Genomic DNA, 112,282 nt, shown 5'->3' with positions numbered 1-112,282 from the left:
TGCACCAGGAACGTCAGGTGGAACCCGACGAAGGTCAGCCAGAAGTGGATCTTGCCGAGCTTCTCGTCGAGGAACCGGCCGGTCATCTTCGGGAACCAGAAGTAGATCCCGCCGAAGGTCGCGAACACGATCGTGCCGTAGAGCACGTAGTGGAAGTGCGCGACGACGAAGTAGGTGTCCGACACGTGGAAGTCCACCGGCGGCATCGCGAGCAGGATGCCGGTCAGACCACCGAAGAGGAACGTGACCAGGAAGCCGACCGAGAACAGCATCGGCGTCTCGTAGGTGATCTTGCCCTTCCACAGGGTGCCGATCCAGTTGACGAACTTGACGCCCGTCGGAATGGCGATGAGGAACGTGGTGAAGGCGAAGAACGACAGCATGATCGCGCCGGTGGCGTACATGTGGTGCGCCCACACCGCGACCGACAGCGCCGCGATGGCGATGGTCGCGAAGACCAGGCCCTTGTAGCCGAACAGCGGCTTGCGGGAGAACACCGGGAAGATCTCCGAGACGATGCCGAAGAACGGCAACGCGACGATGTAGACCTCCGGATGGCCGAAGAACCAGAACAGGTGCTGCCAGAGCACCACACCACCGTTGGCCGGGTTGAAGATCTGCGCACCGAGGTGGCGGTCCGCGGCCAGCGCCAGCAGCGCTGCGGTCAGGATCGGGAACGCGATCAGCACCAGCAGCGCGGTGATGAAGATGTTCCAGGTGAAGATCGGCATCCGGAACATCGTCATGCCCGGCGCGCGCATGCAGACGATGGTCGTCACGAAGTTGACGCCACCGAGGATCGTGCCCAGACCGGAGACGACCAGACCCATGATCCAGAGGTCACCGCCCGGCCCCGGCGAACGCACCGCGTCCGACAGCGGGGTGTAGGCGAACCAGCCGAAGTCCGCCGCGCCGCCCGGGGTCAGGAAGCCGGAGACGACGATGAGGCCGCCGAACAGGTACAGCCAGTACGAGAACGAGTTGAGCCGCGGGAACGCGACGTCGGGGGCACCGATCTGCAGCGGCACGATGTAGTTCGCGAAACCGAAGACGATCGGCGTCGCGAACAGCAGCAGCATGATCGTGCCGTGCATGGTGAACAGCTGGTTGTACTGCTCGGTCGACAGGAACTGCAGCTCCGGCCGTGCGAGCTCGGCGCGGATCAGCAGCGCCATGACCCCGCCGACGGCGAAGAAGCCGAACGACGTCGTCAGATAGAGGATCGCGATGTCCTTCGGGTCCGTCGTCCTCAACATCTTGAGGAACGTGGATCCCTTGCCCTCACGCCGCGCCGGATACGGGCGCGTCGAGATCGGCTTGGGCTCGACGGCTGTCACCTGGGCCTCCATGCACTTGCCTGACCTGAGCACGTCCTCGCGGACGGGCAGACTGTACTTCCCGACCGGCGAGCGGCGCCCGTCCGGTCCGGGAGATCCACTTCGTGGGTCCCGGCTCGTCGCACGGCGCGCGCCGATTGTGCTCTACGGAGAGTAGAACCGACACCCCCCGACCGCGCACTCAGGGCGCCCTTCACCCGGATCAACAGGTCGCCGGCGGTGTGCGACGGTGGAGATGTGGTGGTTCCGACACCCCCGCCGGGCACCCGTCGCCGGGAGCCGGGCTGGGACGTACTGCGCAGCACCTTCGTGCTGCTGGTCGTGCTCTACCACGCCACGCACCTCGGACCGGTGCTCCACCCGGAGCTGGCGCCGCGCAGCCTCTCCTTCGACCACCAGGTCGGGGCGAGCCTGCTGCTGGTCGTCTCGGCCTACTTCGCCTGCGCGACGCTCGGGCGCCACTCCCCCGGGCGCTACTGGTGGGGCCGGGTCGCGCGGCTGCTGCCGGCGTTCGTCGTCGCGGTGCCGCTGGCCTGGGTGGCCCTGCGCTTCGTGTCCCCGCCGGACTGGGCGTCGCCGCCGGCACGGGAGATGGTCGTCAACTGGCTGATGCTGGGGAACTGGGACACCGAGCGCTACCCGTGGCTCGACCCGGCGTTCTGGACGCTGCCGCTGCAGCTGATGGCGTTCACCGCCGCCGCGGTGCTGAGCGTGACGCGCTGGGGGTACGGGCCACGGCTGCGGGTGCTGCTGTGGGCGATGGTGGTCGTCCCGCTGCTGCTGTGGCCGCTGCGGGCGCGGCCGGGCGACGTCGCGGACCCGCCGTGGTGGTACCGGACCGTCGTCGACGGGCTGGGGTTCCACCGGCTGCACCTGTTCGTGGCCGGGATCGCGGTGTGGCTGTGGTCGACGCGGCGGATGCGCACCCCGCACGCGATCGCCCTGCTCGCGGTGTGCGGCCTGGCCCAGTTCGTGCACGGCCTCGAGCCGGGGCCCGACGGCGTCGTGCGGATCGACCTCGACCACCTCGACGCGGTCGCCGCCGCGCTGGTCTGCGCCGGGATCGCGCTCGTCGCCGTGGTGGCCCGGCTGCCCCGGCCGGGCTCGCGGATGCCCGCCCCGCTGGCGACGGCGGTGCGCAGGCTCGCCGGCATCTCCTACGGCGTCTACCTGGTGCACCAGACCGTCGGCTACGTGCTGATGCGCCGACTGCAGGACCTCGGCGCCGGGCCGCTGGCGCAGTCCGCGGCGATGCTGGCGACGGCGGTGCTGCTCGGCTGGGCGCTGACCCGGCTGGTGGAACGCCCGGCCCACGCCGCGCTGATGCGGGCGTGGGACCGGCGCGCGGGCGTCACCTGAGCGGCTCGAAGACCTCGGTCCAGATCTCGGGCGCGGTGGCCGGGTTGGGCTGCGCGTCGACGATGTAGAACTCGGTGCCCAGACCCATCGCGAACACCGGGTCCGGCATCGTCAGCATGAAGTGGTCGGGGCCCATCTGGCTGGCGTGCGCGCGCATCGAGGCCCGCTTGGTCTCGGCGTACTCGACGGCCTCGACCCGGTGGGTGATCTCGGACTCGGGCTTGCCGAACGACCCGTCGTCGGGGATCTCGGGCATCTGCCAGTCGCCGCCGCGCTCCTTCTGGAGCCCGCGCATGCCGCGGAGCAGCCAGTCGCGGTTGGTGGTGTTCTGCGCGACGACCGGGACCCCGGCGAGCTCCCCGGCGCGGGCACCGACCCGGTGCACCTGGATGTGGTCGGGGTGGCCGTAGCCGCCGTTGTCGTCGTAGGTGGTGAGGACGTCGGCCTCCTCCTCCTCGAGGATCAGCGCGAGCCGCTTGGCCGCGTGCTCCACCGGGGCCTGCCAGAAGCAGTAGGGGGCGTCGTTGCTGGGCTCGCCCATCATCCCGGAGTCGACGTAGCCGAGGAACTCCACGCGGGCGACGCCGAGGGTGCGGGCCGAGGCGTGGCACTCCGCGGAGCGGCGGACCGGCAGCTGCTCCCCCTCGGCCAGGACGCCGGGTACCGGCTCCCCCAGCTCGCCACGGGTGGCGAAGACGAGGACGACGCGGTGGCCGAGCGCGGCGGCCTTGGCGAGCGTGCCCGCGGTGCCGATCGACTCGTCGTCGGGATGGGCATGGAAGCTGACGAGGGTCCCCACGGACGGTGAGCCTAGGAGCCGGTCCCGGCCGCCCCGCACCGGGCCGTCGTCGATCTACAAACCGTTGACGCGCCGTCCGATGTGTGTAGCATCACAGGTCCCCGAACCGGCACAGGAGCCACCCACCATGGCCGATGTCGTCAGCGTCGACAACGTCGATCCCGCCCACACCACCGTGCCCGTCCCCCGCAGCGCGCAGCAGGCGCCGGAGGCGTTCAACGCCGCCGCGCACCTCACCGCCGCCCGGGTCGGGGCCGGGGACGGCGGCCGCACCGCCGTCCGGTTCCCCGGCGGCTCGCTCACCTACGCCGCCCTGACCGACCGGGTCCGGCTCGTCGCCGGGGCCCTGCGCCGGGCCGGCGTGCGGCCCGAGCAGCGCGTGCTGCTCGTGATGCCCGACGACGTCGAGCTGTTCACCGCGATCCTCGCGACCCTGTGGGCGGGCGCGGTCGCCGTGCCGTGCTCGACGATGCTGACCGGGCGCGAGCTCGCCGTGCTCGTCCGGGACTCGCGGGCGACCACCGTGATCGGCGGCGAGGCGTTCGCCGCGCACCTCACCGAGGCCGTCGCGGGGGCGCCCGACCTGGAGCGCGTCGTGCTCACCGGGGCCGACCCGCTGGTCACCGGGGTCACCTCCCTGACCTGGGACGCCCTGCTCGACGGCGCCGACCCGCTGCCCGAGCCGCACCCGACCTGGGCGGAGTCCCAGGCGCTGTGGCTCTACACCTCGGGCACGACCGGCAAGCCCAAGGGTGCCATGCACCGCCACGACGACATCCGGTTCGTCGCCGACACCTACGGCCGCCAGGTCCTCGGCATCCACCGCGACGACGTCTGCCTGTCGGTCGCGAAGCTGTTCTTCGCCTACGGCATCGGCAACTCGATGTTCTTCCCGCTCTCGGTCGGCGCCTGCGCCGTCCTCGAACCGTCCCGGCCGAACCCCGAGCACTACTCCCGCCTCGCCGAGCAGCACGGCGCGACGCTGTTCTTCGCCGTCCCCAGCTTCTGGGGCCCGATGATCGCCGCCGAGCTGCCGCGCGAGCGGTTCGCCACCGTGCGCCGCGGCGCCTCGGCGGGCGAGGCGCTGCCCGCGCGGATGTTCCACGGCGTGCTCGACCGCTACGGCTTCGAGGTCCTCGACGGCATCGGTTCCACCGAGGCGCTGCACATCTTCATCTCCAACCGGCCGGGCGAGGTCGTGCCGGGCAGCTCCGGCTTCCCGGTCCCCGGCTACGAGGTGGAGCTGCGACGACCGGACGGCAGCGTCATCGACGGCCCCGGCGAGCAGGGCATGCTCTACGTCGCGGGCGACTCGGTGTGCACCGGCTACTGGTGCCGCACCGAGGTCAACCGCGCAGTGTTCCAGGGCCGCTGGATGCGCACCGGCGACCAGTACGTCCGCGGCGAGGACGGGTCGTGGACCTGCCTGGGCCGGGCCGACGACGTCCTCAAGGTCGGGGGCATCTGGGTCTCCCCCGGCGAGGTCGAGACCCGCCTGCTGGAGCACCCGGGGCTCGCGGAGGCGGTCGTCGTCGGGATCCCGGACGACGACGGGCTGGACAAGCCGGTCGCGTTCGTCGTGCCCCGCGACCCGGCGGCGGCGCCGTCGGAGGCCGAGCTGGTCGCGTTCTGCCGCGAGGGGCTGGCGTCGTTCAAGCGGCCGCGCGCCGTGGTCACCGTCGACGAGCTGCCCAAGACCCCCACCGGGAAGATCCAGCGCTACCGGCTGCGCGCGCACGCCGCCGCGCTGCCGGGGGCCACCGGGCACCCCGGCGACCCGGAGACGGTGGTCTGAGGACCGTCCGGAGTGTCTCGATGTAGGACGTTCGCTCGACCCGGGCCGCTCCGCCGGGGTTCACTCGGCGGACACACCGACGGCGAGGAGGCCGGCGTGGACACGTGGGACTGGATCCCGGAGACCCCCGCGACCTGGGACGACCGGAAGGGCCGGGTGCTCGACGGTCTCGACCCCGCGCTGTTCGGCCTCGGCCGTCCCGGCGACGGCGACCCGCTCGGCGACGAGTGGTGGCGCGTCGAGGACGCCGACGGCACGACCGTCGCCTACGGCCGGCTCGACGGCAGCTGGGGTGACGCCGAGATCCTGGTCCTCGTCGCCCCCGCGGCCCGGCACTCCGGCGTCGGCTCGTTCGTGCTGGAGCGGCTGGAGGCCGAGGCCGGCCGGCGGCGGCTGAACTACCTCTACAACGTCGTGCCGCACGGCCACCCCGACCCCGAGCCGGTGACCGCCTGGCTCACCGCGCGCGGCTTCGCCCGCAACGACGTCGGCGAGCTGCGCAAGCAGGTCCCGGCCGCGCTGGTGCAGAACCAGGGCTGAGGCTCAGGCCGCGCCCGCGGTGCGCAGCGCGGTCGAGACGATCTTCCGGGCCGCGCCGCAGGGGTCGGACGGGGCGGAGCCGACGACCGACAGCATCCCCGATCCGGCGTCGACGACCACGAGGCAGACACCCTCGGTCTGCGACACCGCGGCGCGGCGACCGTCGAGGGTCTCCTCGGTGACCGCGGACCCCTGGGTGCGCATCTGCGTGAGCCCGGCGTCGAAGGCCCCGGGCTGCGCGGCGACGAGCAGCGTCGTCGGCACGGAGAAGGAGAACCCCGCCGTCCCGCCCCCGGTGCCGACGGTGTCCCAGCGGCAGCTCGGCGCGGGCTCGCCGGTGGCCGTGCCCGGCCCGGTCAGGCCGAGCCCGGCCAGCTCGCCCTCCGGGACGTACGAGCACGGCGGCGCGGACAGGTCCAGGGCCGGCGCGGCGGCCGGGGTGGCGGCCCCGGGCCCTCCGGAACAGCCGGCGAGCAGGGAGAGGGACACGGCGGCGAGGGCGAGGCCCACGAGCGGGGATCGATGCACGAAGTGGATCATTCCCGGACCGGTCCGGCGCCGGGGCGGAATGCGGAGGTCCGGCGGTCGTGGCCGTCACACCGGTCGGCGCGAGCCGACCGGCGGCTCGCCGTGATCGCAGACACTCCACACTCTTCCGTCGCCACGTCATCTGGTTGTAGTCTTTGGTGGCCGCAACGACGCGAGGAGGAGCGGAGTCCATGAGCAGTGCAGACCCGTCCGTCGACCCGGACGACGGCGCCGTCCCGCGGGTGGACTTCGACCGCGACCCGTCGGGCTACCGTCACTGGAAGCTCGCGCTCGACCCGGACGACCCCACGGTCGCGTACGTGAAGCTCGACGTCGACGAGGCGGGCGGCCTCGTCCCCGGCTACGAGCTGAAGATGAACTCCTACGACCTCGGCGTCGACATCGAGCTCTACGACATCACCCAGCGGCTGCGGTTCGCCCATCCGCAGGTCAGGGCCGTCGTACTGACCAGCGCCAAGGACCGCAACTTCTGCGCGGGCGCGAACATCCGGATGCTCGCCGGGTCCTCGCACCCGTGGAAGGTGAACTTCTGCAAGTTCACCAACGAGACCCGCAACGGCATCGAGGACGCGACCGCGTACTCCGGCCAGACCTGGATCGCTGCCGTCAACGGCACGGCCGCCGGCGGCGGCTACGAGATGGCGCTGGCCTGCGAGCGGATCCTGCTGATCGACGACAACTCCTCCACCGTCGCGCTGCCCGAGGTCCCGCTGCTGGGCGTGCTGCCCGGCACCGGCGGCCTCACCCGCGTCACCGACAAGCGCCGCGTCCGCAAGGACCGCGCCGACGTGTTCGCCACGAGGTCCGAGGGCTTCGGCGGGAGGCAGGCCGTCGAGTGGAAGCTCGTCGACGAGGTGATCCCCAAGCGCCGCTGGGACGAGACGGTGGCCGAGCGGGCCGTCGAGGCCGCGGCGGCGTCGACGCGGCTGCCCGCGGACGAGGGGATCGAGCTGGCCCCGCTGGAGCGCACCGAGACCGCCGACGGCATCACCTACCCGCACGTGCGCGCGGAGTTCGACCGCGACCGGGGCCTGGTGGAGATCACCGTCGACGGGCCCGAGGGCGGTGTCCCGGAGAGCATCGAGCGCGTGCACGCCCTCGGCGCGGACTTCTGGCCGCTGGCCATGACCCGCCAGCTCGACGACCTGGTCCTGCGCCTGCGCAGCAACGAGCCGGAGCTGGGCACCTGGGTGATCCGCACCCGGGGCGACGTCGAGGACGCGCTGGCCTTCGAGCGCGTCATCGAGCAGCACTCCGGCGACGACTGGCTGGTCAACGAGATCCGGCACTACTTCAAGCGCACCCTCAAGCGCCTGGACGTGACCAGCCGCAGCCTGATCGCGCTGGTCGAGCCGGGCTCCTGCTTCGCCGGTGCGCTGCTGGAGCTGGCCCTGGCCTGCGACCGCCAGTACATGCTCGACGGCACGATCGAGGGCGACGAGCAGGGCGACGAGGCCCAGATCATGCTCACGGCGTCGAACTTCGGCACCTTCCCGATGCCCAACGGGCCGTCCCGGCTGGCGAGCCGCTTCCACGGCGACGACGACCACGTCGCCACGCTCCGCAAGGAGGTGGGGCGCCGCCTCACCGCGGGCGAGGCGCTGGAGCTGGGCCTGGTCACCGACGCCCCGGACGACATCGACTGGGACGACGAGGTCCGCATCATGCTCGAGGAGCGGGCCTCGCTCTCGCCGGACGCGTTGACCGGGATGGAGGCCAACCACCGGTTCGTCGGGCCGGAGACGATGGAGAGCCGCATCTTCGGCCGCCTCACCGCCTGGCAGAACTGGATCTTCGTGCGCCCGAACGCCTCCGGGCCGGAGGGCGCACTGCGCAAGTACGGGACGGGCCGCAGGGCCGATTTCGACCGGAAGCGAGTCTGAGCGATGAGCATCGACTACTCGGAGAAGATCCCCAACAACGTCGACCTCGCCGGGGACCGCAAGCTGCAGCGCGCCCTGGAGTCGTGGCAGCCCAACTTCCTCACCTGGTGGAAGACGATGGGCCCGGCCGTGCCGACCCAGGACGTCTACCTGCGCACCGCCGTCGACGTCGGCAAGGAGGGCTGGGCGCAGTTCGGCCACGTCGCGATGGAGGAGTACCGCTGGGGTGTGTTCCTGGCCGAGCGCTCCAACGACCGCCGGATCGCCTTCGGCGAGAACCGCGGCGAGCCGGTCTGGCAGCAGGTCCCCGGCGAGTACCGTGCCGACCTGCAGCGCCTGATCGTCATCCAGGGCGACACCGAGCCCGCCTCGGTCGAGCAGCAGCGCCGCCTCGGCGAGACCGCCCCCAGCCTCTACGACCTGCGCAACCTGTTCCAGGTCAACGTCGAGGAGGGCCGCCACCTCTGGGCGATGGTGTACCTGCTGCACGCCTACTTCGGCCGCAACGGCCGCGAGGAGGCCGAGGCGCTGCTGCAGCGCAACTCCGGTGACCTGGACAGCCCCCGCATCCTCGGCGCGTTCAACGAGGAGACCCCGGACTGGCTGTCGTTCTTCATGTTCACCTACTTCACCGACCGGGACGGCAAGTACCAGCTCGGCACGCTGAAGGAGTCCGCCTTCGACCCGCTCTCGCGCACCTGCGAGTTCATGCTGAAGGAGGAGGCCCACCACATGTTCGTGGGCACCACCGGCATCGACCGGGTGATCCAGCGGACCTGCGAGCTGATGCGCGAACACGACACCGCCGACATCGCCCCGCACGGCGGCATCCCGCTGGACGTGATCCAGAAGTACATCAACTTCCACTACTCGGTCAGCCTCGACCTGTTCGGCTCCGAGCAGTCGACGAACGCGGCGAACTACTTCACCGCCGGGCTCAAGGGCCGCTGGCAGGAGGAGCGGCGTCGCGACGACCACGTGCTGACCGAGGACGGCTACGGCATGGAGCAGGTCCGCGACGGCGGCGTCGTCACCGACGAGGTCCCGGCCCTGCTGGCGCTGAACCTGGACCTGCGCAACGAGTACGTGAAGGACTGCCAGTCCGGGCTGAAGCGCTGGAACCGCATCCTGGAGAAGAACGGGTTCGACGACCGCGTCTACCTCCCGCACGTCGGGTTCAACCGGCAGGTGGGGCTGTTCTCCTCCCACGAGCTCACGCCGAAGGGCGACCTGATCTCCGCCGACGTGTGGGCGTCCCGCCAGGACGACTGGCTGCCGTCGGAGGCGGACCGGACGTTCGTGCAGAACCTGATGCGCCCGGTCTACGAGCCCGGGAAGATCGCGGGCTGGATCGCGCCGCCGTCGAACGGGATCAACGGCAAGCCCTTCGAGTACGAGTACGTCCACCTCGCCTGATCGTCCACACCGGACCGTTCACCGAGAGTGGTCGCCGTTCGCCGACCGGGTGACCGTTCGCCGCCCGTCGCGCTCGCGTGACCCCGGATCGGGCCCGTTGACTGACCCCGTGGTGACAGGACGGGGTGCGGCGGGCACACAACGCGACGACGACGCCGGCGACACCGCCGACCGGGTCGACGACCGGGTCGGCGGCGCGGGTGTGGCCGCCCGCTTCGGCCGCGGCGCCGACGACGACGCGTCGCCCCCGGTGTTCGGCACCGCCCCGTGGGGCTACCGGCGGGCCGAGGTCGACGCCTGGGCGAGCTGGGTCGCCCGGCTCGTGGAGCAGGGCCGCCGGGAGACCGTGCGGGCGGACAGCGCGGAGGCCACCCTGCAGGCGACCCTGCAGCGCCTCGACGAGCTGGAACGACGGCACCACCCGGCCCCCGCGACCCCGGCCGCTGAGGCCGAGGGTTCGCCGGACCCGGCCACGCCGGACACGGGTCGGCCGGACCCGGGGTCGACCGCTCCGGGCACGTCGGGCACCGGCGCCCCGGCCGCGCTGCCCCGGCGTCGTCCCGGTGCGGCGGGCGCCCCCGTGCCGCCCGGCAGCGAGGAGGGGCAGCGCCTGCGGGTGGTCGAGACGACCCTCGGCGAGGTCATGGCGCTGCTGCAGCGTCTGGCGCCCTGACCCGTCCGCCCCGCCCGACCGGCCCGGACTCCCGGACGCGTCGTCAGCCGAAGTTCTCGACGTGCACGCGCCGCTCCGGCACCCCGGCGTCGAGCACGGTGCGCCGGACCATCGCGGTCCACCGGCCGGGTCCGCACACGTACACCTCGCGCACCGCGATGTCCGGGATCCGGGCCCGCAGCGCGGCGAGGTCGTCGGCCCGGCCCGCGTCGGCGCCCCACCACGACCCCGCCCCCCGGCGACGCCCGGGCGAGGCCACCACGTGCAGGTTCCGCTCCCGGGCGAGGCGGGTGAACTCCCGCGCGAACAGCGGCTCGCGGGTGAAGCGGTGCACCACCACGACGTCGGCGGACTCGTTGAGGAACTTCTCCGCCAGCGCCCGCAACGGGGTCATCCCGACGCCCGCCCCGATCAGCGCGACCCGCGGGCTGGTCCGGGTGCGCGGGGTCAGCCTGCCGTAGGGGCCCTCGATGTAGACCCGGGTGCCCTGCCGCAGGTTCGGGACGGCGGCGCTGCCGTCGCCGAGCTGCTTGACGGTGATCCGCAGCGAGCGGGCCGTCGGCGGCGCCGACAACGAGTACGGGTTGCCCGCGGGCCAGCCGCGCCCGGACCGGAACCGCCAGACGAAGAACTGCCCGGCCGAGGCGCCGAGCTCGCGCAGCCGCTCGCCGGTCATGTGCACCGACACGCTGCCGTCGCCCTCGGGCAGCACTGCGGCGACGGTGATCCGGTGCCGGCGCGACCGGAGCACCGGGACCGCGACCCGCCAGACCACGACGGCGAGCACCGCGACGATCCACAGCCCCCACCAGAACACCGTCCGCGACGGCGAGGTGGTGAACTCCCGCCCCGCCCACAGCTGGTGCGGCAGCGCGAGGAACACCCCGGCATAGCCCCACAGGTGCAGCAGGTGCCACCACTCGTAGCGCAGCCGGGTGCGGATCCACCGCGCGCTGGTCACGACGACGAGCACCACCAGGACGGTGCCGAGCGAGGCCACGACCATCCCGGGCCAGGTCCACGTCAGCTGCCAGAACCCGGCGGGGACGCGACCCGCACCGGCGGGGCCGTGCGCCCAGCTCGCGCAGCCGACGTGCGCCAGCATCCCGGCGAACGAGGCGATGCCCGTACCGCGGTGCAGCGCGATGAGGTGCCGCTGGCCGAACGCGTGCTCCAGCAGCGGGATCCGGGCGGCGAGCAGCACCTGCCCGAGCAGCAGCAGCGACGCCAGCAGCCCGCAGAGCCGTCCGGTCTCGGCGACCGCGCGGGTGCCGCCCTCCAGCAGCCCGGCGGGGCCGCCGCCGTCGACCCACCAGGCGAGGACGAGCAGCACCGCCAGGGCGGCGAGCACCCCCGTCGCACGGCGGACCCGGCGGTCGGCGCGGGCGACGTCGCGCGCGGGGACCGGTGGGTCCGGCTTGAAGCGGCCACCGGGCACCCGGACGGTGGGGGCGGAGAGGGACGACACAGTGCCGCCATCCTCCCCGACCACCGGGCGGCGCCGTCGCCGGACCCGGTCCGGCGCACCGGGGCGACCGCCGACCGCCACGACCGGGTGGCCGCCCGTTCCGTCCGGGGCCGGTCCGCGGGGCGGGGAGAAGGATCGTCGTCGATGTCCGACTCGTACCTCACCCTGCTCGTGACCGTCCTCGCGGTCGTGCTGCCCGTCGTGCTCGCGGTCGTCGTCACCGTGTTCACCGTGCGGCGGATCCGGCGCGACCCCCGACGGCTGGGCAACGCCTACTGGCTGCTGGCCACCACGCTGCTCCTCGGGTGGGTGCTCGGTGTCGCCGGGTCCGGCGGGAACCCGGTGTTCGGCGCGCTCGGGCTCCTCATCGTGCTGTCGCCGCTGATCACGGTGGTGTTCGCGGTGTTCTGCGTCCTCAACGGCGCGGTGATGCTGCGCCGGGAGCGGTTCTCGCTCGGCAACTCGCTGTCGCTGCTCACCGGCCTGGCGATCATCGGCCTGCTCGTCGCGGTCTGGCCGGTGCTGGCGCTGCACTCGCTCGTGCTGCGCGCGCTGTGGCTGGCCTGCCTGCTCGCGGCGGCGTTCCTGGCGTTCCAGTTCGCCGCGTTCCTCGGCTACGCGCGGCTCTACCGGTGGCTGGTGCGCGACCGGCCCGCGGACTGGGTGGTCGTGCTCGGCTCCGGGCTGCACGGCAGCGAGGTGCCGCCGCTGCTGGCGTCGCGGATCGCGACCGGGATGGACGAGCTGACCCGGCGTGGGGCCGGACGGCTGGTGCTGTCCGGCGGGAAGGGCGACGACGAGCGGCTCGCCGAGGGCGAGGCGATGGCCCGCTGGGCCGCGGCGCACGGCGCCGACCCGGCGGTGCTGACCGCGGAGACCGCCTCGCGGACCACCGAGGAGAACCTGCGGTTCAGCTCGGCGCTGGTCGGCGACGGCCCCGGCGTCATCGTGACCAGCAACTACCACGCGTTCCGGGCCGCGCTGCTGGCCCGGCGGCTCGGCGTCGACGCCCAGGCCGTGGGGGCGCCGACCGCCGGCTACTACTGGCCCAGCGCGGTGCTGCGCGAGTTCGTCGCGGTGCTGCGCGAGTACCGGGTGGCGAACGCGGTGCTGCTGGCCCTCGTCGCCGTCCCGGTACCGCTGGTGCTCGTGCTCGTCGCCGGCTGAGGCCGGCTCAGCCGCCCACGGCCGCCGGGGACGGCGGCGGCAGCGGCGGGCACTGCTTGTCCGACCGGTCGCCGCCGGTCCGCTTCGGCAACGCGCCGGTGAGCAGGTAGTCGGCGACCGTGTCGTCGGTGCACGCGATCCCCGACAGCGACGACGAGTGGGTGTGACCGCCGACGCCCTCGACCAGCGACGAGCCGGGGAAGGTCCGCCGGGCCTGGAGTGCGCCCTCGTAGGGGGTGGCGCCGTCGTAGGTCTCGGAGATCAGCAGCGGACCGGTCTTCAGCTTCCCGGCGACCTTCGGCGCGGGCCCGGGCTTCACCGGCCAGTCCCGGCACGGCGCGTTGTACCAGGCGTTGCCCCAGGTCTCGAACGGCGCCTTCCGGTCGGTGGCGGTGTTGTCGCGCTTCCAGGTGGCCCAGTCGTGCGGGAACGGGGCGTCGGTGCACTGGGTGGCGAGGTAGACGGCGTAGTTGTTGTCGTCGGTCGGCGAGCCGGCCTGGTCGTAGGCGGCCTTGAGCTTCGCCGCGTCCTTCTTCGTGCCGGCGACGAACGCGTCGGCGACGGAGGTGTACTCCCCCACGTTGTAGCCGGCGCGCAGGAAGATGTCGGTCCACTCGGAGGACCCGATCTTCCCGCCCAGCGGGGCCTTCCGGAACTCCGCGGCGAGGTCGTAGAAGCGCTTCTCGACGGCGTCGCCGGTGTTGCCGAGGTGGTAGGTGGCGTCGTTCTTGGCGACCCAGTCGAAGAAGGTCTCGATGTTGCGCTGGAACGCGACGTCCTGGTTCAGGTTGGCCCGGTACCACCAGTCACGGGGGTCGACGACGCCGTCGAGGACCATCCGGCGGACCTTGTCCGGGAACATCGTGGCGTAGACCTGGCCGAGCATCGTGCCGTAGGAGAAGCCGTAGTAGTTGATCTGCTTCGCGCCCAGGGCCTGGCGGATCAGGTCCATGTCGCGGACGGTGTCCTCGGTGCGCAGGTGCGCGAGCAGGTCGCCGCCGGCCTTGCCGCAGGCCTGGGCATACGCCTCGACCTTCGGCAACCACGCCTTCTCGGCGCCGTTCTCCGGCCGGTAGTCGGGGCGGGCGTAGCCGCCGTAGTCGGCGTCGCAGGTCAGGGCGGGACGGCTGGTGCCCACCCCGCGCGGGTCGAAGCCGATCCAGTCGTAGGCGGCGCCGGCGTTCTTCGGGACGGCGCCGCCGAGCCGGGACAGGCCCAGCCCGGGGCCGCCCGGGCCACCGGGGTTGACCAGCACGACGCCCTGGTACCGGGCCTCGGGCACGGTGTGCCGGATCCGCGACACCGCGATCTCGATCTTCTTGCCGGCGGGCTGCGCGTGGTCCAGCGGGACCTTCAGGAAGCCGCACTCGGCCTTGGCCTGCTGCAGCGACGGGCTCGTGCACGGACCCCACGTGATGCCCTCCCCCGGCGGCGGCGCGGGCGGGGCGGGCGCGGCCAGGGCCGGACCGGCCGTCCCGAGCGTCACCCCGACGGCGACGAGCAGCGTGATGATCGTCCTGCGCACCGGCTCCACCTCTCCGGGCGCACGCGCCCGCCCCCCGACCGAGAGGCAGACGTTGCCATTAGCAACGCTGTGTCCACAATCGCCACGCCCGACGGTGCCCCGAACGGACCAGCGGGGGTCGGGACGGGCTCAGCGGCGTCCCCCGCAGCCACCGACGAGTGCGCAGGCCGCGCACAGCGCGGAGGGCGCCAGACCCTCGACGACGTCCGCGGCGGCCGCGGCCCCGCCGGCCGCCCGGGCGGTCGCCTTCTCCTCGGCGCAGCGGCGCGCGACGGTCTCCGACGACGACACCCGCAGCACCGCCTCCCGCAGCGCCTCCGGGGTCACGTCACCGGCGGGCAGGTGCTCCCCCACCCCGAGCGCGGCGATCCGGTCGGCGTTGCCGAACTGGTCCACCGCCTGCGGGACGGCCACCATCGGCACCCCGTGCCAGAGCCCCTCGGTGCAGCCGCCCATCCCGGCGTGGGTGACGAACGCCGACGCGTGCGCCAGCACGGCCAGCTGCGGCACCCACTCGCGGACGGTGACGTCGTCGGGGACCGCGTCGAGGTCGTCCGCGGACACGTGCGGGCCGGTGGCGAGCACGGTCTGCCAGCCGGTGCCGGTCATCGCCTCGATGCAGGCCCGCCAGAACTCCGGCCGGTCGGTGTAGGCCGAGCCGAGCGACACCAGCAGCAGCGGGGCCTTCGGCTTCGGCCACAGCCCCTGGTGCGAGCGGTCGCCGATGACCGGGCCGACGAAGGTGTAGCGGTCGCGGTCGACCCGGTCGAGCTCGGGCTGCATCGCCTCGGGGATCAGCGCCACCGAGCGGTCGGGGTGGCCCAGGAACTCCCGGTTCCCGACGCCGGCGCCGACCTCGTCGAGCCAGGCGTCCAGCTCGGCGCGCCAGGCGAGCCCCTCGGGGGTCTCCAGGAACGCGAAGGCCTCGGCCATGTCGGTCTCGAAGCCGTCCCAGGCCACCATGTGCGGGGACAGCTCCACCCGCGGGATGCCCCGGACCCGGGAGAACGCGTGCCCGGCCCAGCCGCTGCCGTCGTAGCAGACGACGTCGGGGTGCTCGTACTGCAGCGCGTCGGCGATCTGGTCGTAGGCGGAGCGGGCCTCGGCCGAGAACAGCCGCATGGCCTCGATCCCGCCGTCGGGCCACTGCTCGCCCTTCGCCGGGTCGGGCAGGTCGGTGCGGATCCGCAGCGGCGTCGCCCCGGTCGCGGCGACGGCCTCGGCGAACCGCTCCGGGACCGGGTAGGTGACGCGGTGGCCGCGGGCGACCAGCTCGGCCATCACCGGCAGGTTCGGGTGGACGTGGCCGTGCGCGGCGGTGGTCGACATGAGGACGTGCACGACCAGAGTGTGCCTTGACCGGCCGGTCGCGCGCCGACGAGGATCACCGGAATGGCCCGGCTGCGCTGCGACGTCGTCGCCGACTCCCTCGGACTGGCCACCTCGGTCACGGTGCTGCTGCCCCAGCCGTCGCGGACCCGGATCGGCGCCGGGGTGCGCGACCTCGACGCCCCGCCACCGGTGCTCTACCTGCTGCACGGCCTGTCCGACGACGACACCGCCTGGACCCGCTACACCGCCGTCGAGCGGTACGCCGACGAACTGGGTCTCGCCGTCGTCATGCCGCAGGTGCACCGCAGCTTCTACACCGACCAGGCCTACGGCGGCCGCTACCGCACCTGGGTGACCGAGGAGCTCCCGGCGCTGGTGGCGCGGTTCTTCCGGGTGTCGGCCGACCCGGCGGAGACGTTCGTGGCGGGCCTGTCGATGGGCGGCTACGGCGCGCTGTCCTGGGCGCTGGCCGAGCCCGGCCGGTTCGCGGCCGCGGCGTCGCTGTCCGGGGCGCTCGACCTCGCCGCGCTGGCCGCGGGCCCCCCGCGCGAGGAGGACCCCCGGATCTGGGAGCGGATCCTCGACGGCGCCCCGGTGGCCGGCACCGACGCGGACCTGTCCACCCTGCTCGCCCGGCTCGACCCGGCCGCGGCGCCCGCGCTGTACGTGTGCGCCGGCACCGAGGACCCGCTGCACCCGCAGTCGGTGCGCTTCGTCGAGCTGGCCCGGGCCGCCGGGGTGTCCGTGACCACCGCGTTCGGCCCCGGCGAGCACGAGTGGGGCTACTGGGACGCCCGGATCCGCGACGTCCTGGACTGGCTGCCGCTGCCCCGCTGAGCCCTCGCGTGCCCGTTCACCAGGGCAGCGGGCCGTGCCGGTCGGAGTAGGAGCCCGATGCCGCCGCCGCGTCCCCGGTCGCGGCGGCGACGATCGCGTCGGTGCCCTCCTCCACGGTCTGGGTGCCGGAGTTCCCGTTGAGGTCGGTCCGGGTGTAGCCGGGGTCGACCACGGCGACGTGGACGTCGGGCAGCTCGGCGGCGTACCGCGCGGCGACCATGTTCAGCGCCGCCTTCGACGACTGGTAGGCGAACCCCGGCACCCGCGACTCGATCCGCTCCGGGTCGGCGGTCAGCCCGTGCGACCCCAGGCCGCTGGACACCATGACGATCCGCGGAGCCCGGGCCGCCGCGAGCAGACCGAGCATCGCGTGGGTGACCCGGACCGGGCCGAACACGTTGGTCTCGTAGGTCGTGCGGACCAGGTCGGCGGTGGTGTCCGCCGCGGTCGAGCGGCCGCCGACCACGCCGGCGTTGTTGACCAGGACGTCCAGGTGGCCGTACTCCGCCCGGATGCGGTCGGCCGCCGCGGTGACCGACGCGTCGTCGGTGACGTCGAGGTCGACGGCGACGGCGTCGATCCCCTCGGCGGCCAGCTTCCCGGCGGCCTCGGTCCCGCGGCCGTGGTCGCGGGAGCCCAGCAGGACCGTGTGGCCCAGCGCGCCGAGGCGCCGGGCGGTGGTGAGGCCGAGGCCCTTGTTGGCGCCGGTGACGAGGACGATCGTGGAGTCGGTCATGGCACGAGCCTGCGCCCGGCCGGTGGGTCCGGCCAGGCACGGCGTAGCCGGGGACCGGTCGTACCAGGCTGTGGACGGCCGGCGCGGGCATCCTGGAGCCGTGGACCGTACGGAGCTGGGACGGGTGCTGCGGACGTGGCGGGAGCGGCTGCGCCCGGCCGACGTCGGGCTGCCCGCGGGCTCCCGTCGGCGGACGCCGGGCCTGCGCCGGGAGGAGGTCGCCGCGCTCGCCGGGGTGGGCGTCGACCACCTGACGCGGATCGAGCAGGGCCGGGGCGCGCATCCGTCGGAGTCGGTGCTCGGCGCGCTGTCCCGGGCGCTGCGCCTGGACCGGGCCGAGGCCGAGCACCTGTACCGGCTGGCCGGGGCCGCCCCGCCGGGGCCGGGCCGGATCGGCCGCTCGGTGCGCCCCGCGGTGCTGCGGCTGCTGGACCGGTTCTCCGACCTGCCCGCGGTGCTGCTGAACGCCCGGATGGACGTCCTGGCCTGGAGTTCGCCCGCGACGGCGCTGCTGGGCGATCTGTCCGCGCTGCCGGAGGAGCGGCGCAACCTGTGGGTGCAGCACTTCCTCGACAGGGCCGACCGGGTCGTCGTCGCCGACGACGACGAGCGGGACCGCCGCGACCGCGCCCTGGTGTCCGACGCCCGCGCGGCGCTGGCCCGCCATCCCGGCGACCCGGAGCTGGCCGCGCTGGTGGACCGGCTGCGCCGCGGCAGCCCCCGGTTCGCGTCGCTGTGGGAGGAGCGCACGGTCGTCGAGCACCTCGACGACCGCAAGACCTTCGCCCACCCCGCGCTCGGCGCGCTCACCCTGGACTGCGTGCTGCTGCGCATCGACGACGACGACCAGCGCCTGCTCGTCTACTCCGCCACCCCCGGCTCGCCCGACGCCGACGCGCTGGCCCTGCTGCGGGTGCTGGGCACCCAGGAGGTGGCCGCGCCGGTCGCCCCGCCCCGGCCCTGACCGGCCCGGTCCCGACCGCGCCGGGCCCCGGTCAGCGCACCAGCCGGACGGGGGCGCCCGCGGTGCCGTGCAGGAGCAGGTCCGGCCCGTCGGCCTCGGCGTGGACGGCCTCGGAGACCCAGCGGGCGACCGGCACGTTCTCGCAGGCGATCTCGGTGCTCGGGCCCGCCGTCGCGCGCAGCCCGCCGTCACCGTCGAGGGTCCAGTCGCCACCCTGCCCGTTGCAGCCGTCCGAGCCGGTCCAGGTGCCGTCCGGGGCGAACTCGGCGAACGCCCGGCCCTGCGCGGCGCCGTCGGCGGGCAGCCAGCGCACGCCGGTGAGGTCGGCGGCGACGGCGGCCCGCGGCCCGGGGGCGCCCGCCCCACCGGCCCCGGCCTGCGCACCGCAGCCGGCCAGGATCAGCGCCGCGAGCAGCACGGGGGCCAGGAACCTACTGCTCGTCGTCACGGTGGGCGGCACCGATCTCGAAGGCGGGCAGGCAGACGGCCACGTACTCCGCGCCGTCGGGGCCGGGCGAGCTGTAGCGCACCCACTCCCCCGGCGCGGTGTGCACGGCCTGCCCGGCGGCGACGTCGAGCTCCCCGCCGTCGAACTCGACCCGCAGCGCGCCACGCAGGACCAGGGTGTACTCGTCGAACTCCGGGGTCTGGCCGGGCTCGGCCCAGCCCGACGGGCTGCGCATGTGGGCGACCGAGAGCCGGCCGTCGCCGGAGTTCACCCGCCCGACGTACTCGTCGATGGTCTTCGGCGGGGTCCCGGCGGCGGTGACCCGGCTGGCGTTCTCGATCAGCTTCGGCACGGCACCATCCTGCCGCCTCAGCGCTCGGCGGGCGGCCGGGGTGCGGGCAGCGCCGGTGCGGGGCGCCCGTCCACCGGCTCGGCGGGGAACGGTCCGCCGTGCGCGGACAGGTCGATGCACACCGACCAGGCGGGCGGCAGGACGAGCACCGTCTGGTCGGCACCGGGCCGCATGGGGTGCCGGTAGTGCGCGGCGACCCAGCTGCGGTTGCGCCAGTGCCCCTCGACCCGGACCACGCCGACCACCTCCCGCGGTGTCCCCGCGGGACGACCACGACGGTACCCCGCGCGACCCGCCCGCCGGGAATACCCTGGGGGGGTATGCGCACTGCAGTGGGCGTCCACGACGTCGGGAGGTAGACGATGCACGGCGAGCCACGGGCGGCCTCCGCCCCGCAGGAGCACGGGACGCACCCCGGCGGCGACCCCGGTGCCCACGGCGGCCACGCCGGGCACGGCGGCCACGCGGGACACGGGCACGCGGACCACGCGGCGGTGTTCCGGGACCGGTTCGTCGTCGCGCTGGTGCTCGCCGTCCCCGTCGTCGGGTTCAGCGCGATGACCGGGATGCTGCTCGGGTACTCGCCCCCGGCGTGGTCGGCGTGGATCCCCCCGGTGCTCGGCACCGTGATCCTGTTCTGGCCGGGGTGGCCGTTCCTGTCCGGCGCCGTCGCCGAGATCCGGGCGCGCCGGCCCGGGATGATGCTGCTCATCGGCATGGCCGTGGGCGTCGCGTGGGTGGCGAGCCTGCTGAGCTCGCTCGGCGTCGGCGGGCTGGACTTCTGGTGGGAGCTGGCGCTGCTGGTCGTGATCATGCTGCTCGGGCACTGGCTCGAGATGCGTGCGCTCGGCCAGGCGTCCGGGGCCCTCGACGCGCTGGCCGCGCTGCTGCCCGACACCGCCGAGCGGGTCGGCGCCGACGGCACGGTCGGGACGGCCGCACCGGCCGACCTGACCGTCGGCGACGTCGTGCTGGTCCGGTCGGGTGCCCGGGTGCCCGCCGACGGCACGGTCGTCGACGGTGCCGCCGAGGTGGACGAGTCGATGATCACCGGCGAGTCCCGGCCGGTCCCGCGCGGGACCGGTGACCGGGTGGTGGCGGGCACCGTCGCCACCGACTCGGCGCTGCGGGTCCGGGTCGACGCCGTCGGCGAGGACACCGCGCTGTCGGGCATCCGCCGCCTGGTGGAGAACGCGCAGGGCTCGCGCTCCCGGGCCCAGGCGCTCGCCGACCGCGCGGCGGCGCTGCTGTTCTGGTTCGCCGCGGGTGCCGGGGTGCTGACCTTCGCCGCGTGGACGCTGCTCGGCGACACCGCGCAGGCGGTCACCCGCACCGTCACCGTGCTCGTGATCGCCTGCCCGCACGCGCTCGGGCTGGCGATCCCGCTGGTCATCGCGATCTCCACGGCCCGCGCGGCGCGCTCCGGGGTGCTGGTCACCGACCGGCTCGCGCTGGAGCGCACCCGCACCGTCGACACCGTGCTGTTCGACAAGACCGGCACGCTCACCACCGGCAGCCCGCGGGTCGTCGGGACCGCGGGCGCCGCGGACACCCTGGCCCTGGCCGCCGCCGTCGAGGCCGACAGCGAGCACCCGCTGGCCCGCGCCGTCGTCGCCGCGGCGGACGGGCGGGCCGTCCCGGCCGCGCACGGGTTCCGCTCGCACACCGGACGCGGGGTGTCCGCCACCGTCGACGGGCGGCCGGTCGCGGTCGGGGGGCCGGCGCTGCTGCGCGAGCGCGGTCTGGACGTGCCGGACGGGCTGACCGGCGACGTGCACCGGTGGGGCGAGGACGGCGCCACCGTGCTGTACGTGGTGGCCGGTGCGGACCCCGGCGAGGTGGTGGGCGCGCTCGCCCTCGCCGACGCGGTCCGCCCGGAGTCCCGGGCCGCGGTCGACGCGCTGCACGCCCGCGGCGTACGGGTCGTGATGATCACCGGCGACGCGCGCCCGGTGGCCGAGGCGGTCGCCCGCGACCTGGGCGTCGACGAGGTGGTCGCCGAGGTGCTGCCCGAGGGCAAGGACGAGGCGGTGGCCCGGCTCCAGGGCCGCGGCGCGGTCGTCGCGATGGTCGGCGACGGCGTGAACGACGCCCCGGCGCTGGCCCGGGCCGACGTCGGGATCGCGATCGGGGCCGGCACCGACGTCGCCGTCGCCTCGGCCGGGGTCGTCCTCGCCTCCTCCGACCCGCGCGGGGTGCTGTCGGTGATCGCGCTGTCCCGCGCCGGGTACCGGAAGATGCTGCAGAACCTGTGGTGGGCGGCCGGCTACAACCTGGTCTCGGTGCCGCTCGCGGCCGGGGTGCTCGCCCCGGTCGGGATCGTGCTCCCGCCCGCGGTCGGCGCGCTGCTGATGAGCCTGTCCACGGTCGTCGTCGCGCTCAACGCGCAGCTGCTGCGCCGGGTGGAGCTGCGCCCGGACCGGCTGGTCAGCTGACCCGGGGTGGCGCCGTCGTCGCCCGGACCACCAGCCGGGTCGGGACCTCGACGTCGCCGGGGACGTCCCCGCCCAGTGCGGCGAGCAGTGCCCGGGCGGCGAGCTCGCCCTGGCGGCGGACCGGCTGGGCGACCGTGGTGAGCTCGGCGACGGCGGCCGAGTCGTGGTCGTCGAACCCGACCACCGACACCTGGCCCGGCACCGTCACGCCGGCGCGGCGCAGGGTGCGCAGCACGCCGACGGCGAGCTCGTCGGACATCGCGAACACCGCGGTCGGCATCACCGGGAGGGAGAGCAGCTCGGCGGCCGCGGCGTCGCCGTCGGTCACCCCGGCCCCCGTGGCGACGACGGGGCCGCGGGGCCGCCCGGCCTCGGCGTGCGCGTCGGCCCAGCCGTCGCGCCGGTCGGTCGTCGTGGCGCGGCCGTTGGCCTCGTCGGGGTCGAACGACACCAGCGCGACGCCGCGGTGGCCGAGCCCGAGCAGGTGCCGGACGGCGGTCCGGGCACCGGCGCGGTCGTCGATGCCGATCCGCGGCCGTCCCGGCATGTCCCCGCCGAGCACGACGACCGGGATCCCCAGCGCGTCCAGCGCCGCGGCCTCGGTGGTGTCGATCGCCGAGGCGACGACGATCAGCCCGTCGGCGCGCCCGCGCACCGGCAGCGTCGCGAAGAAGTGCGCCCGCGCGTCCGGGTCGCCGAGGTTGTGGAGCTGGGTGACGTGCCCGGCCGCGGACAGCACGCCCTCCACCCCGGCGACGGCCTCGGCGAAGAACCAGCGGGTCGGGAAGCGGGCGAGCACGGCGACGGTCAGCGGCCGGACGGGGACGGAGTAGCCGAGGGAGGCCGCCGCCCGGCGTACGCGTTCGCGGGTGTCGTGCGAGACGGGGGTGCCCTCGCGCAGGGCGCGCGACACCGTCGCCGGGGAGACCCCGGCGAGTTCGGCGACCCGCCGGACACCCACCCGGCGTACGACCTCGCGCACCGGCTCGTCCGTCACGGGGGTCATCGTGCCCGCGCCTCGACAGCGGTTGCAACCGGATGAAACACTCTGCAACACCGCCCCGCCCCACGATCCGTACCCGGGAGCATCATGTCCGTGCACGAGCAGGACTGGTGGCGCAACGCCGTCGTCTACCAGGTCTACATCCGCAGCTTCGCCGACGGGAACGGCGACGGGACCGGTGACCTCGCCGGTCTGCGCAGCAGGCTCGACCATCTCGCCCGCCTGGGCGTCGACGCGATCTGGATCAACCCCTGGTACCCGTCGCCGCTGGCCGACGGCGGCTACGACGTGGCCGACTACCGCGCGATCAACCCGATGTTCGGCGACACCGCGCAGGCCGAGGCCCTGATCGCCGAGGCGCACGCGCGCGACATCCGGGTGCTGCTCGACATCGTCCCGAACCACCACTCCGACGAGCACGTGTGGTTCCGGCAGGCGCTGGCCGCGGGCCCCGGCTCGCCCGAGCGCGAGCGCTACCTCTTCCGTGACGGCCGCGGCGAGAGCGGTGAGCTCCCGCCGAACAACTGGGAGTCGATGTTCGGCGGGCCCGCGTGGGAACGGGTCGTGTCCCCCGACGGGACGCCGGAGCAGTGGTACCTGCACCTGTTCGACATCCGGCAGCCGGACGTGAACTGGGAGCACCCGGAGGTCCGCGCCGACTTCGAGGAGACCCTGCGCTTCTGGTTCGATCGGGGCGTGGACGGGTTCCGCGTCGACGTCGCGAACTCGATGGTGAAGGAGCCCGGGCTGCCCGACATCGTGAAGGGCGTCAACGACGCCCAGGACGGCGGCCACCCCTACCTCGACCGCGACGGCGTGCACGACATCTTCCGGTCGTGGCGCCGGATCGGCGACACCTACGACCCGCCGCGGGTGTTCGTCGCCGAGGCCTGGGTGCCGGACCCGCAGCGCCTGGCCCGCTACCTGCGCCCGGACGAGCTGCAGACCGCGTTCAGCTTCAACTTCCTCACCGCGGCCTGGCTGGCCGACGACCTGCGCGCCAACATCGACGACGCGATCGCCGAGAACACCCGGGTCGGCGCGCCGGCGACCTGGGTGCTGTCCAACCACGACGTCTGCCGGCACCCGAGCCGGCTGGCCCGCAAGCCCGAGGCCGGGCGCGGCTGGAACCTCGACGACGTGATCGCCCTGCCCGCCGACCCCGAGCTCGGCCTGCGCCGGGCTCGCGCGGCGACGCTGCTGATGCTCGCGCTGCCCGGCACCGCGTACCTGTACCAGGGCGAGGAGCTCGGGCTGCCCGAGGTCGAGGACATCCCGACCGACCGTCTCGACGACCCGACCTGGGAGCTGTCCGGGCACACGCTGCGCGGCCGCGACGGCTGCCGCGTCCCGCTGCCCTGGGCCGCGGGCGAGCCCGGCTTCGGGTTCGGCCCGTCCGGGACGCCGTGGCTGCCGCAGCCCGACGTGTTCGCCCGGCACGCGGCCGACGTGCAGGAGGCCGACCCGGACTCGGTGCTGCACCTCTACCGGGACGCCCTGGCGATCCGCCGCGCGCACCCCGCGCTCGGCGGCGGCGCGCTGACCTGGCAGGAGTCGCCGGAGGGCACGCTGGCGCTGGCCCGCACCTCGGACTCCGGCGACGGCGGCTTCACCTGCCTGGTGAACGTCTCCTCGGCGCCGGTGTCGCTGCCCGAGGACGCCGAGGTGATGCTGTCCAGCGGCCCGCTCACCGCCCGCGGCGAGGTCCCCGCCGACACCGCGGTGTGGCTGCGTCACTGACCGGCGCCACCGGCCGGTCCGCGACGGCCGGGCCGGGCGGACGCCCGGTCCGGCCGCCGGCGGCTCAGGCCACGATCGGCAGCCCGGCGAACCAGACCTCGCGCAGCGTGCGCTCGGTCCAGCGCCAGACCCGCCGTGCCGCGACCGGGTCGAGCGCGTGCGTGGCGACCCCGCCCGCCACGCCCGGCCCGGCCGGTCCCGCCTCCGCGAGCCCGGCGAAGTAGCGCCCGCTGATCCCCCCGACCAGCGGCGACGCCGCGGCCAGCACGACCGTGGCGGCCCCCTGCTCGGGGTCGGTCCCCACCGGGCCGGGGTCGGCGGCGTTCACCGCGATCCCGTCGCCCGACCAGCGGCGCGCGGCCTCGACCGCGTGCAGCAGCGCCGCGCTGCGGGACCGGGCGTGGGCGAGGTGGGCGTCGTAGCGCTCGTCGGAGAAGTGCGGGTCCTCCGGGTCGAACGCCGCGTCCCGGTGGGCGGCGGAGGTCACGGTGACCACCCGCGCGCCGTCGACCGCGGTGAGCGCCCAGTGCAGCCCCGAGGTGAGCGACGCCGGCCCGAGGTGGTTGACGGCCAGGTGCAGCTCCCAGTCGTCGACGGTGCGGGTCAGCGGGGCACCGGTGACGGCCGCGGCGTGCACGAGCATGTGCAGCGGGCCGTCCCACAGGCGCACGAAGCGGGCGATGGAGCGCTGGTCGGACAGGTCGAGCTCGCCGACGGCGACGCGCTCGTTGCCGGTGTCGGCGACGATGCCGTCGCGGGCGGCGGCACCGGCCTCGGCGTCGCGCACGGCGAGGGTGACCTCGGTCCCGGCGGCGGCCAGTGCGCGGGCGGCCGCGAGGCCGACCCCGGTGGTCGCACCGGTGACGACGGCGCGCCGGCCGGTGAGGTCGACGCCGGCGAGCACGTCGGAGGCGGTGGTCCCGGCCGGTGCGGCCGGCAGGACGGCACGGGAGGTGCCGGTGGTGGACAGCGGACGGGATCGGTCGGTCGTGGAGCGGAACAGCATGGCGTGATCCCTTCTGAGCACCGGGTACGCGGTCGGTGACGTCGTCGTTGCGTCGCCGTGTCCCCGGGGACAAGTAAACGGAGGATCCTCCGTATGACTCGGGACTCTATCCGGAGCATCCTCCGGATCGCAAGACGTATCGTGGGATCGTCAGTCCCACCCGAGGAGGCACCGTCATGGGCACCAGCACACGTTCCGGCCTGCGTGCGGACGCCGCACGCAACCGTGAGCTGCTGCTGGCCGCGGCCGTGCGCGCGTTCACCGCGGAGAGCCGTGGCGGCCCCGCCACGACCCTCGACGGCATCGCGAAGGACGCCGGCGTCGGCATCGGCACGCTCTACCGGCACTTCCCGAACCGGGACTCCCTGGTCGAGGCCGTGTACCGCAACGAGCTCGACCGCCTCTGCGCCGCGGCCGAGGAGCTGCGCACCGAGCTGCCCGCGGACCGGGCGCTGCGGGCCTGGATGGACCGCTTCGTCGACTACGTGATCACCAAGAAGCACCTCGCGGACTCGCTGCACGCACTCGTCGCCTGCGGGCACAACCCGTTCGCGCAGAGCCGCGAGCGGATGGTCGAGGCGGTCCGCCTGCTCCAGAAGGCGGGCATCGCCGACGGCACCCTGCGTGACGACGTCGACGCCGCGGACGTGCTCGTCGGCACCAGCGGGATCTGCATGGCCGTCGCCGACCCGCAGGGCCGCGAGCAGGCCGGACGCCTGCTGGACCTGCTCGTCGACGGCCTGCGCCCGCGCTGAGCCCCGGCCCGGCCACCCCGGGTGATCGTCCGGACACGTAGGATCTCCCGCGGACGAGGGCCCCGGCCCGGACGAGCACGGAGGCATGATGGGTGAGCTGTTGCGCCGCGGAACAGGCGTCGCACCCGCTCCCCCGGCCGACCTCGTCGCCGCCCCCGGCTACGGCGCGCGCCGGATGTACCAGGCCTACCTCGCCGCCTGGAGCCGCCACGTCGACCCGGTGCTGACCGGTCCGCAGTTCGCGGTGCTCTCGGCGATCCGTGCCTACCCGGAGTCCGACCAGAGCTCGCTGGCCGGCGCCGTCGCCCTGGACACCTCGACGATGGCCGACGTCTGCCGCCGGATGGAGCGCCGCGGGCTGATCGAGCGCACCGAGTCCCCCCGCGACGCCCGGCGCAAGATCCTCTCCCTCACCGACGACGGCGCGGCCGCCCTCGCCGAGGTCACCCGCCGGACCCGGCGCCTGGACGCGGAGCTGCTGGCCGCGGTGCCCGAGGACCGGCGCTCGGAGATCGCCGGTCTGCTCAACACCCTCGGCGCCCACTGGGAGGCGGTCGCGGAGCGGACGTCGTTGCCCGACAACGACTGAGTCCCGGCCGCCCGGGTTACGTCCCGGTTTCCCTTCCGGGTCGTTCGCACGAAAACCTTGCGTATCCGGATAGTACGTGCTCGGATTACTTCTCGTGCGGGCCACGTCACAGGCCCGGCGGACGCGAGGAGGTAGTCGTGGCACCCAGCCAGTCCCTGGAGATCACGGTCACGGGCGGCGGTCTCGGCGGGCTGACCGCCGCACTGGCCCTGCGCCGTCAGGGCTTCCGGGCCACCGTGCTGGAGGCCGCGCCGCAGCTCGGCGAGGTCGGTGCCGGCATCCAGACCGCCCCCAACGCCAGCCGGATCCTGTTCGGCCTGGGGCTGCGCCGGTCGCTGGAGCGGATCCACACCGCCCCGCAGGACCAGGTGCGCCGCCGCTGGGCCGACGGCTCGATCATCGCCCAGCTCCCGCTCGGGCAGCAGGTCGTCGACACCTACGGCGCCCCGTACTGGCACTACCACCGCGCCGACCTGCACCGGATCCTGCTCGAGGCCTGCCTCGACGCGGACGGCCCCGGCCCCGCGGTCACCGTGCACACCGACGCGAAGGTCGTCGAGCTCGACCGCACCGACCCGGAGCGCCCGGTCGCGGTCACCGCGCGCGGGCTGCGCGTCGCGGGCGACGTGCTGGTCGGCGCGGACGGAATCCGGTCCGGTGTCCGCGACCTCGCCGGGTTCGACGACACCCTCGTCTTCTCCGGCGAGATGGCCTACCGCGCCCTGATCCCCGGCGAGCTGATCGCCGCGGACCCGGCGACCCGGTTCCTGCTCGACCGCTACCACTCCACGATCTGGTACGGCCCCGACAAGCACCTGGTGCACTACATGATCCGCCGCGGCGAGTACCTCAACGTCGTCGCGATCGTCCCCTGCACCGAGCAGGTCGAGCGCGACTGGAGCGCCCCGGCGACCGCCGAGGACCTCGTCGCCGACTTCGCCGACTGGGACGACCGCGTTCCGGCGATGCTGTCCAAGGCCAAGGACGACGTCTCGGTGTGGGCGCTCTACCGCCGCCGCCGCGACCCGGTCTGGATCGACGGCCGGGTCGCCCTGCTCGGCGACGCCTGCCACGCGATGCTCCCCTACCAGGCCCAGGGCGCCTCCCAGGCGATGGAGGACGCCGCCGTGCTGGCCGAGGAGCTCGGCGCGGTCGGCCGCGGCGGGATCGACACCGCGCTCGCCCGCTACGTGCAGCGCCGCGCCAAGCACGCGGGCGTCGTGCAGGACGCCTCGCTGCAGAACATGGACTTCTACCACCTGCCCGACGGCCCCGAGCAGCGCGAACGCGACGAGAAGCTGCGCCGCTTCCAGGGCGAGTCCGACGTGTCGTACGACTGGCTGTGGCGGGGCTCCCCGCTGAACGACCCGGACGACGAGTCCGTCACCTACCCCTTCGCCCGATAGAGGAGCACCGACATGCGTACCGGAGACCAGGTCGTCCAGGACCTGCCCTGGCGCTGGGGCGTCCAGGGGAAGATCTTCCTCATCGGCGGCCTCGGCTACATGTTCGACGCCTGGGACGTCGCCCTCAACGGCTTCCTCACCCCGCTGCTCGGCGTCGAGTTCGACCTCTCGACCGGCCAGCGCGGCCTCGTCGCGACGGCCAACCTCATCGGCATGGCCGTCGGCGCCGTCGCGTTCGGCACGATCGCCGACCGGATGGGCCGCAAGCGGGTCTTCAGCATCACCCTGCTGATCTTCGCCCTGTTCTCGGTGCTCGGCGCCTTCTCCCCCAGCTGGGAGATCTTCCTGGCGCTGCGCTTCCTGGCCGGCATCGGGCTCGGCGGCTGCATCCCGGTCGACTACGCGATCGTCAGCGAGTTCTCACCCCGGAAGTACCGGGGCAAGGTGCTCGCCGCGATGGACGGCTGGTGGCCGATCGGCACCACCCTCGCCGGGCTCTCGGCGACGCTGCTCGTGCCGGTCGAGGGCAACTGGCGCTGGATGCTCGCGCTGATGGTGCTGCCCGCGCTGCTGCTGTTCTGGATCCGCCGCGGTGTCCCGGAGTCCCCGATCTACCTGGCCCGCACCGGCCGCGAGGCCGAGGCCCGCACCGTCATCGACGACATGGTCCGCCGCACCGGCGCCCCGGTGGAGCAGTACGCGATCACCGCCGCCGCACCGGAGCCGACCACCTCGCGCCGCCGTGGTCTCGGCGCACTGGGCGAGCAGCTGAAGATGGTGTGGGCGTTCAACCCGCGCATCACCGGCGTCGCCTGGTCGCTGTTCATCACCGTCATGGTCGTCTACTACGCCGCGCTGTCCTGGATGCCGTCGATCCTGCGCGCCCAGGGCATGGGCGAGGTCGCCGCGTTCGCGTCCACCACCGTCATGAACGCGGTCGGCATCCTCGGTGTCATCACCTCGGTGCTGCTGGTCGAGGTCGTCGGCCGCAAGTGGGTCATCGGCGTCGCCGGTCCGTGCGCCGCGCTGTCGCTGGTCGTGTTCTCGCTGGTCATGGGCTCGCCGACGGCGGCGGTCGCGATGATCGCGGTGTTCGGGTTCTTCGCCCTGGTCGTCATCCCGGTCATGTACGCCTACGTCTCCGAGCTCTACCCGACCGAGCTGCGGGCCTCGGGCTTCGGCTGGGCGTCGTCGTCGAGCCGGGCGGTCACCGGGTTCGTCCCGCTGATCTTCGGCAGCCTGCTGTGGCCGGTGCTCGGCCTGCCGCTGACCTTCACGCTGATGGCGCTGCTGGTCTTCGCCGCCGTGACCTTCATGGCCCTCGGCGCCCCCGAGACGCGGGGCCGCGAGCTGGACCGCATCACCGGCGACGAACAGACGCTCGACGCGCCGGCCGTGGAGCGGGTGGAGAAGGCGTGAAGCCCGCCGCGTTCACCTACCACCGGGCGTCGTCGGTGCGCGGGGCGGTCGACCTGCTGACCGAGCTGGCCGACGACGAGCCCAAGCTGCTCGCCGGCGGGCAGAGCCTGGTCGCGATGATGAACTACCGGATGGCCCGGCCCGGGCACCTGATCGACCTCACCCACGTGCCGGGCCTGGCCGGCATCCACCACGCCGACGGGGCGCTCCGGATCGGCGCGCTCACCACCCACCGGGCCGTCGAGCGGGCCGACCTCGGGCCGGACTTCGCGGTCCTGTCGGCCGCGATGCGCTGGGTCGGGCACCTGCCGATCCGCACCCGCGGCACCGTCGGCGGGTCGATCGCGCACGGCGACGCCACCGCCGAGTGGTGCCTGCTGGCGGTGCTGCTCGACGCCGTGGTCGTCGCCGAGGGGCCGGGCGGGCGCCGTGAGGTCCGGGCCCGGGAGTTCTTCCTCGGCCCGTTCACCACCGCCCTGGACCCCGACGAGGTGATCGTGGAGATCGTCTTCCCCCGTCCCGCGCCGCGCGCGGCGCTCACCGAGTACGCCGACCGCCGTGGCGACTTCGCCGTCGTCGCGGCGGGGGCGGACCTGGACACCGGTGAGGTCGTGCTCGGCGGGGTCGGCGCCGTCCCGGTGCTGGTGCCCGACGCCGGCACGCCGGACGAGGTCGCCGACGGTCTGGAGCTGCGCGACGAGGCCGGGATCCCCGCGGGATACCGCCGCGGGCTGGTCCGCACCCTCGTCGCCCGGGCCCGGGAGGAGGCCGCCCGTGGCTGAGCCCGGATTCCGCCGCGACGGCAGCTGGGTCGGCGCGTCCGTCCCGCGCCGGGAGGACCCGCGGCTGCTCACCGGACGCGGCCGCTTCGTCGACGACATCACCCTGCCTCGGATGCTGCACGCGGCGTTCGTGCGCAGCACCGAGGCGCACGCCCGGGTGGTCGACGTCGACCTGTCCGAGGTCCGGCAGGTGCCCGGCGTCGTCGCCGCGTTCGACGCCGCCGACCTCGCCCTCGGCGACATCACCGCGCTCCTCGACCGGCCCGCCCGCGAGTTCGTCCCCACCTCGATGCCCGTGCTGGCCGGCGACAAGGTCCGCTACGTCGGCGAGCCGCTCGCGATCGTGATCGCCACCGACCCCTACGCCGCCGAGGACGGGGTGGAGGCCGCCGTCGTCGAGCTCGATCCGCTCGACCCGGTGGTGACCGAGGCCGCCGCGCTGGCCGCGGCCGGTCCCCCGGTTCACGACGAGGCCCCCGGCAACGTGCTCGTCGACGTGTCGCTGTTCGCCACCGAGGGCATCGACGGCGTCTTCGACGAGGCGCACACGGTGGTCACCGTGGAGGCCCGCACCGGGCGGCAGAACGCGCTGCCGCTGGAGACCCGCGGCGTCGTCGCCGACTGGGACGACCGCGACGAGCAGCTCGTGGTGCGCACCTGCACCCAGGTCCCGCACCAGGTCCGCACGGTCCTGGCCCGCTGCGCCGGGCTCGACGAGAAGCAGGTCCGGGTCGTCGTGCCGGACATGGGCGGCGGGTTCGGGCAGAAGTGCGTCGTCGGCCGGGAGGAGATCGCCGCCGCGGCCGCCGCGCGGCGCCTCCGCCGTCCGGTGAAGTGGATCGAGGACCGGCGCGAGGCGCTGACCGCGAGCTTCCTGGCCCGCGAGCAGCACTACACCGCCCGCGCCGCGTTCACCGCCGACGGGGAGATCCTCGCCCTGGAGTCCGATGTCGTCTGCGACATGGGCGCCTACTCCTGCTACCCGTTCACGGCCGGGATCGAGCCGCTGATGGCCTCGGCGGAGATGCCCGGCGTCTACCGGGTCCCCGCCTACCGGGTGCGCGGGCGCGCGGTCACCACGAACAAGGCGCCGACCGCGCCGTACCGCGGGGTGTCCCGGCCGCAGTACGTGATGGTGATGGAGCGGCTGATGGAGCGCGCCGCCCGCGAGCTCGGGCTCGACGCGCTGGAGGTCCGCCGGCGCAACCTGATCACCGAGTTCCCCTACCGCGGGGTCAACGCCATCACCTACGACCCGGGCTCCTACCGGGAGTCGCTGGACCTGTGTGAGCAGGTGCTGCGCGACGAGGGCTGGCCCGGGCGCACCCTGCCCGACGGCCGGGTGCTGGGCATCGGCTACTCCTGCTTCTCCGAGCGCACCGGCTACGGCTCCGGCGCGTTCGCGGCACGGAAGATGCAGGTCGTCCCCGGGTTCGACCTGTCCCAGATCACGATGGACCTCGACGGCACGGTCACCGTCACCACCGGCACGCTGTCGCACGGCCAGAGCCACGAGACGACCTTCGCCCAGATCGTCGCCGACCGGCTCGGCCTGCCCTACGACAAGGTCAAGATCGTCCAGGGCGACACCGACCGGATCACCTACGGCTGGGGCTCGTTCGCGTCCCGCTCGGTGACGATCGGCGGATCCGCGGCGGCCGCGGCGGCGGTGAAGCTGGGCGACCAGCTCCGTGCGCTGGCCGCCCACCTGGCCGACGCCGACGTGGACTCGGCCGAGCTCGACGGCCGCGGCGGGGTGCGCGCCGGGAACCGCACGTTCTCCTACGCCGAGCTGGCCGACGTCGCCTACCTGCGCGCGCACCTGCTGCCCAAGGAGGTCGGACCGGGCCTGACCGCGACGGCGAGCTTCGACGTCGGCGGCGACGGCACGTTCTCCAACGCCACCCACGGCTGCGTCGTCGCGCTCGACCCGGGCACCGGCGGCGTGGAGATCCTGCGCTACGTCTGCGTCGAGGACTGCGGCGTCGCCATCCACCCGCGCGTCGTCGAGGGGCAGGCCCGCGGCGGCATCGCCCAGGGCATCGCCGGGGCGCTGTTCGAGCAGGTCGTCTACGACGAGCTCGGCCAGCCCCTCGCGCCGAGCTTCATGGAGTACAAGGTCCCGACCGCCGCGGAGATCCCGGACGTGCGCATCGAGCACCTCGAGACGCCGTGCGCGTTCACCGCCGACGGCGCGAAGGGTGCGGGCGAGGGCGGCACCATCGGCGCGCCCGCGGCCGTGCTCAACGCCGTCAACGACGCGCTGCGCCCCACCGGCGTCGAGCTGGACTCCACCCCACTGTCGCGCGCGGACCTGTTCGCCGCGCTGAACCGGGAGGCACCGTGACCGACATCCAGCTGGTCGAGCTGACCGTCAACGGGGAGCGTCACGAGCTGGCGATCCCGCCGCGCCGCACGCTGGCCGACGTGCTCCGCCACGACCTGGGGCTGACCGGCACCCACGTCGGCTGTGAGCACGGCATCTGCGGGGCGTGCACCGTGCTCGTCGACGACGCGCCCGCCCGCGCCTGCCTGCTGTTCGCCGTGCAGGTGGAGAACGCCGCGATCCGCACGGTCGAGTCGCTGTCCGGTCCCGACGGCGAGCTGTCGGACCTGCAGCAGTGCTTCGGCGAGCACCACGGGCTGCAGTGCGGGTTCTGTACGCCCGGGTTCCTGATGCTGGCCGAGGGCTACCTCGCCGAGGAGCCCGACGCGAGCCGCGAGGAGATCCGCGAGGTCGTGGCGTCGAACCTGTGCCGGTGCACCGGCTACCAGACCATCGTCGACGCCGTGGAGGACTGTGCGGGCCGCCGCCGCGCCGCGCTGCAGTCCGCACTGGACTCCGCGCCCCTGTCCGCAGTGCAGCCCGCCCCGCAGTCCGCCCCGCAGTCCGCACTGGACGGAGCATCCGCATGAGCCCGCACCCCACCGGTCTGCACGGGGCCGGTACCGACGCGACTTACGCGACCGCCGGGTTCGGCGCCGCCGCCCGGCGCGGGACCCGGCCCGCGGTCGTCGTCGTGGACCTGACGGTCGGGTTCACCGACCCCGCGCTGCCCACCGGCAGCGAGCTGTCCGAGGTCGTCGCGGCGACCTCGACGCTGGTCGAGGCGGCCCGCACGCTCGGCGCGCCGGTGGTGTGGACGACGATCGCCTACACCCCCGCCGAGCTCGACACCCTGCCCTGGCTGGTGAAGGCGCCCGGCATGCGCTCGCTCGTCGAGGGCTCGGCCGCCGTCGGCTTCGACCCCCGGCTCGACGTCCGCGGCACCGACCACACCCTCACCAAGAAGGGCGCGTCGGCGTTCTTCGACACCGGGCTCGCGACCCTGCTGCGGTCGTCCGGTGTGGACACCGTGCTCGTGTGCGGGGCCACCACCTCGGGCTGCGTCCGCGCGACCGCCGTCGACGCCGTCCAGTCCGGCTTCGGCGTGCTGGTGCCGCGCGACTGCGTCGGCGACCGCGCGGCCGGGCCGCACGAGGCGAACCTGTTCGACATCCACGCGAAGTACGGCGACGTGCTCGGTCTCGACGACGCGCTCGCCTACCTGAAGGGACTCCTGTGACCGTCACGTCCACCCTGGTCCGGCAGGTCCGCCAGGACGCGCTCGCCGACCTCGCCGACGTCCCCGCCGTGTCCCGCTGGGTCCGGCACGGCGACCTGGCGCTGCACGCCCTCGACTACGGCGGCGACGGCGCCCCCGTCCTGGTCCTGCCCGGCATCACCAGCCCCGCGGTGACGATGGACTTCGTCGCCCGCGAGCTCGTCGACCTGTGCCGCCCGGTGGTGCTCGACGTCCGCGGCCGCGGGCTGTCCGACACCGGGGACTCGTGGACCCTCGACGACTACGCCGGCGACGCACTGGCCGTTCTCGACGCGCTGGACCTCGGCCCCGACACCATCCTGTTCGGGCACTCGATGGGTGCCCGGATCGCCGCCGTCGCCGCGACGCGACGGCCGGTCGGCGGCGCCGTGCTCGTCGACCCGCCGCTGTCCGGCCCCGGCCGCGCGCCGTACCCGACGACGCTGGAGGCGTTCCTGGGTCAGCTGCACGAGGCGCAGCGCGGCACCGACGCCGACGGGGTGGCCCGGTCCTGGCCGCGCTGGCCACGCCGCGAGCAGGAGCTGCGTGCGCGCTGGCTGTCCTCCTGCGACGAGTCCGCGATCGCCGCGACGCACGCCGGGTTCGAGTCCGAGGACTTCTTCGACGCGTGGCCGCACGTCCCGGCGCCGGTGACCCTGCTGTACGGCGCGGACTCCCCCGTCGTGCCCGCGTCCGGAGTCGCCGAGATCGCCGCCGCCCGGCCCGACGCGCGGCTCGTCGCCGTCCCGGACGCCGGGCACATGGTGTTCTGGGACAACCCGGCCGAGGCGCTGGAGCTGCTGCGCGGGGCGCTGGGCGGCCCGGCCCGGGGCTGACCCGATCCGGGGCCGACCGCTCCCCCGGGCACCGGTCCGGGGGACACCGTTCCCGGGCCGCCGGTGCCGGGCCACTGGTACCGGGCCGCCGGTGCCGGGCCGCCGGTATCGGGCCACTGGTACCGGGCCACTGGTACCGGGCCACTGGTACCGGGCCGCCGGTACCGAGCCGCTGGTGCTGGTCCGGCTGCCACGGGGTCGGCCGGAGCCGTTCGACGACCCGGGCCGCCGGGCCGGAGCGGCGGGGCGGATCGGACGGGCCTACCGTCGCGGTGTGCAACCGTGCCCGCGCCCGACCACCTCCCTGCTGCGGGCGGCCACCCTGCTGGTGGCCGCCCTGCTCCTCGCCGGCTGCTCCGCCGACCGCCCCGCCGCCTCGTCGACGAAGGACACCCAGCCCTGGCCGGGACAGACCGCCTCGGAGCGCGTCGGCGCCCCGGGGCTGGAGGCGCTGCGGACCAAGTTCCGCTTCTACGCCCAGGACCCCTGCTGGTCGAGCGACCCGGCGAAGGTCTTCCCGCGCTGCGGCCGGTTCACCACCGAGATCCGCAACGTCCTGCCCCAGGTCCGCCAGGACGCACCCGCCGCGGCCGCGCAGGCCGACCTCGTCGGGAAGGCGCTGGACGACTTCGCCGCGAAGGGCTGCCAGGCCGACCCGGGCACCCTCGCCGAGGGCGACGCCGCCGTCTGCGGCCCGGCCTTCCGCGCGGTCCAGGAGACCGCCCAGGGCATGGCGACGGCCGCCGGCGCCGGGACCTGAGGGCCCTGCCCCCGTTCATGATCACCGGTTGTGGAGCCAGGAGTGCGCTCGACGACCTCTGCGCTCCACAACCGGTGATCATGGACCGGGTGGAGCCGCGCCGGCAGTGAACGGCGAATGGGCCGCCGCACGCCACGGACCAGGCACCCCATCGACCCGGCACCTCGACCCGCGACCCCGTCCATGATCGCCAGGAGTGGAGTCGGGAGTGCAGTCCGCCGTCCTGTGCACTCCACACACGGCGATCATCGAGCGACGACCCCACAGCCGCCCGCCCGGCCCGACGGGCCCGCGCCGGCCCCCCGCCCGCCCGGGAAGCATCAGACGATGATCGCCGAGGTGGAGTCCGGAGCGCAGTCCACCGGCCTCCGCGCTCCACTCTTGCCGATCATGGAGCGACGACCCCGCGCCGACCGGCGGCCCGCACCGTGCCGACGGGCGCGCCCTGCCGACGGAGCTCCTTACCGACGGAGCTCCTTGCCGACGAGGCGCGCCCTGCCCGACGGAGCGCAGCCAGCCCGACGGAGCGCAGCTCGCCCGTCGGAGCGCACCGTCACCCCGCGGCGGCCCCGGCGAGGAAGGCGTCGAGCTCCGCCCGGGTCGGCGCGGTGGCCGGCCCGTACCGGGTGACCGCGAGCGCCGCGGCCGCACCGGCCCGCGCGACCGCCTCGGACCACCCGGTGCCGCGCAGCAGCTCCGCGGCCAGGACCCCGCAGTGCGCGTCCCCGGCCCCGTTGGTGTCGACAGCGTCCACCACCGGCGCCGGGACGGTCTCCACCACCCCGTCGCGGACGACCACGCAGCCCGCGGCACCGTCGCGGACGACCACCGCCGCGTCGTCTTGCAGCCGCCGGGCCAGCGCCCCGGCGGCACGCGCCGCGGTCGGCTCCCCGGTGAGCAGCCGCGCCTCCCGCGCGTTGGTGCTCAGCACCCCGGTCGCGGCGAGCATCCGCTCCCACAGCGCCTCCGGCACGTCCGTGACCAGGGGCCCCGGATCGAGCAGGACCGTCGCCGAGGACTCCGCGGCCGCGGCGACCAGCGCCGCGGCCTTGTCCGGGACGAGCAGGCTGTAGCCGGAGACGTAGAGCAAGTCGTCGGCGGTGGTCGCCGGGAGTCCGGCGGGCGCCGCGGTCTCGACCCCGCTGCCGGTGACGAAGGTCCGTTCCCCGGACGGGTCGACCAGGGTCACGCAGATACCGGTGTCGCCGCCGGGGTCGGGCGGCGCGGTCGCCGTGACACCCTCCGCGGCCAGCGCGGCCCGCACGAGGTCACCGTGCGGACCGGTGCCGTGCCCGCCGGCGTAGAGGACCTCGGCCCCGGCCCGGGCGGCCGCGGCGACGACGTTGAACCCGCCGCCGGGCAGCATCGTGGTGCCGGTGGCGAGCACGTCGCCGCCGGGCGGGGGCAGCGCGGGCACCCGCATGACCAGGTCGACCAGGACCTGTCCGGAGTGGACGAGCCGGCCGGTCACCGCTGCTCCCGGGCCCCGCCCAGCGCGGCGTACACCCCGGCGGCGACGACGAAGGTGATCACCCAGGCCAGCCCGTTCTCGCCGAACCAGGTGCCGGCCAGCGGCCCGGTGAACCACGGCTCGGCCGACGGCCCGACGGTGGCGAACAGGTAGCCGACGACGATCGCCAGCGCCCAGGCCGCCGTCGCCCGCGGCTCGATCCCGCCGCGGTACCAGTAGCCGCTGCTGCGCGAGGTGTCCATCAGGGCCACCGGGTCGTAGTGGCGGCGACGCAGCATGTCGACGGCGAACACCCCGACCCAGGCGGTGATCGGGACCGCGAGGGCGCTGATGAAGGCGATGAACGGCGGGTAGAACCCGTCGGCGATCAGCATGAAGTAGATCGCCCCGGCGAAGGTCACCAGCACGTCGACGACGACGGCGTACACCCGCGGCAGCCGCACGCCCAGGGTCAGGGTGGTCAGCCCGGCCGAGTAGACCGACAGGTGGTTGGACAGCAGCAGCCCGCCGAACGCGGCGACCAGGTACGGGATCGCCATCCACGCGGGGAGCAGGTCGCGGATCGCGGCGACCGGGTCGTCGGCGGTGGCCAGGGTCGGGTCCCCGGCGGCGAGCAGGCTGCCCAGCGAGATCAGCAGGACCAGCGGGATGCCCGCACCGGCCGCGGCCGAGGCGACCAGCGAACCGGCCCGCACCGACGGGGACTGGTAGCGGGACATGTCGGCCGAGGCGTTGGCCCAGCCGATGCCGGTGCCGGCGGCGATCACCCCGACCGCGGCGACGACCGCACCCGACGGCGCGGGGGCGGCCGCGGCGACCGCGGTCCAGTCGACGGTCGCGACCAGGAACCCGCCGACGACGATGTTCAGCGCACCGAACACCCAGGTCGCCCAGCGCTGCACCGCCACGAGCACCGCGTGCCCCAGCCCGGCGACGAGCACCGTGCACAGCACGAACACCGCGATGCACACGATCGTGATCACCGGGTGGTCCTTCGCCGACGGGCTGGTGCCCGCGACGATCGTGACCAGCGACAGCAGCGCGAACGCGGCCGTGGTGGTGTTCACCGTCTCCCAGCCCAGCCGCGACAGCAGCGACACCAGGGTCGGGCCGATGTTGCCGCGGGCGCCGAACACCGCGCGCGACAGGGTCAGGCCGGGTGCCCCGCCGCGCCGACCGGCGATCGACACCGCGCCGACGATCGCGAACGACCCGACGCTGCCGAGCACCGCGGCGAGCACGGCCTGGGTGATGTTGAGCCCGGACGCGACCAGCGTCGCGCCGAGCGGGAGGCCGAGGATGGAGATGTTGGCGGCGAACCAGACCCAGAAGAGCTGGCCCGGGCGGCCGTGCCGCTCGGCGACCGGGACGGGCTCGATGCCCCGGGTCTCGAGCGTCCCGTTCCCGGCGGTGCCGGTGTCGGTCGTGCTGGTGGCCATGGCGGCCTCCTGTCAGGAGGGAAGGCGGAGGCGGAGCAGCCCCTCGACCACGTCGTCGAGGGGGTCGAGCAGGGGCGCGTTGACCCGGCGGACGGTGCCGACGAGGTCGGCGGGCAGTGCGGCGGCGCCGTGCACCGCCCCGAGGACCGCCCCGCAGATCGCGGCGACGGTGTCGGTGTCGCCGCCGAGGGACGCGGCGGTGACCAGCGCGGCCCGCGGGTCGCCGCCGAGGGCGGCGGCGAGCCCGAGGGCGGCGACGACGGACTCGGTCGCGGTGACCGAGGTGCCGACGACGTCGGTGAGGGTGTCGGCGAGCGCGGCCCGGTCGAGCCCGGGAAGGACCCGGAACGCGACGTCGAGGCGGGCGGCGACGTCGGCGCCCGCCGCCCAGCCGCCGCGTCGCGCACCGGCCCGGGCGGCGTCGAGCGCGGCGTCCAGCGCGGCAGGGAGCCACGCGCCGGACACCCCGGCCGACACCGCGGCGGCCACCGCGGCGGCGGCCGCGATCCCGGGTGCGGTGTGGTGGGTGACGACCGCCGACTCGACGACGGCGTCGAGGAGCCGCGGGCCGGTGTGCGCGACGCCGACCGGCGCGACGCGCATCGCGGCGCCGTTGGTGACGCCGTCGCGGCCGGCGAGCTCGGGGGGCTCGCCGTCCGCGAGCCGGGTCAGGGCCCGGCGGGTGGAGGGACCGAGCAGGTCCAGCGACCCGCGCCGGATCATGTCCTGCTCCCACGCCTCCAGGGCACCGGCGAACACCCGGGCCGGGACGTGGCCGTCGTGGTCGAGCAGGATCCGGGCGAGCAACAGCGCCTGCTCGGTGTCGTCGGTGACGGTGCCCGCCGGGAGCTTCGGGGCGATCGGCTGGTCGTCGGCGCCGTCGAGGAGCCGGTCGACGACGCCGTAGCGCTCCGCGATCGCGGCCCGGGACAGCGACTGGGTGGGCATCCCGAGCGCGTCGCCGACGGCGAGACCGAGCAGCGCGCCCAGCGCGCGGTCGTGCGGGTCGCTCACCGGTTCTCCCCGAACGCGAGGTGGAACCGGAAGCGCTGCGGGTCCAGCAGGCTGACGACGTGCTCGACGAGCCCGCCGCGGGCGTCGCGGGTGACCCGGACGGCGTGCAGGAACAGCTCGCCGGGCTCGCGTTCGAGGGTGACGGCGTCGGCCGTGTCGAGCGGGGCGACCGCGATCCACTGCTCCCCCGCGACGCCGAGCAGGCCCGCCGCGGCGAGGGTGGCGGTGATCGAGCCGTCGACGAGACCGGTCTCCGGGAGCCGCGCGAGGTCACCGGTGGCGGGCAGCGAGGCGGTCTCCAGCGAGACCGGGACGGCCCCGGCGCGCCGCAGCCGGCGCACGGTGACCAGCGGGCCCTCGTACCCGGTGGGACCGGGGTCGCCGCCCGCGGTGATGCCGAGCAGCTCGGTGCCGACGGCCGCGCCGGACGCGGCGAACGCCTGGGCCCAGCCGAGCCGCTGGTCCAGGGGCGACCCGTCGAAGGTGACGAACGAGCCGACGCCGGTCTCGGTGGTGATGAGGTCGCGCCGGGCGAGCTCGGCCAGCGCGCTACGGACCGTGCCGCGGGAGACGGCGTAGGTGCGGGCGAGCTGGTTCTCCCCCGGGAGCTGCTCGCCGTTCGGCAACCGGCCGGAGCGGATCCGCCCGGCGAGGTCCTCGACGAGGCGCGCCCTCTTGGAACGCCCACCCTGTTCAGACATGTACAAACATGTACAGCACCGAATCAGGCGCGTCCACCCCCTGCGCCGGACGGCCGGCATCCCGTGATCCTTCTCCGTGGAGCCGCGAGCGCCCGCCAGGGACGCCGGCACTCCTCAGGGAAGGATCATGGCCCGCGGACACGACGAGGACCCGCGTGCCGGCGCGGCACGCGGGTCCCGGTCGTACGGCCTCAGCCGGCGAGCAGCGCCCCCGCCCCGGGCACCCGCGGCTCCAGCCCGAGCCCGGTGAGGATGCGGTGCGTGGTCGCGGTGGCGGCGGACAGCACCGGGATGCCGGCCGCGTCCTGCACCGCCTCGATCGACGGCAGCGACGGCATCTGCACGCACGCGCTGAGCACCAGCGCGTCGGCGCCGGCCAGGTCCAGCCTGCGCCAGTGCTCGCGCAGGTCGGCCGGGTCGAGCCGGGCGACGGCGAGGTTGTCGGGCACCTGCAGCGACAGCGAGTCGACGACCTCGACCCCCGCGTCGGTGAGGTAGTCCACGACCGCCTTCGTCAGCGGCTCCATGTACGGGGTGATGATCGCGACCCGCTTCGCGCCGAGCGCGGCGATCCCCGACAGCAGCGCCCCGGCACTGGAGACGACGGGGGCGTCGGAGCCCTCGGCCCGCAGCGCGGCGGTGATGTCGTCCTCGGCGGTGCAGTGGTAGCCCGGTCCCTGCGCCATGATCGCGACCAGGCAGGCCGTCGCGACGACGTCCGGCCGGGCGTCGGCCAGCTCGGCCGCGGCCCGCTGGGCCTGGGCGTTCATCGCGCGCAGCTGCTCGGGGGTCACGTGCTGCATCCGGGCCCGCGCCGCGTGGAAGACGAACCGGTCGTCGGGCAGCACGTCCTCCCGGGCGCGCAGCATCCGCGGGAGCTCGGTCTCCATCGTCAGGTTCGAGCTCGGCACGATCATGCCGATGTGGTGGTCGCGGGGGCTCACCGCCGGTTCACCGGCTTCATCTCGGGCACGGTCAGCTCACCGGCGTCGACGATCAGCTCGTCGTCGAGGAACAGGGAGTTGCCGCGCATCGGGATGTCGAAGTGGCAGGCGGTGTCGTTCGGGCCGCCGAGCTCGTTGTTCGGGCCGATGGAGAACATGACGTTGCCGTAGAAGCTGCGCAGCTCCATGCCCATGCCGCCGCCGAACTGGGTCAGGCCGTGCCAGTGGGCGCGCTCGTCGAGGCCCCAGCCGACGTGACTCATGCCGTAGCCGCGCGGGTCGTCGAAGGACTCGATGTAGGAGCGGAGCAGGTCCGCGTCGAGACCGGAGGAGCCGGCGCCGCCGCGGATGTCGCGGATGAAGCCCTGCTCGATGGTGATCTCCACCGGGGTCTGCACGTAGGTGTTGAACGGCAGCAGCACGTCCCCGGGGGCGAGGACGATCTTCCCGTCGACGCCGTCGTCGGAGCCGCCGGTGAACACGAACGCCGCGGGCCAGTGGTCCCAGCGACCGGGGGTGTCGGTGTAGCCGTACTCGCTCAGCGTCGGGTACATGCCGAGCTGGTAGGTCACGTCGGTGCCGTGCGGGCTGGTGATCCGCATGGTCGAGGCCTTGGCCAGCAGCTCCGCGCCGGTCTCGACGCGTTCGCGCAGCTCGGTGGTCGGCATCAGCCGGGCCAGCAGCTCGGGCGGCTCGACCGCGGTGAGGATGCGGGTGCCCGCGTCCTGGATGGCGAACTGCTCCTTGCTGAACAGCAGGAAAGTGCAGTCCACGACCATGTCCGCGGCCTTGAGGGCGTCCACGGCCAGGGGGATGTTCCCCAGGCCGGAGTCGCCGACCGCCCAGGCGCCGCCCGCACTCGCCGGCGACGGCAGCCGCATGTGGTAGCCGGTCGCGCCCAGCTTCTGGATCGCCCAGAGGAACGCGTCGGCGTACTCGGTCCGTTCCGCGCCCCGGGTGAGCACGACGACCGTCTCCCCCTCGTGCACGCCCGACAGCGTCAGCTGCTGCAGGCAGATGTCGTTGAACAGGTTCTGGTCCATCGCGCACCTCCGTGTCTCGTCCCATTAATCCGAGCACGTACTATCCGGATACGCAAGACCTTCCGACGAGCGGAAACGGCACCGTCACACGGGGCGGATCAGCCGGGGGCGCCGTCGCAGACGGACTTCAGCGACCGCCCGAGGGCGTTGCGGTGGACCTCGTCGAGCCCCTGCGCCTGCTCGACCGCGGCCTGGGCCAGGGTCGACGGGCACTCCTCGTTCGCCCGGGCCGGTCCGGCCAGCTTCAGGGCGGCCACGAGCTCGTCGCCGATCCGGTCGAGCTGCGGCCGCACCTGGGCCAGCTCGGGACGCTGCGCCGGACGCGTGTCGGGCCGGTCGGTCCACTGCCGGATCAGGTCGTTCTGCACCTGGGTGCTCGCCGCGATCTGGTCGGCGACGATCCGGGCCGTCCAGTCGGGGTCGACGCCGTCGCGGGTCGCGTCCGCCCGCGCCTCGGCGACGACGGCCGCCTCCCGCGCCGGGTCGGTGACGGCCGCCCCGGTGCCGAACTTCGCCGCCGCGACCTGGTCGGAGACCTGGGCGCGCTGCGCGGACAGCTGCACGACCCGGATGAGCCCGTCGGCCGGGGACGCGCCGGGCGGCCCCTCGGTCAGCGGGAGGGGCTGGTCGCCGCACCCGGCCAGCAGGCCCAGGACCAGGAGCGACCCGGCCAGTGCGGTACCGCGTGTGCCGATCACGGTGACGAGCCTACGACCGCAGCGGTCGCGCCCCACCGCCGCCTGCGGCGATGCTGGCGGGCGTGGACACCGCGGTCATCCTGGAAGTGGCGCTGAACGGCACGACGACGCGGGAGCGCAACCCGCACGTGCCCCGCACCCCGGCGGAGGTGGCCGAGCAGGCCGTCGACGTCCTCGACGCGGGCGCGGCGATCGTGCACCACCACAACGACGAGCCGATGTTCACCGTCGACGGGGTGCACGCCGTCGAGCCGTACCTGGCGGCCTGGGACCCGGTCCTGGCCGCGCACCCCGACGCGCTGCTCTACCCGACGATGGCGGCCGGGGCCCGCGACATCCCGGTGACCCGGCGGTGGGCGCACGTCGAGGAGCTGGGCCGGCGCGGGCACATGACCCTGGTCGACCCCGGCTCGGTCAACGTCGGCCTGCTCGACGACGGCACGTGCCCGGACGCGGCGGCGCCGGAGCCGTACCAGAACTCCTTCGCCGACACCGAGTACATGTTCGCCCGCACCGCCGAGCTGGGCGCCGCCCCGAGCATCTCGATCTTCGAGCCGGGGTTCCTGCGCACCACGCTGACCCTGCACCGGCACGGGCGGGTCCCGCCGGGCGCGATCGTGAAGCTGTACTTCGCCGACCGGCTGCAGTTCGGGCTGCCGCCGACGCCTGCCGCGCTGGAGGCCTACCTGGAGCTGCTGGAGCCCTCGGGCCTGCCGTGGTCGGTGGCCGTGCTGGGCGGTGACGTCGTCGCCTCCGGGCTGGCCGAGCTGGCGGTGCGCCGCGGCGGGCACCTGCGGGTCGGCCTGGAGGACTTCGACGACGGCCGGGGCACGGCGCCGTCGAACCGGGAACTGCTCGACGGCGCACTGCGCGTGCTGGACCGGGTGGGCGCGACACCGGCCTCCCCCGCGGCCGCCCGCGACATTCTCGGAATCCGGCCGCGCGGGTGATCCTTTCGCCGTGACACACCACGGGGGTGCGTTTCCGGTCCACCCGGACACGCACCCCCGCGGAGAATTCGACGACGCCGGCCGTCACCCGGTCCGCGGATTCCCGCGGCCGGGTCCGGCCGGCCCGGTCAGAACCAGGCCTTCCGCCCGCCCACCGGCCGTCCGATCGCTCCCAGGATCAACAGGACCACACCGACGATGACCAGCAGGCCACCGAGGTAGTAGAGAATGGAGATGCTGGTGAAATACCCCACCAGCAGCAGGATCAGACCGAGAATGATCATTTCGTGTCCCCTCCCAGGAATGTGAGGGGAAAGTACTCACGTCCGGGGGATTCCGCAGCGCGGGAATCGATTCCGATGCCCGAGTCGTGACCTGCCGTGCGCCGGACGGTGCGCGGGGACCGTCACACACCGCAACGGTTCGACCTGGCTCCACAGGGGGAACACGGCCCTCGCACCCGAGCGCGAGGAGGACGACATGGGCCGCACCGTGGCCGACCAGATGATCGAGCTGCTGCACCAGGCCGGCGTCGAACGGATCTACGGCCTGGTGGGTGACAGCCTCAACCCGATCGCGGACGCGATCCGCCGCGACGGCCGCATCCGGTGGGTGCACGTGCACAACGAGGAGGCCGCCGCGCTCGCGGCCGCCGCGGAGGCCCAGCTCACCGGGCGGCTCGCGGTCTGCGCCGGCAGCTGCGGCCCCGGCAACACCCACCTGATCCAGGGCCTGATGGACGCCCACCGCACCGGTGCGCCGGTGCTGGCGATCGCCTCGCACATCCCCTCGGTCCAGATCGGCACCGGCTACTTCCAGGAGACCCACCCGGAGCGGCTGTTCACCGAGTGCTCGGCGTACTGCGAGCTGATCTCGCGGCCCGAGCAGATGCCCCGGATGCAGCGGATCGCGATGCAGACCGCGCTCGCCGAGTCCGACGTGGCGGTGCTGGTCCTGCCCGGCGACGTCAGCGCGCTCGACGCCCCGAACGACACCGGCACCTCGCACCTGTCCCCGCCCACCGGCGTCGTGGCGCCGTCGGAGGAGCAGGTGGCCGAGCTGGCCCGGCTCGTCGACGCCGCGGACACCGTGACGCTGTTCGTCGGCGCCGGGATCGAGCACGCCCGCGAGCAGGTGCTCGCCCTCGCCGACCGGGTGAAGGCGCCGATCGGCCACTCGCTGCGCGGCAAGGAGTGGATCCAGTACGACAACGCCCACGACGTCGGCATGTCCGGGCTGCTCGGCTACGGCGCCTGCTACGAGGCGACGCACGAGGCCGACCTGCTCGTCCTGATCGGCACCGACTTCCCCTACGACTCGTTCCTGCCGCAGGCGCGGACCGTGCAGATCGACACCGACCCCGCGCGCCTGGGCCGTCGCACGCTGCTGGAGCTGGGCGTGCACGGCGACGCCGCGTCCACCCTGGACGCGCTGCTGCCGCGGATCGCGGAGAAGACCGACCGCTCCTTCCTGGACCGGATGCTGCGCAGGCACGCCGAGGCGCTGGAGAAGGTGGTCGGCGCCTACACCCGCAAGGTCTCCGACCTGCGTCCCGTCCACCCCGAGCACGTCGCGGCGGTCCTCGACGAGGAGATGGCCGACGACGCGATCGCCACCGTCGACACCGGCATGTGCAACGTGTGGGCGGCGCGCTACCTGTCCCCCAAGGGCCGGCGCCGGATCATCGGCTCCTATCGGCACGGGACGATGGCCAACGCCCTGCCGCACGCGATCGGCGCCCAGTTCGCGTACCCGGACCGGCAGGTGGTGTCGCTGTCCGGCGACGGCGGGCTGACGATGCTGCTCGGCGAGCTGCTGACCGCGGCCGAGCACGACCTGCCGCTCACCGTCGTCGCGTTCAACAACGGCTCGCTGGGCATGATCCGGCTGGAGATGATGGTGGCGGGCTACCCGTCGTTCCAGACCGACCACGGCCCGGCCGACCTGGCCGGGATCGCCCGCGCCGCCGGGCTGTACGCCGAGGCCGTCGACGACCCGTCCGACGTGCGCGCCGCGCTGCGCCGGGCGCTGGACCACCGCGGCCCGGCCCTGGTCGACGTGCGCACCGACCCGAACGCGCTGTCCATCCCGCCGCACATCACCGCCGCGCAGGTCCGCGGGTTCGCCCTCGCCGCGACCCGCACGGTGCTCGACGGCGGCGTCGGGAAGATGGTCGAGCTGGCGCGCAGCAACCTGCGGTCGATCCCCCGGCCCTGAGCGGGACGGGTCAGCCGGCGCGGGCGGCGAGCCCGGGGGCCGAGACCGCGTGGTCCAGCGCGATCGCGGCGGCACCCCGGAGCACGCCGTCCTCGCCGTGCGCGTCGTCGTAGACCGGCGGCGCGACGGCGCGGCGGAAGGCCATTAGCCCGGCGTCGTAGGCGACGGCGAACGCCTCCGGCGCCGCGGCCCGCAGCGCGGGCCCGAGCCCGGCCAGCACGACGACCTCCGGGTCGTGCGCGTTGACCAGCCCGGCGATCCCGCGGGCCAGCGACGCCGACGCCGAGGTCACCGCCGCCGACGGGCCGGGCTCCCCGGCGGCGGCGCGGTCGAGGACCGCGCGGGTGTAGGTGTAGGGCGCATCCGGCTGCGGTTCGCCCAGCATCACGGCGAGCGCCCGGCCGTCGACGCCGGTCGTCCAGCAGCCGCGGGCGCCGCAGACGCAGTCCGCGCCGGGGTCGCCGAAGGGCAGGTGACCCAGCTCCCCCGCGGCGCCCCGGGCGCCGGTCTGGGCGCGCCCGTCGAGCAGCAGCGCACCGCCGATGCCGACCTCGACGGTCACGAACAGCGCGGTGCGCGCACCGGCGGCGGCGCCGTCGCGGACCTCGGCGACACCGGCGAGGTTCGCGTCGTTGCCGACCAGCACCGGCAGGCCGAGCCCGGCGCCGATCCGGCGCACGTCCAGTGGGCTCCAGCCCTGGCCGCCCCCGACCTCGGCGATGTGCTCGTCGACGACGGTCGCGGCGATCCCGATCCCCACCGCCACCACCGGGCCGGCCGCGGCGGCCACCAGCTCGGCCACCACCCCGTCCAGCTCCGCGGCGACGGCGTCGGGGTCGCGACGGCGGTGCCGCCCCGAGCGCACCGCGACCGGGGTCCCGTCGAGCCCGGCGAACCCGGCCCGCCAGCCCTCGAACCGCACGTCGACGGCGACGACGCCCGGCCCGTCCGGGTTGGGCGTCAGGGTCGTGGTCGGCCGCCCGCGCCCGCCGCAGGGGGCACGCTCCTCGGTGACCCAGCCGAGGTCGCGCAGCCGGGCCGCGATCTCGGTGGCCGAGCCGCTGGCCAGGCGCAGCCGCCGCGCGAGCTCGACGCGGGTGAGGCCGGGTTCGCGGCGGACCTCGTCCAGGACCTCGGCGGTGGCGCGCCAGCGGTCGGTCTCGGCGCGCCCGGGCGCATCCGTGCCGGAACGTGAACCGGCCGACATCGACGTCATCCGGTTTGACACCTCCGGCCTCCCGAGATTTATCCTCGTGTCGCGATGAAAAAGGCTCTCACCTCGTCCCAGTCTCCCACCACCGGGCCCGCGCTCGCCGCGATGGCCCTCGGCGGTCTGGCCATCGGCACCACCGAGTTCGCCTCGATGGGTCTGCTGCCGGCCTTCGCCGCCGACCTCGGCGCCACCGTGCCGCAGGCCGGCACGGCCATCAGCGCCTACGCGCTCGGCGTCGTCGTCGGCGCGCCGGTGCTCGCCGTGCTCGGCGCGCGGTGGCCCCGCAAGCACCTCGTCCTGGCCCTGGCGGGCGCGCTGGCGGTGACCAACGTGGCGTCGGCGTTCGCCCCGACCTTCGGCACCTTCGTCGCCACCCGGTTCCTGGCCGGCCTGCCGCACGGCGCCTACTTCGGCACCGCCTCGGTGCTCGCCGCCTCCCTGGTCCCCCGCGAGCGGCGGCCACGGGCGATCGCGACGGTGATGAGCGGGCTGATGATCGCCAACATCGTCGGCGTGCCGGGCGCGACCTGGCTCGGGCAGAACGCGGGCTGGCCCGCGGCCTACCTGACCGTCGGCGCCGTCGCGGCGCTCACGATGCTGGCCGTCTGGCGCCTGGTCCCCGACGTCCGCGACGAGCGCCGCGGCTCGGTACTGGGCGAGCTGTCGGCACTGCGCCGCGGCCAGGTCTGGATCACGATGGCGGTCATCGCGACCGGGTTCGGCGGCTCGTTCGCCGTGTACAGCTACATCACCCCGGTGCTCACCGAGGTGTCCGGCCTGGCCGTCTCCGCGGTGCCGCTCGCACTGGCGGTGTTCGGGGTCGGCATGACCCTGGGCAACCAGGTCGGCGGCCGGCTGGCCGAGGCCGCCCCGGTGCGCACGATCGCGGCCGGGCTCGCCTCGGCCGCGGTCGCGATGGCCGTGTTCGCGGTGACGGCGTCGTCGCCGGTGCTGGCCCTGCTGGCGCTGTTCGCACTGGCGTTCACCACCACCGCGACCACCCCGGCGCTGGCGACCCGGCTGATGGACGCCGGTCGCGAGGGCCCGACCCTGGGCGCGGCGCTGCACCACGCCGCGTTCAACGTGTCCAACGCCCTCGGGGCCGCACTGGGCGCCCTGGTGCTGGCCGCCGGATGGGGCTGGACCGCGCCCGCCGCGGTCGCGACCGTCCTGCCGCTGCTGGGACTGGCCGCACTGGGGGTGGCGGTCCGGATGGAACGCGCCGAGCGGCGCGAGGAGCTCGCCCTGGCCGCCTGAGGACCGCCTGGCAGGTCACACAAGCGAGAGGTGTCGATCAGATCACCTCCGGGAAGCCTGCCCTCGAGTTGATCGTTGCGTAAGACAACGATCCCGTCGAGAGGAGCCCGGACATGTCCGCCGGTCTGGACCGCGCCACCGCGCCGCGCAACGACACCGCCACGCAGAGCGGGACCGCCCTGCACAGCGACGTCGAGGAGCTCCTCGACGCCCTCGCCGCCGACCGCGGCCGCGAGGCCCTGGTGCACCGCGACCGCAGGATCACCGCGGGCGAGCTCGTGGACTCCGTGCACCGGCTCGCCCACGCCCTCGACGACCGGGTCGAGCCGGGCCGGGTCGTGGCGCTGCTGGCCGGGAACACGCCCGAGGCGATCGTCGCGCGGCTCGCGGTGACGCTGCTCGGGGCCGGCATCGCCCAGCCGCACGAGGGCCTGTCCGCCGCCGCGCAGGCCCGCATCGTCGACGACGTCGAGGCGCCGCTCGTCCTCGTCGACGCCGACGCCGCGGCGGCCGCCGAGCCCGTCCTCGCGCTGGTCCCCGGCGTCGACGTGCTCTGGCTCGGCCCGCACGGCACCGACACCGACGTGACGGCCGAGGCCGCGACGGCGTCCACCGCACCGGTCCTAGGCCGCGCCCGGCCGGACGCCGTCGAGCAGATCCGGCACACCGGCGGCACCACCGGCCACCCGAAGGGCATCACCTACACCTTCGACCACCACCGTCGCGGTGCCGCGATGCGCCGCGGGGCAGGCGGGTTCGGCAGCGGCGACACCGGCGCGCGCCTGCTCGTCGCCACGCCGGTCGCCCACGTCGGCGGGGCGCTCGCCGACCGCACCCTGGCCGACGGCGGCACCGTCGTCCTGCAGGACGACTTCGAGCCCGGCGCCTACCTCGCCGCCGTCGAGCGGGAGCGCATCACCCACGGCTTCCTGCTGCCGCCGCTGATCTACCGCCTGCTCGACCACCCCGACCTGGACCGGACCGACCTGTCGTCGCTGCGGTCGCTGGTCTACGGCGGCGCCCCCGCCAACCCGCGGCGCATCGCCGAGGCGCTGCGCCGGATCGGCCCGGTGTTCACCCAGTTCTACGGCCAGACCGAGGCCGGCGGGATCAGCGTGCTCACCGCCGAGGAGCACCGGAACCCCGACCTGCTCGGCACCGTCGGGCGGCCGATCCCCACCACCACGATCGCGATCACCGACGCCGACGGCCGCCCCGTCGCCCCGGGCGGGCGCGGTGAGCTGTGGGTGCACACCGGCATGGAGATGGACGGCTACTGGAAGCAGCCGGAGCTAACCGCCGCCACCGTCGTCGACGGGTGGGTGCGGACCGGCGACGTCGCCCGCCAGGACGCCGACGGCTACCTGCACCTGCTCGACCGGGTCAAGGACATGATCGTCGTCGTGGGCGGGCACGTGTACACCTCCGAGCTGGAGGACCTGCTCATGGAGCACCCGGCCGTCCGGCACGCCGCGGTCTTCGGGGTACCCGACGACGACGGCACCGAGACCGTGCACGCCGCCGTCGTCACCGACTCCCCGGCGCCGAGCCCGGACGAGCTGACCGGCCTGGTCGCCGACCGCGCCGGCGCGATGTACGTGCCGGACACCGTGGAGTTCGTCGAGCGGATCCCGCTGACCGGGATCGGCAAGACCGACAAGAAGCGGCTGCGCGCCGAGCTCGCCGGTCAGCCGCGCTGACGGACCGCCTCGTAGAGCACCACGGCCGCGGCGATCGAGGCGTTGAGCGAGTTGACCCGCCCGCGCATCGGGATGACCACCGTGGCGTCGGCCCGGTCGAGCCACGCGTCGGTCACCCCGGTGGCCTCGGTCCCGATGACCAGCGCGGTCGGCCCGGTCAGGTCGGTGCCGGCGAGCCCGGTCGTCCCGGCCGGGGTGGTGACGAGGGTGGCGATGCCGCGCCGGTCGAGCCAGTCGAGGACCTCGGTGGTGGGCGCGGACGCGACCGGCACCGCGAACACCGTCCCCTTCGACGCCCGCACCACGTTGGGGTTGGCGAAGTCGGTGCCGCCGCGCTCCGGGGTCGCGATGACCACCGCGTCGACCCCGCACGCCTCGGCGGTGCGCAGCATCGCCCCGACGTTGCCGGGCTTCTCGACGCCCTCGGCGACCAGCACGAGCGGGTCCGGGCCGAGGTCCAGCTCGTCGAGCGGGCGGCCGGGGGCCGGGGCGACGGCGAGCCAGCCGTCCGGGGACTCGCGGTAGGCGATCCGGGCGAACACCTCGCGGGTCACCGAGAACACCGGCGCCGACGGCATCCGGGTCAGCAGCGCGTCCGACCGCACGAGGTCCGGCGCCCAGTACACCTCGGCCGGCTCCACGCCGGCGTCGAGCGCGAGCGCCAGCTCGTCGTGCCCCTCGATCACGGTGACGCCCGCGGCGTCGCGGTGGCGGCGGGTGCGCAGCCGGACCAGGTTCTTGACACGCGGGTTGGCGGTGCTGGTCAGGTCGGGCACCCGACGAGCCTAGGACGGCGGGGCGTCCGGGGACCGGCCGGGACCGCGTGCCCGGTCCGGGTCCCCGGAGCGGACCGCGAGCCACCCGGCGGTGACCGCGGCCGCGACGGCGAGCACCGCCAGCGGGGCGGCGAGCGCCGTCGTCGCGACGAACGCGGTGGCCAGCCACGGCGCGGCGAACCCGGTGTAGGCGGCGGTGTAGAACAGCCCGTTCACCGCGCCCCGCCCGGACGCCGGCGCCAGCCGGCCGACGCGGGTGAGCCCGGCGTTGAGGCAGAGCCCGCCACCCGCGCCGAACAACACCCCGGCCACCGCGACGCCCGCGACGGCGGCCGGTCCGGGTGGCGCGAGCAGCGCGGTGAGCGTCGCGGCGGCGGCCCCGAGGGCGCCCAGCCCGGCCCCGGCGGGCCCGGTGCGGCGGCCGAGGCGGTGCGCGAACGGCTGCACCAGTGTCCCGGTGCCCAGGGTCAGCGCGGCGAGCAGCCCGGTGAACGCGACCGCACCGGAGATCCCGGGCAGCAGCAGCGGCAGCACGGTCACCGCGACCGACGGGAACGCGTACACGCACACCGCGGTCGGCACGACCACCCGCACGAACACCCGCCGCGCGGCCGAGGTCAGGCCCGGCCGGGGCAGCAGGCCGCGGGACGGCGGCCCGGCCGGGCGGGTCCCCGTCCCGACGGTGGCGAGCACCGCGGCGACCGCCACCACCAGCAGGGCCACGTGCACGAGGTAGGGCAGGGCCAGCGGCAGCGGCCCGGAGGTCGCGAGCAGCCCGGAGGTCAGCGGCCCGAGGCAGAAGCCGGCGGTCTGGGCGACCGACGCCGCCCGCGCGGCCCGCGGCGCGCCGTCCGGCCCGGCGAGGTCCTGCAGCCAGGCGCTGCCCACCGAGAACACCGCACCGGACGCCAGCCCCTGCAGGAACCGGGCCGCGAACAGCAGCCACAGTGCCGACGCCCCGCCGAGGAACAGCAGCGACGCCCCCGCGACCCCGGCGGCGACGGGCAGCAGCACCCGCACCCGCCCGAACCGGTCCGACGCCGGCCCGCCCAGCAGCAGCGACGGTGCGAGCCCGAGCGCGTACACCCCGAAGATCGCGGCGAGCGTGCTCGCCGACAGGTCGAGCTCGGCCCGGTAGACCAGCAGCAGCGGGGTCGGGACGTTCGTGCCGAACGCCGTCGCGAACAGCAGCCCGCAGGCCGCGAGCCACGTCCGGTCCCCCCGGCCTCCCTGCCGCACCGCCGCATCCTGCCAGCCGGGGGTTACCTACCGGTAGCCTCCGCAGCGAGGACCGGCGACGAGGACGGAGTGACGCGACATGGGTGAACCGACGGGGATCGCGGTCGAGGTGGCGGACGGGGTCGCGCGACTGCGCCTGGACCGCCCGAAGGCGGCGAACGCGCTGCACGAGCCGATGTGGTTCGGGCTGCGCGACGCGGTGCGCGAGCTGGACGCCGACCCCGCCGTGCGGGTCGTGGTGATCAGCGGCAACGGGCGGCACTTCTGCTCGGGCATCGACGTGTCGATGCTGGGCGGGCTGCGCGAGACCGCGTCGGACGACTCGATGGGGCACGGCGCCGACGCGCTGCGCCGCACCATTCTCGACCTGCAGGACTGCCTCACCGCGATCGAGCGCTGCCGGAAGCCGGTCGTCGCCGCGATCCAGGGCGTCTGCATCGGGGCCGGCCTGGACCTGGCCGTCGCCTGCGACCTGCGCTACGCGACCGCCGACGCGTCGTTCGTGCTGAAGGAGGTCGACATGGGCCTGGCCGCCGACGTCGGCGTGCTGCAGCGGCTGCCGCGGATCGTCGGCGAGGGTGTGGCCCGCGAGATGGCCTACACCTGCCGGCCGGTGTCGGGCACCGAGGCGAAGGAGCTGCGCCTGGTCAACGGCGTGTACCCCGACGCCGACGCCCTCGAGGCGGGCGTCGCCGAGCTGGCCGCGTCGCTGGCCGCGAAGTCGCCGCTGGCGCTGCGCGGCACCAAGCACGCGATCACCTACGCCCGCGACCACTCGGTCGCCGACGGGCTCGACCAGATCGCCACCTGGAACGGCGGCCAGCTGGTCTCGGCCGACCTGACCGAGGCCGTCAGCGCGTTCATGGAGAAGCGCCAGGGCGTCTACCGGGACTGACCCGGCCTACCGTCGCGGGACGACCTCCCCGACGACCGCGTACATCCCGGCGGGCGGCTGCCCGTCCTCGGCCCGCCAGTCGCTGACGTCGACCAGGCCCGGTTCCAGCAGCTCCAGCCGGTGCCCGGGCCGGTCGACGAGCAGCCTGCGCAGCAGGGCGCGGTCCCGGGACCGCGCCGGCTGCGCGGTGTCCCGGGTGAACCGCTCGATGGTGCGCATCCGCTCGGCGGTGTGCGGGTCGTCGACGTCGGTGCTGCCGTGGGACACGACGAGCATGCTGCCGGGCCCGAACGCCGTCACGTAGCGGTCGAACAGGGCGCCGAGCAGGTCGTCGTCGCGGACGAAGTGCAGCACCGACACCGCGAGCACGGCGACCGGCTCGGCCGGGTCGAGCAGGCCCGCCACACCCGGCGCGGCGAGCACGGCCTCGGCGTCGGTGAGGTCGGCGGCGGTGATCGAGGCACCGTCCACACCGGTCAGGATCTGGCGGCTCATCGCGACCGAGACCGGCTCGACGTCGACATAGGCGACGCGCGCCGCCGGGTCGGCGCGGTGGGCGATCTCGTGCACCGGCTCGGCGGTGGGGATGCCGGAGCCGAGGTCGAGGAACTGGCGCAGCCCGCGGTCGAGGCAGGCCCGCACGGCCCGGCCGAGGAAGGCCCGGTTGGCGAGCGCGAGCTCCCGCGTGTCCGGGAGCACGGCGAGCACACGCTCGGCGAACTCGCGGTCGGTGGCGAAGTTGTGGGCGCCGCCGAGCATGTAGTCGTAGACGCGGGCCGGGTTGGGGAGCGACAGGTCGATCTCGTCCACCGGGTCGGGCACGGGCTCCGGGGTGGTCATGGGCGTCACCCTCTCGCCGGTGTCTCCCGGGTCGCAAGTCCCGATAGGACATCGTGCAGCTCCGCCGCCGTGCCGGGGGCCACGCCGGGGTGCCCCGCCAGCGCGAGCAGCCGCGCGACCGCGGGTGCCCAGGCCGGACCGAGCCGGGCGTCGGCGAGCAGCGCGGCATCGCCGAGGATCTCCGCGGCCGGGCCGCGCCGGACCCGCCCGCGCGCGACGACGGCGACGTCGTCGGCCCAGCGGTGGGCGAGGTCGACGTCGTGTGTGGACAGCACGACCGCGGTCCCGGCGCGCTGCAGGTCCGCCAGCACGACGACGAGCTCCTCCACCCCGGCCGGGTCCAGGCCCGCAGTCGGCTCGTCGAGCACCAGCACCCGGGGCCGGACGGCGAGGGCCCCGGCGATAGCGACCCGCTTGCGCTGCCCGAACGACAGCCGGTGCGTCGGCCGGTCGGCGAGGTCGGCGACGCCGACGGCGGACAGCGCCTCGTGCACCCGGGCGTCGACCTCGGCCTCGTCGAGACCGAGGTTCAGCGGGCCGAACGACACGTCCTGCGCGACGTCGGCGGAGAACAGCTGGTCGTCGGGGTCCTGCAGGACGAGCTGGGCGGACTCGCGCAGCCGCACCAGCCCGCGGCGGGTGCGGCGGACCGGCTCGCCGTCGAGCAGGACCTGCCCGGCCGACGGGGCGAGCAGCCCGAGCAGCAGCCGGAACAGGGTGGTCTTGCCGCCGCCGTTGGGGCCGAGCACCGCGAGCCTGCGCCCCGGGTCGACGACGAGGTCCGCCCCGTCGAGCACGACCGGCCCGTCCGGGTAGGCGAAGACCAGCCCGCGGGCCTCCAGGACCGCGGTCACGGGACGACCACCAGGGCCAGGACCGGCACGGCGACGAGCAACACCGCGCTCGCCGCGACGAAGGCGGGCGAGACGGTGCGGGCGGGTACCCGGACGCGCAGCGAGCCGTCGTAGCCGCGGGAGGCGAGGCCGGCCTCGAGGCGGCGGGCACGGTCGAAGGCGCGGACGAACACGGCCCCACCCTGCCCGGCCAGCGACCGGAAGGTGGTCCGCCGCGTCCGGAACCCCATCCGGAGGGACTGGGCCTCCCGGACCGCGGTCAGCGAGTCCAGCAGCAGGAACAGCATCCGGTACACGAGCAGGGTGATCTCCAGGACGGCCGGCGGCACCCACCGCAGCCGGGGCAGGGTGTCGGCGAGCGGCGTCGTCGCGGCGAAGAGGATCAGGCAGGACACCGCCGCCAGCGAGCGTCCGACGAGCGCGGCCGCCCGGGCCGGCCCGCCCGACGCGAGCGCGAGCCAGGGGTCCCCGCCCACGGTCACCAGCAGGGGCAGCGCCCCCACGATCACGAACCCGAGGGGCAGCGCGAGCAGCCGCAGCGCGGTCCGCCACGGCACCCGGGCCCCGGCCAGCAGCAGCGCCAGCGCCGCGGCACCGGTCAGCACGGCCCCCGGCCACGGCGGGAGCGCGACGGCGAGCAGCAGCAGCCCCAGGGCGAGGAACGCCTTCTCCCCCGGGTGCCGGGACCGCCAGCGGTTGGCGTGGGCGGTCTCGTCGATCAGCAGCATCAGGTCTGCCGGGCGGCCTTCTCCCGGCTGCGGGTGCGGGCGACGCCGATGCAGTAGCCGAGCACGCCCGCGCCGGCCGCGGCCTGCATCGCGAAGATGCCGGACTCGATCTCGCCCGACGGCGGCTCCCACACCGGGCTGAACCACGGCTCGTAACCGGTGGCCTCGATGGCCTCGCCCGCCTGGCCGTCGGACCCGGCGTACTCGCCGGGCACGAACAGCACCGGCACCGCGAACAACGCGACGACGGCGACGACCAGCAGGATGTTCACGACGGTCGAGCGGCTCACGCCGACGCCTCCTTCTCGGTGGTGGCGGTGGGACCGGTCGCGGCGGTGGTCGCCGGGCGCAGCACGCCGAGGCGGCGCAGCTCGTCCGGGGTGATGCGCACGAGCAGCCGCACGACGAGCACCGTCAGCAGCCCCTCGGCCACGGCCAGCGGGATCTGCGTGATCGAGAAGATCGAGGCGAAGGTGACGAACGCTCCGCCGAACCCGGAGGTGGGGTCGGGGAACGCGAGCGCGAGCTGCGCGCTGGTGATCGTGTAGGTGCCGAGGTCACCGAGGAAGGCCGCGGCGAACACCGCGGGTCCCAGCGAGCCCCCGAGCCTGCGGACCACGACGTAGGCGCCGTAGGCGATCCACGGCCCGGCGATCGCCATCGAGAAGGCGTTGGCGCCGAGCGTGGTGAGCCCGCCGTGGGCGAGCAGGACGGCCTGGAAGAACAGCACCACCGTCCCGAGCAGGGCCATCACCGGTGGTCGGAACAGCACCGCGCCCAGCCCGGTCCCGGTCGGGTGCGACGACGACCCGGTCACCGACGGGATCTTCAGCGCCGAGAGGACGAAGGTAAACGCGCCCGCCGCGGCGAGCAGCAGCTTGGTGTCCGGGTCCTCCCGCACGCGGCGCACCACGGCGCGGGCGCCGTGCACGACGAACGGCGCGGCGACGACGGTCCAGGCCGCCGCGTGCAGCGGCGGCAGATAGCCCTCGGCGATGTGCACGGGCGAACGCTACGGCCACGTCATTCGATCGTGCAAGCCTGAACATCCGGTCAGGTGTGCAGGCCCTGACACACGGCGACGCCCGGACCCGGCCGGGCCCGGGCGTCACCGGTGGCTGCGGTGTGCCGTCAGAGGCGCAGGCCGTTGGTGTGGTGCACCTCGGCGGGGCGCTCGGCGGTGGCCTTGTGCTCGGCCGCGGCGGCGAGCCGGCCCGCCTCCTGCTCGGCCTCGCGACGACGGTTCTCCCGCTCGGCGGGCGTGGTCTCGGGCGTACCGACCCCGCTGCCCGGCCGGCCGGCGACGACCTGCTCCTTCGCCAGCCTGCGGGCCTTCTTCTCCGCCTTCGCGGCGGCGTCGCGCTTGGCGACCTTCTCCAGCCGCGCTGCCTTGGCCTTCTTGGCGGCCTTCTTCTCCGCGGCCGCGGCCTTCTCCTGCTCCGCACGCTCGGCCTTCGCCTGCTTGCGGGCCTTCTTCTCGGCCTTCTCGGCGGCGCGGACGGCCTTCTCGGCGTCCTTCTCCTCCGCGCGGCGGGCCTTCTTCGTGTCGGCCTTCGCGGCCTCGACGGCCTTCCGGCCGCCCTTCTTGTCCTTCTTGCCCTTCTTCGCGTCGGCCTTCTTCCCGGCCTTCGCGTCCTTCGCCGACGGGCCCGACGTCCCGGCCTCCTGGGCCGAGCCGGCGGCACCGGCCGCGATCAGCGCGGCCTGCTGCGCCTTCGCGGCGGCCCGCTCCGCCTTGGCGGCCGCCACCTCGGCGCGCCCGGCGGCCGCGGCCGACGACCGCTCCGCCTCCTTGCGGTCACGCTTGGTGGCGAACATCTTCTCCTGCACGGCCATACCCGGGTCCTCTCCTGTCGTCGCGACCGACGGCACGCCGCGGTACCGGTCGGTGGGAGCACCGACCGGCCGCGCACGTGCGGGTGACGGGTCGCGGGACGACGGTCTCGCTGAATGTCTCGGTGTGCGCGACACCGTGGCCCGGTGGACGGACGACGGCGTGCGCGGAACACGACAGGGTGCCCCGGGAGGCCGGTGGGGAAACGCGCAGGTGACGGCGAGGTGATCAGGACCGGCCCGGTTGCCCCGGTCGGACCACCACGGCCACCCGGTCGTCGTAGCGGGCGGGCGTCAGCCGGCCTCGGGGACCCCGTCGTGGTGGGTCTGCTCGTCGGCGAGGTGGCCGCGCAGGGTCACCAGGGTCCGGGCGAGCAGCCGCGACACGTGCATCTGCGACAGCCCGACCTGGGCGGCGATCTGGGTCTGGGTCTGGTTGCCGAAGAACCGCAGCATGAGGATGGTCCGCTCCCGCTCGGGGAGCTTGCGCAGGGCGGGTCGCAGCGACTCGCGGGCCTCGACCGCGTCCATCCCGGCGTCGATGCCCCCGACGATCTCGCCGAGCGGGTTGTCGGTGTCGCCGACGAGCTGGTCGAGCGAGTCCGACCGGTAGGAGTCCTGGGCCTGCAGGCCCTCGATGACCTCCTCGCGGCTGATGCCGAGGTGCTCGGCGAGCTCGGAGACCTTGGGGGCGCGGCCGTGCCGCGAGGCCAGCTCCTCCTGGGCGCGGGTCATGCGGCTCTGAATGTCCTTGAGCCGCCGCGGCACGCGCATCGACCAGGTGCGGTCGCGGAAGTACCGGCGGATCTCCCCGGTGATCGTGGGGACGGCGTAGGCCAGGAACGGGGTGCCCTGGCCCGGGTCGAACCGGTCCAGCGCGTTGATCAGCCCGATCGTGCCGACCTGCTCCAGGTCCTCGACGGGCTCGCCGCGGTGCCGGTAGCGCCCGGCGATGTGCCGGACCACCGGGTGGAAGCCCCTCGCCAGCTCGGAGCGCAGCCGCTCCCGCTCCGGGTCGTCGGGGTCGGCGGCGGCGAAGGCGTGCAGGGGCGCGAGGAGGTGGGCGTACTCGTCGGGGCGGGTGTCCGCGGCCTCGTGGGCGGGCCCGGTCGTGCCGTCGGCGGTGTCGCCGCTCGTGCCGTCCACCGGGTCCCCCACCGTGTCGTCGGCGCGCGACGCCTCGGCTCCCTCGGCGTCCGTGCTCGGCTCAGCCATGCCGTCTCCGCGGCCGGCGATGATCGACTGTCATCACCGACCGACGGTAGGCCGGGTGTCGCCGGCCCGCATGTCGAACTTCGCGTGACCTGGTCGAGTTTCGATCGACGGTCACTCCGATGAGTTGCACGGCGACCTGGTGGGTACTGCTCTCCCATGTCCCCGACTCTGCGTGTCGAGCTGCCCGTCGAACCCGGGTCGGCAGGTCGCTCCCGCCGGGAGACCGGGAGGTGGCTCGCGTCGCTGTGCGGGACCGACGAACAGTGCCCGACCGTCCAGGATCTCGTCCTCGCGGTGAACGAGGCCGTCTCCAACAGCATCGAGCACGCCTACGGGGCCGCGGGCTCGGACGGGGCCGCGACGGTCCTGCTGCGCGGTGAGGCCGAGGGGTACCGGGTGCGGATGGAGGTCAGCGACCGCGGGCGCTGGCGCGACCCGCCCACCGACCCCGGCCACCGCGGACGGGGCATCGGGATGATCGAGGCGGTCGCGGAGGACGTACGGGTGGAGCCGGGTCCCGACGGGACCACCGTCTCGTTCCAGGGCCGGATCGGCCGCTGTCCGGGGCTCTGCATCCCCGCGTCCTGACCGGTCCGGGGACCCCCGCGACGACAGGGTCGCCGCACCCCACGCCCGAGGGCGGGTGACGGCGACCGGTTCTCATCGGGCCCGATCCGGCTGCGGACCAGGCGTGGTGGTGCGAGTGGTCAGTCCCGCATGGAGGTGGACGGGTCGTCGGACCGGTGTCCGCGGTGCCCGGCACGGGCGACCGGGGTGTAGCGCCCGTCGTGGCGGGCCTGCTCGCTCTCGGGGTGGGGCCAGGTCGTGTTCGCGTGCTGCGTGCTGCTCTCACTCATGGACACAGAGTGCCCACCGGACGTTCCGGGCAAGCGGAGCGCAGGAGTCGGCTCGGTAACACCTGCGCCCCGCCCGGGTGAAGTCGCCCGCCGGTCAGCCCGACTTCGCGAGGCTCTTGATCGAGGACAGGATGTCCTGCACGCGCTCCTTGGCGTCGCCGAACAGCATCTGGGTGTTGTCCCGGAAGAACAGCGGGTTCTGCACGCCCGCGTAGCCGGTGGCCATCGACCGCTTGAACACGATCACGTCCTTGGCGTCCCACACCCGCAGCACCGGCATCCCGGCGATCGGCGAGCCCGGGTCCTCCGACGCGGCCGGGTTGACCGTGTCGTTGGCGCCGATGACCAGCACGACGTCGGTCTCGGCGAGGTCGTCGTTGATCTCGTCCATCTCCAGGACGATGTCGTAGGGCACCTGGGCCTCGGCGAGCAGCACGTTCATGTGCCCGGGGAGCCGCCCCGCGACCGGGTGGACACCGAAGCGCACGTTCACGCCGGCGTCGCGCAGTGAGCGGGTCAGCTCCGCCACCGGGTACTGGGCCTGGGCGACCGCCATGCCGTAGCCGGGGGTGATGACGACGCTCTCGGCGTTCGCGAGCAGCTCGGCGACGCCGTCGGCGTCGACCTCGCGGTGCTCGCCCTCCACCGCGGCGGCCGCCGAGGAGGTGGCCCCGAAGCCACCGGCGATGACCGAGACGAACGACCGGTTCATCGCCTTGCACATGATGTAGGACAGGTAGGCACCGGAGGACCCGACGAGCGCGCCGGTGATGATCAGCAGGTCGTTGCCGAGCAGGAAGCCCGCCGCCGCGGCGGCCCAGCCGGAGTACGAGTTCAGCATCGACACCACGACCGGCATGTCACCGCCGCCGATCGAGGCGACCAGGTGCAGGCCGAGCAGCAGCGCCAGCACCGTGAGCACGGCCAGGATCCACACCTGCGGCGAGACGACGAAGAACACCGTCAGCACCGCGAACGCCACGAGCGCGCCGAGGTTGAGGACGTTCTTGCCGGGCAGCATCAGCGGCGCCGACTTGATCTTCGCCGACAGCTTCAGGTAGGCGATCACCGAGCCGGTGAAGGTCACCGCACCGATGAAGACGCCGACGGCGACCTCGGCGTGGTGGATGCCCAGCAGCGAGCCCTCGAGCTGCAGGTGACCGGACTCGACCTCCAGGAAGCCGTTCCAGCCCACCAGCACCGCGGCGAGGCCGACGAAGCTGTGCATGAGCGCGATGAGCTCGGGCATCCCCGTCATCTCGACGACGCGGGCCCGCCATAGCCCGATCGCCCCGCCGACGACGACGGCGACCAGCAGCAGGGCGACGCCCAGCCCGGACGCCTGGCCGAGCGCGACGACGGCCGTGGCGACCAGCGCGATCGTCATGCCGGCGATGCCGAACAGCACCCCGGAGCGCGAGGTCTCGTGCCTCGACAGCCCGGCGAGGCTGATCACGAACAGGATCGCGGCGATCAGGTACGCCGCAGTGGTCCACGTCTGCACGGCTCAGCTCCTCGTGAACATCTGCAGCATGCGGCGGGTCACCGCGAAGCCACCGACGATGTTGATGGCGGCGAGCAGCACCGCGACCGCGGCGAGCCCGATGACCAGGGCGTCGCCGCCGGTGCCGATCTGCAGGATCGCGCCGACGACGATGATCCCGGAGATCGCGTTCGTGACCGACATCAGCGGCGTGTGCAGCGCGTGGTGCACGTTGCCGATGACGTAGAAGCCGATGACGATCGCCAGCACGAACACCGTGAGGTGCCCGGCGAGCTCGGCCGGGGCCAGCGCCGTGACCGCGAACAGCGCCAGCGCGCCGACGATCCCGGCGGCGAGCCCCGCGTACGGGGACCGCGGCTTCTCCGGCTCCTTCTCCTTCGGCTCCTCGGCCGGCTGGGTCGCGGGCGCCGCGCTCACCTTCACCTCGGGCGGCGGCCAGAGCGTCTCTCCCGCGTGCGCGGTGGTGATGCCGCGGACGACGGTGTCGTCGAGGTCGAGCGCGAGCCGCCCGTCCTTCTCCGGGGTCATGAGCTTGAGCAGGTTGAGCACGTTCGTGCCGTAGAGCTGCGACGCCTGCGCGGGCAGCCGGGCGGCCAGGTCGGTGTAGCCGACGACCGTCACACCGTGGTCGGTGACGACGACCTCGCCGGCCACCGAGCCCTCGACGTTGCCGCCCTGCGAGGCCGCCATGTCGACGACCACGCTGCCCGGGCGCATCGACGCGACGTCCGCGGCGGTGATCAGCTTCGGCGCGGGGCGCCCCGGGATCAGCGCGGTGGTGATGATGATGTCGCAGTCCGCGGCCTGCTCGGAGTAGATCTCGGCCGCGCGCTTGTCGTAGTCCGCCGAGGTGGCCTTGGCGTAGCCGTCGGTGGAGGCCTCCTGCTCCACCTCGACCGCCAGGTACTCGCCACCGAGCGACCGCACCTGGTCGGCGACCTCGGAGCGCGGGTCGGTGGCCCGCACGACCGCTCCCAGGCTGTTCGCCGCGGCGATGGCGGCGAGCCCGGCGACGCCCGCCCCGGCCACGAGCACCTTCGCCGGCGGGACCTTGCCCGCCGCGGTGACCTGACCGGTGAAGAACCGGCCGAACACGTGGGCCGCCTCGATCACCGCCCGGTAGCCCGCGATGTTGGCCATCGACGACAGCACGTCCATCGACTGGGCCCGCGAGATCCGCGGCACCGCGTCCATCGACAGGGCGGTGACGCCCTGGGCGGTGAGCGCCTCGGTCCGCTCGGCCTCGAAGCGCGGCGCGAGCATGGCGATCAGTACCGAGCCCTCGCGCAGCTTGCCGATCTCCTCGGGCGCCGGCGGGTTGATCATCACGATGATGTCGCTGTCCCACACGGGACCGTCGACGACGTCGGCACCGGCCTCGGCGTAGGCCTCGTCGGTGAAGCCGGCGTGGGCACCGGCCCCGGACTCGACGGTGGCGGCGTAGCCGAGACCGACGACCTTCGCGACGGTCTCGGGGCTCATCGCCACGCGGGTCTCGGGCTCCGCCTCCGCGGCCACGCCGATCCGCATCGCCGGTCCCGACGGCTCAGGGCTGTCGCTCATGCACTCTCCTCGATCTCGCGCGCGCGTCGTCGCTCGCGCCGGTCGCGGGCCTTTCGGAAGGTAATGCCGGAAGCGGGCGCGTGCAGTCACGACTGCGTCACAGGCCAGGATCCCACCCCTTCGTACGGGCAGGCGGTGCCGGGCGGGAGCGTATCGCGAAGATCGTGCGTGCGGACCCGTCGTCGGGAGGGGCCGACCGTCCCGGGCCGGGACCGGTCATCCCCCGGGATGCACGATCCGGTCGACGACGATGGTCAGGAGCAGCCGCGTCCCGGCCCCACCGCCGAAGCCCGGGTACGGCCGGCCCAGGTACTTCTGCGACAGCTGGTCGATGTGCTCGGCCGCACCGTCGGTGGTGGCCGCGACGCACCGCCCCCGCACGCTGATGTAGCGCATGGGCTGGTCCGGATCGGCGACGGCGACCGAGACCCGGGGGTCGCGGGCGAGGTTGCGGGCCTTCTGGTGGGTCTCCACGGTGTTGATCAGGATGTGCTCGCCGTCGGTGTCGCACCAGGTCTGGGTCAGCTGGGGCGAACCGTCGGGCATGGTCGTGGCGACCCAGCACGGGGACGCCCTCCGGAGGAGGTCGACCAGGTCGTCGGGCAACGGCGGGGGTGCGCTCATGGGGCAGCCTTCCGGGGATCCGGTGGACGTCGGCGGGGCCGTCGGCGCGGACGTCACGGTAGTGGCCCCGGGCGGCCGCCGCCCGGATCCGGTTCTCCCCGCCGTCGACGTGGAGGTCGGCGCCGAGCCCGACGCGGGCCGCACGGGTACTCAACGTGCCGACCCGTGCCCGGCGGACTGCTCCAGCTCGGCGCGGACCCGCTCGACAGGCGCTGCCTCCAGGACCTGCTCCGACGTCGGCTCCCGTGCCGAGCGGAGCTCGTCGATGAGGGGGCAGATCATGCCCGGACCGCAGTGCGGGCCCGGAACCGACGGCAACGAGCGCCGGTTCGGTACCGGGCGCGGCCGGGGTGCCGTGGGCATCGGTGGAGCCGGCGTGGGCGCCGGCCCCGGACCCGACGGTGGCGGCGAAGCCGGGACCGACGACCTTCGGGACAGCGGGCCCCGGTCAGGGTCTCCCCCGACGAGCTCAGGTGCGGCAGCGGCCACCGTTCCCGGCAGCTCGACCGACCAGTCCGGGCAGCACGACCGGCCGACGGTCGTCGAGCAGGATCACAGCTCTGCCGGGCTGGTCCGTCGGCCGGTGAGGACGGCGAGCGCCGCGCCCGCGGCGGCCATCACGGCGCCGACCGCCAGCCAGCCGAACGCGCCGGTCGCGAGTACGAGTGGCAGCACGAGCGCCGGTCCGACGATCCGGGCGAGCGAGGCCGCCATCCCGAACACGGCCTGGTACTGGCCCTGGGCGCCGTCCGGGACGGAGCCGAACGCGGCGAACCACGTCGCCGCCCCCGCCCCGATCTCGCCCGCGGTCAGCACCGTCACCCCCATGAGCACCAGCACCGCGGGCAGCACCACTCCGCCCGCACTGCCCGCGAATCCGATCAGGACACATGAGACGAGGAGCGCTGTCCCTGCGACCACGGCCGAGCGCCGGGCGGCCGCGGCGGTGACGATCCGCGCCGCCCAGGCGGTCTGGACGAGCAGGACGAGGACCGTGTTCAGCCCGAGCGCGACGGCAGCGATCCATTCCGGGGCGCCGGTCCGTGTGGCCACCCAGAGCGGCAGGATCACGCTGAGCACCGGCATCGTGAGCTGCAGCAGTGCGGACAGGCCGGTCACCGTGACGAACCGGCCGTCGCGCAGGGCGGTGAGCCCGGGCCGTCGGCCCGCTGCGACCCCGCCCGCGGTCCCGGCCGAGGCGGGCAGCCCGGCGAACAGCACCGCGCAGGCGAGTGCCGCGACCGCCCCGCCCACGAACGTCGCCCGGTAGAGCACCGCCGAGTCGACGGCCAGCACCACTGCGCCCCACACCGTGCCGAGACCCATCCCGGCGTTGAGCAGTGTGTGCAGTACTGCCCGGGCGCGTACCCGGTCCTGCGGCGGCACCATCGCGGCGACGACGGCCTGGCGGACCGCGCCCATCCCGGCCTGCGCGACGACGAAGCAGATCGCTCCGGCGGCGTAGGAGACGAGCCCGCCGGCCAGCGCGTAGACCACGAGCGCGACGACCACCAGCCCGCTCAGTCCGACGCCCGCCCGTCGCAGACCGATGGCATCCGCGAGCACCCCGATCGGCACCGACAGTGCCAGCGCACAGGCTGCGGCCGCGGCCAGCACGATCCCGACCGTCTCCGCGGCCAGGCCGACCCGGGTGCTGAAGTACAGCACCGCCGTGGCCAGTACTGCGCCGTCCACTGTGGACCCGACGAGCTGGGTGATCCGGACCCGGCGGACGGTCCGCGTGACCTCGCTCACCGGGGAATCATCGGGCCGCGCCCGGGATCGGGGCAAGCAGGATCGCCTCGGCGCCCACGTCCGGCCCCGCCCGCAGATCACCGAGAACCGGTGGTTCGCTGCCCGTCGGGCCTCGAGCGAGGACGATCACGCAACGGCCACCGTCTACCGGATCCCCGGTGGATCGGTGTCGTCCCCGTCGGCGACGGCACCGGCGTACCGTCCCGCCAGTTTGCGCAGCTCGGCGGCCAGTTCCGGGGAGTCGTGCACGGAGAAGTCCAGGTCGAGCATGGACAGGTATCGCAGCAGCGTCGCCGGATCGTCCGCGCCGGTGTCGAGCCAGCACGATCGGGCGTCGATCGTGGTGAGTGTGCCGGCCGTGCGCGGTAGTCGCTGCGCCACGGCCTCCATCGGTGCGTGCAGCCGGATCCGCGCGAAGAACTCCCACGTCGCGCGAGCAGCGCCGTGAGCGACCAGTTCGTCCATGCCCTGCGGCGGTGGAGGGCGGGGGACGAATCGCGGCCCGTTCGGTACGCACGGGGTCAGACGGTCGACGCGGAGGACCCGCCAGTCGGCCGATCCGCGGTCGTAGGCGGCGAGGTACCAGCGGCCGAGCAGGTGCGCGATCTGGTAGGGCTCCACCACCAGCCGGGTCGTCGCGCCACTGTTGTCCACCAGGTCGACGCGTAGGCATTCGTGGTCCCGGCGGGCCGCCACCAGCGCCGTCAGCACGGCCGGGTCGACGGTCGCGCCACCGGGCAGGCCGGTCAGCGAGCCCGGCACGGTGACCGTGTGCGCGAGCAACGTGCCGATCCGGTGCCGCAGCCGGGACGGCAGCACCGTCTCCAGCTTGGCCAGCGCCCGCACCGCGGTCTCCTCGATGCCGGCCACGGTTCCGCCGGCGGCGGTCCGGAGGGCGACGGCGACCGCGACGGCCTCGTCGTCGTCGAGCAGCAGCGGAGGAAGGGACCCACCCGCACCCAGCCGGTAGCCTCCGCCGACCCCCCGTACGGCCTCCACCGGATAGCCGAGTTCACGCAGCTTCTCCACGTCGTTGCGCACGGTGCGGGCGGAGACGCCCAGTTCCCCGGCGAGGTCCGCGCCCGTCGACGGGTGGGCCTGCAGGAGCGAGAGGAGGCGGAGCAGACGCGCCGAGGTCGACATCATCGACGACGAACCTAGCCGCTCGCGGAACGAAATCTGCCGCATTGGCTCCTACCGTTCCGGACATGACGAACAACGGCATCCACCCGTTCCGGATCGACGTCGCGCAGACCGAACTCGACGACATGCGGGCGCGTATAGCGAACACCGCTGGGCCCGCGAGCTGCCCGGGCTGGGCTGGGGCCGGGGCGTGCCGACCAGCTACCTGCGCCGGATCGCCGAGTACTGGCAACACACGTTCGACTGGCGCGCGGCCGAGACCCGGCTCAACGCGCTGCCGCAGTTCGTCACGGAGATCGACGGGCAGCCGATCCACTTCGCGCACGTGCGCTCCCCCGAGCCCGAGGCGCGACCGATGCTGATGCTGCACGGGTGGCCCAGCTCGTTCGCCGAGTTCCTCGACGTCGTCGGCCCGCTCACCGACCCGGTGACGCACGGCGGCCGTGCGGAGGATGCGGTGCACCTGGTGCTGCCCTCGTTGCCCGGATTCGGGTTCTCCGCGGTCACCGAGGCGGGCTGGGGAGACCTGTTCCGGGTCGCCGGGGCGTTCGCCGAGCTCATGACGAGGCTGGGCTACGACCGATTCCTCGCCCAGGGGACCGACGTCGGCTCGGGCGTGGTCGCGATGCTGCCGATGGCCGCGGCCGGACGGGTGATCGCCACCCACGTCAACGGTCCCACCCCGTTCCCGCTCGGCCCGGAGGTGTCCCTCGACGGGCTGGCGGGCAGCGACCTCGACCGCGCGCAGCGGTTCAACACGTTCCGCGACGACGGCACAGGCTACCTGCACATCCAGGCCACCCGGCCACAGACGATCGCCTACGGGCTCACGGACTCCCCCGTCGCGCAGCTCGCGTGGATCGTGGAGAAGTTCGCGGAGTGGACCGATCCGTCGCACGAGCTGCCCGAGGACGCCGTCGACCTCGACCTGCTCCTCACCACCGTGAGCCTGTACTGGTTCAACGAGCTGGGCTGGTCGACCGCGCACACGCTCTACGAGGGGATGCAGGCGTACAAGGCCTTCGCTCAACCGGCCGGGGACAAGGAGGTGGGCTGGGGCGACTCGGGTGGGTGGAGCGACGCGGGCGGATGGACGCCGCCGCCCGCCCCGCCGTCCGCGGTGTCCGTCTTCGCGGCGGATCTGTCGGTCCGTCGCGAGGTGGACCCGGCTGGTGCGCACGCAGCGTGGACGGAGCACGACCGCGGTGGGCACTTCCCGGCGATGGAGGTGCCGGAGCTGCTGGTGACCGACATCCAGGAGTTCTTCCGCGGACGCGATTGACGTGGATCGGGCCGCACGGGCCACCGGGCATCGGGTCCTGACCGGCCTCCCGCCCCGGGATCGGATCCTCGTCACGGCGTGGCGGACCGCCGGTGCACGATGCGGAAAGAGCTCACCACGGCCACAACGTCAGAACCCCGACCTCTGAAAGAGATCGGGGTTCTGATGATTCGTCTCGGGTGGAGCTGAGGGGATTCGAACCCCTGACCCCTTGACTGCCAGTCAAGTGCGCTACCAGCTGCGCCACAGCCCCTTGCGACATGAAGAACACTACACGGGCCGGTTTCCGGCTCGGAAAGGGGGGTGCCCCGGGCGGCACCGGCACCTACCGTCGGCCCCGTGCAGCCCTCTGACATCGGACGACTGGTCACGCTCGGCGCCCCCGCGGTGTCCCCGGACGGCACGGTCGTCGCCGTCGCGGTCCGCCGCGTCGACCTCGGCGCCAACCGGTACCGCACTGCGATCTGGCTCACCCCGACCGACGGGAGCGGTCCGCCGCGCCGGCTGACCGGCTCCGAGCACGGCGACTCCTCCCCCGCCTGGTCGCCGGACGGGACGCGGCTGGCCGTCGTCACCGGGCGGGAGGGCGGCGGCGCGCAGCTGCGGGTGCTGCCGATCGGGGTCCCGGGCGAGCCGGTGGTGGTCTGCGAGCGTCCGGAGCCGGTGTCCGAGCCGGTGTGGTCGCCGGACGGCACACGGATCGCGTTCGTGTCCCGGGAGCGGGCGGCCCGCTGGGCCACCGGCGACGACGACCGGGCCCGCGAGCCGCGCCGGATCGACCGGCTGTTCAGCCGGCTGGACGGGGAGGGGTGGATCATCGACCGGCCGTCGACGGTGTTCGTCGTCGACGCCGGGGGTGGCGACCCGGTGGCCGTCGCGGGCGGGCCGTACGAGCACTCGTCGCCCGCCTGGTCGCCGGACGGGCGGACGCTGGCCGTCGTCGCGGACCGCGAGCCGGACTGAGACCTGGACGAGACCGCGCGGATCTACCTGGTCGACGCCACGGGCGGCGGGGACGGGCCGCGGCGGCTCACCCGCACCGGACGCCATCACACGCACCCGTCCTGGTCGCCGGACGGCACCCGGCTGGCCACCCTGGCCTCCGACGACCACCTGGCGACCCCGGCGCACGCGTCGCCGGCGGTGGTCGACGTCGCGACCGGGCGGGAGGACGTCCTCGCGACCGGCATCGACCGCACCTGGCGGCCCTTCCCCGGCGCCCGCCCCCCGATCTGGGACGACGGCCACCTGCTCGTGTCCTGCGAGGACCGTGGCGGGGTCCACCTGTACCGGGTCGCGGCCGACGGCGCGGGGGCGGGCACCGCGCAGGCGCTGCTGACCGGCGAGCGGGCGGTGACCGCCTACGACCGCGCGGGCGGGACCACCGTCGTCCTGGTCACCGACCACGACCATCTCGGCGAGCTGCACGTCACCGACGACGGGTCGCTGCGCCGGCTCACCTCGCTCACCGAGCCCTTCCACGACGCCGTGCCGCGCGGGCGCACCCCGGTGCGGCTGGCCGTGCCGTCCCCGGCCGGGGACGGCGACGTCGACACCTGGGTGCTGCTGCCCGACGAGCCCGCCACCGGCGACGGCGGGCGGATCCCGGTGCTGCTGTCGATCCACGGCGGCCCGATGACCCAGTACGCCGACGCCTGGTTCGACGAGTTCCGGCTGTGGGCGGGCGCCGGCTACGCGGTCGTCTGGTGCAACCCGCACGGCTCGACCGGCTACACCCAGGACCGGGTCCGGGCGATCCGCAGCCCGCTGGCGGAGACCGCACCCGGGACCGGGTGGGGCGGGATCGACGCCGACGACGTGCTCGCCGCGCTCGACGGCGCCCTCGCGGCCGTCGACCGGGACCGGGTGGGCGTCCTCGGCGGGTCCTACGGCGGCTACCTCACCTCGTGGCTGGCCGCCCACCACTCCGCCCGGTTCGCCGCCGCGTGCAGCGAGCGGGCGGTGAACAACCTGGAGTCGCTGGACTGGAGCTCCGACGCCGCCGGGTGGTTCGGCCACGAGCTGGGCCGCTCGCTGCTGGACGCGCCGGAGGAGTACCGGCGGATGTCTCCGCTGCACCACGTCCGCGGCATCGATGTGCCGATGCTGATCCTGCACTCCGAGGACGACCTGCGGTGCCCGGTCGAGCAGGCCGACGCGCTGTTCGTCGCGCTGCGGCTGCTCGGGCGGGCGGTGGAGTACTGGCGGTTCCCGGAGGAGAGCCACGGGATGTCACGCGACGGGTCGCCGCGCCACCGCGTCCAGCGGGCGCAGATCATCCTCGACTTCTTCGGCCGGCACCTGGGTGGGCGCAGGCCGGAGCAGGTGCTTGCGGGCTGAGCCCCGGGGCCGCTCAGCCGGCCCGGCTCCGGTCGTCGTCCTCGTCGGTCCCGTCGGCGCCGTCGAGGTCGCCGACGGTGTCGGTCTCCGGGCCGACGGAGCGGGGCGCGCCGTCGGTGGCCCGGACCGGCTCGCCGACGGGCTCGCGGAGCCGTCGCAGGGCGGGGTCGTCGACCCAGAACTCGTCGAACCCGTGCTCGGCGAACCGGTCGGCGACGCGGTGGATCGCGATGTCGTGGCGCACGTAGAGGTGCGCGAGCAGCACCGCGGCCGGGTCGTCGGTGTAGAGGCCCCAGGTGCGGTCGGCGGTGAGCCCCCCGATCACGGCCTGGTCCCGGTCCGCGACGACGATGAGCATCCGCCGGCCGAGGTTGTCCTCGACCGCCGAGGGCTCGGAGTAGCGGTGCTCGGTGTGCCAGCCGACCGGGTCGTCGTCGGGGCCGAAGACGACCGTGGCCACGTCGACGCCGTGCTCCTCGGCCCGGCGGATCGTGGGCTTGAGGGCCTCGACGTCCTCCGGCCAGCCGAGCACGTACAGCTCGGAGCGGGCCGCGGCGGCGACGTCCTCGGCCCGCTCGAGCAGCATGCGCCGCTCGGTCAGCGAGTGCACCAGCCGCACCTGCGGTGGCGCGGTCAGCCGCGGGATCTCGTTCTGCAGGATGCCCAGCGTGCGGTCGAAGTCGCGGCGCATCCGCTCCAGCAGCGTCGCGGGCGGCAGCGGGACGTAGCCGGTGCCGTCGGCGGCCCGCACCTCGAACGCCGCGCCGCGGCCGACGAGCTTGCCCAGCGTCTCGTAGACGGTGCTGCGCGGCACCCCCGACCGCTTCGCCACCTCGTAGCCGTTCACCGCCTCGCCGGCACTGACCAGGGCGACGTAGGCCTTCGCCTCGTACCCCGACATGCCCAGACGTTGCAGTTCTTCCGTCACCCGCCGTACGGACATTGCGAGATCATCTCACTCATTCGGCACCGTCCCGCGACGTGGTGCCGCGGCCCCGTCGCACACGACGGTCTCCCCTATGATCGATTGCGGACGACGGATTGATACGTCCGAATCCGCACCATCATCACAATCGGGGACCCGGAGCGCGCGCCACACCGGCCCGCATCGCCGCGTCCGCCTCACGCAGGATCTCGCGCATCGCCGCTCCGGCACCCGCCGGGTCACCGGACCGGACGGCGTCGGCGACGTCGCGGTGCAGCCGGATCGCGTCCGGCTCCGGCCGGCTGGGCATCAGGTGGTGCCGGGTGCGCCCGGCCAGCACCTCGGCGACGACGTCGCCCAGCGCGGCCACCATCTCGTTGCCCGAGGCCGCGAGCAGCGTGCGGTGGAACACGACGTCGGCCTCCAGGTAGGCCAGCAGGTCCCCGGACCGCCCGTGCACGGTCATGTCCATCACCGCGCCGACGAGCACACCGCACTGCTCGGGGGTGGCCCGGTCGGCGGCCAGCTCGGCGGCCAGCGGCTCCACCCCGCAGCGCAGCTCGGACAGCGACCGCAGCTGCTCGTCGCGGCCGGGACCGTCGAGCCGCCAGCGGATCACCCGCGGGTCGTGCACGTTCCACTGCTCCCGCGGGGCGACCGTCGTGCCGACCCGGCGCCTGCTGCGCACCAGGCCCATCGACTCCAGCACGCGCACGGCCTCCCGGACGACGGTGCGCGACACGCCGTAGCGCGCGACCAGCTCCTCGGCCCGCAGGACCTCGCCCGCCCCGATGGTCCCCGCGGCGATCGCGGTACCGAGCCGGTCCAGGACGTCCCCGTGCAGACCCTCCGTTGCGCCACCCACGAGCCGAATCGTGCCACTCCATCGTCGCAGCGAGGCGATTCGACATACCTGAACCGATTCGGTATTGAAAAAGTACTACTTATGACCGACGCTGGTCCCGCAACGGGCGGGGTACCCCCGGTCCGTGTGCCGATGCCGCCACACCCGTGAGGAGCCGATGCAGTGACGCAGCAGCCACCCCGCCCCCTCGTCGTCGTGATGGGGGTGTCCGGCTCCGGGAAGTCCACCGTCGGCGCCGCCCTCGCCGACGCCCTCGGTGTCCCCTTCACCGACTCCGACGGCCTGCACCCGGCCGCGAACGTCGCGAAGATGACCCAGGGGATCCCGCTCACCGACGCCGACCGCGAGCCCTGGCTCGACGCCGTCGGCGCCCGGCTGGCCGAGCACACCGGCACCGGGCTCGTCGTCGCCTGCTCGGCGCTGCGCCGCGCCTACCGCGACCGGCTGCGCTCGCACGCGCCGTCGACGGTGTTCGTGCACCTGTCCGGCGACGCCGCCGTGCTCGCCGAGCGCATGGGCGGGCGCTCCGGGCACTTCATGCCGACCGCGCTGCTCGACTCCCAGCTGGCCACCCTGGAGCCGCTGGCCGCCGACGAGGCCGGGACGACGCTGGACATCCGCCGGCCGGTCGACGAGATCGTCGCGGGCGCCGTCGCCGTGACCGGGCCGGAGGTGGCCCCGCGATGACGCTGCACCCCGCACTCGTCCTGGCCGCGGAGCAGGCCCAGCCGGTCGCCTCCGCCGGTCGCCTGGTGACCGCCGCACTGGTGGGCATCATCGCGCTGGTCCTGCTGATCACGCGGTTCTCGCTGCACCCGTTCCTCGCACTGACCATCGGCTCGCTGCTCGTCGCGGGCGTGGCGGGCATGTCGATGGGCGACGCCGTGGAGGCCTTCTCCGACGGCTTCGGCTCCACCGCCGCGAGCGTCGGCACGCTGATCGCGCTGGGCGCGATGTTCGGCAAGCTGCTCGCCGACTCCGGCGGCGCCGACCGGCTGGTCGACACGATCGTCTCCCGCTCCGGCCCGCGGACCCTGCCGTGGTCGATGGCCGCCGTCGGCGCGCTGATCGGCCTGCCGATGTTCTTCGAGATCGGCCTGGTCATCCTGATGCCGGTCATCTTCCTGGTCGCGCGCCGCGCCCAGGTCTCGCTGATCGCCGTCGGCATCCCGGCACTGGCCGGGCTCTCCGCCATGCACGGCCTGGTCCCGCCGCACCCCGGCCCGCTCGCCGCGATCGGCATCCTCGACGCCGACCTGGGCATCACCCTGGTCCTCGGCGTGCTCGTGTCGATCCCGGTCGTCGTCCTGGCCGGGCCGCTGTTCGCCAAGGTCGCGGCCCGCTGGGTCGACGTGTCCCCGCCCGCGCTCTTCGAGTCCCGGGTCGCCGCCGGGAGCAGCACCGCGTCCGGCGGGTCGGCCGGCGCCACCACCGGCACCGACCCGGACACCGGCTCCGGCAGCGGCTCCGGCGACGACGCCGCCGTCGACCGCGACGCCCCGGACGGCGGGCCCACCCGGCGCCCCGGGTTCGCCGCCACGCTGCTCACCGTGCTGCTGCCGGTCGTGCTGATGATGGGCAAGGCCGTCGGCGACATCGCCGCGCCCGAGGGCAACCCGGTGCGCGCCGCGCTGGACTTCGTCGGCACCCCGCTGGTCGCGCTCCTGCTGTCGGTGCTGGTCGCGATGGTCACCCTCGGCACCGGATCCGGCATGAACCGCGCCGGGATCATGGGCTCGCTGGAGAGGTCGCTGCCCGCCATCGCCGGCATCGTGCTGATCGTCGCCGCGGGCGGCGGGTTCAAGCAGACCCTGGTCGACACCGGGATCGGCGCGATGATCGCCGGCTGGGCCACCGGCGCCGGCATCTCCGCGCTGCTGCTGGGCTGGCTGGTCGCGGTGGCGATCCGGCTCGCGACCGGGTCGGCGACCGTCGCGACGGTGACCGCCGCGGGCATCCTCGTCCCGCTGCTGCCGACGCTCGACCCGACCCAGACCTCGCTGCTGGTACTGGCGATCGGCGCGGGCTCGCTGTTCTTCTCCCACGTCAACGACGCCGGGTTCTGGCTGGTCAAGGAGTACTTCGGGCTCACCGTCGGCCAGAACATAAAGACCTGGTCGATCATGGAGACCGTCATCTCGGTCTCCGGCCTGGTCCTGGTGCTGCTGATCGACCTGGTGATCTGACCCCGCTCAGACGACGACGCCGGCCCGGGTCGCCGGGTCGGCGCCGGTCGTCCGGCCCGGCCCGGCGACGTCGCGGGCGGTGCGGGCCAGGCGCCGTACCGCCTCGGCCGTCACAGGCCCGGGGTGGGTGAAGGGCACCCGCAACCGGTCGGTGAACGCGTGCCCGGCCCCGAACCGCGGCCCGGGCGCCAGCACCAGACCGTGTCGCGGGGCGGCCGCGGTCAGCGCCGTCGAGACGTGCGCACCGAGGTCGCACCACAGCGCGAGCCCGCCGTCGGGGACGGTGAAGTGCCAGTCCGACAGGGCCGCGGCGAGCTCGGCGACCAGCACGTCGCGCCGGGTGCGCAGCACCCCGACCCGTTCGGCCCGCAGCACGTCGAGCCGCTCCAGCACCTCGACGGCGACGAGCTGCTCCAGCACCGGCAGCGCCAGCTGGGCGCGGGCCAGCCGTCGTCGCATCCGGGCGGCGCGCTCGCGGCCGGCCCGGATCCAGCCGATCCGCAGCCCGCCCCAGGCGATCTTGCTCAGCCCGCCGACGGTGACGACGTCGTCGGGCCCGGCGGCGTGCGCGGCACACGGCAGCGGCCCCGTGGCGCCCTCGCGCAGGTCCAGCTCGGCGAAGGTCTCGTCGACCAGGGCGACCGTGCCCTGGCGGGCGAGGCGCTGCACGAGCCGGGCGCGGGCGTCGTCGTCGAGGAGGCGGCCGGTGGGGTTCTGGAAGTCCGCCATCAGGTACGCGACCCGCGCCGCGGTCTGCCGGGCGGCCCGCGGCAGCACGGTCTGCGGGGTCGCGTCGGCACCGTCCGCCGACACCGGGACGGCGACCGCCCCCGCGTCGGCGACGACGTCGAGCGCCGACGGGTAGGTGGGGTGCTCGACGAGCACCCGGTCGCCGGGCCCGGCCAGCTCGGCGACGACGATCCCGATCGCCTGCAGCGCCCCGCCCGTCACGACGACCTGCTCCGGCCCGGTCGGGAGCCCCCGGGCGGTGAACCGGTCGGCGATCGCGGCCCGCAGCGCGGGCAGGCCGTCCGGGCCGTAGCCGTGTCCGGCCAGCTCCGCGGCACCCCGTTCGACGGCGCGGGCGACCAGGTCGGGCAGCACCGCGGGCGCGGCGGGCGCGGCGTGGGCGAGGTCGATTGTGCCGCGGTCGACCGGCCCCGGCGCCCAGACCCCGTCGACGCCCCCGGTGCGGTCCGGGAGCCGTACCCAGGTGCCCGACCCGTGCCGGGCGTCGGCCCAGCCGTCGTCGCGCAGGTCGCGGTAGGCGCGGGCGACGGTGACCCGGCTGACGCCCAGCGCCTCGGCCAGCGCCCGCTCCGCCGGCAGCCGGGTGCCCGACGGCAGCCTGCCGTCGCCGGTCAGCACCCGCACCGCGTCGGCCAGCACCCGGTACGCCGGGCCGCGCCCGCCGTGGACGTCGCCGCACAGCGCGGCGAGGCGCTCCGCCCCGATCCCCTGCGTCATTCCCGATCCACTTTCGTTCGAGTGGCACGGTGACGACAGGCCATCGACAGAGGCAGCATGCCATCTCGTGACGATCGACAGCTCCCGCTGGTCGCTGCGGATGCCGCGGCGCACCCGGCGGCTCACCCAGCTCGTGGCCGGCCTGGTCGCCTACGCGGTCTCGATGGCGCTGATGATGCGCGCGGCCCTCGGCTCGATGCCGTGGGACGTGTTCCACCAGGGCGTCGCCGGCCGTACGGCCCTGTCGGTGGGCGCGGTGACCGTGGTCGTCGCGGTCGGGGTGCTGCTGCTGTGGATCCCGCTGCGGGAACGGCCAGGACTGGGGACGGTGGCGAACGTCGTCGTCATCGGGGCCACGGTGGACACCGCGCTCGCGGTGCTGCCCGCCCCGGAGGCGCTGTGGCTGCGGGTGGCGTACGCCGTCGCCGGGATCGTGCTGAACGCGGCGGCGACGGCGGCCTACATCGGGGTCGGGCTGGGGCCGGGCCCGCGGGACGGGCTGATGACCGGGCTCGCGGCCCGCACCGGCCTGTCGGTGCGGCTGGTGCGGACCGCGATCGAGGTGACGGTCGTGCTCGTCGGGTGGGTGCTCGGCGGTGTCTTCGGCCCGGTGACGGTCGTCTACGCGCTCGCCGTCGGGCCGCTGGTGCAGTGGTTCCTGCCGCGCTTCACCGTGGGTGCGGTCAGCCCGTCACCTTCGACAGCCAGTCCCCGTTGCTCAGATCCATCTTGACCCCGTTCACCATCACCGTCGGGGTCCCGAAGCGGCCGCCGGGCGCCACCGCCGGGTCGGCGACGGCCGCCTTGGTCGCGTCGGCGATCGCCTGGCTGTTCGCCTGGCGGGTGACGCAACCCGCGAAGTCGCCCTTGGCCCCCAGCTCGGTGCCGAGCGCGGTCAGCTCCTGCACCGTCTTCCCGGCACTGCCCTCGGTGGGCTGCTCGGTGTAGAGGCGGGAGTGGTACGCGGGGAAGATCCCGGCGTCGGCGGCGCACAGTGCGGCGTTGCCGGCGCGGGTCGAGTAGCCGGGCGGGGTCGAGCGCTCGTCGAGGATCACGATGTGGTGATAGTTGATCTTCGCCTTGCCCTCGTTCACCGCGGTGGTGAGCTGGTTCCCGACACCGCTCTCCAGCTGCTGGCAGGCGGGGCAGAGGTAGTCCTCGTAGAGGTCGACGGTCACCGGTGCCGCCTGGTTCCCGGCCTTCACGACGACGCCGTCGCGGGTCACCGGGTAGGTCGCGACGGTCGCCTTCTGGTAGTTCTGGTACAGCACGTAGACGCCCGTGGCCAGGGCGATGACCAGCACGAGCGCGCCGATCCCGAGGTTGCGACCGAGTCCGCTCGAGGTGCGCGCGGAGCTGATCCCCGCCGCCTGCAGCCGGGCCTGCGCGGCCTGCCGGCGCTCGCGCTCACTCTGTCCCATCAGTGCTCCTCCGTCGCGTCCGCCGGCGCCCGCCGGTCGTGGTCGTGTGCCGCGGCCCGGTCCCCGCGCCCGTCGAGGGAGAACAGCGTCCGCGGGCGCACCACCAGGTACACCGCGGCCGCCGTGAAGGCGAGGTCGCGCAGCAGGGACAGGCCGTAGCCGGTGTCGTCGGGGTCGACCGGCCCGCCACCGCCGAAGCAGCCGCAGTCGATCGCCAGCCCGCGCGCCCACGCCTGCACCAGCCCCGCGACGAACGCGAGCAGCAGCACGGTGCCCACCACCGCGGCGAGCCGGGTGGCGAGGCCCGCGAGCAGAAGCAGGCCGAGTGCGATCTCCAGCGGCGGCAGCAGCGTCGCGACCGGCACGACGAGCGCATCCGGCAGCACCCGGTAGGCGGCGACGGCGACGGCCGTGGTGAACGGCTCGGACAGCTTCACCGCCCCCGACACCAGCCAGACCGCGGCCAGCCCCAGCCGCAGCACGGTGCCCAGCACGTCGAGCGGGCGGGCTGCGGTCACGACCGGGAAGCCTAGCGAGCCCGCCGGTTCAGAACTCCTCGCGGGCGGACTCCTGCTCCAGCAGCGCGTCGAGATCGGTCAGCCGCTTCATCGTGGCGACGGCGCGGGCGGTGCGGTTGTTGCCCGCCATCATCTCCTCGTGGCGGTGCACGAACTGCCAGTAGCCCGCGGTGAACGGACAGGCCTTCTCCCCCACCCGCACCTTCGGGTCGAACGCGCAGCCCGAGCACAGGTCGGTCATCCGGTCGATGTAGGCGCCACCGGAGGCGTAGGGCTTGGTGGCCATCCGGCCGCCGTCGGCGTGCTGGCTCATCCCGATCACGTTGGCGGGCATCACCCAGGCGAACCCGTCGACGAACGCGGTCGCGAACCAGTCGTTGAGCTCCGCGGGCCGGTAGCCACGCTGCATGGCGTGGTTGCCGAGGATCATCAGGCGCGGGATGTGGTGGGTCCAGCCGCGGTCGCGGACCCCGCCCAGGGCGTGCGACAGGCAGTTCGCGGTGACGGCGTCGGCGTCCAGGTCGGTCCACCAGTCCGGCAGCGGGGTGCGGGCCCGCAGGTGGTTGCGACGCGTGTAGCCGCGCCCGAAGCGCCAGTACAGCTGCCAGACGTACTCCCGCCAGCCGAGGATCTGCCGGACGAACCCCTCGACGCTGGACAGCCGGGCGTCCCCGTCGTGGTAGGCCTGCTCGGCGGCGTGCACCGCCTCCAGCGGGTGCAGGGCGCCCAGGTTCATCGGCACCGACAGCAGCGAGTGCGCCATGGCCCAGTCCTGCTCCAGCACCGCGTCCTCGTACGGGCCGAAGGTGTCGAGGCGGTGCCGGACGAAGTGCCGCAGCGCCCGGGTGGCCTCCTCGTGGGTGACGGCGAAGCGGCGCGGCCCGTCGTTGCCGACCGTGGGGTACCCGGCCGCGTCGAGGTCGGCGCGGACCTGCTCGTCGATCCCGTCCTCGCGGGGCCTCCAGGGCGCCTTCACGTCCAGGCGCTCGGCGCCCTTCGGCGGGGACTCGCGGTTGTCGTGGTCGTAGTTCCACTTCCCGCCGACGGGCTTCTCCCCGTCCATGAGCACGGAGAACCGCTCGCGCTGGGCGCGGTAGAACTCCTCCATCCGGAAGGTCTCGCGGTCGCCGGCCCAGTCGTCGAACTCGTCCTTGCCCAGCGCGAAGGTCGGGGTGGGCCGGACCTCGGTCACGAGGCCCTCCTTCACGAAACGGCGCACCATGTCCGACGCCGGGAACGACGTCGGCTGGTGCACCACCACCGGGCGGCCGACCTGCTCCAGCGCCTCGCGGTAGGTGTCGGTGCGCAGGTAGGTGGCCCGGTCGCCGAGCTGCTCGGCGAGGTGACGCATCCCGGACAGCACCAGGTGCAGCTTCTGGCGGTGGTGGCGCCGGCGGCCCAGCGCCCGGGTGGACTCGACGATCACGACCTCGCGGTCGGCGAACTCCTCGGTGTCCCACACGTGCGGGCCGAGCTGGTCGGCGAACAGCCAGAGGGGGGCCGTGTCATCGGACGACATCGGCTCAGTGTCGGTGTGGTCGCACACCTCCGCGCGGCGAGCGCGGTCGTCCTATCGTTGCAGGCGTGAACGATCCGGAGCTGGAGGCGGAGCTCGCCGACCACAGCCACGACCACTCCCATCGGGACGTCTCGGGCGGCTGGCTGCGCGCCGCCACGTTCGGCGCGATGGACGGCCTGGTCACCACGATCGCGCTGGTCGCGGGCGTCGGCGGGGGCGGGGCGGACCGCGACCTGATCGTGCTGACCGGGCTGGCGGGCGTCGTCGCGGGGGCGTTCTCGATGGCGCTGGGCGAGTTCGCCTCGGTCGGCACCCAGAACGACGCGCTCGACGCCGAGGCCGCCGTCGAGCGCCACGAGCTCGCCCTGCACCCGCGCGCCGAGGAGCACGAGCTGGCCTCCCGGTTCCGCGAGATGGGGCTGACCGGGCAGACGGCGGACGCGGTCGCCCGCGAGGTGCACCGGGACCCGGAGCTGGCGCTGCGGATGCACGTCAGCCAGGAGCTGGGCGTCAGCCTGGACGACAAGCCCTCGCCCTGGGTGGCGGCGACGTCGTCGTTCGCCGCGTTCGCGGTCGGCGGGCTGATCCCGCTGACGACGTTCCTGCTCGGCTACGGCTCGCTCGCGCTGGGCCTCGCCGTCGGCGGCGTCGGCCTGCTCGTCGCGGGGGCGCTGACCTCGCGGTTCACCTCCCGCTCGTGGTGGTCGGCGGCGCTGCGCCAGCTGGCGTTCGGCGCCATCGCCGCCGGCGCCACGTACCTGGTCGGCATGCTGATCGGCGTCAGCGCCGCCTGAGGGTCAGTCCTCCACGCTGATCACCCGGGCCGGGCACACGTGCTCGGCCTCCTTCACCGCGTCCCGGTCCCCCTCGGCGGGCGAGTCGGTCAGCAGCTCGACGATCCCGTCGTCGTCCTGGTCGAAGACGTCCGGCGCGGTCACGACACACTGACCGGCCCCGATGCACAGTTCCTTGTCCACGATCACGCGCATGGCCATCAGAATGCCACCGGCAACGCGTGCACGCCGTAGATCGCCATGTCGTCGCGGAACGGGATCTCCGAGTCCGGCACGGTGACCCGCAGTCCCGGGAAGCGCCGCAGCAGCGCCGGGTAGGCGATCTGCAGCTCCAGGCGGGCCAGCGGCTGTCCCAGGCACTGGTGCACCCCGAACCCGAACGCGACGTGCCGGTTCGTCCCGCGGGACACGTCGATCTCGTCGGGGTGCGGCCACTGCCGGGGGTCGCGGTTGGCGGCCTCGGCGGCGAGCACCACGCCCTCCCCCGCCCGCACCGTGACCCCGCCGATCTCCAGGTCCTCGGTCGCGACCCGGCGGCGGCCGATGTGGGTCACGGTCAGGACCCGCAGCAGCTCCTCGACCGCGGCGCGGACCTGCGCGGCGTCGCCGTCGCGGACGACGGCGAGCTGGTCGGGGTGGTGCAGCAGGGTCAGCGTGCCGAGCGCGATCATGTTCGCCGTCGTCTCGTGCCCGGCGACGAGCAGCAGCAGCGCCGAGGCGCTCGCCTCGTCGACGGTGAGGTCCCCGGCCGCGACCCGGGCGGCCATCCCGCCGAGCACGTCGTCGCGCGGCTCGTCCAGCCGCGCCCGGACGAGGCCGGCGAGGTAGTCCTGCAGCGCGTCCGACGCCGCGGCCGACGCCTCCGCGCCCGAGGTCAGGTCGACCATGATCCGGCTCTGCGACTCGAAGAACGCATGGTCGGCGTAGGGGACCCCGAGCAGGTGGCAGATCACCAGCGACGGCAGCGGCAGCGCGAACGCCTGCACCAGGTCGGTCGGGTTCTCCCCCGCCTCCATGGCGTCCAGCAGCTCGGTGACGGTCTGCTCGACCAGCGGCCGGAGACGCTCGATGCGGCGCACGGTGAACTCACCGATGAGCATCCGCCGGTGCCGGGCGTGCTCGGGGCCGTCCATCATGATGAAGCTGCGCCGGCGCCCCCGGGAGCGCACGCGGCGCGACCGCGACGCGGCCGGGTAGCCGTCGCGGTCGGCGTCGGCGGACAGCCGCTCGTCGGCGAGCGCGGCGCGGACGTCGTCGTAGCGGGTGACGAGCCACGGCGTGCTGCCGTCCCAGATCCGGACGCGGGCGATCCCCGGCCCGGCGGGGCACTCGTCGTCCCGGATGCGGGCGAGCTCGGCGGGCGGGTCGAAGGGGCACCCGCGCGTCATCGGGTAGGTGGGCACGGGATCGGTCACGGCGGTCATCGGCATCACTCCCACCAAGGATGTTAGCAATGCACAGTTTCATCGCGCAACGATCTTCTCCGGAAACAGGAACGGCCCCGTCCCGGGGTCGGGACGGGGCCGCTGGGCGGTGGAGGTGCCGGGAATCGAACCCGGGTCCTCCGTCGGTTCACGAGGGCTTCTCCGTGCGCAGTCCGCTAGGTCTCTACTCGGATCCACCGGTCACGCGAACAAGCCGGTGTGACGATCCCAGCCGCTGTTGGATGTCCCCTGCGGTTCCGCGGCCGGACCGCAGGGTGAGTCCCCTGAATGATGTCGGGACCCGGAGCGGGGACGCCTCCGGCCCGACAGCCCCTACCTGAAGATCAGGCAGCGAGCGCGTAAGCGCTCTGGGCAGTGCGACTGTTGTCGGCACTTATTTTTTTGCGACGCATGGTTAACGAGATCATCGTCGCCTTCCTCGGCACGCTTCACCTCGATCAACGATCGGAGTCGAAACCGTTCACCCCCTGGTCGGGTCCCGGAGGACCCGCAGTCCACCTGCACTCCGCCCGGACGTACCCGGGCGGACGCACAGCATAACGCCCCGCGCCCGCCCGATCATCCCGGTTACCGGTGGCGTGTCACCCCGCCGCGACCTCGTAGGTGTGCCCCGCGGCCCGCAGCCGGTCGACCAGCACGTCACCCAGCGCGGTGGCCGGGGTGAGACAGCCCGCGCGGTCGGGCAGCGCGGACCCGCCCAGGGCCAGTGCGAGGCCCGCCTCGCCGAACATCACCGCGGTGGCCCCGTAGCCGGGGTCGCCGAGACCGGAGACCCGCACCCGGTAGCGACGCCCGGACTCGGTCTCGGCACGCACGTCCATCCGGAACCAGCCGCGCTCGCGGGTCCGCTCCGACGGCCCGGTCCCGGGCGCGGGCAGCACCCGGTCGAGCAGCGGGCGGATCGGCGGCACCATGAACGCGCCGACCAGCGCGCCGAGCCCGCCGGTGACCACACCCGCGGTGATCGCCCCGGACACCCCGCGACCGCAGCCCTGGAGCTCGCCGTAGCGCAGGCCGCGGCCGTAGGCGTGGTCGAGCAGCGCGTTGGAGCGGCGCACGATCCGCGTGTTGTAGGACGCCATCACGAACGGCGCGGTCCAGGTGCCGTCCGGGAGCCGGGCGGGCGGTCCCGCGTCACCCGGCTGCGACGGCGTCGGCTCGGCCGAGGGGTCGGGGCTCAGCGAGTGCGGGCGGGCGGCCAGGCGCCGGGCGTCGCGGTCGGTGCGGACGGTGTCGAGCTGCCCGCGCAGCGAGTCCACCGTGCCGCCCGAGACCCCGCCGCGCATCGTCGCGACCGTGCGGACCTCGGTGAGCCCACCCGCACCGTCGGCCTGTGCGGCCCGGTGCGCGAGGAACACCCCCAGGTCGGAGGGGACGGAGTCGTAGCCGCAGGAGTGCACGATCCGCGCGCCGCTGGCGCGGGCGGTGTCGTGGAAGCGGTCGATCGCCTCGCGGACGAACAGCACCTCACCGGTGAGGTCGGCGTAGTGGGTGCCGGCCCGCGCGCACGACCCGACCAGCCCCAGGCCGTACTTCGCGTACGGGCCGACCGTGCTCAGCACGACGCGGGCGCCCGCGGCGAGCCGGTCGGTCGCGGCCGGGTCGGCGGCGTCGGCGACGATCAGTGGCCAATCCCGCGCCGACGCGGGCAGCGCCGCCCGGGTCGCGGCGAGCCTCGCCTCGGAGCGGCCGGCCAGCGCGATGCGCACCCCGGGCGGGGCGTGCTCGGCGAGGTGACGGGCGATGAGGCCGCCGACGAAGCCGGTCGCACCGTAGAGGGCGATGTCGACCGGGGCGGCCGCGCCGTTCCCGTCGTTCTGCGGGCTGACCATGTCTAGGAGCTCCTCGGGGTCTCGGCCGCGGGGCCGGGGGTGGCGTGTCGGACGGGGTCGACGCCCAGCAGCGCGGCCGGGGCGTCGTACAGGACCGAGCGCAGGAACGCCGCGCCGAGGCGGGGCTCGGCGGCGGCCCAGCCGGCGATCGCGGCGAGCTGCTCGGCGTAGGCGTAGGGGATGTTGGGGAAGTCGGTACCGAGCACGATCCGCCCCGGGTGCTCGGCCAGGCGTGCCGGCCAGTCCGGCGGCAGCGGCGCGATCCGCTGGGAGAACGCGGTCCCGACCATCGTCGTGTCGAGCACCAGGTTCGGGAACCGGTCCAGCAGCTCCAGCGCGCCCCGGAAGTCCGGCATGCCCGCGTGGGCCAGCACGATCCGCAGATCGGGGTGCGCCGCCAGTACCTCGGCGAAGATCCCGAGGCCGGTGTGCTCGCCGGGGATCGGGCCGTCGCCGCAGTGGACGACGGCGGGCACACCCGCGTCGGCCAGCAGGCCCCAGGCGTCGCGCAGCAGGGGGTCGCGCGGGTCGAACCCGCCGACCTGGACGTGCACCTTGACCATCCGCGCCCCGTCGGACACGGCACGGCCGAGGTAGTCCACGACGGACGGTTCCGGGTAGAGCGTCGCGGTGCGCACCGCGCGCGGGTGGGCGTCGGCGAACCCGCCGGCCCAGCCGGTGAGCCACTCCCCCATGCCCGGCTTGTGCGGGTAGGTCAGGGGCGCGAACGCGAGCACCCCGAGGCGTTCGAGGATCGCGTACCGCTCCTGTTCGGGCAGCCGGTACTGCACCGGCCACGGGGTGCCGTAGTGGGTCTCAGCGGCGTCGAAGTAGGCCCAGACCTTGTCGAGCATGCGCTGGGGCAGGAAGTGCACGTGCACGTCGACCAGGCCGGGCAGGTCCAGCTCGGCGGTCCAGCGGGGCACGTCGGCGTCGTCGGAGGGTGGCACGGGGAGATCCACGGCCCCACCCTAGGCGGGCCGTGGCTCAGCCGCGCAGGTCCCGGGCCCGCCCCTTGGCCGCACGGCCGACGGCGCGCGCGATCTCCTTCTGGGCGTCCTTCTTGGCCAGGTCACGGCGCTTGTCGTAGTCCTTCTTGCCCTTGGCGAGCGCGATCTCGCACTTGACCTTGCCGTCGTTGAAGTACAGCGACAGCGGCACCAGGGTGAGCCCGCCCTCGCGGGTCTTGCCCATCAGCCGGTCGATCTCCCCACGGTGCAGCAGCAGCTTGCGGGTGCGGCGCGGCTCGTGGTTGGTCCAGCTGCCGCGCACGTACTCCGGGATGTGCAGGTTGCGCAGGAAGATCTCGCCGTCGTCGATGGTGGCGAAGGCGTCGACCAGCGACGCCCGGCCCAGACGGAGGCTCTTCACCTCGGTCCCCTTGAGCGCGACCCCGGCCTCGAACTCCTCCAGGATCGCGTAGTCGTGCCGGGCCCGACGGTTCTGCGCGATCACCTTCCGGCCCTGTTCCTTCACACGACCAGCCTACCCGCGCACCGCCACCGGTATCCGACCGCGGCATCGCCGGAGCAGTGCTCTTGCACTTCGGCGGCGTCGCGTGCACACTCGGTTGCGAGAGCAGTGCTCTCGTATCAGATCGACGATCACAGGAGATGGACATGACGACGACGGTGCTGGTGACCGGGGCGACCGGCGGGATCGGCGGGCACCTGCTGACCGCGCTGGCCGGTCGTGACGTGACGGTGCGGGCACTGGTCCGCGACCCCGACCGCCTCGGCGACGCCGCCGGCGTCGAGGTCGTGCGGGGCGACCTGCGCGACCCGGACGCCGTCGCCACGGCGCTGCACGGGGTCGACGCGGCCTTCCTCAACTCGCCCTCGGCCCCCGACGCCGCGACCACCCAGATCGCGGTGGCCGACGCCGCCGCGACCGCCGGGGTGTCCCGGCTGGTGCTGTTGTCGCAGTTCGCGGCACGGGCGGACTCCCCGGTGCGGTTCCTGCGCTGGCACGCCGCGGTGGAGCAGCACGTCCACGACCTGGGGATCGGCCACGTGGTGCTGCGGCCGAACCTGTTCCTGCAGGGCCTGCTGGCCTTCGCCCCCCTGGTCGCCGCGACCGGCCGGTTCGGCGCCCCGATCGGCGACGCCGCGGTGAGCGCGGTCGACGTGCGCGACATCGCCGACGCCGCCACGGCCGTGCTCACCGGCGCCGGACCGGACGGTGCGGTGCACGACCTCACCGGGCCGCGCGCCGTCACCCACGCCGGGATCGCCGCGGCCCTGACCCGGGCCACCGGGCACCCGGTCGCGTTCGACGACCTCACCCCGGAGGCGTTCGCCGCCGTCCTGGACGGGGTGCTGCCGCCCTGGCAGGCCGCGGGACTGGTCGAGGACTACGCCCACTACGGGCGGGGCGAGGCGGCGCGGGTGGACGACGCCGTGGCCGTCCTCACCGGCCACCCGGCCCGCACCCTGGAGGAGTTCGCCCGCGACCACGCCGCGGCGTTCGCCCCCGCGGGGTGAGCGCTCAGACCTTCACATAGGCGCGCAGGGTCACGTAGCCGGTGACCCCCGCGACGAGGGCCCCGGTGGGCACGAGCAGCGCCGAGACCACCAGCACGTCGGTGATCCGGACCGGCGGGATCACGCCGGCCTGACCCATCGCGGCGAACAGGTCGTCGACGACGGCGTACTTGGTCGCGACCAGGCCGATCCCGGCGAGCGCCCCGCCGACGGCCCCGGCGATGGCGGCCTCGACCAGGAACGGCAGCTGGGTGGTCCAGCGCGTCGCCCCGACCAGGCGCATCACGCCGACCTCGGTGCGCCGCATGAACGCCGAGACCTGCACCGTGTTGGAGATCAGCAGGATCGCCGCGAGCGCCTGTACGACGGCGAGCGCGAACGCCACGTTGCGCACCCCGTTCAGGAAGTCGAACAGGGTCCCGACGACGTCGCGCTGGTCGATCACCCCGCGCACCCCCGGCCGACCCTCGACGGCGGCCCGGGCGGCCGCGGCGCCCGCCTGCTGGTCGGTCAGGGTGACCCGCAGCGTGGCGGGCAGCGACTGCGGCCGGGCGACGTCGGCGACCGACTGCCCGGCGAACAGCTCACGGAACCGAGTCCAGGCCTGCTGCTGGGACTCGAACGAGACCGAGCCGACGCCCGGGGCGGCCTCCAGCGCGCTCCGCACCGACGCGCACGTCGGCCCGCTGCAGTCCGGGTCGGTCTCCGAGACGTCCGGGGTGAGCGCCACCTGGATCTCGAGCCGGTTCGTGTAGAGCGCGGAGATGTCGTCGATGGTGCGCAGCACGAGCAGGCCCGCACCGACCGACATCAGGGTGACCGCGGTGGTCAGCACCATCGCGACGGTCATCGTGACGTTGCGGCGCAGACCGGAGGAGACCTCGCGGGTGAGCAGGGCGGGGCGCATCTACCGGCCCGCCCCGTACACCGCGCGGGCCTCGTCACGCAGCACGCCGCCGTCGGCCAACTCGATCACCCGGCGGCGCATCGCGTCCACGATGGACGAGTCGTGGGTGGCCATCAGCACCGTGGTGCCCGCGCGGTTGATGCGCTCCAGGACCTGCATGATCTCCCGCCCGGTCTCGGGGTCGAGGTTGCCGGTGGGCTCGTCGGCCAGCAGCAGCGGGGGCCGGTTGACCGACGCCCTGGCGATCGCGACGCGCTGCTGCTCACCGCCGGACAGCTCGTGCGGCAGCCGCTCGGCCTTGCCCTGCAGCCCCACCATCTCCAGCAGCTCCGGGACGGCGATCCGGATCTCCGACGGCCTGCGCCCCAGCACCTCGAGCGCGAACGCGACGTTGCCGGCGACGGTGCGCTTGGGCAGCAGCCGGAAGTCCTGGAACACGCAGCCGATCCGCTGGCGCAGCTTCGGCACCTTGCGCCGGGGCAGCCCGGCGACGTCGAGGCCGTCGATGAGGATGGATCCCGAGGTGGGGACGTCCTCGCGCAGCAGCAGCCGCAGCAGCGTCGACTTGCCCGACCCGGACGGTCCGATCAGGAACACGAACTCGCCCGCACCGACCGTCGCGGAGACCCGGTCCAGCGCCGGACGCCCGGACGCCGGGTAGCGCTTGGTGACGTCCCGCAGCTCGATCACGGAGCGGGACGGTACCGCCGCCCGGAGTACACGGGCCGTGACGACACGCCCGTCAGACCGGTCCGGCGGCGACCGGGTCCCGCGACGGGTCGAGCGCACCGGCGAGCCGGTCCAGGACGGGGGCCGCCGCACGCAGCGCGACGGCATCGGTGCCGTCCAGGTCGCCGAGCGCACGCCGGATCTGCCGTGTCCAGGCCGCGTCGAGGAGCTCGCGGTGCCGGGCGGCCCGTGCGGTGGGGTGGAGCAGGGCGCGACGGCCGTCGGCCGGGTCGGTCCGGCGCTCCACGAGGTCCCGCTCGACCAGCGACCGGACGGTGGTGCTGACGTTGCTGGCCTGCAGGCCGAGCCCGCGGGCCACCGCCGAGACGGGGTGCCCGGGGCGCGCGGAGACCCACCGCAGGACCTCGTGCTCGGACCCGGTGATCGCGTCCAGCCCGACCGCGCGCTCCCCCGCCGCCCGCAGGACGCGCGACAGGTCGTGCACCGCCTCGACCAGCGCCGCCCAGTCGTCGTCGTGCTCCTCGACCTTCGTCACAGTCGCAATACTACTCGATAATCCATATATAGTTTCATAGCTGATTGCCGTGCGAGAGGACCGTCATGACCGTGGGGACCGAGCAGGCCGCGCCGAGGACGACGCGGGGGCGCGCCGTGCCGGACGGCGTGTGGATCAGCGTTCTCGCGCTGCTGACGGCGGTGGCGCCGCTGGCCACCGACATGTACCTGCCGGTGCTGCCGACGGTGGCGACCGAGCTGGGGGCGTCGGCGTCGGCGGCGCAGCTGACCCTGACCGCGTTCCTGGTGGGGCTGGCGGCCGGGCAGCTGGTGATCGGCCCGCTCTCGGACAGCTGGGGGCGGCGACGACTGGTCCTCGCCGGCACGGTCCTGCTGTTCGTCGCGTGCCTGGCGAGCGCGGTCGCGCCGTCGGTCGCGGTGCTCGTCGTCGCCCGGTTCCTGCAGGGGTTCGGCGGGGCGGCCGGCCTGGTGCTGAGCCGCGCGATGATCTCCGACCGCACCACCGGCGCGCGGACCGCGCAGCTGTTCTCCCTGATGATGGCGATCAACGGGATCGCACCGGTGGTCGCACCGGTGATCGGCAGCTCGCTCGGCGGGGTCGTCGGCTGGCGGGGCATCTTCGTGGCGCTCGCCGGGCTGGCGCTGCTCATGCTGGTGTCGTCGCTGCTCGCGGTGCACGAGACGCTGCCGGCCCCGGCCCGTACCTCCGGCGGTGTGCGACGGACCTTCTCCGACGTCGGGGCGCTCCTGCGCCGCCGTCGCTACGTCGGCTACGTGCTGGCCTTCGCCACGTCGTTCTCGATGATGTTCGCCTACATCTCCGGGTCGCCGTTCGTGCTGCAGCAGACCCTCGGCCTCTCCACGACGCAGTACGCCCTCGCCTTCGGGGCGAACGCGGCCGGGCTGGTGCTGGGCAACATCGTCAGCAGCCGGCTCGCCGCACGGGTCGCCCCGCGCCGCCAGCTCGTCGTCGCCGTCGGGGGGCTGGTCGTGCTGTGCGCGGCGCTGCTCGTCGTGGTGCTGCTCGGCGCCGCCCGTTGGCCGGTGCTCGTGCTGCTGTTCGCGACCCTGGCCACGCTCGGGTTCGTGATGGGCAACAGCGCGGCGCTGGCGACCGGCGAGGTCCGCGACCGCGCCGGGACGGGCTCGGCCCTGCTGGGGGCCACCCAGTTCGGCCTCGGCGCCCTGGTCTCACCGCTGGTCGGGTCGAGCGCGACGGCCATGGCCGTGACCATGCTGACCGCGGCCACGCTCTCCGCCGTGTCGCTCGCCGCCCTGACCCGCGGGGCGACCACGCCCCGCTGAGCCCGCCCCGCGCCGCGCACTCGTCGGCCCGGCCGCCGCGACGCCGAGATGCAGCTCAGCGGGAACTGTCGATCTCCACGGCCCGCTGAGCTGCATCTCGGTGCACCGCGCCGACCCGGGGCGAGGCGCGCGGGCGACGGGACGCGGGGCCCGTCGTCAGGGGGCGGTGATCTCCACCGGCAGCCCGGGCTCGCTGAAGGAGACGGTCACCGCGCCCGGGACCGCGGCGCCGGCGTCCTGCGTCCCGGTGGCCGGGGCCTGCGGTTCCAGGCGCAGCCGGAGCAGCCGTCCGCGGTCGGCGGGGGCGGCGTCGGGGGCACCGAGCCAGGCGGTGAACCGCGGGGTCGGCGAGACCAGCCCGGCGAGCTCGTCGAGCCGGGTCCCGACCGCGGGGTCCGGGGCGCCGGCCCGTGCGGCGGCGAGGTCCACCGACCCGGTGTACGTCGTCGCGGCGACGCCGTCGACGTCCGTGGTCCCCGGCGCGGCGACGACGTCGCGCAGCCCGGGCGCGGCGTGCAGCATCCCGCCGACCGCGCCGACCGGGAGGAGCCCCGTGGACAGCGGCTGCCAGCGGTCGCTGCCGCCGAACCGGACCCAGGCGCGGTCGTCGAGCACCCTGACCTGGGCACCACGGGTGCCGAGGGCGACGGTGAGGTCCGCGGCGAACGGGGTGAAGCGGGCGGGGCCGGAGGCGCGCACCGGGCCGGTGACCGAGTCCAGCTCGACGTCGACCCGCGCCGACCCGGCGTCGGCCAGCGCGGTGCCCGCGGCGGCCACGGTGTCCTGCGCCGACGGCGTGGCGGACGCGGGCGGCGCCCCGTCGGCGGACGGCTCCGGGGACCCCGTCGTGCATCCGGCCAGGGCGAGGACGAGGAGGGCGCCGCAGACCGCGGACGCCCGGCGACCCCGGCTCACGAGGCCGATTCGGTCTGCTTGCGCCAGCGGATGCCGGCCTCGATGAACTCGTCGATCTGGCCGTCGAGCACCTGCGAGGGGTTGCCCTCCTCGTGCTCGGTGCGCAGGTCCTTCACCAGCTGGTACGGGTGCAGCACGTAGTTGCGCATCTGGTTGCCCCAGGAGGACCCGGCCTCCTTGAACGAGTCGCGCAGCTCGCGCTCCTCCTGCCGGCGCCGCTCCAGCAGCTTCGCCTGCAGCACGGCCATCGCCGACGCCTTGTTCTGCAGCTGGGAGCGCTCGTTCTGGCAGGCGACGACGATCCCGGACGGGATGTGGGTCAGCCGGACCGCCGAGTCGGTGGTGTTGACGCCCTGACCGCCGGGCCCGGACGCGCGGAACACGTCGACCCGCAGGTCCTTCTCGTCGATCTCGATGTGGTCGGAGGTCTCGACGACCGGGGCCACCTCGACACCGGCGAACGACGTCTGGCGCCGCCCCTGGTTGTCGAACGGCGAGATCCGCACCAGGCGGTGGGTGCCGGCCTCGACCGACAGCGTCCCGAACGCGTACGGCGCGTGGACGGCGAAGGTGGCCGACTTGATGCCGGCCTCCTCGGCGTAGGACGTCTCGTAGACGTCGGTGCCGTAGCCGTGGCGTTCGGCCCAGCGCAGGTACATGCGCAGCAGCATCTCGGCGAAGTCGGCGGCGTCGATGCCCCCGGCCTCGGACCGGATGGTCACCAGGGCCTCGCGCTCGTCGTACTCGCCCGAGAGCAGGGTGCGGACCTCCAGCGAGGAGATCTCGCTGCGGAGCTTCGCGCGCTCGGCGTCGGCGTCCGCGACGGCGGACTCGTCGCCCTCGTCCTCGGCGAGCTCGTAGAGCACCGGCACGTCGTCGAGGCGGCGGCGCAGGTCGTCGAGCCGGCGCAGGTCGCCCTGGGCGTAGGCCAGCCGGCTGGTGATCTGCTGGGCGGCGTCGACGTCGTCCCAGAGGTCCGGCCGGCCCGCCTGCTCGGACAGTTCCTCGATCTCCTGGCGCAGCCGGGGCACGTCGGCGACGGCCTCGATGCTGGACAGGGTGGTGTCGAGGTCCTTCAGGTCGGCCTGGACGTCGGAGTTCACAACCGTCGAGGGTACGCGGGGTGGGCCCCGGTTCAGTCCTGGGGGATCGCGTCGATCAGCTTGATCATCGCCCGGGTGTGGGCGACGGCGAAGTCCGCGACCGGACGGCCGTAGGGGTCGTCGGTCGCACGGGCGGCGGCGCGGGCCACCGCGAGCCGCTCGGCGTAGGCCTCACGGGCGGCCGCGACGAGCTCGGTGCGCTGCTTGACCGTCAGCGTCCCCGCGTGCAGCAGCCGCAGCACCAGCGGGCTGCGGACGGCGTCGGCGTCGCCGCCGGTGGCGAGCCAGTGCTTGAACGACCGCTTGCCGGCCGCGGTGATCACGTACTGCTGGCTGGCCCGCGGGCCCTGCTTGCCCAGGCGCAGCAGCGCCTCCTCGGTCAGCGCGGGCAGCTCGCGGTAGACCTGGCTGCGGGTGACGGAGAAGAACAGGCCGAACCGCTCACCGGCCGCCGCCACCAGCTGCCCGCCGGTCATCGGCCCGCCGTGGAGCAGACCGAGGAGGGCGGCGGCGGTGGCGTTGACCGGTGTGACGGGTGCCATCGTCCGACGGTCCCACGTCCGCGCCGGGCGCGCGAGTCCACAGCGCACATCCGCCCTGAGCAGACGGGGTGCACTGTGGCCTCACGCGGCCCACGGACGGGTCAGGCCCCGATGGTCAGGGAGGCGATCCGCTCGCGGGAGACGGCGACGTCGCCGTACTGGCCGGCGAGCCGCTTGGCGCGCTTGTAGAAGAAGTGCGCCTCGTGCTCCCAGGTGTAGCCGATGCCGCCGTGGAACTGGATCATCGCCGCGGTCGCCTGGAGCGCCACGTCGCTGCTCTTGGCCTTGGCGACGGCGACGGCGAGCTCGGCACCGTCGAGCCCGGTGTCCACCGCGTGCGCGGCGTAGAGCGCCGCGTGCTCGGCCATCGTGACCCCGACGTGCAGGTCGGCCAGCGCGTGCTTGAGCGCCTGGAACGACCCGACGGGCACCCCGAACTGGGTGCGCTCGCGGTCGTAGGCGACGGTGCGGGTCAGCGCCTCGCGGGCGATGCCGACCAGGTCCGCGGCGACCAGCACGGTCGCCCGGTCGGTCAGCTGCCTCTGCAGCTCGACGGTGGTGCCGGGCAGCGCCTCGGCGGTCCCGCCGCCCAGCGACGCGAGCCGGGTGGTGCCGTCGTAGCTGCCGACCGGCGACGCCGTGGCGCCGGTGACCAGCGCCAGCCCGGGCAGGCCGTCCTCGGCCGGGGCGACGACGACGTCGGCGACGGCGCCGTACTCCACCACCGGCAGGCCGGTCGCGGCGCTGCCCCGGGTGGTGAACGCGCCGACCACCTCGCCCGCGGCGAGCTTCGGCAGCCAGGCCGCCTTCTGCTCGTCGGAGCCGGCGAGCCGGATCGCGTCGGCGGCGAGCACGGTGCCGCGCCACGGGCCGGGGGCGACGCCCGCCCCGAGCGCGCGGGCGATCACCTGGGCCTCGACCAGGCCGAGGCCGAGGCCGTCGTGGTCCTCGTCGACGGTGACCGCGGTCCACCCCTGCTCGCCGGCGGCGCGCCACAGCGACGCCGGGTTGCCGTCGTCGGACGGGTTCTCGACGACCGTCCGCACGGCGGCGAGGTCGAAGCGCTCGGCCAGGTAGTCGCGCACCGCGGTGCCGAACTCCTGCTGGTCCTGGGTGAGTGCGAAGAACATGTGTCCGCTCCCCTTACCGCGGCAGGCCGAGCACGCGCTCGGCGGTGACGTTGCGCTGCACCTGCGACGAGCCGCCCCAGATGGTGACCGAGCGCGACCACATGGCCTGGGCGTGCAGCGGGCGCAGGTCGGTGCCGTCGGGCAGTGCGTCGAGCGTGGCGTCCTCGCCGAGGATCCGGTCGTAGACCTCCCACAGGTCCTGGAACGCCTCGGACCACTGCAGCTTGGTCATCGACGCCTCGAAGCCGAGGTCGCGGCCCTGCTCGACCTGGGTGAGCACGTGCATCGAGTGCAGCCTCAGGCACTCCAGCTCGACCAGGACGCGGGCCAGGTCGTCGCGGATCACCGGGTCGGTGTCGCGGCCGAGCCTCCGGGCGACGGCGGCGATCTCGTCGTACTGACGACGGAACTCGGTGTACTGGGAGATGCCGGACGCGCCGCGCTCGAACGAGAGCAGCAGCATCGCGGTGCGCCAGCCGTCACCGATCTCGCCGAGGCAGTCGACGGCCGGGACGCGGGCGTCGTCGAAGAAGACCTCGCCGAACTCGCTGGCCCCGCTCATCTGGCGCAGCGGGCGCGCGGTGACGCCGGGCTGGTCCATGTCGATGAGCAGCATCGAGATGCCGCGGTGCTTCTCCGACCCGGCCTCGGTGCGGACCAGGGTGAAGATCTTGTCGCCGTGCACGGCGTTGGTGGTCCAGACCTTCTGGCCGTTGACGACGAAGTCGTCACCGTCGCGGACGCCCTTGGTGGACAGCGCCGCGAGGTCGGAGCCGGCGCCGGGCTCGGAGAAGCCCTGGCACCACACGACCTCGTTGCGCAGCAGCGGGCCGATGATCTCCTTCTTCTGCGCGTCGGTGCCGATCGCCATGACCGTCGGCGCGAGGAAGGTCAGCCCGAGCGGGTTGACCGTGCGCGGCGCCTGGGCGCGGACGGTCTCCTCGTCGTAGATGGCCTTCATGCCGGGCGTACCGCCGCGGCCGCCGTACTCGACGGGCCACTGAATGCCGGCGAACCCGGCGTCGGCCTTGTCCCGCTCCCAATCGCGCCGCAGCCGGAAGCTCTCGGAGTCCTCCAGGGACTCCCAGAACCCGGGGCGGGTCCACTCCTGCGGGATGTGGGCGCCGAGCCAGGAGCGCAGTTCCGTGCGGAACTCCTCCTCGGCCGGGGTGAAGGTGAGGTCCATGGATGAGCACCCGTTCTTCGTGTGAGGTCGGCACTGTCCCGCCCCGGAGCCTTCCATACCCGCCGGTAACCTGCTGTCCGCGGCGTGTCCGTGGCCCGGGCGGTATGCAGGGAGTAGCCTTTCGGTATGCGCAGCGAGCGGGTGACGGTCACGCTGCCGGCGGAGCTGGTGGCCGAGGCGAGGGACGCGGTGTCCCGCGGATCGGCGGCGAGCCTGTCCGCCTACGTGGCGGAGGCCGTGCAGGCACGGCAGGACCGGGACCGTTCCCTGGCCACCCTGGCCGACCTCTACGGCGGTCCCCCGCCGGCCGACGAGCTGGATGCCGCGCGCCGTTCGCTGCGCCCGGTCCCGCCCGTGGCCGTCGGCTGAGCCCGCGATGATCGGCGGACGCGTACTCGACTCCTCGGCTCTGGCGGCCTTCGCGACCGGTCGCCCCGTCTACATGCGTGCCCTGGTCTGGGCCGCGGTGGAGGAGAACATCGTGCTCGCGGTGCCCAGCGCCGCCCTCGGCCGCGCCTGGTCGATGGTCGACGCCGAGCACCACGCCGCACTGCAGGTCCTGCTGGGCCTGCCGAACACCGTGATCCACGAGCTGTCCCCGGAGAGCGCCCAGGAGGCCGGGCTGCTGCTGGCCTCCCAGGGGCTCGACGACATCGTGACCGGCCAGGTCGTCACCGCCGCCCGGCGACGGGGCTGGCCCGCGGTCACCGGGGACCCGGGGTCGCTGCGCAAGCTCGACCCGATGGTGCCGATCGAGGAGCTGCCCTGAGCGTGCTCAGGCGCTCCCGTCGCGCAGCCGGGTCCGGAGGCGCGCCAGCTCGTCGTCGGTGAGGCCGTTCTCGCGCAGCCAGCCGACCGGGCCGCCGTGGCGCTCGTCGAGCAGCCGCAGGAACTCGGCCATGACCTCGGCCCGCGGGCGGTGCCGGTCGATCTCCTCGGCGGGCGGCATCGGCTCACCGGAGGCGGTCGTCCACTTCCGGAACAGGGCGTCGATCCGGGTCGCGGACAGCGCGTAGTCGGCGGTGATCTCCTCCCGCGGCACCCCGACCGCGGCGCACACCAGCGCGACGAGCACCCCGGTCCGGTCCTTGCCCGCGGCGCAGTGCACGACGGTCGTGCCGGAGTCCAGGGCCGCGATCCGGCGGACCCCGTCGACGACGTACTCGCCGCGGCCCTCCAGGTAGGCGAGGTAGTGGCCGAGCATCGGATCGACCGCCGCGTGGGTGTCCTCGATCTCGGGCAGCGCGATCCCGGTCTCGGGGATGAAGCTGAGCCGGTGCACCGGCACCCCGGCGTCGGCGAGCGCACCGAGGCCGTAGGTCGTGCGTTCGTGGTCGGTGCGCAGGTCCAGCACCTGCGCGACGCCCAGCTCGTCGGTGAGGTACGCGACGGCGGCCGGGACCAGCCCCTCCAGGGACTCGGTGCGCAGCAGGACGCCGGTGCGGACGCGGCCCCCGCCGTCGAGCGGGAGGCCGCCGACGTCACGGGCGTTGGCGAGGCCGTCGACGGTCAACCAGCGGTCCGGTACGAGATCGGTCACGACCCCCAGGTTAGGCAGCCCGGGGCGCCACGGCAGCGGTCGCGACGCAGGGTTCACCGGCCGTGCACCGGCGGGCGGCGCAGCGCGGCGGGCAGCACCCGGGCACCGTCGCCGTACGCGGCGGCGGCGTCGCCGGGGTTGACCAGCCGGCAGGTCGTCATCGACAGGCAGCCGCAGCCGATGCAGCCGTCGAGACCGTCGCGCAGGGCGGTCAGCGCGTCGATCTGCTCGTCGAGCCTGCCGCGCCAGGACCGCGACAGCCGCGCCCAGTCCGACCGGGTCGGCGTGCGGTCCGCGGGCAGCGCGTCGAGGGCGGCGCGGACCTCCTCCAGCCCGATCCCGATGGACCGGGCCGCCCGGACGAAGGCGAGCCGGCGCAGCACGCTGCGCCGGTAGCGGCGCTGGTTGCCCGAGGTCCGGGTCGCGGAGATCAGCCCCTCGCGCTCGTAGTAGCGCAACGCCGAGTGCGGGAACCCGCTGCGCTCGACGATCTCCCCGATGGTCAACAGGTCGCCCGTGTCCATCCCCGTCCCCCGTCCCGTTACCCCGCCGAGGCCGCCCCCACACGCCGTTCCGCGCATCGGGACGGCCCGTACAAACCTCGAGCCGACTCCAGTATTGCGCCGTTCGTCGTGAGCCCGCCACCTGCGGGGACCGCCGTCCGTCGGCCGAGGCGCACCGTCCACCGGGTTGCGTCCCACACGCCCTCAAGATCACGGAACCGGTGAACGGTGTCTGTCGCGCGGCGACCGACGACCCCGGGGCTGGACCCCCGCGGCGGGGCCCTCTACGGTCATCCCCAGTCATCACGGCCCGATCACGAGCGGGCTGGAGCCGGACTCCCCGACCGGCTCACCCGGGACCCCCGACCCGGCCGCTCGTGCGCGGCGCCGTCCGTGATCTGAAAGGCGTTTCCTTGCCCGGACACCGCTCCCCCGGTGGCCACCACGGGTTCCCCCGACCCGTGGCGACCACACCCGCAGCGACGGCCGCTGCACCGTCCCTCCGTTCCCCGCGGAACGGCGGCCCCGCGCACGCCGCGCGTCGTGCGGGCACCCGCACGGCCGCCACCGGCGCCGCGTTCGGCGTGCTCGCCTCCGGTGCGTTCGCCGCGATCGTCCCGACCACTCTGGACGGGACCTCGACGCAGGCCGACGCCGAGGAGGGCGGCACCACCGCCGCCACGACGCTGGCCGCGTACTCCGCGAACATCCCCTCGGCCACGAAGGCCACGGACGGCTCGACCTCCGGCTTCTTCAGCCCGGTCTCCTTCGCCCAGCCGTCCGCCGCGTCGGGCGCGCTGCAGGCCGCCGCCCCCGCCCAGGACGCCGACCTCGCGTCCATGGGCAAGGCGCACGAGATCGCGACGAAGATCGCCGCCGAGCACGCCAAGGCCGCCGCGGCCGAGCAGGCGCGCCAGGCCGAGAAGGCCCGGATCGACGCGATCGTCGCCCAGGGCGGGCTGGACGGCTGGATCGCCGAGGCCCTGGACCACATGGGGCTGTCCCAGTCCTACGCGACCGGGCTCAAGCGGATCATCCTCAAGGAGTCCAACGGGAACCCGCACGCCATCAACAACTGGGACTCCAACGCCGCGGCCGGCAACCCGTCCGAGGGCCTCATGCAGGTCATCCCCTCGACGTTCGCGGCCTACGTGCACCCGGACTTCGCGGACCGGGCGATCACCGACCCGATCGCGAACATCACCGCGGGCGTCCGCTACATGATCGACCGCTACGGCATCGACACCCTCGACGCGGGTGGCCGGGTCGGCAGCCACGGCGGATACATCGGATACTGAGCGAGACCCTGACCCCACGAGCGGCGGTCACCGGGGGAACCCGGTGGCCGCCGTCGTCGTTGTAGGGGTCGAATCGTAAACTTCCCTTTACCTGATCGTGCCCGAACGAGGAGCTGCCACTCGTGACGTCCCCCGGTGGAGCACCCGCCACCCGCACCGGAACGACGGTCGGGGGCGCCACGCGTTCCCGGTTCCGCCCGGAGCTGCAGGGCCTGCGCGCCCTGGCGGTGCTGCTGGTGGTCGTCTACCACGTCTGGGTCGGCCGGGTCTCCGGCGGCGTCGACGTGTTCTTCCTGATCACCGGCTTCCTCATCACCGGTGGCCTGTACCGGGCGGCGGCGCGGGGCGGGGTCGACGTGCTCGCCACCTGGCGGCGCCAGTTCTCCCGGCTGCTGCCGGCGATCACGGTCGTCCTCACGGCCGGGGTGGTGGCCGGGTTCTGGCTGCTGCCGGAGAACCGGTGGATGCCGACCGTCCGGGAGACGGTCGCGTCGCTGCTGTTCCTGCAGAACTGGGAGCTGGCACACAACTCGGTCGACTACGCGGCCCGTGACAACGCGGCGAGCATCGTCCAGCACTTCTGGTCGCTGTCCATCCAGGGCCAGTTCTACCTGCTCGCGCCGCTGGTCGTGGCCGGTGTCGCGATCGCGACCCGGCGGGACGGGGCCGACCTGCACCGACGGCTCACCGGCACGCTGCTCGCCGTCGGCGGGGCCTCGTTCGCGTACTCGGTGTACCTGACGCTGGTGAACCAGCCGCTCGCCTACTTCCACTCCGCGACGCGGGTCTGGGAGTTCGCGCTCGGCGGGCTGCTGGCGCTGTGGATCTCCCGGATCGAGGACCGGCCGGAGCTGACCCCCGGCACCCGCGCGGTGCTCGGCTGGGGCGGCGTGGCCGCGCTGGTCTCCTGCGGGATCCTGCTCCAGGTCGACCGCGCTTTCCCCGGCTGGGCGGCGCTCTGGCCGACGCTGGCAGCGGCGATGGTGCTGGTCGCCGGGCGGTCCGGGCACCGGTTCGGCGTCGACCGCCTGCTGTCGGGACGGGTGCTGCGCACGATCGGCGACATCTCGTTCCCGCTGTACCTGTGGCACTGGCCGATCCTGACGCTCACGCTGGTGCGCACCGGGCAGGACCGGCTGGACCTCGAGCAGGGTGCCGCCGTGATCGCGGTGTCGTTCGTGCTGGCCTGGCTGACCCACCGGTTCGTCGAGCAGCGGGTCGCCGCACTCGACGTGCGCCGCGCGCTGCGCACCGGCGGGGTGCTCGCGCTGACCGTGCTCGTCGCGGCGGGCTCCTGGTACGGGCTGGCCGCCGCGCGGGCGTCGACGCCGGTGCTGGCGGGCTCGCCGTCGCACCCGGGCGCGGTGGCGCTGTCCCCGCAGTTCGACCTCGCCTCGCTCGACCCGGCCGACGCCGAGCTGACCCCGTCGCTGGTGCAAGCGCCCGACGACTGGAGCTACCACGGCACCAGCTGGGACTGCGGGCCCTCCGAGCACGGCGCGGAGCTCGAGGTCTGCACCGTACCCGCGCCGGACCCGGAGACCTCGGAGCGGACGGTCGCCGTGGTCGGCGACTCGCACGCCCAGCAGTACGCCGCCTCGCTCGCGGTGATCGCCGAGCAGCGCAACTGGTCGATGGTGGGCATGTTCCGCGGGGCCTGCCCGATGTCGGTGCGCTCGGAGACCGTCGCCGACGACCAGGGCTGCACCGACTGGAACGCCGCGGTGCACGACCAGCTGGTCGAGATGCACCCCGACGCGGTCCTGACCCTGGCCAGCCGCGACGTGCGGCCCGGGCTGCACGAGCAGACCCCCGAGGGGTTCGTGCAGGCCTGGCAGCGGCTCGACGCGGCCGGGATCCCGGTCGTCGCGGTCCGCGACAACCCGCGGTTCGACTTCAACGTGGTCGACTGCGTCGCCACGCAGGGCCGGGGCGCACCGGACTGCGAGGTCGACCGGCACACGCTGTACCAGCCGTACCCGCCGTGGTCGGCGGTCCCGGGCGTCCCGCCGAACGTGGTGTTCGCCGACGTGGCCGACGGCATCTGCGACCCGGCGGTCTGCCGCAGCGAGGTGGGCAACGTGCTCGTCTACATGGACGACAACCACCTGACCGCGACCTACGCCGAGACCCTCGCCCCGACGCTCGCGACGGCGTTCGACCACCTCGGCTGGTGAGCCTCAGGCCGGGCGGACGCTCCGCCCGGCCACGGAGACGACGTCGCCGCGCCGGATCTGGGCGCCCCGGCGGTGCTCCGGTGCCCCGTTGACCGTGACCTCGCCCGCCTCGAGGATCTCGCGGGCGTGCACGCCGTCCTCGGCGAGCCCGGCGAGCTTCAGGAACTGGCCGATCCGGATCGGCTCCTCACGGATGGGCACGTCCTGCGGGGGCTGTGGCGTCCTCATGTCCCCAGTGTCCCCGCCGTAGCATCACCCGGCGTGGGTGACCACTACTTCAGCGCCACGCCGTCCGTCGCGAGCCATCGCGGGTCGGTCCGCCTGCACACGTCCGACGTGGACCTGTCGCTGGTGACCGACACCGGGGTCTTCTCGCACAGCCGTCTCGACCGCGGGACGAAGGTGCTGCTCGACACCGCACCGATGCCGCCGGTCCGCGGCCCGCTGCTCGACGTCGGCTGCGGCTACGGCCCGATCGCGCTCACCCTGGCCAGCCGGCGCCGCCGGCTGCCGGTGTGGGCGGTGGACCTCAACGAGCGCGCGCTCGGCCTCACCCGGGAGAACGCCGACGCGGCCGGGCTGGGCAACGTGACCGCCTGCCGGCCCGAGGAGGTCCCCGACGACGTCACCTTCGCCGGGATCTACTCCAACCCGCCGATCCGCTCCGGCAAGGCCGCGCTGCACGAGCTGCTGCTGCGCTGGCTCCCGCGGCTCCTCCCGGACGGGCGGGCGTACCTGGTGGTGGCCAAGAACCTGGGCTCGGACTCGCTGCAACGGTGGCTGAGCGACGAGCAGGGCTTCCCGACGACCCGCCTGGCCTCCGAGCGCGGCTACCGGGTGCTGGAGATCGCACCGGCGCCCTGAGCGGGCGGGAGCAGCCCGTCGACGAGTGCGTCGACGACGGTGTCGGTCGGGGTGTCCGGGTCGATGGACAGGGTCAGCCGGTCCAGGAGCAGGCCGTCGACCGCGTAGTGGAACAGCGCGATCTCCGCGGGCCCGCCGGGCAGCCCCGCGGCCCGGTTGTAGGCGACGTCGGCGGCGAACCCGGTGCGCAGCCACTCCCCCATGACCTCGGCGACCTCCGGGCGCCGGGCGGCCTCCAGGCGGAGCTCGAACAGCGCCAGCGTCACGTCCCGCTCCGTCGCGAGGCGGCGCACGATGTCGCGGATGTGGTCGGCGAACATCGCGGGCCCCGCCTCCCCCGCACGCAGCCCGGCGACGGTGTCCGGGTCCGGCGCCAGGCGCTGCCCGATCCGGTCGGCCAGCGCACGGACGAGCTCGGCGCGGGTCCGGAAGTAGTTCGACGCCGTGCCGGTCGGGACGCCGGCCTCCCGGTCCAGCGCGCGGTGGGTCAGCCCCCGGGCGCCCTCGCGGGCCAGGACGGCCAGCCCCGCGTCGGCCAGCCGCTGCCTGCGGTCGTCGTTGCGTGCCATGCGGGCACCCTAGACGAACCACGACGCCTGTTGTACTTTCGGTGACTACGACACCCGTCGTGGTTCTCTCGACCCGGAGGTCCGCGCATGCGCGAGCTCGTCTACTACGTCGCGGTCTCGCTCGACGGCCGCATCGCGGCCCCCGACGACACCTTCGACGCCTTCCCGCAGACCGGCGACCACATCGACATGATCCTGCGGGAGTGGACCGACACGGTCCCCGCCGCCGGGCTGGAGATGCTCGGGCTGACCGCGGACAACAGCCGGTTCGACACCGTGCTGATGGGCTGGAACACCTACGCCGCGGGCCTGGCGGTCACCGCCGACCCGTACCCGCACCTGGAGCAGTACGTCTTCTCCCGCAGCCGTCCCGCCGACGCGGTACCCGCCGGGATCACCCTGACCGGGCGCGACCCGGTGGAGCTCGCCCGCGAGCTGAAGCAGCGCGACGGCGCCGGCATCTGGCTCTGCGGGGGCGGGCGCCTCGCCGCCGCACTGGCCGGTGAGATCGACCGGCTGGTGCTCAAGGTGAACCCAGTCGTGCTCGGGGCCGGCAAACCCCTGTTCGACGACGGCGGCGGGTACCACCCGCGGTCGTGGGAGCCGGTGCGGTCGACCCCGTACCGCTCCGGCGTGGTCGTCGCCGAGTACGCGCGGACCCCCTGACAGGACGAAGGCCCCCGGGGGTGTCCCCGGGGGCCTTCGTGAGTGGTAGCGGGGGCAGGATTCGAACCTGCGACCTCTGGGTTATGAGCCCAGCGAGCTACCGAGCTGCTCCACCCCGCGCCGAACGGAACCGCGTGCGATCCCGTCTGTGTTGTGTCACCACCGTACACCGGACGTTCACCGACCCTCCCAGGGGGGTCGCTCCCGGCGACCGGGCCGGAACCGGCGAAAGACGAAGGCCCCCAGGAGATCCTGGGGGCCTTCGTGGGTGGTAGCGGGGGCAGGATTCGAACCTGCGACCTCTGGGTTATGAGCCCAGCGAGCTACCGAGCTGCTCCACCCCGCGCCGAACGGAACCGCGTGCATTCCGTCTGTGTTGTAGGCACAACCTTACACACCGGGCCGGACCCCACCCGCAGGGGGGTCCGGCCCGACGATGATCAGCCGCCGGCGCCCTGGAACGCTGCGACCGCGCGGTCCAGCGCGGCCAGCGCCTCGCCCTGCTTGGCGAAGTCACCGGACTGCTGGGCCGCCTTGAGCTCGTTCAGCGCCGCACGGATCTGCTGCGCCGCGGTCGCCTGCGCCGCGTTGGGCGCCGCCGGGGTCTGGGCGCCCTGGCCGTTCGGCGTGGTCGGCGTCGTGGGCGTCGTCGGCTGGGCGGGCTGCCCGGTGGTCGGGGCGGCACCGCCCGCGGCGGCACCGGCTCCGGCGCCGAACACCTCGTCGAGGGCCCGGGACAGGCTCGCGTCGTAGCCGAGCCGGTCGCCGTAGAACACCAGGACGCGGGCCAGCTGCGGGTAGGTCGAGTTGTCCTGACCGCCCGCCCGCTCGATGTAGACCGGCTCGACGTAGAGCAGACCACCGGCCACCGGCAGCGTCAGCAGGTTGCCGTAGTCGATCGTGGTCTGGTTCTGCCGCAGCAGGTTCAGCTCGGAGGACACCTCGGGCGAGCCGAGGAACCGGGCCTGGACCTGCTGCGGGCCGAGCGTCTGGGTCTCGTTCGGCAGCTGCAGCACGGTCAGCTTCCCGTAGGTGTCCGGGTCCGAGCTGGCCGAGACGTACGAGGCGAGGAACTGCCGCCGCAGGCTCACCAGCGCGCTGGTGAGCTGGAACGACGCGCCCTCCTGCCCCGGCAGACCCGCGTAGATGTAGTACGGCGGCTGCGCGTCCTGGCTGCCGCCGTTGCCGCCCTGCACGGTCGGGTCGGACGGGACGTCCCAGAACGACACGGTGGAGAAGAACTCGTTCGGGTCGTCGACGTGGTAGCGGGTCAGCAGCTCACGCTGGACCTTGAACTGGTCCTCCGGGTAGCGCAGGTGGGCCTGCAGGTCCGGGGTGATCGCCGAGCGCGGCTCGACCGTGCCCGGGAACGCCTTCTCCCAGGTCTGGAGCACCGGGTCGGACTCGTCGAAGGCGAAGAGCTTCACGGTGCCGTCGTAGGCGTCGACCGTGGCCTTCACCGAGTTGCGCAGGTAGCTGATCGTGTCGTTCGGCAGCTGCTGACCGTTGGGCCCGAGCCGGGAGTCCGACGTGGCGTCACCCAGCTGCACGCGCTCGGCGTAGGGGAAGTTCTGCAGCGTGGTGTAGCCGTCGACGATCCACTGCACACGCCCGTCGACGACGGCCGGGTACGGGTCGTTGTCCAGCGTCAGCCACGGGGCCACCGCCTGCACGCGGTCCCGCGGGTTCCGGACGTACATGATCTTCGAGTCGGGGTTGATCGAGTTGTTGAACAGGATGTTCCGCTCGCCGTAGGCCAGCGCGAACACCGAGCGGTTGAACAGCCCGCCGATCGGGACGCCGCCGGCACCGGTATAGGTGTACTGCGCCTCGTCGGAGTCGTACTCCCGCGGCGCGGTACCCGGCTCGGCACCGACGATCGAGTACTGGTTGTCGAGCAGCTCGCCGTAGTAGATGCGGGGCTGCTGGACGGGCACGAAGCCCTGCTGCTGGGTGTCGGAGACCTGGAAGTTCGGCAGGCCGCCGGAGCCCCCCGCGTCCTCCAGCGCCTCGTTCACCTGGTTCGCCGGCGCGGCCACGATCCCGTTGCCGTGGGTGTAGACCAGGTGCCGGTTGATCCAGTCCTGCTGGTTGTTGACCAGGCCGTTGGCGTTCATCTCGCGCGCCGCGACGACGTAGTCGCGGGTCTGCCCGTCGACGGTGTAGCGGTCGATGTCCAGGTTGGGCGAGAACCCGTAGAAGTTCCGTCGCTGCTGGAGCTGGGTGAACGTGCGGTTGAGCTTGCCCGGGTCGAGCAGCCGGATGTTGGGGATGGTGTCGGTGTCGGCGCGGACCTGGGCCGGCGTCGCCTCGGACGTGCCCGCGTAGGGCTTGATGTCGACCTTGTCCGGCCCGATGCCGAAGGCGTCCCGGGTCGCCGCGATGTTGCGTTCGATCGACGGGGCCTCGTTGACGTTCGCGTTGGGCGCGACGACGAACTGCTGCAGCACCAGCGGGAACGCCGTGCCGACCAGGATCGAGGAGACCACCAGCATGACCACGGCGACGGCCGGGATCTGCAGGTTCTGGCGGAACGCGGCGACGAAGAACGCCAGCGCGCAGATCACCGCGATGACCAGCAGGATCAGCTTGGCCGGCAGGACCGCGTTGAGGTCGGTGTAGGTGGCGCCGTAGAACGTCTGCGCGTTGCGGTTGGACCACAGCAGGTCGTACCGGTCGAACCAGTAGGCGACGGCCTTGAGCAGCACGAACACCCCGGCGAGCACGGCGAGCTGGGCGCGCGCGGCGGTGGAGACGAAGCCGGAGCGGCCGGACAGCCGGATGCCGCCGAAGATGTAGTGGGTCACCAGCGCGAGCACGAAGCAGATCGCGACGGCGACGAACAGCCAGTTCAGGCTCATCCGCAGGAACGGCAGGGTGAAGGCGTAGAACCCGATGTCGTTGCCGAACTCGGGATCGGCGCGGCCGAACGGGGTGCCGTGCAGGAACATCTGCACGGTCTGCCACTGCGTCGGCGCCGCGAGCCCGGCGATCAGCCCGATCACGACCGGCACGCCGACGGCGAACAGGCGCAGCCGCTGGATGATCGTGGTCCGGTAGCGCGCGACCGGGTCCTCGGGGCCGGACACCGGCACGAAGACCGGGCGATACCGGTAGGCCAGCCACAGCGTCAGCGCGACCAGGCCGCCCACCACCAGGGCCACGACCCCGAAGAGCACGATCTGGGTGAACAGCCGGGTGAGCTGGACGCTCCGGAAACCGACCTCGCCGAACCACAGGTAGTCGACGTAGAAGTTCAACAGCCGTGAGCCACCGAGCAGAAGCACTACGAGGACGCCCGCGGCGACCAGCAGGATCCGGGTTCGGCGGGTCAGCGACGGCGCTCCCACAGGGGGCCGCATGGACGACACGGGCACACTCCACAGTTCGGGTACGACACGTGGAGAGCGCGGCCGGCTGGGGGGACGGCACGGTTCTCCGAGGGCAACTGTACGGAGGTTCGGTGAAGTCGCGGTCGGGTCCCGGCGTGTCGGGACGAAAACGACACATCGGGCGGCTCTCCACCGGCGCCCCGGCCCGCATCGTCGCAGGACGGACCGGGGTCGGGCGCGCCGTCGTCGTCGCACGATCGTAGGGTTCCGTCCCGTGGGCGTTCGATCTTCGACGTGGGTGACCGCGGTCCTCGTACTGCTGGCCCTCACGGCGGTCGGGACCGTGGTCCCCGCGCCGGTCGTCGCCCTCGGGCCGGGGCCGACCTTCGACACCCTCGGCGAGGTCGAGGGCACGCCCGTCGTCTCCGCGGAGGGCCTGCCGACCTACCCGACGACCGGGCACCTGAACATGACCACCGTCGGCGTCACCGACGGGATCTCGACGCTGCGGGCGCTGGGCATGTGGGCCTCGGGCACCTACCGGCTCGCGCCGCGCTGGTCGCTGTACCCGCCCGGCGAGTCCACCGAGCAGGTCACGCAGGCCAACCAGCAGGAGTTCGACGGCTCGATCGCGAACGCCGAGGCCGCGGCGCTGAACCACCTGCACCTGCCGACCCGGGTCACGGTCGGCGCGCTGACCGACGGCTCGCCGTCGGCGGGGGTGCTGGAGCCCGGCGACGAGATCCGCGCCGTCGGCGCCACCCCGGTGACCTCGGTCCAGGGCCTGCTCGACGCCATGGGGACCGCGCGCCCCGGGCAGCCGGTCACCCTCACCATCCGCCGCGGGGACGCCGCACCGCGCCAGGTCACCGTCACCCCGGCCGCCCACCCGGACGACCCGGCGCGGGCCTTCCTGGGCATCACCCCGGCCACCTCCCCCGCCGAGGGGCAGAAGCTGACCATCACCCTGGGCGACGTCGGCGGCCCCTCGGCCGGTCTGATGTTCAGCCTGGCGCTGGTCGACAAGCTGACCCCGGGTCCGCTGACCGGCGGCCGGTTCGTCGCCGGCACCGGCACCATCGACGCCGAGGGCCGGGTCGGGCCGATCAGCGGCATCCGGTTCAAGATGCTGAAGGCCCGCGAGGTCGGTGCGCAGACGTTCCTGGTGCCCGCCGCGAACTGCACCGAGGCCGCCGAGGACGCGCCCGACGGGCTCCAGCTCGTGCGGGTCGGGACCCTCGACGAGGCGGTCGGCGCGCTGACCACCCTCGACACCGGCGGTACGCCCGCCGGCTGCTCGTAGTTCCCCGGTCCGCTCGCAGCGAACACCGCCCCACCAGGCCCGATCCACCGGCTGTCGGGGCGGCGACCACCCCCCGGGCCCGCGTACGGTGGACGCCATGAGCGACGTCCCCTTCGGCTTCGGCCCCGCCGACCGTGACCGCGACCGCGAGCCCGGCGACCAGCCCGACTCGGGTTCCGGCGACGCCTCCGGCAAGGACGGGGGCACGTCGGGCAAGGACGGGAAGGGCGAGCCCGAGGGCCCGAAGGACCCGTTCGGCTTCGGGTCGCACCCCCAGTCCGACGACCCGTCGGGCGCCTCCGGCGGCGCGGGCCAGAACCCGTTCGCGGCGTTCGGCATGGGCGGGATCCCCGGCATGCCGGGCATGCCCGGCGGGGGCCAGTTCGACATGAGCCAGCTCGGGCAGATGCTGTCCCAGCTCGGCCAGATGCTCTCCAGCAGCGGCTCCTCCGACGGCGGCCCCGTCGACTACGACCTCGCCGCCCGGATCGCCACCCAGCAGCTCGCGCAGTCGACGTCGTCGCTCACCGACGCCCAGCGCACCGGGGTCGCCGAGGCCGTGAAGCTCGCGGAGCTGTGGCTCGACCCGGCGACGTCGTTCCCCTCCTCCGGCGGCGAGGTGAAGGCCTGGACGCCGTCGGACTGGGTGCGGGCCGGCATGCCGACCTGGAAGCGGCTCTGCGACCCGGTGGCGACGCGGCTGTCCTCGGCCTGGGTCGAGGGCCTGCCCGAGGAGGTCCGCGGCGCGGCGGGCCCGATGCTGGGGATGCTCGGCAAGATGGGCGGGATGGCGTTCGGCAGCCAGCTCGGCCAGGGCCTGGCCCAGCTCGGCAAGGAGGTGCTGACCTCCACCGAGCTCGGCATCCCGGTCGGCCCGGAGCGCACCTCCGCACTGCTGCCCGAGGCCGTCGCCCGGTTCACGGAGGGCCTGGACCGCCCGGCCGGTGAGGTCACGCTGTTCCTCGCCGCGCGCGAGGCCGCCCACCAGCGGCTGTTCACCCACGTGCACTGGCTGCGCGAGCGGCTGCTCGGCGCCGTCGAGGAGTACGCCCGCGGCATCACCGTGGACACCTCGCGGATCGAGGAGCTCGCCCGCGGGATCGACCCGTCGAACCCGGAGTCGATCCAGGAGGCCATGCAGTCCGGCATGTTCGAGCCGGAGGACACCCCGCAGCAGAAAGCGGCGCTGGCCCGGCTGGAGACCCTGCTCGCCCTGATCGAGGGCTGGGTGGACACCGTCGTCGCCGAGGCGCTGACCGAGCGGCTGCCCGGGGCCGAGGCGATGCGCGAGACGATGCGCCGCCGCCGTGCCTCGGGCGGGCCCGCGGAGCAGGCGTTCGCGACGATCGTCGGGCTGGAGCTGCGGCCGCGGAAGCTGCGGGCCGCGGCGGACCTGTGGAAGCTGCTGGGCGCCGAGCGCGGCGTCGAGGGCCGCGACGCGGTCTGGGCGCACCCGGACCTGATCCCCTCGGCCGACGACCTGGACGACCCGGCCGCCTTCGTGCGCGGCGGAGCGACCGGCGGGGCCGTCCCGGACGACCCGATCGCCGAGCTGGAGCGCCAGATGGCGGCCGACGCCGAGAAGCGGAAGGCCGAGTCGTCCGGGACCCCGGAGGAGCCCGGGGCCTCGGAGAAGCCCTCCGCGGAGGACACCGACGGCGAGGACGGGACGGACCGGAAGGACTCCTGAGCCCGGCTCAGGTCCCGGTCGCGCGGACCGGCTCCATCCCGGGGCCGGTCCCGCCGAACCCGCCGACCTCACCGTCGGCGTCGGCGACCCCGTCGGTCTCGTCGGCGGTGGCCGGGTCGCCGTCGACACCGGTGATGCCGAGCTCCGCGGCGGCGTTGAGGCCCTCCAGGTAGCCGATGGCCCGCTCGGTGCGCGGGTAGCGGCGCACCCAGGACCAGAAGACGTCGTCGTGCGCGGCGGACAGCAGGTGGGCCAGCTCGTGCACCAGCACGTAGTCGACGACCCAGCCCGGCGCGTCCCGCAGGCGCTCGCTGATCCGGATCGTGGCGTCGTCGGGGGTGCAGGACGCCCAGCGCGTGCGCATCGTCGGCACCCACCGGATCGACGACGGCCGCGCCCGCCCCTCGAGCCAGCGCTTCGACAGCTCCTGGCCGCGGCGCATCAGGGCCTCGTCGTTGTTGCGGCCCGGTGAGCGGCGGCGGGCCTCGCTCGCCTCGACCCGCTTCACCATCTCCGCGACCCAGTCGCGTTCCTGTTCGGCGGACATCCAGCCCGGGATGAACACGACGAGCCGTTCCCCCTCCCGCCGGGCACTGACCATGCGCTTCCGGCGGGCGCTGCGTCGGACCTCTACCGGGGGACTCGCCATGGCCCCAGGGTAGGCCGCCCCGGTTCGCGGATGCGAACGGCGCGGACGCGTTCCGGCCCCGTCGCCGCACGGACCGGGCACCGTGGCGCCGGTGACCGGACTGCCCGCACGGCTCGCGCTCGCCGCCCACCTCGCCGTCCTCCCGGCTGGGCCCCGCGCCCGCCGGATCGGGTCCGGCCCACCACGGGCCCGACTGCTGGAGGAGCTGTCCCCCGCCGCCGTCGCCGCACTGGACCGGCTCGCCGACGGTCCGTGCCCGACCGGTGCGCTCACCCGGGGCGACGACGAGGTCGCGGTGCTGCTCGCCGTCCTGTGGCGGGCCGGGCTGCTCGCCGACCCGGACGTCGAGGACCGGGTCCGGCGGCGCCGGGAGGGCACGCTCGTCGAGGTCCGCGGCGACGGCGCGCTCGCCGTGGCGGTCGTCGCCGGGCTGGCCCGGGCCGGGATCGGACAGCTGTATCCGCAGGTCGGCGGGGTGACGGGCGCCGACGACGTGCTGGCCGGGCTGCCGGTGGGGCCGGGCCGGGACCGCGGGGACGAGCTGCGCGCGTTCCTGCGCGACGCCGGTGCCGACACCGATCCGCCCCGGCGGGTGCCCGCGGATCTGGTGGTGCTCACCGGCGACGGGCCGGTGCCGCCGGAGGCTCCGTCGGAGCACCTGTTCGTGGCCCTGCGCGACGGCCGCGGCGTGGTGGGGCCGCTCGTCCTGCCGGGCCGGGGGCCGTGTCCCGGCTGTGCGGGGGCGCCCGGGGCGGCCGGCGGGCCGTCGTCGGCGGCACCGCACGTGCTGGTCGCGACGGCGGCGGTGGCGGTCGGCCAGGTGCTCGCCGCCGTCGACGGGCCGGTACGCGGCGGCCGGCCGCCCGCGTCGTGGGGAGCGGTGCTGGAGGTCGACGCGGACGCGGCGACGGTCGTCACCCGTCCGGGGTTCCGACGACCCGGTTGTTCCTGCGGCACAGCGGCTGCGGCGGTACCGGACAGCGCACCGGGGCCCACCGCGGCGTGCGGGACTCCCCCGGCCGGGTGGACAATCACCGTGTGAGCGACATTCCCCGAAGAACCGCCTCGCGCACCGCCAAGCTCGCCGGCCTCCCGCTCGGCGTCGCCGGACGTGCCGCAGCAGGGTTCGGGCGCCGTCTCACGGGTGGTGACCGCGACGAGATCGCGGCCCAGCTCGCGGCCAAGAGCGCCGAGCAGCTGTTCGAGGTGCTCGGTGAGCTCAAGGGCGGCGCGATGAAGTTCGGGCAGGCGCTGAGCGTGTTCGAGGCGGCCGTGCCCGACGAGTACGCCGAGCCCTACCGCGAGGCGCTCACCAAGCTGCAGTCCGCGGCGCCACCGATGCCCATGGCCGACGTCGACTACATGCTCACCCAGCAGTTCGGGCGGTCCTGGCGGTCCCGGTTCGCCGACTTCGACGAGACACCCGCCGCCTCGGCCAGCATCGGCCAGGTGCACCGCGCGGTCTGGAAGCGCGACGGCCGCGAGGTCGCGGTCAAGGTGCAGTACCCCGGCGCCGAGGAGGCGCTGCGTTCTGACCTGCGTCAGCTCGGGCGGATGAGCCGCATCCTGCAGCCGCTGGTCCCCGGCATGGAGATCAAGCCGCTGGTCGCGGAGCTCAAGGACCGCATGGAGGAGGAGCTCGACTACCGCGACGAGGCCGCGTACCAGCGCGAGTTCGCCGCGTTCTACGAGGACGACCCGGACGTGAAGATCCCCCGCGTGGTCGGGTCCGCGCCCAAGGCCGTCATCACCGAGTGGGTGCAGGGCCGCCCGCTGGCCTCGATCATCCGCGACGGCACCCGCGAGGAGCGCGACCACGCGGGCAACCAGCTGGCCCGTTTCCACTACTCGGCGCCGGACCGCGCGCACCTGCTGCACGCCGACCCGCACCCCGGCAACTTCGGGATCCTCGACGACGGCCGTCTGCTCGTCCTCGACTTCGGTGCCGTCGCCCGGATGCCCGACGGCATGCCCCCCGAGCTGGTCACGATGACCAAGTACGCGCTCGAGGGGCGCAGCGGCGACCTGATGGCCCTGATGCGCTCGGCCGGGTTCGTCCGCGACGGCGCCCGGATCGAGTCCGAGCAGATCCTCGGCTACCTCGCACCCTTCACCGAGCCGCTGGGGTCCGAGGAGTTCCACTTCAGCCGCCGGTGGATCCAGAAGCAGGCCGAGCGGGTCGGTGACCTCCGCAGTCCGGAGGCGGCGATCGGCCGGTCGCTGAACCTGCCTCCGCGGTTCCTGCTGGTGCACCGGGTGACGATGGGGACCGTCGGCATCCTGTGCCAGCTCGACTCCCACGTGCGGCTGCGGGAGATCGTCGCCGAGTGGCAGCCGGAGATGTTCGAGCCGGACGCCCCGACCGGCTGACCCCTCCCCTTCGGTACTCCGGTCCTGCGGGACGGGGGTGTCCTGTCGTCGCTTTGCTCTGCTCACCGATACGCAGCAGCGCAGGTCGGCGCCGCGTGCGGGGCGTTCGGGGGCGTCGTGGGGTCAGGGGCGGACGCGGAGCCCGTCGAGCACCCGGTCGAGCGCGGCCCGCGCCGCGGCCCGGTCGCACCATGCCACCTCCCCGATTGACGTACCGATGGTACGTAGATAGCTTTCACATACCGATGGTATGCAAATAGGAGGGTGCCGTGCTCCACAGCTGCTACCCGGTCCTCGCGACGGCCGACGTCCCGGCCGCCCGCGCGTTCTGGACCGGGCCGATGGGATTCGAGATCGTCTTCGACAGCGACTGGTACGTCAGCCTCCGTCGCGGGCGCTTCGAGCTCGCCGTCCTCGACCGGGACCATCCGACGATCCCGGCGGCGTACCGCGGCCGGTCCGCCGACGGGATGCTAGTGAACCTCGAGGTCGACGACGTCGACGCCGAGTGGGACCGTCTCGTCGTCCGCGGTGGGCTAGAGGCGCTGCTCCCGGTACGCGACGAGGACTTCGGGCAGCGGCACTTCGTCGTCGCCGGGCCGGACGGGGTGCTGGTCGACGTGATCACCGAGATCGCCCCGTCGGCGGAGTTCGCCGACGCCTTCACCGGGTCGTCGGCGCCCTGACCTGGGGTGCTGCGTATCGGTGAGCAGAGCAAAGCGACGAGCAGCCACCCTCTCCCACCGACGGACCGGCAGGTCCCGGACACGACGGTGCCCCGCCCGGACGCGGGGTCCGGACGGGGCACCGATCGCATCGGTCGGCGGCGGGATCAGCCGGCGCGCAGCCGCGCCCGCTCGGCGCGGGAGGCGGCCCAGGCCGCGATCCGGGACCAGCCGCGGCCCGCGGTGAGCCGGCGTGCGAGCCGGTGCTCGGCCGCCGCCCGTTGTGCCTCCTGCTGATGGGATCTCGCCAGCGCTTCCTGGATGAGCGTCATCACGTTCTCCTGGTTCACGAGGTGGGACGAACGGTCGGTGCGGGAAATCGGTCGCACGGCCGGTGCCGGCTTCAGGTCGTTCATGTCTCGGTCTCCTCGGGTCTGGTGGGTCGGCGGCGCCGCGGTGCGCGTCGCGCCGGTACGGCTGTGGTCAGCGGCTCGCGGCCAGGGCCAGGGCCCGGTCGCGCTCCAGGTCGGCCTTGCGGGGACGCCCCCTCGGGCGCTTGCGCGGGATCACCCGACCGTGGTCGAAGATCTCGCCTCCCCACACGCCCCACGGCTCGGCGCGCTCCAGCGCGCCGTCCAGGCAGGCCTGCCGGAGCGGGCAGCCGCCGCAGCGGGACTTCGCCTCCTCCAGCTCGGCCGGGGACTCGGCGAACCACAGGTCGGCGTCGCCGTTGCGGCAGGGCAGGGCCGAGCCCACGCTCGGCACGGACCGCAGCCGCACCTCGTCGGGTCCGGCGCCGCCGCCGGACTGGTCGGTGATCATTCCGCCGTCACACGGAACGGATCGCACGTACACGATCGACCTCCTCGATCGAACTTCTCTGCATCTGGTCAGACCGGTCTGGTCGGGATCTGTCATCTCTCGGGACGGAATCGGGGACAAAAAAATCGAGGCCGCGGAACCCGTGTGCGTGGGTTCCGCGGCCCCGATGGGACTCGCTGGGTGCTGAGGGTCAGGTACCCCCTCGGCGCCCGGGAACGAACGCAGCTGTGCACTTGTCATCGAAGATCGGGCCGGCGACCGCGACCGGCATGCCGCCCAGCGGGTACACCTCACCCGTGGCGCGGAGCGTCGACGGCGCGAGCAGCGCCACCCCCTGCCGGCGACGACGGACGCCGGACTCCGCGGTGACCGCGATGCCCGCGTGAGCGACGTCGTGCGCGACGACGGTCTGCTCCGGGACGCACACCGGGGCCGGGACGGACAGGGTGGTGCCGATCAGGTCGCTCGTGTCGATCGTGCCCATCTCGTCACCTC

At 74.2% G+C, this 112,282-nt stretch carries 112 protein-coding genes, 3 tRNA genes and 1 other RNA gene (1 of these 116 cut by a window edge); 47 read left to right on the top strand and 69 right to left on the bottom strand.

What is annotated here, in order from left to right; translation table 11 throughout:
* Positions 1-1,337, bottom strand: partial view of a cytochrome c oxidase subunit I gene (ctaD, locus tag KPL57_RS38830; protein ID WP_226355480.1) — the 5' portion only. The gene continues 418 nt to the left of window position 1, outside the view; 1,337 of the gene's 1,755 nt are visible here — the first part of the coding sequence; the start codon lies at positions 1,335-1,337; its stop codon lies off the left edge, out of view.
* 237 nt (positions 1,338-1,574) lie between these two features.
* On the opposite strand from ctaD, the gene KPL57_RS38825 reads away from it, so the two are divergent.
* Positions 1,575-2,696 carry an acyltransferase gene (locus KPL57_RS38825; protein WP_226355479.1) on the top strand — a complete coding sequence of 374 codons (1,122 nt, stop codon included), beginning with the start codon at positions 1,575-1,577 and terminating at the stop codon, positions 2,694-2,696.
* Here KPL57_RS38825 and KPL57_RS38820 read toward each other — a convergent pair.
* The gene (locus tag KPL57_RS38820) at positions 2,689-3,495 is read right to left on the bottom strand and encodes a PIG-L family deacetylase (protein ID WP_226355478.1); all 807 of its coding nucleotides are present in this window, start codon (positions 3,493-3,495) and stop codon (positions 2,689-2,691) included. The genes KPL57_RS38825 and KPL57_RS38820 overlap by 8 nt on opposite strands.
* Before the next feature lie 127 nt (positions 3,496-3,622).
* Here KPL57_RS38820 and KPL57_RS38815 point away from each other — a divergent pair, with 127 nt between their 5' ends.
* Positions 3,623-5,290 (top strand): benzoate-CoA ligase family protein, encoded by a 1,668-nt coding sequence (locus tag KPL57_RS38815; protein WP_226355477.1) that lies wholly within the window; start codon positions 3,623-3,625, stop codon positions 5,288-5,290.
* A gap of 96 nt (positions 5,291-5,386) precedes the next feature.
* Positions 5,387-5,830, top strand: a complete 444-nt coding sequence (locus KPL57_RS38810; protein ID WP_178374194.1) for a GNAT family N-acetyltransferase — start codon at positions 5,387-5,389, stop codon at positions 5,828-5,830.
* A gap of 3 nt (positions 5,831-5,833) precedes the next feature.
* Here the strand turns inward: KPL57_RS38810 and KPL57_RS38805 are convergent, their stop codons facing one another.
* Positions 5,834-6,370, bottom strand: coding sequence for a DUF3558 family protein (locus tag KPL57_RS38805; protein ID WP_226355476.1), 537 nt, complete (start codon positions 6,368-6,370; stop codon positions 5,834-5,836).
* A 179-nt stretch (positions 6,371-6,549) separates the two neighbouring features.
* Between KPL57_RS38805 and boxC the strand changes: the two genes are divergently transcribed.
* From boxC to KPL57_RS38790, 3 genes are all read left to right on the top strand, one after another.
* Positions 6,550-8,262 carry a 2,3-epoxybenzoyl-CoA dihydrolase gene (gene boxC, locus KPL57_RS38800; RefSeq protein ID WP_226355475.1) on the top strand — a complete coding sequence of 571 codons (1,713 nt, stop codon included), beginning with the start codon at positions 6,550-6,552 and terminating at the stop codon, positions 8,260-8,262.
* 3 nt (positions 8,263-8,265) lie between these two features.
* Entirely contained in the window at positions 8,266-9,678 is a 1,413-nt protein-coding gene (boxB, locus tag KPL57_RS38795; RefSeq protein ID WP_226355474.1) for a benzoyl-CoA 2,3-epoxidase subunit BoxB, read from the top strand.
* 109 nt (positions 9,679-9,787) lie between these two features.
* Positions 9,788-10,351 carry a hypothetical protein gene (locus tag KPL57_RS38790; protein ID WP_226355473.1) on the top strand — a complete coding sequence of 188 codons (564 nt, stop codon included), beginning with the start codon at positions 9,788-9,790 and terminating at the stop codon, positions 10,349-10,351.
* 43 nt (positions 10,352-10,394) lie between these two features.
* On the opposite strand, the gene KPL57_RS38785 is transcribed toward KPL57_RS38790, so the two are convergent.
* Complete coding sequence (locus KPL57_RS38785) at positions 10,395-11,819, bottom strand: ferric reductase-like transmembrane domain-containing protein (protein ID WP_226355472.1); 1,425 nt, start codon at positions 11,817-11,819, stop codon at positions 10,395-10,397.
* 144 nt (positions 11,820-11,963) lie between these two features.
* Between KPL57_RS38785 and KPL57_RS38780 the strand changes: the two genes are divergently transcribed.
* The gene (locus KPL57_RS38780) at positions 11,964-12,986 is read left to right on the top strand and encodes a YdcF family protein (protein ID WP_226355471.1); all 1,023 of its coding nucleotides are present in this window, start codon (positions 11,964-11,966) and stop codon (positions 12,984-12,986) included.
* A 7-nt stretch (positions 12,987-12,993) separates the two neighbouring features.
* Here the strand turns inward: KPL57_RS38780 and KPL57_RS38775 are convergent, their stop codons facing one another.
* Both KPL57_RS38775 and KPL57_RS38770 read right to left on the bottom strand, forming a co-directional pair.
* Positions 12,994-14,511 carry an alpha/beta hydrolase gene (locus KPL57_RS38775; protein ID WP_226355470.1) on the bottom strand — a complete coding sequence of 506 codons (1,518 nt, stop codon included), beginning with the start codon at positions 14,509-14,511 and terminating at the stop codon, positions 12,994-12,996.
* A gap of 129 nt (positions 14,512-14,640) precedes the next feature.
* Positions 14,641-15,852, bottom strand: a complete 1,212-nt coding sequence (locus tag KPL57_RS38770) for a macrolide family glycosyltransferase (protein ID WP_226355469.1) — start codon at positions 15,850-15,852, stop codon at positions 14,641-14,643.
* Between the two features lie 51 nt (positions 15,853-15,903).
* On the opposite strand from KPL57_RS38770, the gene KPL57_RS38765 reads away from it, so the two are divergent.
* On the top strand, positions 15,904-16,680 hold the full coding sequence (locus KPL57_RS38765; RefSeq protein WP_226355468.1) for an alpha/beta hydrolase family protein: 777 nt from the start codon (positions 15,904-15,906) through the stop codon (positions 16,678-16,680).
* Between the two features lie 16 nt (positions 16,681-16,696).
* Here KPL57_RS38765 and KPL57_RS38760 read toward each other — a convergent pair whose 3' ends face one another.
* Positions 16,697-17,416 carry an SDR family NAD(P)-dependent oxidoreductase gene (locus KPL57_RS38760; protein ID WP_226355467.1) on the bottom strand — a complete coding sequence of 240 codons (720 nt, stop codon included), beginning with the start codon at positions 17,414-17,416 and terminating at the stop codon, positions 16,697-16,699.
* Between the two features lie 100 nt (positions 17,417-17,516).
* Here KPL57_RS38760 and KPL57_RS38755 point away from each other — a divergent pair, with 100 nt between their 5' ends.
* Positions 17,517-18,380, top strand: a complete 864-nt coding sequence (locus tag KPL57_RS38755; protein ID WP_226355466.1) for a helix-turn-helix transcriptional regulator — start codon at positions 17,517-17,519, stop codon at positions 18,378-18,380.
* 31 nt (positions 18,381-18,411) lie between these two features.
* Here KPL57_RS38755 and KPL57_RS38750 read toward each other — a convergent pair whose 3' ends face one another.
* From KPL57_RS38750 to KPL57_RS38740, 3 genes are read right to left on the bottom strand one after another with little or no spacing between them, the layout of a single operon-like run.
* Positions 18,412-18,828, bottom strand: coding sequence for an META domain-containing protein (locus KPL57_RS38750; protein WP_226355465.1), 417 nt, complete (start codon positions 18,826-18,828; stop codon positions 18,412-18,414).
* Complete coding sequence (locus KPL57_RS38745; RefSeq protein ID WP_226355464.1) at positions 18,812-19,180, bottom strand: cupin domain-containing protein; 369 nt, start codon at positions 19,178-19,180, stop codon at positions 18,812-18,814. Before KPL57_RS38745 ends, KPL57_RS38750 begins: the two co-directional genes overlap by 17 nt.
* A 17-nt stretch (positions 19,181-19,197) precedes the next feature.
* On the bottom strand, positions 19,198-19,416 hold the full coding sequence (locus tag KPL57_RS38740; protein WP_226355463.1) for a hypothetical protein: 219 nt from the start codon (positions 19,414-19,416) through the stop codon (positions 19,198-19,200).
* 126 nt (positions 19,417-19,542) lie between these two features.
* Between KPL57_RS38740 and KPL57_RS38735 the strand changes: the two genes are divergently transcribed.
* Entirely contained in the window at positions 19,543-21,615 is a 2,073-nt protein-coding gene (locus KPL57_RS38735) for a copper-translocating P-type ATPase (RefSeq protein WP_226355462.1), read from the top strand.
* Here the strand turns inward: KPL57_RS38735 and KPL57_RS38730 are convergent.
* Complete coding sequence (locus KPL57_RS38730; RefSeq protein WP_226355461.1) at positions 21,608-22,612, bottom strand: LacI family DNA-binding transcriptional regulator; 1,005 nt, start codon at positions 22,610-22,612, stop codon at positions 21,608-21,610. The genes KPL57_RS38735 and KPL57_RS38730 overlap by 8 nt on opposite strands.
* Before the next feature lie 93 nt (positions 22,613-22,705).
* On the opposite strand from KPL57_RS38730, the gene KPL57_RS38725 reads away from it, so the two are divergent.
* Complete coding sequence (locus tag KPL57_RS38725) at positions 22,706-24,358, top strand: glycoside hydrolase family 13 protein (protein ID WP_226355460.1); 1,653 nt, start codon at positions 22,706-22,708, stop codon at positions 24,356-24,358.
* 64 nt (positions 24,359-24,422) lie between these two features.
* On the opposite strand, the gene KPL57_RS38720 is transcribed toward KPL57_RS38725, so the two are convergent.
* Positions 24,423-25,364 (bottom strand): SDR family NAD(P)-dependent oxidoreductase, encoded by a 942-nt coding sequence (locus tag KPL57_RS38720; protein ID WP_226355459.1) that lies wholly within the window; start codon positions 25,362-25,364, stop codon positions 24,423-24,425.
* 176 nt (positions 25,365-25,540) lie between these two features.
* Here KPL57_RS38720 and KPL57_RS38715 point away from each other — a divergent pair, with 176 nt between their 5' ends.
* The 10 genes from KPL57_RS38715 to KPL57_RS38670 all read left to right on the top strand — a co-directional run bounded on the left by KPL57_RS38715 (position 25,541) and on the right by KPL57_RS38670 (position 35,495).
* Positions 25,541-26,119 carry a TetR/AcrR family transcriptional regulator gene (locus KPL57_RS38715; RefSeq protein WP_226355458.1) on the top strand — a complete coding sequence of 193 codons (579 nt, stop codon included), beginning with the start codon at positions 25,541-25,543 and terminating at the stop codon, positions 26,117-26,119.
* Between the two features lie 88 nt (positions 26,120-26,207).
* Positions 26,208-26,708: a MarR family winged helix-turn-helix transcriptional regulator gene (locus tag KPL57_RS38710; RefSeq protein ID WP_226366879.1), complete on the top strand. Its 501-nt coding sequence runs from the start codon at positions 26,208-26,210 to the stop codon at positions 26,706-26,708.
* A 137-nt stretch (positions 26,709-26,845) separates the two neighbouring features.
* Entirely contained in the window at positions 26,846-28,114 is a 1,269-nt protein-coding gene (locus KPL57_RS38705; RefSeq protein ID WP_226355456.1) for an FAD-dependent monooxygenase, read from the top strand.
* A gap of 12 nt (positions 28,115-28,126) precedes the next feature.
* On the top strand, positions 28,127-29,533 hold the full coding sequence (locus KPL57_RS38700; RefSeq protein WP_226355455.1) for an MFS transporter: 1,407 nt from the start codon (positions 28,127-28,129) through the stop codon (positions 29,531-29,533).
* On the top strand, positions 29,530-30,315 hold the full coding sequence (locus KPL57_RS38695; protein ID WP_226355454.1) for a xanthine dehydrogenase family protein subunit M: 786 nt from the start codon (positions 29,530-29,532) through the stop codon (positions 30,313-30,315). The genes KPL57_RS38700 and KPL57_RS38695 overlap by 4 nt, the downstream gene beginning before the upstream one ends.
* On the top strand, positions 30,308-32,662 hold the full coding sequence (locus KPL57_RS38690; RefSeq protein WP_226355453.1) for a xanthine dehydrogenase family protein molybdopterin-binding subunit: 2,355 nt from the start codon (positions 30,308-30,310) through the stop codon (positions 32,660-32,662). Before KPL57_RS38695 ends, KPL57_RS38690 begins: the two co-directional genes overlap by 8 nt.
* The gene (locus KPL57_RS38685; protein ID WP_226355452.1) at positions 32,659-33,231 is read left to right on the top strand and encodes a (2Fe-2S)-binding protein; all 573 of its coding nucleotides are present in this window, start codon (positions 32,659-32,661) and stop codon (positions 33,229-33,231) included. Before KPL57_RS38690 ends, KPL57_RS38685 begins: the two co-directional genes overlap by 4 nt.
* Positions 33,228-33,881, top strand: coding sequence for an isochorismatase family protein (locus tag KPL57_RS38680; RefSeq protein WP_226355451.1), 654 nt, complete (start codon positions 33,228-33,230; stop codon positions 33,879-33,881). Before KPL57_RS38685 ends, KPL57_RS38680 begins: the two co-directional genes overlap by 4 nt.
* A complete protein-coding gene (locus KPL57_RS38675) occupies positions 33,878-34,735 on the top strand; it encodes an alpha/beta fold hydrolase (RefSeq protein WP_226355450.1) in 858 nt (285 codons plus the stop codon). The genes KPL57_RS38680 and KPL57_RS38675 overlap by 4 nt, the downstream gene beginning before the upstream one ends.
* Positions 34,736-35,009: 274 nt before the next feature.
* Positions 35,010-35,495 carry a hypothetical protein gene (locus KPL57_RS38670; RefSeq protein WP_226355449.1) on the top strand — a complete coding sequence of 162 codons (486 nt, stop codon included), beginning with the start codon at positions 35,010-35,012 and terminating at the stop codon, positions 35,493-35,495.
* Positions 35,496-36,048: 553 nt separating this feature from the next.
* Here the strand turns inward: KPL57_RS38670 and KPL57_RS38665 are convergent.
* The 7 genes from KPL57_RS38665 to aroQ all read right to left on the bottom strand — a co-directional run bounded on the left by KPL57_RS38665 (position 36,049) and on the right by aroQ (position 42,805).
* The gene (locus KPL57_RS38665; protein ID WP_226355448.1) at positions 36,049-36,966 is read right to left on the bottom strand and encodes a PfkB family carbohydrate kinase; all 918 of its coding nucleotides are present in this window, start codon (positions 36,964-36,966) and stop codon (positions 36,049-36,051) included.
* Positions 36,963-38,405 carry a cytosine permease gene (locus KPL57_RS38660; protein ID WP_226355447.1) on the bottom strand — a complete coding sequence of 481 codons (1,443 nt, stop codon included), beginning with the start codon at positions 38,403-38,405 and terminating at the stop codon, positions 36,963-36,965. Before KPL57_RS38660 ends, KPL57_RS38665 begins: the two co-directional genes overlap by 4 nt.
* Positions 38,406-38,417: 12 nt before the next feature.
* Positions 38,418-39,419 (bottom strand): ADP-ribosylglycohydrolase family protein, encoded by a 1,002-nt coding sequence (locus KPL57_RS38655; protein ID WP_226355446.1) that lies wholly within the window; start codon positions 39,417-39,419, stop codon positions 38,418-38,420.
* Positions 39,416-40,120: a GntR family transcriptional regulator gene (locus KPL57_RS38650; RefSeq protein WP_226355445.1), complete on the bottom strand. Its 705-nt coding sequence runs from the start codon at positions 40,118-40,120 to the stop codon at positions 39,416-39,418. The genes KPL57_RS38655 and KPL57_RS38650 overlap by 4 nt, the downstream gene beginning before the upstream one ends.
* A 191-nt stretch (positions 40,121-40,311) precedes the next feature.
* A complete protein-coding gene (locus KPL57_RS38645; RefSeq protein ID WP_226356656.1) occupies positions 40,312-41,037 on the bottom strand; it encodes an Asp/Glu racemase in 726 nt (241 codons plus the stop codon).
* 23 nt (positions 41,038-41,060) lie between these two features.
* A complete protein-coding gene (locus KPL57_RS38640; RefSeq protein WP_226355444.1) occupies positions 41,061-42,107 on the bottom strand; it encodes a leucyl aminopeptidase in 1,047 nt (348 codons plus the stop codon).
* Between the two features lie 98 nt (positions 42,108-42,205).
* Positions 42,206-42,805: a gamma subclass chorismate mutase AroQ gene (gene aroQ / locus KPL57_RS38635; RefSeq protein WP_226355443.1), complete on the bottom strand. Its 600-nt coding sequence runs from the start codon at positions 42,803-42,805 to the stop codon at positions 42,206-42,208.
* Between the two features lie 62 nt (positions 42,806-42,867).
* Here aroQ and KPL57_RS38630 point away from each other — a divergent pair, with 62 nt between their 5' ends.
* A complete protein-coding gene (locus KPL57_RS38630; protein ID WP_226355442.1) occupies positions 42,868-43,755 on the top strand; it encodes a 3-keto-5-aminohexanoate cleavage protein in 888 nt (295 codons plus the stop codon).
* Positions 43,756-43,883: 128 nt separating this feature from the next.
* Here KPL57_RS38630 and KPL57_RS38625 read toward each other — a convergent pair whose 3' ends face one another.
* Entirely contained in the window at positions 43,884-44,039 is a 156-nt protein-coding gene (locus KPL57_RS38625; RefSeq protein WP_178374212.1) for a hypothetical protein, read from the bottom strand.
* Positions 44,040-44,235: 196 nt separating this feature from the next.
* Between KPL57_RS38625 and KPL57_RS38620 the strand changes: the two genes are divergently transcribed.
* Positions 44,236-45,972: a pyruvate dehydrogenase gene (locus tag KPL57_RS38620; RefSeq protein ID WP_226355441.1), complete on the top strand. Its 1,737-nt coding sequence runs from the start codon at positions 44,236-44,238 to the stop codon at positions 45,970-45,972.
* A gap of 10 nt (positions 45,973-45,982) precedes the next feature.
* On the opposite strand, the gene KPL57_RS38615 is transcribed toward KPL57_RS38620, so the two are convergent.
* Positions 45,983-47,188: an ROK family transcriptional regulator gene (locus tag KPL57_RS38615; protein ID WP_226355440.1), complete on the bottom strand. Its 1,206-nt coding sequence runs from the start codon at positions 47,186-47,188 to the stop codon at positions 45,983-45,985.
* Between the two features lie 45 nt (positions 47,189-47,233).
* Here KPL57_RS38615 and KPL57_RS38610 point away from each other — a divergent pair, with 45 nt between their 5' ends.
* Together KPL57_RS38610 and KPL57_RS38605 are read left to right on the top strand one after the other, a co-directional pair.
* Positions 47,234-48,442: an MFS transporter gene (locus KPL57_RS38610; protein ID WP_226355439.1), complete on the top strand. Its 1,209-nt coding sequence runs from the start codon at positions 47,234-47,236 to the stop codon at positions 48,440-48,442.
* Positions 48,443-48,555: 113 nt separating this feature from the next.
* A complete protein-coding gene (locus tag KPL57_RS38605; RefSeq protein WP_226355438.1) occupies positions 48,556-50,142 on the top strand; it encodes an AMP-binding protein in 1,587 nt (528 codons plus the stop codon).
* On the opposite strand, the gene KPL57_RS38600 is transcribed toward KPL57_RS38605, so the two are convergent.
* Together KPL57_RS38600 and KPL57_RS38595 are read right to left on the bottom strand one after the other, a co-directional pair.
* On the bottom strand, positions 50,130-50,918 hold the full coding sequence (locus tag KPL57_RS38600) for an RNA methyltransferase (protein ID WP_226355437.1): 789 nt from the start codon (positions 50,916-50,918) through the stop codon (positions 50,130-50,132). The genes KPL57_RS38605 and KPL57_RS38600 overlap by 13 nt on opposite strands.
* A 9-nt stretch (positions 50,919-50,927) precedes the next feature.
* Positions 50,928-52,157, bottom strand: coding sequence for an MFS transporter (locus KPL57_RS38595; RefSeq protein WP_226355436.1), 1,230 nt, complete (start codon positions 52,155-52,157; stop codon positions 50,928-50,930).
* Between the two features lie 79 nt (positions 52,158-52,236).
* Here KPL57_RS38595 and KPL57_RS38590 point away from each other — a divergent pair, with 79 nt between their 5' ends.
* Entirely contained in the window at positions 52,237-53,052 is an 816-nt protein-coding gene (locus KPL57_RS38590; protein WP_226355435.1) for a crotonase/enoyl-CoA hydratase family protein, read from the top strand.
* A gap of 6 nt (positions 53,053-53,058) precedes the next feature.
* Here the strand turns inward: KPL57_RS38590 and KPL57_RS38585 are convergent, their stop codons facing one another.
* The 7 genes from KPL57_RS38585 to KPL57_RS38555 all read right to left on the bottom strand — a co-directional run bounded on the left by KPL57_RS38585 (position 53,059) and on the right by KPL57_RS38555 (position 58,522).
* A complete protein-coding gene (locus tag KPL57_RS38585; protein WP_226355434.1) occupies positions 53,059-53,892 on the bottom strand; it encodes an SAM-dependent methyltransferase in 834 nt (277 codons plus the stop codon).
* A 5-nt stretch (positions 53,893-53,897) separates the two neighbouring features.
* Complete coding sequence (locus KPL57_RS38580) at positions 53,898-54,746, bottom strand: energy-coupling factor ABC transporter ATP-binding protein (RefSeq protein ID WP_226355433.1); 849 nt, start codon at positions 54,744-54,746, stop codon at positions 53,898-53,900.
* The gene (gene cbiQ, locus KPL57_RS38575) at positions 54,743-55,474 is read right to left on the bottom strand and encodes a cobalt ECF transporter T component CbiQ (protein WP_226355432.1); all 732 of its coding nucleotides are present in this window, start codon (positions 55,472-55,474) and stop codon (positions 54,743-54,745) included. Before cbiQ ends, KPL57_RS38580 begins: the two co-directional genes overlap by 4 nt.
* Positions 55,474-55,764: an energy-coupling factor ABC transporter substrate-binding protein gene (locus tag KPL57_RS38570; protein WP_226355431.1), complete on the bottom strand. Its 291-nt coding sequence runs from the start codon at positions 55,762-55,764 to the stop codon at positions 55,474-55,476. The genes cbiQ and KPL57_RS38570 overlap by 1 nt, the downstream gene beginning before the upstream one ends.
* A complete protein-coding gene (locus tag KPL57_RS38565) occupies positions 55,761-56,477 on the bottom strand; it encodes an energy-coupling factor ABC transporter permease (RefSeq protein WP_226355430.1) in 717 nt (238 codons plus the stop codon). The genes KPL57_RS38570 and KPL57_RS38565 overlap by 4 nt, the downstream gene beginning before the upstream one ends.
* A 128-nt stretch (positions 56,478-56,605) precedes the next feature.
* Positions 56,606-57,310: a hypothetical protein gene (locus KPL57_RS38560; RefSeq protein WP_226355429.1), complete on the bottom strand. Its 705-nt coding sequence runs from the start codon at positions 57,308-57,310 to the stop codon at positions 56,606-56,608.
* 291 nt (positions 57,311-57,601) lie between these two features.
* Complete coding sequence (locus tag KPL57_RS38555) at positions 57,602-58,522, bottom strand: RNA polymerase sigma factor SigF (protein WP_226355428.1); 921 nt, start codon at positions 58,520-58,522, stop codon at positions 57,602-57,604.
* Positions 58,523-58,678: 156 nt separating this feature from the next.
* Between KPL57_RS38555 and KPL57_RS38550 the strand changes: the two genes are divergently transcribed.
* Positions 58,679-59,110 (top strand): ATP-binding protein, encoded by a 432-nt coding sequence (locus tag KPL57_RS38550; protein WP_226355427.1) that lies wholly within the window; start codon positions 58,679-58,681, stop codon positions 59,108-59,110.
* Positions 59,111-59,229: 119 nt separating this feature from the next.
* Here KPL57_RS38550 and KPL57_RS38545 read toward each other — a convergent pair whose 3' ends face one another.
* The 7 genes from KPL57_RS38545 to KPL57_RS38520 all read right to left on the bottom strand — a co-directional run bounded on the left by KPL57_RS38545 (position 59,230) and on the right by KPL57_RS38520 (position 65,971).
* Positions 59,230-59,379: a hypothetical protein gene (locus KPL57_RS38545; RefSeq protein WP_157818481.1), complete on the bottom strand. Its 150-nt coding sequence runs from the start codon at positions 59,377-59,379 to the stop codon at positions 59,230-59,232.
* Positions 59,380-59,473: 94 nt separating this feature from the next.
* A complete protein-coding gene (gene pntB / locus KPL57_RS38540; RefSeq protein WP_226355426.1) occupies positions 59,474-60,883 on the bottom strand; it encodes a Re/Si-specific NAD(P)(+) transhydrogenase subunit beta in 1,410 nt (469 codons plus the stop codon).
* A 3-nt stretch (positions 60,884-60,886) separates the two neighbouring features.
* Entirely contained in the window at positions 60,887-62,446 is a 1,560-nt protein-coding gene (locus KPL57_RS38535; RefSeq protein WP_255656389.1) for a Re/Si-specific NAD(P)(+) transhydrogenase subunit alpha, read from the bottom strand.
* A gap of 216 nt (positions 62,447-62,662) precedes the next feature.
* The gene (locus KPL57_RS38530) at positions 62,663-63,070 is read right to left on the bottom strand and encodes a PPOX class F420-dependent oxidoreductase (protein WP_226355425.1); all 408 of its coding nucleotides are present in this window, start codon (positions 63,068-63,070) and stop codon (positions 62,663-62,665) included.
* 150 nt (positions 63,071-63,220) lie between these two features.
* Positions 63,221-63,352, bottom strand: coding sequence for a hypothetical protein (locus tag KPL57_RS67770; protein ID WP_255656391.1), 132 nt, complete (start codon positions 63,350-63,352; stop codon positions 63,221-63,223).
* Positions 63,353-63,622: 270 nt separating this feature from the next.
* The gene (locus KPL57_RS38525; RefSeq protein ID WP_226355424.1) at positions 63,623-64,825 is read right to left on the bottom strand and encodes an MFS transporter; all 1,203 of its coding nucleotides are present in this window, start codon (positions 64,823-64,825) and stop codon (positions 63,623-63,625) included.
* A gap of 144 nt (positions 64,826-64,969) precedes the next feature.
* The gene (locus KPL57_RS38520; protein WP_226355423.1) at positions 64,970-65,971 is read right to left on the bottom strand and encodes a YafY family protein; all 1,002 of its coding nucleotides are present in this window, start codon (positions 65,969-65,971) and stop codon (positions 64,970-64,972) included.
* A gap of 187 nt (positions 65,972-66,158) precedes the next feature.
* Between KPL57_RS38520 and KPL57_RS38515 the strand changes: the two genes are divergently transcribed.
* Positions 66,159-67,250 carry an epoxide hydrolase gene (locus tag KPL57_RS38515; protein WP_308253077.1) on the top strand — a complete coding sequence of 364 codons (1,092 nt, stop codon included), beginning with the start codon at positions 66,159-66,161 and terminating at the stop codon, positions 67,248-67,250.
* 180 nt (positions 67,251-67,430) lie between these two features.
* Here the strand turns inward: KPL57_RS38515 and KPL57_RS38510 are convergent.
* Positions 67,431-67,503: transfer RNA gene (locus KPL57_RS38510), tRNA-Ala, on the bottom strand.
* An 86-nt stretch (positions 67,504-67,589) separates the two neighbouring features.
* Here KPL57_RS38510 and KPL57_RS38505 point away from each other — a divergent pair.
* Complete coding sequence (locus KPL57_RS38505) at positions 67,590-68,213, top strand: LpqB family beta-propeller domain-containing protein (protein WP_226355422.1); 624 nt, start codon at positions 67,590-67,592, stop codon at positions 68,211-68,213.
* 180 nt (positions 68,214-68,393) lie between these two features.
* The gene (locus KPL57_RS70645) at positions 68,394-69,590 is read left to right on the top strand and encodes a S9 family peptidase (RefSeq protein ID WP_226355421.1); all 1,197 of its coding nucleotides are present in this window, start codon (positions 68,394-68,396) and stop codon (positions 69,588-69,590) included.
* Positions 69,591-69,603: 13 nt separating this feature from the next.
* Here KPL57_RS70645 and KPL57_RS38495 read toward each other — a convergent pair whose 3' ends face one another.
* Positions 69,604-70,491 (bottom strand): helix-turn-helix domain-containing protein, encoded by an 888-nt coding sequence (locus KPL57_RS38495; RefSeq protein ID WP_226355420.1) that lies wholly within the window; start codon positions 70,489-70,491, stop codon positions 69,604-69,606.
* A gap of 166 nt (positions 70,492-70,657) precedes the next feature.
* Positions 70,658-71,380, bottom strand: coding sequence for a FadR/GntR family transcriptional regulator (locus KPL57_RS38490; RefSeq protein WP_226355419.1), 723 nt, complete (start codon positions 71,378-71,380; stop codon positions 70,658-70,660).
* Between the two features lie 198 nt (positions 71,381-71,578).
* On the opposite strand from KPL57_RS38490, the gene KPL57_RS38485 reads away from it, so the two are divergent.
* Positions 71,579-72,067 carry a gluconokinase gene (locus KPL57_RS38485; RefSeq protein ID WP_224403973.1) on the top strand — a complete coding sequence of 163 codons (489 nt, stop codon included), beginning with the start codon at positions 71,579-71,581 and terminating at the stop codon, positions 72,065-72,067.
* Positions 72,064-73,566, top strand: a complete 1,503-nt coding sequence (locus tag KPL57_RS38480; RefSeq protein ID WP_226355418.1) for an SLC13 family permease — start codon at positions 72,064-72,066, stop codon at positions 73,564-73,566. Before KPL57_RS38485 ends, KPL57_RS38480 begins: the two co-directional genes overlap by 4 nt.
* Positions 73,567-73,572: 6 nt before the next feature.
* Here KPL57_RS38480 and KPL57_RS38475 read toward each other — a convergent pair whose 3' ends face one another.
* Positions 73,573-75,033 carry a PLP-dependent aminotransferase family protein gene (locus KPL57_RS38475; protein ID WP_226355417.1) on the bottom strand — a complete coding sequence of 487 codons (1,461 nt, stop codon included), beginning with the start codon at positions 75,031-75,033 and terminating at the stop codon, positions 73,573-73,575.
* 100 nt (positions 75,034-75,133) lie between these two features.
* On the opposite strand from KPL57_RS38475, the gene KPL57_RS38470 reads away from it, so the two are divergent.
* Complete coding sequence (locus tag KPL57_RS38470) at positions 75,134-75,766, top strand: hypothetical protein (protein ID WP_255656411.1); 633 nt, start codon at positions 75,134-75,136, stop codon at positions 75,764-75,766.
* Here the strand turns inward: KPL57_RS38470 and KPL57_RS38465 are convergent.
* Genes KPL57_RS38465 through KPL57_RS38455 form a run of 3 tightly spaced genes read right to left on the bottom strand, consistent with a single transcriptional unit; the run spans position 75,717 to position 78,491 of the window.
* The gene (locus KPL57_RS38465) at positions 75,717-76,454 is read right to left on the bottom strand and encodes a thioredoxin domain-containing protein (RefSeq protein ID WP_226355415.1); all 738 of its coding nucleotides are present in this window, start codon (positions 76,452-76,454) and stop codon (positions 75,717-75,719) included. The genes KPL57_RS38470 and KPL57_RS38465 overlap by 50 nt on opposite strands.
* On the bottom strand, positions 76,454-76,972 hold the full coding sequence (locus KPL57_RS38460) for a MauE/DoxX family redox-associated membrane protein (protein ID WP_226355414.1): 519 nt from the start codon (positions 76,970-76,972) through the stop codon (positions 76,454-76,456). The genes KPL57_RS38465 and KPL57_RS38460 overlap by 1 nt, the downstream gene beginning before the upstream one ends.
* Positions 76,973-77,000: 28 nt before the next feature.
* Complete coding sequence (locus KPL57_RS38455) at positions 77,001-78,491, bottom strand: cryptochrome/photolyase family protein (RefSeq protein WP_226355413.1); 1,491 nt, start codon at positions 78,489-78,491, stop codon at positions 77,001-77,003.
* Between the two features lie 65 nt (positions 78,492-78,556).
* Between KPL57_RS38455 and KPL57_RS38450 the strand changes: the two genes are divergently transcribed.
* Positions 78,557-79,285: a VIT1/CCC1 transporter family protein gene (locus KPL57_RS38450; protein ID WP_226355412.1), complete on the top strand. Its 729-nt coding sequence runs from the start codon at positions 78,557-78,559 to the stop codon at positions 79,283-79,285.
* 3 nt (positions 79,286-79,288) lie between these two features.
* Here the strand turns inward: KPL57_RS38450 and KPL57_RS38445 are convergent, their stop codons facing one another.
* From KPL57_RS38445 to smpB, 6 genes are all read right to left on the bottom strand, one after another.
* A complete protein-coding gene (locus tag KPL57_RS38445) occupies positions 79,289-79,480 on the bottom strand; it encodes a ferredoxin (protein ID WP_073578396.1) in 192 nt (63 codons plus the stop codon).
* Positions 79,481-79,485: 5 nt separating this feature from the next.
* Complete coding sequence (locus KPL57_RS38440; protein ID WP_226355411.1) at positions 79,486-80,709, bottom strand: cytochrome P450; 1,224 nt, start codon at positions 80,707-80,709, stop codon at positions 79,486-79,488.
* Between the two features lie 107 nt (positions 80,710-80,816).
* Positions 80,817-81,198: a transfer-messenger RNA gene (gene ssrA / locus KPL57_RS38435) on the bottom strand.
* A gap of 113 nt (positions 81,199-81,311) precedes the next feature.
* Positions 81,312-82,562 carry a trans-acting enoyl reductase family protein gene (locus KPL57_RS38430; protein ID WP_226355410.1) on the bottom strand — a complete coding sequence of 417 codons (1,251 nt, stop codon included), beginning with the start codon at positions 82,560-82,562 and terminating at the stop codon, positions 81,312-81,314.
* A gap of 2 nt (positions 82,563-82,564) precedes the next feature.
* Positions 82,565-83,524: an amidohydrolase family protein gene (locus KPL57_RS38425; RefSeq protein ID WP_226355409.1), complete on the bottom strand. Its 960-nt coding sequence runs from the start codon at positions 83,522-83,524 to the stop codon at positions 82,565-82,567.
* Positions 83,525-83,549: 25 nt separating this feature from the next.
* Positions 83,550-84,038 (bottom strand): SsrA-binding protein SmpB, encoded by a 489-nt coding sequence (smpB, locus tag KPL57_RS38420; RefSeq protein WP_060713108.1) that lies wholly within the window; start codon positions 84,036-84,038, stop codon positions 83,550-83,552.
* Positions 84,039-84,181: 143 nt separating this feature from the next.
* On the opposite strand from smpB, the gene KPL57_RS38415 reads away from it, so the two are divergent.
* Entirely contained in the window at positions 84,182-85,045 is an 864-nt protein-coding gene (locus tag KPL57_RS38415) for an NAD(P)H-binding protein (RefSeq protein ID WP_226355408.1), read from the top strand.
* Between the two features lie 4 nt (positions 85,046-85,049).
* Here KPL57_RS38415 and ftsX read toward each other — a convergent pair whose 3' ends face one another.
* From ftsX to KPL57_RS38400, 3 genes are read right to left on the bottom strand one after another with little or no spacing between them, the layout of a single operon-like run.
* A complete protein-coding gene (gene ftsX / locus KPL57_RS38410) occupies positions 85,050-85,952 on the bottom strand; it encodes a permease-like cell division protein FtsX (protein WP_226355407.1) in 903 nt (300 codons plus the stop codon).
* Positions 85,953-86,642: a cell division ATP-binding protein FtsE gene (gene ftsE, locus KPL57_RS38405; RefSeq protein WP_226355406.1), complete on the bottom strand. Its 690-nt coding sequence runs from the start codon at positions 86,640-86,642 to the stop codon at positions 85,953-85,955.
* Positions 86,643-86,694: 52 nt separating this feature from the next.
* Complete coding sequence (locus KPL57_RS38400; protein ID WP_226355405.1) at positions 86,695-87,177, bottom strand: MarR family winged helix-turn-helix transcriptional regulator; 483 nt, start codon at positions 87,175-87,177, stop codon at positions 86,695-86,697.
* Between the two features lie 65 nt (positions 87,178-87,242).
* Between KPL57_RS38400 and KPL57_RS38395 the strand changes: the two genes are divergently transcribed.
* Entirely contained in the window at positions 87,243-88,463 is a 1,221-nt protein-coding gene (locus KPL57_RS38395) for a multidrug effflux MFS transporter (RefSeq protein WP_226355404.1), read from the top strand.
* A 156-nt stretch (positions 88,464-88,619) separates the two neighbouring features.
* On the opposite strand, the gene KPL57_RS38390 is transcribed toward KPL57_RS38395, so the two are convergent.
* From KPL57_RS38390 to KPL57_RS38370, 5 genes are all read right to left on the bottom strand, one after another.
* Entirely contained in the window at positions 88,620-89,378 is a 759-nt protein-coding gene (locus KPL57_RS38390; protein WP_226355403.1) for a hypothetical protein, read from the bottom strand.
* Entirely contained in the window at positions 89,375-90,481 is a 1,107-nt protein-coding gene (gene prfB, locus KPL57_RS38385) for a peptide chain release factor 2 (RefSeq protein WP_073578362.1), read from the bottom strand. The genes KPL57_RS38390 and prfB overlap by 4 nt, the downstream gene beginning before the upstream one ends.
* A gap of 32 nt (positions 90,482-90,513) precedes the next feature.
* Positions 90,514-91,023 carry a helix-turn-helix transcriptional regulator gene (locus KPL57_RS38380; RefSeq protein WP_020621783.1) on the bottom strand — a complete coding sequence of 170 codons (510 nt, stop codon included), beginning with the start codon at positions 91,021-91,023 and terminating at the stop codon, positions 90,514-90,516.
* A 101-nt stretch (positions 91,024-91,124) separates the two neighbouring features.
* Positions 91,125-92,153: an acyl-CoA dehydrogenase family protein gene (locus KPL57_RS38375; protein WP_226355402.1), complete on the bottom strand. Its 1,029-nt coding sequence runs from the start codon at positions 92,151-92,153 to the stop codon at positions 91,125-91,127.
* A gap of 13 nt (positions 92,154-92,166) precedes the next feature.
* Positions 92,167-93,339: an acyl-CoA dehydrogenase family protein gene (locus KPL57_RS38370; protein WP_226355401.1), complete on the bottom strand. Its 1,173-nt coding sequence runs from the start codon at positions 93,337-93,339 to the stop codon at positions 92,167-92,169.
* A gap of 126 nt (positions 93,340-93,465) precedes the next feature.
* On the opposite strand from KPL57_RS38370, the gene KPL57_RS38365 reads away from it, so the two are divergent.
* Both KPL57_RS38365 and KPL57_RS38360 read left to right on the top strand, forming a co-directional pair.
* On the top strand, positions 93,466-93,708 hold the full coding sequence (locus tag KPL57_RS38365; protein WP_020621780.1) for a hypothetical protein: 243 nt from the start codon (positions 93,466-93,468) through the stop codon (positions 93,706-93,708).
* Positions 93,709-93,715: 7 nt separating this feature from the next.
* Positions 93,716-94,108 (top strand): hypothetical protein, encoded by a 393-nt coding sequence (locus KPL57_RS38360; protein ID WP_062400607.1) that lies wholly within the window; start codon positions 93,716-93,718, stop codon positions 94,106-94,108.
* A gap of 6 nt (positions 94,109-94,114) precedes the next feature.
* Here the strand turns inward: KPL57_RS38360 and KPL57_RS38355 are convergent, their stop codons facing one another.
* Together KPL57_RS38355 and soxR are read right to left on the bottom strand one after the other, a co-directional pair.
* Positions 94,115-94,879 carry a tyrosine-protein phosphatase gene (locus KPL57_RS38355; RefSeq protein WP_226355400.1) on the bottom strand — a complete coding sequence of 255 codons (765 nt, stop codon included), beginning with the start codon at positions 94,877-94,879 and terminating at the stop codon, positions 94,115-94,117.
* Positions 94,880-94,932: 53 nt separating this feature from the next.
* Positions 94,933-95,403 (bottom strand): redox-sensitive transcriptional activator SoxR, encoded by a 471-nt coding sequence (soxR, locus tag KPL57_RS38350; RefSeq protein WP_178374282.1) that lies wholly within the window; start codon positions 95,401-95,403, stop codon positions 94,933-94,935.
* A 440-nt stretch (positions 95,404-95,843) separates the two neighbouring features.
* On the opposite strand from soxR, the gene KPL57_RS70640 reads away from it, so the two are divergent.
* Positions 95,844-96,680: a transglycosylase SLT domain-containing protein gene (locus KPL57_RS70640; protein ID WP_226355399.1), complete on the top strand. Its 837-nt coding sequence runs from the start codon at positions 95,844-95,846 to the stop codon at positions 96,678-96,680.
* 122 nt (positions 96,681-96,802) lie between these two features.
* On the top strand, positions 96,803-98,857 hold the full coding sequence (locus tag KPL57_RS38340) for an acyltransferase family protein (RefSeq protein ID WP_226355398.1): 2,055 nt from the start codon (positions 96,803-96,805) through the stop codon (positions 98,855-98,857).
* Between the two features lie 3 nt (positions 98,858-98,860).
* Here KPL57_RS38340 and KPL57_RS38335 read toward each other — a convergent pair whose 3' ends face one another.
* Positions 98,861-99,085: an RNA-binding S4 domain-containing protein gene (locus KPL57_RS38335; RefSeq protein ID WP_178374284.1), complete on the bottom strand. Its 225-nt coding sequence runs from the start codon at positions 99,083-99,085 to the stop codon at positions 98,861-98,863.
* A 33-nt stretch (positions 99,086-99,118) separates the two neighbouring features.
* Between KPL57_RS38335 and KPL57_RS38330 the strand changes: the two genes are divergently transcribed.
* Positions 99,119-99,721: a class I SAM-dependent methyltransferase gene (locus tag KPL57_RS38330; protein ID WP_226355397.1), complete on the top strand. Its 603-nt coding sequence runs from the start codon at positions 99,119-99,121 to the stop codon at positions 99,719-99,721.
* Here KPL57_RS38330 and KPL57_RS38325 read toward each other — a convergent pair.
* Positions 99,688-100,290, bottom strand: coding sequence for a TetR/AcrR family transcriptional regulator (locus KPL57_RS38325; RefSeq protein WP_226355396.1), 603 nt, complete (start codon positions 100,288-100,290; stop codon positions 99,688-99,690). The genes KPL57_RS38330 and KPL57_RS38325 overlap by 34 nt on opposite strands.
* Positions 100,291-100,377: 87 nt before the next feature.
* On the opposite strand from KPL57_RS38325, the gene KPL57_RS38320 reads away from it, so the two are divergent.
* Positions 100,378-100,956 (top strand): dihydrofolate reductase family protein, encoded by a 579-nt coding sequence (locus KPL57_RS38320; RefSeq protein WP_226355395.1) that lies wholly within the window; start codon positions 100,378-100,380, stop codon positions 100,954-100,956.
* A gap of 43 nt (positions 100,957-100,999) precedes the next feature.
* On the opposite strand, the gene KPL57_RS38315 is transcribed toward KPL57_RS38320, so the two are convergent.
* From KPL57_RS38315 to KPL57_RS38305, 3 genes are all read right to left on the bottom strand, one after another.
* Positions 101,000-101,076, bottom strand: a tRNA-Met gene (locus KPL57_RS38315).
* 149 nt (positions 101,077-101,225) lie between these two features.
* Positions 101,226-101,302, bottom strand: a tRNA-Met gene (locus tag KPL57_RS38310).
* A gap of 94 nt (positions 101,303-101,396) precedes the next feature.
* A complete protein-coding gene (locus tag KPL57_RS38305; RefSeq protein WP_226355394.1) occupies positions 101,397-104,318 on the bottom strand; it encodes a UPF0182 family protein in 2,922 nt (973 codons plus the stop codon).
* A gap of 268 nt (positions 104,319-104,586) precedes the next feature.
* On the opposite strand from KPL57_RS38305, the gene KPL57_RS38300 reads away from it, so the two are divergent.
* Positions 104,587-105,591 carry a PDZ domain-containing protein gene (locus KPL57_RS38300; protein ID WP_226355393.1) on the top strand — a complete coding sequence of 335 codons (1,005 nt, stop codon included), beginning with the start codon at positions 104,587-104,589 and terminating at the stop codon, positions 105,589-105,591.
* A 97-nt stretch (positions 105,592-105,688) separates the two neighbouring features.
* Positions 105,689-107,281 (top strand): zinc-dependent metalloprotease, encoded by a 1,593-nt coding sequence (locus KPL57_RS38295; RefSeq protein WP_226355392.1) that lies wholly within the window; start codon positions 105,689-105,691, stop codon positions 107,279-107,281.
* Between the two features lie 7 nt (positions 107,282-107,288).
* On the opposite strand, the gene KPL57_RS38290 is transcribed toward KPL57_RS38295, so the two are convergent.
* Positions 107,289-107,930, bottom strand: a complete 642-nt coding sequence (locus tag KPL57_RS38290; RefSeq protein ID WP_226355391.1) for a M48 family metallopeptidase — start codon at positions 107,928-107,930, stop codon at positions 107,289-107,291.
* 91 nt (positions 107,931-108,021) lie between these two features.
* On the opposite strand from KPL57_RS38290, the gene KPL57_RS38285 reads away from it, so the two are divergent.
* The 3 genes from KPL57_RS38285 to KPL57_RS38275 all read left to right on the top strand — a co-directional run bounded on the left by KPL57_RS38285 (position 108,022) and on the right by KPL57_RS38275 (position 110,986).
* The gene (locus KPL57_RS38285; protein ID WP_226355390.1) at positions 108,022-108,972 is read left to right on the top strand and encodes a hypothetical protein; all 951 of its coding nucleotides are present in this window, start codon (positions 108,022-108,024) and stop codon (positions 108,970-108,972) included.
* On the top strand, positions 108,969-110,300 hold the full coding sequence (locus KPL57_RS38280; protein WP_226355389.1) for an AarF/ABC1/UbiB kinase family protein: 1,332 nt from the start codon (positions 108,969-108,971) through the stop codon (positions 110,298-110,300). The genes KPL57_RS38285 and KPL57_RS38280 overlap by 4 nt, the downstream gene beginning before the upstream one ends.
* A 269-nt stretch (positions 110,301-110,569) precedes the next feature.
* Positions 110,570-110,986, top strand: a complete 417-nt coding sequence (locus tag KPL57_RS38275; RefSeq protein ID WP_226355388.1) for a VOC family protein — start codon at positions 110,570-110,572, stop codon at positions 110,984-110,986.
* A gap of 146 nt (positions 110,987-111,132) precedes the next feature.
* On the opposite strand, the gene KPL57_RS38270 is transcribed toward KPL57_RS38275, so the two are convergent.
* The 3 genes from KPL57_RS38270 to KPL57_RS38260 form a co-directional block, all read right to left on the bottom strand.
* Entirely contained in the window at positions 111,133-111,381 is a 249-nt protein-coding gene (locus tag KPL57_RS38270) for a hypothetical protein (RefSeq protein ID WP_226355387.1), read from the bottom strand.
* A gap of 67 nt (positions 111,382-111,448) precedes the next feature.
* Positions 111,449-111,787 (bottom strand): WhiB family transcriptional regulator, encoded by a 339-nt coding sequence (locus KPL57_RS38265; RefSeq protein ID WP_226355386.1) that lies wholly within the window; start codon positions 111,785-111,787, stop codon positions 111,449-111,451.
* A gap of 190 nt (positions 111,788-111,977) precedes the next feature.
* Positions 111,978-112,271 (bottom strand): hypothetical protein, encoded by a 294-nt coding sequence (locus KPL57_RS38260; protein WP_226355385.1) that lies wholly within the window; start codon positions 112,269-112,271, stop codon positions 111,978-111,980.
* Between the last annotated feature and the right edge of the window lie 11 nt (positions 112,272-112,282).

Source organism: Pseudonocardia sp. ICBG601 (assembly GCF_020496245.1).
Note: the sequence above shows the minus strand (reverse complement) of the source record. Positions and strands in the feature narration are given on the sequence as shown.

Bases quoted from the DNA above. Each gene is read 5' to 3' on its own strand.
- KPL57_RS38445 (WP_073578396.1), bottom strand. From the start codon at position 79,480: ATGCGCGTGATCGTGGACAAGGAACTGTGCATCGGGGCCGGTCAGTGT.
- KPL57_RS38765 (WP_226355468.1), top strand. From the start codon at position 15,904: ATGGCCCGGCTGCGCTGCGACGTCGTCGCCGACTCCCTCGGACTGGCC.
- KPL57_RS38545 (WP_157818481.1), bottom strand. From the start codon at position 59,379: ATGAGTGAGAGCAGCACGCAGCACGCGAACACGACCTGGCCCCACCCC.
- KPL57_RS38715 (WP_226355458.1), top strand. From the start codon at position 25,541: ATGGGCACCAGCACACGTTCCGGCCTGCGTGCGGACGCCGCACGCAAC.
- KPL57_RS38530 (WP_226355425.1), bottom strand. From the start codon at position 63,070: ATGAGCGCACCCCCGCCGTTGCCCGACGACCTGGTCGACCTCCTCCGG.
- KPL57_RS38650 (WP_226355445.1), bottom strand. From the start codon at position 40,120: ATGTCTGAACAGGGTGGGCGTTCCAAGAGGGCGCGCCTCGTCGAGGAC.
- KPL57_RS38465 (WP_226355415.1), bottom strand. From the start codon at position 76,454: ATGGGACAGAGTGAGCGCGAGCGCCGGCAGGCCGCGCAGGCCCGGCTG.
- KPL57_RS38625 (WP_178374212.1), bottom strand. From the start codon at position 44,039: ATGATCATTCTCGGTCTGATCCTGCTGCTGGTGGGGTATTTCACCAGC.
- KPL57_RS67770 (WP_255656391.1), bottom strand. From the start codon at position 63,352: ATGATCTGCCCCCTCATCGACGAGCTCCGCTCGGCACGGGAGCCGACG.
- KPL57_RS38360 (WP_062400607.1), top strand. From the start codon at position 93,716: ATGATCGGCGGACGCGTACTCGACTCCTCGGCTCTGGCGGCCTTCGCG.
- KPL57_RS38710 (WP_226366879.1), top strand. From the start codon at position 26,208: ATGGGTGAGCTGTTGCGCCGCGGAACAGGCGTCGCACCCGCTCCCCCG.
- KPL57_RS38805 (WP_226355476.1), bottom strand. From the start codon at position 6,370: ATGATCCACTTCGTGCATCGATCCCCGCTCGTGGGCCTCGCCCTCGCC.
- KPL57_RS38645 (WP_226356656.1), bottom strand. From the start codon at position 41,037: ATGATCGTGCCGAGCTCGAACCTGACGATGGAGACCGAGCTCCCGCGG.
- KPL57_RS38560 (WP_226355429.1), bottom strand. From the start codon at position 57,310: ATGGCCGTGCAGGAGAAGATGTTCGCCACCAAGCGTGACCGCAAGGAG.
- KPL57_RS38680 (WP_226355451.1), top strand. From the start codon at position 33,228: ATGAGCCCGCACCCCACCGGTCTGCACGGGGCCGGTACCGACGCGACT.
- KPL57_RS38585 (WP_226355434.1), bottom strand. From the start codon at position 53,892: ATGACCACCCCGGAGCCCGTGCCCGACCCGGTGGACGAGATCGACCTG.
- KPL57_RS38270 (WP_226355387.1), bottom strand. From the start codon at position 111,381: ATGAACGACCTGAAGCCGGCACCGGCCGTGCGACCGATTTCCCGCACC.
- KPL57_RS38475 (WP_226355417.1), bottom strand. From the start codon at position 75,033: ATGACGCAGGGGATCGGGGCGGAGCGCCTCGCCGCGCTGTGCGGCGAC.
- KPL57_RS38480 (WP_226355418.1), top strand. From the start codon at position 72,064: ATGACGCTGCACCCCGCACTCGTCCTGGCCGCGGAGCAGGCCCAGCCG.
- KPL57_RS38485 (WP_224403973.1), top strand. From the start codon at position 71,579: ATGGGGGTGTCCGGCTCCGGGAAGTCCACCGTCGGCGCCGCCCTCGCC.
- KPL57_RS38395 (WP_226355404.1), top strand. From the start codon at position 87,243: ATGACCGTGGGGACCGAGCAGGCCGCGCCGAGGACGACGCGGGGGCGC.
- KPL57_RS38415 (WP_226355408.1), top strand. From the start codon at position 84,182: ATGACGACGACGGTGCTGGTGACCGGGGCGACCGGCGGGATCGGCGGG.
- KPL57_RS38440 (WP_226355411.1), bottom strand. From the start codon at position 80,709: ATGACCGCCGTGACCGATCCCGTGCCCACCTACCCGATGACGCGCGGG.
- KPL57_RS38615 (WP_226355440.1), bottom strand. From the start codon at position 47,188: ATGACGTCGATGTCGGCCGGTTCACGTTCCGGCACGGATGCGCCCGGG.
- KPL57_RS38380 (WP_020621783.1), bottom strand. From the start codon at position 91,023: ATGGCACCCGTCACACCGGTCAACGCCACCGCCGCCGCCCTCCTCGGT.
- KPL57_RS38550 (WP_226355427.1), top strand. From the start codon at position 58,679: ATGTCCCCGACTCTGCGTGTCGAGCTGCCCGTCGAACCCGGGTCGGCA.
- KPL57_RS38735 (WP_226355462.1), top strand. From the start codon at position 19,543: ATGCACGGCGAGCCACGGGCGGCCTCCGCCCCGCAGGAGCACGGGACG.
- cbiQ (WP_226355432.1), bottom strand. From the start codon at position 55,474: ATGCTGCTGATCGACGAGACCGCCCACGCCAACCGCTGGCGGTCCCGG.
- KPL57_RS38620 (WP_226355441.1), top strand. From the start codon at position 44,236: ATGGGCCGCACCGTGGCCGACCAGATGATCGAGCTGCTGCACCAGGCC.
- KPL57_RS38605 (WP_226355438.1), top strand. From the start codon at position 48,556: ATGTCCGCCGGTCTGGACCGCGCCACCGCGCCGCGCAACGACACCGCC.
- KPL57_RS38520 (WP_226355423.1), bottom strand. From the start codon at position 65,971: ATGATGTCGACCTCGGCGCGTCTGCTCCGCCTCCTCTCGCTCCTGCAG.
- ftsX (WP_226355407.1), bottom strand. From the start codon at position 85,952: ATGCGCCCCGCCCTGCTCACCCGCGAGGTCTCCTCCGGTCTGCGCCGC.
- KPL57_RS38610 (WP_226355439.1), top strand. From the start codon at position 47,234: ATGAAAAAGGCTCTCACCTCGTCCCAGTCTCCCACCACCGGGCCCGCG.
- KPL57_RS38365 (WP_020621780.1), top strand. From the start codon at position 93,466: ATGCGCAGCGAGCGGGTGACGGTCACGCTGCCGGCGGAGCTGGTGGCC.
- KPL57_RS38815 (WP_226355477.1), top strand. From the start codon at position 3,623: ATGGCCGATGTCGTCAGCGTCGACAACGTCGATCCCGCCCACACCACC.
- KPL57_RS38260 (WP_226355385.1), bottom strand. From the start codon at position 112,271: ATGGGCACGATCGACACGAGCGACCTGATCGGCACCACCCTGTCCGTC.
- KPL57_RS38535 (WP_255656389.1), bottom strand. From the start codon at position 62,446: ATGAGCGACAGCCCTGAGCCGTCGGGACCGGCGATGCGGATCGGCGTG.
- KPL57_RS38290 (WP_226355391.1), bottom strand. From the start codon at position 107,930: ATGGCGAGTCCCCCGGTAGAGGTCCGACGCAGCGCCCGCCGGAAGCGC.
- KPL57_RS38295 (WP_226355392.1), top strand. From the start codon at position 105,689: ATGAGCGACGTCCCCTTCGGCTTCGGCCCCGCCGACCGTGACCGCGAC.
- KPL57_RS38640 (WP_226355444.1), bottom strand. From the start codon at position 42,107: ATGGACCAGAACCTGTTCAACGACATCTGCCTGCAGCAGCTGACGCTG.
- KPL57_RS38720 (WP_226355459.1), bottom strand. From the start codon at position 25,364: ATGCTGTTCCGCTCCACGACCGACCGATCCCGTCCGCTGTCCACCACC.
- KPL57_RS38305 (WP_226355394.1), bottom strand. From the start codon at position 104,318: ATGCGGCCCCCTGTGGGAGCGCCGTCGCTGACCCGCCGAACCCGGATC.
- KPL57_RS38700 (WP_226355455.1), top strand. From the start codon at position 28,127: ATGCGTACCGGAGACCAGGTCGTCCAGGACCTGCCCTGGCGCTGGGGC.
- KPL57_RS38780 (WP_226355471.1), top strand. From the start codon at position 11,964: ATGTCCGACTCGTACCTCACCCTGCTCGTGACCGTCCTCGCGGTCGTG.
- KPL57_RS38335 (WP_178374284.1), bottom strand. From the start codon at position 99,085: ATGAGGACGCCACAGCCCCCGCAGGACGTGCCCATCCGTGAGGAGCCG.
- KPL57_RS38590 (WP_226355435.1), top strand. From the start codon at position 52,237: ATGGGTGAACCGACGGGGATCGCGGTCGAGGTGGCGGACGGGGTCGCG.
- KPL57_RS38660 (WP_226355447.1), bottom strand. From the start codon at position 38,405: ATGGCCACCAGCACGACCGACACCGGCACCGCCGGGAACGGGACGCTC.
- KPL57_RS38320 (WP_226355395.1), top strand. From the start codon at position 100,378: ATGCGCGAGCTCGTCTACTACGTCGCGGTCTCGCTCGACGGCCGCATC.
- KPL57_RS38760 (WP_226355467.1), bottom strand. From the start codon at position 17,416: ATGACCGACTCCACGATCGTCCTCGTCACCGGCGCCAACAAGGGCCTC.
- KPL57_RS38495 (WP_226355420.1), bottom strand. From the start codon at position 70,491: ATGTCGGGGTACGAGGCGAAGGCCTACGTCGCCCTGGTCAGTGCCGGC.
- KPL57_RS38370 (WP_226355401.1), bottom strand. From the start codon at position 93,339: ATGGACCTCACCTTCACCCCGGCCGAGGAGGAGTTCCGCACGGAACTG.
- KPL57_RS38325 (WP_226355396.1), bottom strand. From the start codon at position 100,290: ATGGCACGCAACGACGACCGCAGGCAGCGGCTGGCCGACGCGGGGCTG.
- KPL57_RS38265 (WP_226355386.1), bottom strand. From the start codon at position 111,787: ATGATCACCGACCAGTCCGGCGGCGGCGCCGGACCCGACGAGGTGCGG.
- KPL57_RS38430 (WP_226355410.1), bottom strand. From the start codon at position 82,562: ATGGTCAGCCCGCAGAACGACGGGAACGGCGCGGCCGCCCCGGTCGAC.
- soxR (WP_178374282.1), bottom strand. From the start codon at position 95,403: ATGGACACGGGCGACCTGTTGACCATCGGGGAGATCGTCGAGCGCAGC.
- KPL57_RS38455 (WP_226355413.1), bottom strand. From the start codon at position 78,491: ATGTCGTCCGATGACACGGCCCCCCTCTGGCTGTTCGCCGACCAGCTC.
- KPL57_RS38470 (WP_255656411.1), top strand. From the start codon at position 75,134: ATGCCGCGGCGCACCCGGCGGCTCACCCAGCTCGTGGCCGGCCTGGTC.
- boxB (WP_226355474.1), top strand. From the start codon at position 8,266: ATGAGCATCGACTACTCGGAGAAGATCCCCAACAACGTCGACCTCGCC.
- KPL57_RS38375 (WP_226355402.1), bottom strand. From the start codon at position 92,153: ATGTTCTTCGCACTCACCCAGGACCAGCAGGAGTTCGGCACCGCGGTG.
- KPL57_RS38555 (WP_226355428.1), bottom strand. From the start codon at position 58,522: ATGGCTGAGCCGAGCACGGACGCCGAGGGAGCCGAGGCGTCGCGCGCC.
- KPL57_RS38725 (WP_226355460.1), top strand. From the start codon at position 22,706: ATGTCCGTGCACGAGCAGGACTGGTGGCGCAACGCCGTCGTCTACCAG.
- boxC (WP_226355475.1), top strand. From the start codon at position 6,550: ATGAGCAGTGCAGACCCGTCCGTCGACCCGGACGACGGCGCCGTCCCG.